This is a genomic window from Amycolatopsis sp. N2S4-7, from assembly GCF_058119595.1.
Genome location: NZ_CP172299.1, coordinates 1,075,020 through 1,187,393, shown reverse-complemented (window position 1 = coordinate 1,187,393; position 112,374 = coordinate 1,075,020). Strand labels below are relative to the sequence as shown.

The 112,374-nt window shown below is 72.3% G+C and carries 104 protein-coding genes and 2 pseudogenes (2 of these 106 running past the window's edge); 62 read left to right on the top strand and 44 right to left on the bottom strand.

Going from position 1 to position 112,374, the window contains the following annotated elements:
- From dop to prcA, 4 genes are all read left to right on the top strand, one after another.
- On the top strand, positions 1–1,502 hold the 3' portion of the coding sequence (dop, locus tag ACH54P_RS05475) for a depupylase/deamidase Dop (RefSeq protein ID WP_489911223.1). Its footprint begins 1 nt before the window's first position; 1,502 of the gene's 1,503 nt are visible here — the last part of the coding sequence; its start codon straddles the left edge of the window (only 2 of its three bases are visible, at positions 1–2); the stop codon is at positions 1,500–1,502.
- A gap of 86 nt (positions 1,503–1,588) precedes the next feature.
- Positions 1,589–1,783, top strand: a complete 195-nt coding sequence (locus ACH54P_RS05470) for a ubiquitin-like protein Pup (protein WP_013226725.1) — start codon at positions 1,589–1,591, stop codon at positions 1,781–1,783.
- Positions 1,784–1,928: 145 nt separating this feature from the next.
- Positions 1,929–2,783, top strand: coding sequence for a proteasome subunit beta (gene prcB, locus ACH54P_RS05465; RefSeq protein WP_489911222.1), 855 nt, complete (start codon positions 1,929–1,931; stop codon positions 2,781–2,783).
- Between the two features lie 51 nt (positions 2,784–2,834).
- Positions 2,835–3,641, top strand: a complete 807-nt coding sequence (prcA, locus tag ACH54P_RS05460; RefSeq protein ID WP_489911221.1) for a proteasome subunit alpha — start codon at positions 2,835–2,837, stop codon at positions 3,639–3,641.
- A gap of 67 nt (positions 3,642–3,708) precedes the next feature.
- Here the strand turns inward: prcA and ACH54P_RS05455 are convergent, their stop codons facing one another.
- Both ACH54P_RS05455 and ACH54P_RS05450 read right to left on the bottom strand, forming a co-directional pair.
- The gene (locus ACH54P_RS05455) at positions 3,709–4,902 is read right to left on the bottom strand and encodes an alpha/beta hydrolase (protein ID WP_489911220.1); all 1,194 of its coding nucleotides are present in this window, start codon (positions 4,900–4,902) and stop codon (positions 3,709–3,711) included.
- 96 nt (positions 4,903–4,998) lie between these two features.
- Positions 4,999–6,423, bottom strand: a complete 1,425-nt coding sequence (locus tag ACH54P_RS05450; protein ID WP_489917127.1) for a bifunctional phosphatase PAP2/diacylglycerol kinase family protein — start codon at positions 6,421–6,423, stop codon at positions 4,999–5,001.
- 199 nt (positions 6,424–6,622) lie between these two features.
- Between ACH54P_RS05450 and pafA the strand changes: the two genes are divergently transcribed.
- A complete protein-coding gene (gene pafA / locus ACH54P_RS05445) occupies positions 6,623–7,981 on the top strand; it encodes a Pup--protein ligase (RefSeq protein ID WP_020638257.1) in 1,359 nt (452 codons plus the stop codon).
- 108 nt (positions 7,982–8,089) lie between these two features.
- Positions 8,090–9,112, top strand: coding sequence for a WD40/YVTN/BNR-like repeat-containing protein (locus tag ACH54P_RS05440; protein WP_489917125.1), 1,023 nt, complete (start codon positions 8,090–8,092; stop codon positions 9,110–9,112).
- Here the strand turns inward: ACH54P_RS05440 and ACH54P_RS05435 are convergent.
- Positions 9,109–9,807 (bottom strand): SDR family oxidoreductase, encoded by a 699-nt coding sequence (locus ACH54P_RS05435; protein WP_489911219.1) that lies wholly within the window; start codon positions 9,805–9,807, stop codon positions 9,109–9,111. The genes ACH54P_RS05440 and ACH54P_RS05435 overlap by 4 nt on opposite strands.
- Before the next feature lie 21 nt (positions 9,808–9,828).
- A complete protein-coding gene (locus ACH54P_RS05430; protein ID WP_489911218.1) occupies positions 9,829–10,746 on the bottom strand; it encodes an NADP-dependent oxidoreductase in 918 nt (305 codons plus the stop codon).
- A gap of 107 nt (positions 10,747–10,853) precedes the next feature.
- On the opposite strand from ACH54P_RS05430, the gene ACH54P_RS05425 reads away from it, so the two are divergent.
- The 7 genes from ACH54P_RS05425 to ACH54P_RS05395 all read left to right on the top strand — a co-directional run bounded on the left by ACH54P_RS05425 (position 10,854) and on the right by ACH54P_RS05395 (position 15,768).
- Complete coding sequence (locus ACH54P_RS05425) at positions 10,854–11,285, top strand: winged helix-turn-helix transcriptional regulator (RefSeq protein ID WP_489911217.1); 432 nt, start codon at positions 10,854–10,856, stop codon at positions 11,283–11,285.
- A gap of 10 nt (positions 11,286–11,295) precedes the next feature.
- On the top strand, positions 11,296–12,279 hold the full coding sequence (locus ACH54P_RS05420) for a helix-turn-helix transcriptional regulator (RefSeq protein WP_489911216.1): 984 nt from the start codon (positions 11,296–11,298) through the stop codon (positions 12,277–12,279).
- Positions 12,276–13,256, top strand: coding sequence for a helix-turn-helix transcriptional regulator (locus tag ACH54P_RS05415; protein WP_489911215.1), 981 nt, complete (start codon positions 12,276–12,278; stop codon positions 13,254–13,256). The genes ACH54P_RS05420 and ACH54P_RS05415 overlap by 4 nt, the downstream gene beginning before the upstream one ends.
- A gap of 10 nt (positions 13,257–13,266) precedes the next feature.
- Entirely contained in the window at positions 13,267–13,479 is a 213-nt protein-coding gene (locus ACH54P_RS05410) for a bacteriophage holin (protein WP_489911214.1), read from the top strand.
- Between the two features lie 31 nt (positions 13,480–13,510).
- Positions 13,511–13,828 carry a Sec-independent protein translocase subunit TatA gene (tatA, locus tag ACH54P_RS05405; protein ID WP_489911213.1) on the top strand — a complete coding sequence of 106 codons (318 nt, stop codon included), beginning with the start codon at positions 13,511–13,513 and terminating at the stop codon, positions 13,826–13,828.
- Positions 13,829–13,915: 87 nt separating this feature from the next.
- Positions 13,916–14,887 carry a twin-arginine translocase subunit TatC gene (tatC, locus tag ACH54P_RS05400; RefSeq protein WP_489911212.1) on the top strand — a complete coding sequence of 324 codons (972 nt, stop codon included), beginning with the start codon at positions 13,916–13,918 and terminating at the stop codon, positions 14,885–14,887.
- Entirely contained in the window at positions 14,887–15,768 is an 882-nt protein-coding gene (locus ACH54P_RS05395) for a diacylglycerol/lipid kinase family protein (protein WP_489911211.1), read from the top strand. Before tatC ends, ACH54P_RS05395 begins: the two co-directional genes overlap by 1 nt.
- Here the strand turns inward: ACH54P_RS05395 and ACH54P_RS05390 are convergent.
- A complete protein-coding gene (locus ACH54P_RS05390; RefSeq protein ID WP_489911210.1) occupies positions 15,765–16,346 on the bottom strand; it encodes a hypothetical protein in 582 nt (193 codons plus the stop codon). The genes ACH54P_RS05395 and ACH54P_RS05390 overlap by 4 nt on opposite strands.
- A 166-nt stretch (positions 16,347–16,512) precedes the next feature.
- Here ACH54P_RS05390 and ACH54P_RS05385 point away from each other — a divergent pair, with 166 nt between their 5' ends.
- The 4 genes from ACH54P_RS05385 to ACH54P_RS05370 all read left to right on the top strand — a co-directional run bounded on the left by ACH54P_RS05385 (position 16,513) and on the right by ACH54P_RS05370 (position 22,792).
- Complete coding sequence (locus ACH54P_RS05385; protein ID WP_489911209.1) at positions 16,513–19,323, top strand: DEAD/DEAH box helicase; 2,811 nt, start codon at positions 16,513–16,515, stop codon at positions 19,321–19,323.
- A gap of 159 nt (positions 19,324–19,482) precedes the next feature.
- A complete protein-coding gene (locus ACH54P_RS05380) occupies positions 19,483–20,250 on the top strand; it encodes a DUF4333 domain-containing protein (RefSeq protein ID WP_489911208.1) in 768 nt (255 codons plus the stop codon).
- Between the two features lie 70 nt (positions 20,251–20,320).
- The gene (locus ACH54P_RS05375; RefSeq protein WP_489911207.1) at positions 20,321–21,523 is read left to right on the top strand and encodes a GNAT family N-acetyltransferase; all 1,203 of its coding nucleotides are present in this window, start codon (positions 20,321–20,323) and stop codon (positions 21,521–21,523) included.
- A gap of 51 nt (positions 21,524–21,574) precedes the next feature.
- Positions 21,575–22,792 (top strand): GNAT family N-acetyltransferase, encoded by a 1,218-nt coding sequence (locus tag ACH54P_RS05370; protein ID WP_489911206.1) that lies wholly within the window; start codon positions 21,575–21,577, stop codon positions 22,790–22,792.
- Here ACH54P_RS05370 and ACH54P_RS05365 read toward each other — a convergent pair.
- Positions 22,789–23,733, bottom strand: coding sequence for a 5'-3' exonuclease (locus ACH54P_RS05365; protein ID WP_489911205.1), 945 nt, complete (start codon positions 23,731–23,733; stop codon positions 22,789–22,791). The genes ACH54P_RS05370 and ACH54P_RS05365 overlap by 4 nt on opposite strands.
- Before the next feature lie 151 nt (positions 23,734–23,884).
- Here ACH54P_RS05365 and ACH54P_RS05360 point away from each other — a divergent pair, with 151 nt between their 5' ends.
- From ACH54P_RS05360 to ACH54P_RS05345, 4 genes are read left to right on the top strand one after another with little or no spacing between them, the layout of a single operon-like run.
- Positions 23,885–25,027 carry a M24 family metallopeptidase gene (locus ACH54P_RS05360; RefSeq protein WP_489911204.1) on the top strand — a complete coding sequence of 381 codons (1,143 nt, stop codon included), beginning with the start codon at positions 23,885–23,887 and terminating at the stop codon, positions 25,025–25,027.
- Positions 25,024–25,479 carry an Lrp/AsnC family transcriptional regulator gene (locus ACH54P_RS05355; RefSeq protein WP_043786019.1) on the top strand — a complete coding sequence of 152 codons (456 nt, stop codon included), beginning with the start codon at positions 25,024–25,026 and terminating at the stop codon, positions 25,477–25,479. The genes ACH54P_RS05360 and ACH54P_RS05355 overlap by 4 nt, the downstream gene beginning before the upstream one ends.
- Before the next feature lie 46 nt (positions 25,480–25,525).
- Positions 25,526–25,750: a hypothetical protein gene (locus tag ACH54P_RS05350; RefSeq protein ID WP_489911203.1), complete on the top strand. Its 225-nt coding sequence runs from the start codon at positions 25,526–25,528 to the stop codon at positions 25,748–25,750.
- Entirely contained in the window at positions 25,737–26,036 is a 300-nt protein-coding gene (locus ACH54P_RS05345) for a hypothetical protein (protein WP_489911202.1), read from the top strand. Before ACH54P_RS05350 ends, ACH54P_RS05345 begins: the two co-directional genes overlap by 14 nt.
- A gap of 234 nt (positions 26,037–26,270) precedes the next feature.
- Here ACH54P_RS05345 and ACH54P_RS05340 read toward each other — a convergent pair whose 3' ends face one another.
- Positions 26,271–27,350, bottom strand: a complete 1,080-nt coding sequence (locus ACH54P_RS05340) for a GDSL-type esterase/lipase family protein (RefSeq protein ID WP_489911201.1) — start codon at positions 27,348–27,350, stop codon at positions 26,271–26,273.
- A gap of 58 nt (positions 27,351–27,408) precedes the next feature.
- Positions 27,409–28,311: a LysR family transcriptional regulator gene (locus tag ACH54P_RS05335; RefSeq protein ID WP_489911200.1), complete on the bottom strand. Its 903-nt coding sequence runs from the start codon at positions 28,309–28,311 to the stop codon at positions 27,409–27,411.
- Positions 28,312–28,407: 96 nt separating this feature from the next.
- On the opposite strand from ACH54P_RS05335, the gene ACH54P_RS05330 reads away from it, so the two are divergent.
- Entirely contained in the window at positions 28,408–29,247 is an 840-nt protein-coding gene (locus ACH54P_RS05330) for an oxidoreductase (RefSeq protein WP_489911199.1), read from the top strand.
- On the opposite strand, the gene ACH54P_RS05325 is transcribed toward ACH54P_RS05330, so the two are convergent.
- From ACH54P_RS05325 to ACH54P_RS05310, 4 genes are all read right to left on the bottom strand, one after another.
- The gene (locus tag ACH54P_RS05325) at positions 29,244–29,597 is read right to left on the bottom strand and encodes a VOC family protein (protein WP_489911198.1); all 354 of its coding nucleotides are present in this window, start codon (positions 29,595–29,597) and stop codon (positions 29,244–29,246) included. The two genes, ACH54P_RS05330 and ACH54P_RS05325, sit on opposite strands and share 4 nt — an antisense overlap.
- Positions 29,598–29,866: 269 nt before the next feature.
- Positions 29,867–30,535 (bottom strand): ABC transporter ATP-binding protein, encoded by a 669-nt coding sequence (locus ACH54P_RS05320; RefSeq protein ID WP_489911197.1) that lies wholly within the window; start codon positions 30,533–30,535, stop codon positions 29,867–29,869.
- Positions 30,532–31,224 (bottom strand): ABC transporter ATP-binding protein, encoded by a 693-nt coding sequence (locus ACH54P_RS05315; RefSeq protein ID WP_489911196.1) that lies wholly within the window; start codon positions 31,222–31,224, stop codon positions 30,532–30,534. Before ACH54P_RS05315 ends, ACH54P_RS05320 begins: the two co-directional genes overlap by 4 nt.
- Positions 31,217–33,799 (bottom strand): ABC transporter permease family protein, encoded by a 2,583-nt coding sequence (locus tag ACH54P_RS05310; protein ID WP_489911195.1) that lies wholly within the window; start codon positions 33,797–33,799, stop codon positions 31,217–31,219. The genes ACH54P_RS05315 and ACH54P_RS05310 overlap by 8 nt, the downstream gene beginning before the upstream one ends.
- A gap of 287 nt (positions 33,800–34,086) precedes the next feature.
- On the opposite strand from ACH54P_RS05310, the gene ACH54P_RS05305 reads away from it, so the two are divergent.
- Together ACH54P_RS05305 and ACH54P_RS05300 are read left to right on the top strand one after the other, a co-directional pair.
- The gene (locus ACH54P_RS05305) at positions 34,087–35,802 is read left to right on the top strand and encodes a glycosyl hydrolase family 18 protein (RefSeq protein ID WP_489911194.1); all 1,716 of its coding nucleotides are present in this window, start codon (positions 34,087–34,089) and stop codon (positions 35,800–35,802) included.
- 102 nt (positions 35,803–35,904) lie between these two features.
- Positions 35,905–36,438, top strand: coding sequence for a carboxymuconolactone decarboxylase family protein (locus ACH54P_RS05300; RefSeq protein WP_489911193.1), 534 nt, complete (start codon positions 35,905–35,907; stop codon positions 36,436–36,438).
- Here the strand turns inward: ACH54P_RS05300 and ACH54P_RS05295 are convergent, their stop codons facing one another.
- The 5 genes from ACH54P_RS05295 to ACH54P_RS05275 form a co-directional block, all read right to left on the bottom strand.
- Positions 36,439–37,401: a quinone oxidoreductase family protein gene (locus tag ACH54P_RS05295; protein ID WP_489911192.1), complete on the bottom strand. Its 963-nt coding sequence runs from the start codon at positions 37,399–37,401 to the stop codon at positions 36,439–36,441.
- Between the two features lie 6 nt (positions 37,402–37,407).
- On the bottom strand, positions 37,408–38,268 hold the full coding sequence (locus tag ACH54P_RS05290) for a dioxygenase family protein (protein ID WP_489911191.1): 861 nt from the start codon (positions 38,266–38,268) through the stop codon (positions 37,408–37,410).
- An 11-nt stretch (positions 38,269–38,279) separates the two neighbouring features.
- Positions 38,280–39,071, bottom strand: coding sequence for a citryl-CoA lyase (locus ACH54P_RS05285; RefSeq protein ID WP_489911190.1), 792 nt, complete (start codon positions 39,069–39,071; stop codon positions 38,280–38,282).
- A complete protein-coding gene (locus tag ACH54P_RS05280) occupies positions 39,064–40,221 on the bottom strand; it encodes a CaiB/BaiF CoA transferase family protein (RefSeq protein WP_489911189.1) in 1,158 nt (385 codons plus the stop codon). Before ACH54P_RS05280 ends, ACH54P_RS05285 begins: the two co-directional genes overlap by 8 nt.
- Positions 40,222–40,294: 73 nt before the next feature.
- Entirely contained in the window at positions 40,295–41,104 is an 810-nt protein-coding gene (locus ACH54P_RS05275; protein WP_489911188.1) for an IclR family transcriptional regulator domain-containing protein, read from the bottom strand.
- A gap of 133 nt (positions 41,105–41,237) precedes the next feature.
- On the opposite strand from ACH54P_RS05275, the gene ACH54P_RS05270 reads away from it, so the two are divergent.
- Both ACH54P_RS05270 and ACH54P_RS05265 read left to right on the top strand, forming a co-directional pair.
- Complete coding sequence (locus ACH54P_RS05270; RefSeq protein WP_489911187.1) at positions 41,238–42,653, top strand: amidohydrolase family protein; 1,416 nt, start codon at positions 41,238–41,240, stop codon at positions 42,651–42,653.
- A 13-nt stretch (positions 42,654–42,666) separates the two neighbouring features.
- A complete protein-coding gene (locus ACH54P_RS05265; RefSeq protein ID WP_489911186.1) occupies positions 42,667–43,170 on the top strand; it encodes a hypothetical protein in 504 nt (167 codons plus the stop codon).
- Between the two features lie 38 nt (positions 43,171–43,208).
- Here ACH54P_RS05265 and ACH54P_RS05260 read toward each other — a convergent pair whose 3' ends face one another.
- Positions 43,209–44,009 carry a hypothetical protein gene (locus tag ACH54P_RS05260; protein ID WP_489911185.1) on the bottom strand — a complete coding sequence of 267 codons (801 nt, stop codon included), beginning with the start codon at positions 44,007–44,009 and terminating at the stop codon, positions 43,209–43,211.
- Between the two features lie 385 nt (positions 44,010–44,394).
- Here ACH54P_RS05260 and ACH54P_RS05255 point away from each other — a divergent pair, with 385 nt between their 5' ends.
- Positions 44,395–45,003, top strand: coding sequence for an NAD(P)-dependent oxidoreductase (locus ACH54P_RS05255; protein ID WP_489911184.1), 609 nt, complete (start codon positions 44,395–44,397; stop codon positions 45,001–45,003).
- Between the two features lie 63 nt (positions 45,004–45,066).
- Here the strand turns inward: ACH54P_RS05255 and ACH54P_RS05250 are convergent, their stop codons facing one another.
- Complete coding sequence (locus ACH54P_RS05250; protein WP_489911183.1) at positions 45,067–45,966, bottom strand: LysR family transcriptional regulator; 900 nt, start codon at positions 45,964–45,966, stop codon at positions 45,067–45,069.
- A 54-nt stretch (positions 45,967–46,020) separates the two neighbouring features.
- Here ACH54P_RS05250 and ACH54P_RS05245 point away from each other — a divergent pair, with 54 nt between their 5' ends.
- A complete protein-coding gene (locus ACH54P_RS05245; RefSeq protein ID WP_489911182.1) occupies positions 46,021–46,800 on the top strand; it encodes an inositol monophosphatase family protein in 780 nt (259 codons plus the stop codon).
- A 144-nt stretch (positions 46,801–46,944) separates the two neighbouring features.
- Here the strand turns inward: ACH54P_RS05245 and ACH54P_RS05240 are convergent, their stop codons facing one another.
- Together ACH54P_RS05240 and ACH54P_RS05235 are read right to left on the bottom strand one after the other, a co-directional pair.
- Positions 46,945–47,628, bottom strand: coding sequence for a TetR/AcrR family transcriptional regulator C-terminal domain-containing protein (locus ACH54P_RS05240; protein ID WP_489911181.1), 684 nt, complete (start codon positions 47,626–47,628; stop codon positions 46,945–46,947).
- Positions 47,625–48,935 carry a cytochrome P450 gene (locus tag ACH54P_RS05235; RefSeq protein WP_489917123.1) on the bottom strand — a complete coding sequence of 437 codons (1,311 nt, stop codon included), beginning with the start codon at positions 48,933–48,935 and terminating at the stop codon, positions 47,625–47,627. Before ACH54P_RS05235 ends, ACH54P_RS05240 begins: the two co-directional genes overlap by 4 nt.
- A 98-nt stretch (positions 48,936–49,033) precedes the next feature.
- Between ACH54P_RS05235 and ACH54P_RS05230 the strand changes: the two genes are divergently transcribed.
- Entirely contained in the window at positions 49,034–49,597 is a 564-nt protein-coding gene (locus ACH54P_RS05230; protein ID WP_489911180.1) for an ester cyclase, read from the top strand.
- Positions 49,598–49,649: 52 nt separating this feature from the next.
- Here ACH54P_RS05230 and ACH54P_RS05225 read toward each other — a convergent pair whose 3' ends face one another.
- Entirely contained in the window at positions 49,650–50,669 is a 1,020-nt protein-coding gene (locus ACH54P_RS05225) for a hypothetical protein (RefSeq protein ID WP_489911179.1), read from the bottom strand.
- 154 nt (positions 50,670–50,823) lie between these two features.
- Here ACH54P_RS05225 and ACH54P_RS05220 point away from each other — a divergent pair, with 154 nt between their 5' ends.
- The 4 genes from ACH54P_RS05220 (at position 50,824) to ACH54P_RS05205 (ending at position 54,775) form a co-directional block, all read left to right on the top strand.
- Complete coding sequence (locus ACH54P_RS05220; protein WP_489911178.1) at positions 50,824–51,171, top strand: hypothetical protein; 348 nt, start codon at positions 50,824–50,826, stop codon at positions 51,169–51,171.
- Between the two features lie 115 nt (positions 51,172–51,286).
- Positions 51,287–51,946, top strand: a complete 660-nt coding sequence (locus ACH54P_RS05215; RefSeq protein WP_489911177.1) for a Pvc16 family protein — start codon at positions 51,287–51,289, stop codon at positions 51,944–51,946.
- A complete protein-coding gene (locus tag ACH54P_RS05210) occupies positions 51,943–53,928 on the top strand; it encodes an ATP-binding protein (RefSeq protein WP_489911176.1) in 1,986 nt (661 codons plus the stop codon). Before ACH54P_RS05215 ends, ACH54P_RS05210 begins: the two co-directional genes overlap by 4 nt.
- A gap of 103 nt (positions 53,929–54,031) precedes the next feature.
- Positions 54,032–54,775 (top strand): eCIS core domain-containing protein, encoded by a 744-nt coding sequence (locus ACH54P_RS05205; RefSeq protein ID WP_489911175.1) that lies wholly within the window; start codon positions 54,032–54,034, stop codon positions 54,773–54,775.
- 70 nt (positions 54,776–54,845) lie between these two features.
- Here the strand turns inward: ACH54P_RS05205 and ACH54P_RS05200 are convergent, their stop codons facing one another.
- The gene (locus ACH54P_RS05200) at positions 54,846–58,283 is read right to left on the bottom strand and encodes a phage tail protein (RefSeq protein ID WP_489911174.1); all 3,438 of its coding nucleotides are present in this window, start codon (positions 58,281–58,283) and stop codon (positions 54,846–54,848) included.
- A gap of 190 nt (positions 58,284–58,473) precedes the next feature.
- Here ACH54P_RS05200 and ACH54P_RS05195 point away from each other — a divergent pair, with 190 nt between their 5' ends.
- The 15 genes from ACH54P_RS05195 (at position 58,474) to ACH54P_RS05125 (ending at position 76,417) form a co-directional block, all read left to right on the top strand.
- Positions 58,474–60,018 (top strand): phage tail sheath family protein, encoded by a 1,545-nt coding sequence (locus tag ACH54P_RS05195; protein WP_489911173.1) that lies wholly within the window; start codon positions 58,474–58,476, stop codon positions 60,016–60,018.
- A 15-nt stretch (positions 60,019–60,033) separates the two neighbouring features.
- Positions 60,034–60,477, top strand: coding sequence for a phage tail protein (locus ACH54P_RS05190; RefSeq protein ID WP_489911172.1), 444 nt, complete (start codon positions 60,034–60,036; stop codon positions 60,475–60,477).
- Between the two features lie 4 nt (positions 60,478–60,481).
- Positions 60,482–60,922 (top strand): hypothetical protein, encoded by a 441-nt coding sequence (locus ACH54P_RS05185; RefSeq protein WP_489911171.1) that lies wholly within the window; start codon positions 60,482–60,484, stop codon positions 60,920–60,922.
- Complete coding sequence (locus ACH54P_RS05180; protein WP_003098516.1) at positions 60,919–61,077, top strand: DUF6760 family protein; 159 nt, start codon at positions 60,919–60,921, stop codon at positions 61,075–61,077. Before ACH54P_RS05185 ends, ACH54P_RS05180 begins: the two co-directional genes overlap by 4 nt.
- A gap of 7 nt (positions 61,078–61,084) precedes the next feature.
- Positions 61,085–63,613, top strand: a complete 2,529-nt coding sequence (locus ACH54P_RS05175; RefSeq protein WP_489911170.1) for a hypothetical protein — start codon at positions 61,085–61,087, stop codon at positions 63,611–63,613.
- An 11-nt stretch (positions 63,614–63,624) separates the two neighbouring features.
- Positions 63,625–64,071, top strand: coding sequence for a phage tail protein (locus ACH54P_RS05170; RefSeq protein ID WP_489911169.1), 447 nt, complete (start codon positions 63,625–63,627; stop codon positions 64,069–64,071).
- A gap of 2 nt (positions 64,072–64,073) precedes the next feature.
- Positions 64,074–64,838 carry a CIS tube protein gene (locus ACH54P_RS05165; protein ID WP_489911168.1) on the top strand — a complete coding sequence of 255 codons (765 nt, stop codon included), beginning with the start codon at positions 64,074–64,076 and terminating at the stop codon, positions 64,836–64,838.
- Positions 64,831–66,651 (top strand): VgrG-related protein, encoded by a 1,821-nt coding sequence (locus tag ACH54P_RS05160; protein ID WP_489911167.1) that lies wholly within the window; start codon positions 64,831–64,833, stop codon positions 66,649–66,651. Before ACH54P_RS05165 ends, ACH54P_RS05160 begins: the two co-directional genes overlap by 8 nt.
- 13 nt (positions 66,652–66,664) lie before the next feature.
- Positions 66,665–66,946: a PAAR domain-containing protein gene (locus tag ACH54P_RS05155; RefSeq protein ID WP_489911166.1), complete on the top strand. Its 282-nt coding sequence runs from the start codon at positions 66,665–66,667 to the stop codon at positions 66,944–66,946.
- Between the two features lies 1 nt (position 66,947).
- Positions 66,948–67,358: a GPW/gp25 family protein gene (locus ACH54P_RS05150; RefSeq protein ID WP_489911165.1), complete on the top strand. Its 411-nt coding sequence runs from the start codon at positions 66,948–66,950 to the stop codon at positions 67,356–67,358.
- The gene (locus ACH54P_RS05145) at positions 67,358–69,319 is read left to right on the top strand and encodes a putative baseplate assembly protein (protein WP_489911164.1); all 1,962 of its coding nucleotides are present in this window, start codon (positions 67,358–67,360) and stop codon (positions 69,317–69,319) included. The genes ACH54P_RS05150 and ACH54P_RS05145 overlap by 1 nt, the downstream gene beginning before the upstream one ends.
- Positions 69,316–69,855 carry a phage tail protein gene (locus ACH54P_RS05140; protein WP_489911163.1) on the top strand — a complete coding sequence of 180 codons (540 nt, stop codon included), beginning with the start codon at positions 69,316–69,318 and terminating at the stop codon, positions 69,853–69,855. The genes ACH54P_RS05145 and ACH54P_RS05140 overlap by 4 nt, the downstream gene beginning before the upstream one ends.
- A gap of 3 nt (positions 69,856–69,858) precedes the next feature.
- Positions 69,859–70,839: a zinc ribbon domain-containing protein gene (locus ACH54P_RS05135; protein ID WP_489911162.1), complete on the top strand. Its 981-nt coding sequence runs from the start codon at positions 69,859–69,861 to the stop codon at positions 70,837–70,839.
- A 27-nt stretch (positions 70,840–70,866) separates the two neighbouring features.
- The gene (locus ACH54P_RS05130) at positions 70,867–74,922 is read left to right on the top strand and encodes a VWA domain-containing protein (protein WP_489911161.1); all 4,056 of its coding nucleotides are present in this window, start codon (positions 70,867–70,869) and stop codon (positions 74,920–74,922) included.
- Between the two features lie 175 nt (positions 74,923–75,097).
- On the top strand, positions 75,098–76,417 hold the full coding sequence (locus ACH54P_RS05125) for a COG1470 family protein (RefSeq protein ID WP_489911160.1): 1,320 nt from the start codon (positions 75,098–75,100) through the stop codon (positions 76,415–76,417).
- A gap of 6 nt (positions 76,418–76,423) precedes the next feature.
- Here the strand turns inward: ACH54P_RS05125 and ACH54P_RS05120 are convergent, their stop codons facing one another.
- The 4 genes from ACH54P_RS05120 to ACH54P_RS05105 all read right to left on the bottom strand — a co-directional run bounded on the left by ACH54P_RS05120 (position 76,424) and on the right by ACH54P_RS05105 (position 80,258).
- Positions 76,424–77,050, bottom strand: a complete 627-nt coding sequence (locus tag ACH54P_RS05120) for a response regulator transcription factor (RefSeq protein ID WP_489911159.1) — start codon at positions 77,048–77,050, stop codon at positions 76,424–76,426.
- A 104-nt stretch (positions 77,051–77,154) separates the two neighbouring features.
- Positions 77,155–77,805 carry a response regulator gene (locus tag ACH54P_RS05115; protein ID WP_489911158.1) on the bottom strand — a complete coding sequence of 217 codons (651 nt, stop codon included), beginning with the start codon at positions 77,803–77,805 and terminating at the stop codon, positions 77,155–77,157.
- 5 nt (positions 77,806–77,810) lie between these two features.
- On the bottom strand, positions 77,811–78,488 hold the full coding sequence (locus ACH54P_RS05110; protein WP_489911157.1) for a sensor histidine kinase: 678 nt from the start codon (positions 78,486–78,488) through the stop codon (positions 77,811–77,813).
- Positions 78,489–78,929: 441 nt separating this feature from the next.
- Complete coding sequence (locus ACH54P_RS05105; protein WP_489917121.1) at positions 78,930–80,258, bottom strand: glycoside hydrolase family 6 protein; 1,329 nt, start codon at positions 80,256–80,258, stop codon at positions 78,930–78,932.
- Positions 80,259–80,525: 267 nt separating this feature from the next.
- Between ACH54P_RS05105 and ACH54P_RS05100 the strand changes: the two genes are divergently transcribed.
- Positions 80,526–81,761 carry a GDSL-type esterase/lipase family protein gene (locus tag ACH54P_RS05100; RefSeq protein WP_489911156.1) on the top strand — a complete coding sequence of 412 codons (1,236 nt, stop codon included), beginning with the start codon at positions 80,526–80,528 and terminating at the stop codon, positions 81,759–81,761.
- A gap of 104 nt (positions 81,762–81,865) precedes the next feature.
- Entirely contained in the window at positions 81,866–85,876 is a 4,011-nt protein-coding gene (locus ACH54P_RS05095) for a phage tail protein (protein WP_489911155.1), read from the top strand.
- Positions 85,877–85,975: 99 nt separating this feature from the next.
- Here ACH54P_RS05095 and ACH54P_RS05090 read toward each other — a convergent pair whose 3' ends face one another.
- A complete protein-coding gene (locus tag ACH54P_RS05090) occupies positions 85,976–87,364 on the bottom strand; it encodes a KamA family radical SAM protein (RefSeq protein WP_489911154.1) in 1,389 nt (462 codons plus the stop codon).
- Between the two features lie 131 nt (positions 87,365–87,495).
- On the opposite strand from ACH54P_RS05090, the pseudogene ACH54P_RS05085 reads away from it, so the two are divergent.
- From ACH54P_RS05085 to ACH54P_RS05075, 3 genes and pseudogenes are all read left to right on the top strand, one after another.
- Positions 87,496–89,090, top strand: a pseudogene (locus ACH54P_RS05085) (amidohydrolase).
- 10 nt (positions 89,091–89,100) lie between these two features.
- Positions 89,101–90,714, top strand: a complete 1,614-nt coding sequence (gene lnt / locus ACH54P_RS05080) for an apolipoprotein N-acyltransferase (protein ID WP_489911153.1) — start codon at positions 89,101–89,103, stop codon at positions 90,712–90,714.
- A 26-nt stretch (positions 90,715–90,740) separates the two neighbouring features.
- Positions 90,741–91,508 (top strand): polyprenol monophosphomannose synthase, encoded by a 768-nt coding sequence (locus tag ACH54P_RS05075; RefSeq protein WP_489911152.1) that lies wholly within the window; start codon positions 90,741–90,743, stop codon positions 91,506–91,508.
- Here ACH54P_RS05075 and ACH54P_RS05070 read toward each other — a convergent pair.
- The gene (locus tag ACH54P_RS05070) at positions 91,495–92,247 is read right to left on the bottom strand and encodes a class I SAM-dependent methyltransferase (RefSeq protein ID WP_489911151.1); all 753 of its coding nucleotides are present in this window, start codon (positions 92,245–92,247) and stop codon (positions 91,495–91,497) included. The genes ACH54P_RS05075 and ACH54P_RS05070 overlap by 14 nt on opposite strands.
- A gap of 26 nt (positions 92,248–92,273) precedes the next feature.
- Here ACH54P_RS05070 and ACH54P_RS05065 point away from each other — a divergent pair, with 26 nt between their 5' ends.
- Entirely contained in the window at positions 92,274–93,083 is an 810-nt protein-coding gene (locus tag ACH54P_RS05065; RefSeq protein ID WP_489911150.1) for a PIG-L deacetylase family protein, read from the top strand.
- Here ACH54P_RS05065 and ACH54P_RS05060 read toward each other — a convergent pair.
- Complete coding sequence (locus ACH54P_RS05060; RefSeq protein WP_489911149.1) at positions 93,010–93,765, bottom strand: DeoR/GlpR family DNA-binding transcription regulator; 756 nt, start codon at positions 93,763–93,765, stop codon at positions 93,010–93,012. The genes ACH54P_RS05065 and ACH54P_RS05060 overlap by 74 nt on opposite strands.
- A 48-nt stretch (positions 93,766–93,813) precedes the next feature.
- Between ACH54P_RS05060 and ACH54P_RS05055 the strand changes: the two genes are divergently transcribed.
- Positions 93,814–94,437 carry an NUDIX domain-containing protein gene (locus ACH54P_RS05055; protein WP_489911148.1) on the top strand — a complete coding sequence of 208 codons (624 nt, stop codon included), beginning with the start codon at positions 93,814–93,816 and terminating at the stop codon, positions 94,435–94,437.
- A gap of 90 nt (positions 94,438–94,527) precedes the next feature.
- On the opposite strand, the gene ACH54P_RS05050 is transcribed toward ACH54P_RS05055, so the two are convergent.
- The 3 genes from ACH54P_RS05050 to ACH54P_RS05040 form a co-directional block, all read right to left on the bottom strand.
- Entirely contained in the window at positions 94,528–94,875 is a 348-nt protein-coding gene (locus tag ACH54P_RS05050; protein WP_003081521.1) for an RNA polymerase-binding protein RbpA, read from the bottom strand.
- A 227-nt stretch (positions 94,876–95,102) separates the two neighbouring features.
- Positions 95,103–95,867, bottom strand: coding sequence for a thymidine kinase (locus tag ACH54P_RS05045; RefSeq protein ID WP_489911147.1), 765 nt, complete (start codon positions 95,865–95,867; stop codon positions 95,103–95,105).
- 21 nt (positions 95,868–95,888) lie between these two features.
- Positions 95,889–97,289 (bottom strand): MFS transporter, encoded by a 1,401-nt coding sequence (locus tag ACH54P_RS05040; protein ID WP_489911146.1) that lies wholly within the window; start codon positions 97,287–97,289, stop codon positions 95,889–95,891.
- A gap of 244 nt (positions 97,290–97,533) precedes the next feature.
- Between ACH54P_RS05040 and ACH54P_RS05035 the strand changes: the two genes are divergently transcribed.
- Positions 97,534–98,199, top strand: a complete 666-nt coding sequence (locus ACH54P_RS05035) for a transglycosylase family protein (protein ID WP_489911145.1) — start codon at positions 97,534–97,536, stop codon at positions 98,197–98,199.
- A gap of 1 nt (position 98,200) precedes the next feature.
- Here ACH54P_RS05035 and ACH54P_RS05030 read toward each other — a convergent pair.
- Positions 98,201–98,991 (bottom strand): annotated as a pseudogene (locus ACH54P_RS05030) (glycerophosphodiester phosphodiesterase family protein).
- A gap of 66 nt (positions 98,992–99,057) precedes the next feature.
- Here ACH54P_RS05030 and ACH54P_RS05025 point away from each other — a divergent pair.
- Complete coding sequence (locus ACH54P_RS05025; protein WP_372665115.1) at positions 99,058–99,429, top strand: hypothetical protein; 372 nt, start codon at positions 99,058–99,060, stop codon at positions 99,427–99,429.
- Between the two features lie 176 nt (positions 99,430–99,605).
- Here ACH54P_RS05025 and ACH54P_RS05020 read toward each other — a convergent pair whose 3' ends face one another.
- The 5 genes from ACH54P_RS05020 to ACH54P_RS05000 all read right to left on the bottom strand — a co-directional run bounded on the left by ACH54P_RS05020 (position 99,606) and on the right by ACH54P_RS05000 (position 102,891).
- Positions 99,606–100,586: a tyrosine-type recombinase/integrase gene (locus ACH54P_RS05020; RefSeq protein ID WP_489911144.1), complete on the bottom strand. Its 981-nt coding sequence runs from the start codon at positions 100,584–100,586 to the stop codon at positions 99,606–99,608.
- A 503-nt stretch (positions 100,587–101,089) separates the two neighbouring features.
- Positions 101,090–101,566, bottom strand: coding sequence for an SRPBCC family protein (locus ACH54P_RS05015; protein ID WP_489911143.1), 477 nt, complete (start codon positions 101,564–101,566; stop codon positions 101,090–101,092).
- 2 nt (positions 101,567–101,568) lie between these two features.
- Positions 101,569–101,901 (bottom strand): ArsR/SmtB family transcription factor, encoded by a 333-nt coding sequence (locus ACH54P_RS05010; RefSeq protein WP_489911142.1) that lies wholly within the window; start codon positions 101,899–101,901, stop codon positions 101,569–101,571.
- Positions 101,898–102,344 (bottom strand): SRPBCC domain-containing protein, encoded by a 447-nt coding sequence (locus tag ACH54P_RS05005; protein WP_489911141.1) that lies wholly within the window; start codon positions 102,342–102,344, stop codon positions 101,898–101,900. Before ACH54P_RS05005 ends, ACH54P_RS05010 begins: the two co-directional genes overlap by 4 nt.
- A 31-nt stretch (positions 102,345–102,375) precedes the next feature.
- Positions 102,376–102,891, bottom strand: coding sequence for a GNAT family N-acetyltransferase (locus tag ACH54P_RS05000; protein ID WP_489911140.1), 516 nt, complete (start codon positions 102,889–102,891; stop codon positions 102,376–102,378).
- 42 nt (positions 102,892–102,933) lie between these two features.
- Between ACH54P_RS05000 and ACH54P_RS04995 the strand changes: the two genes are divergently transcribed.
- Positions 102,934–103,497 (top strand): helix-turn-helix domain-containing protein, encoded by a 564-nt coding sequence (locus tag ACH54P_RS04995; RefSeq protein ID WP_489911139.1) that lies wholly within the window; start codon positions 102,934–102,936, stop codon positions 103,495–103,497.
- Positions 103,498–103,762: 265 nt separating this feature from the next.
- Here the strand turns inward: ACH54P_RS04995 and ACH54P_RS04990 are convergent, their stop codons facing one another.
- Positions 103,763–104,377 carry a TetR/AcrR family transcriptional regulator gene (locus ACH54P_RS04990; protein WP_489911138.1) on the bottom strand — a complete coding sequence of 205 codons (615 nt, stop codon included), beginning with the start codon at positions 104,375–104,377 and terminating at the stop codon, positions 103,763–103,765.
- A 22-nt stretch (positions 104,378–104,399) separates the two neighbouring features.
- Here ACH54P_RS04990 and ACH54P_RS04985 point away from each other — a divergent pair, with 22 nt between their 5' ends.
- The 3 genes from ACH54P_RS04985 to ACH54P_RS04975 are packed head-to-tail and all read left to right on the top strand — an operon-like array spanning position 104,400 to position 107,100.
- Positions 104,400–104,855, top strand: coding sequence for an SRPBCC family protein (locus ACH54P_RS04985; protein ID WP_489911137.1), 456 nt, complete (start codon positions 104,400–104,402; stop codon positions 104,853–104,855).
- A gap of 33 nt (positions 104,856–104,888) precedes the next feature.
- Complete coding sequence (locus ACH54P_RS04980) at positions 104,889–105,494, top strand: TetR/AcrR family transcriptional regulator (RefSeq protein ID WP_489911136.1); 606 nt, start codon at positions 104,889–104,891, stop codon at positions 105,492–105,494.
- Positions 105,478–107,100, top strand: coding sequence for an acyl-CoA dehydrogenase family protein (locus tag ACH54P_RS04975; protein ID WP_489911135.1), 1,623 nt, complete (start codon positions 105,478–105,480; stop codon positions 107,098–107,100). Before ACH54P_RS04980 ends, ACH54P_RS04975 begins: the two co-directional genes overlap by 17 nt.
- On the opposite strand, the gene ACH54P_RS04970 is transcribed toward ACH54P_RS04975, so the two are convergent.
- The gene (locus ACH54P_RS04970) at positions 107,101–107,634 is read right to left on the bottom strand and encodes a TetR/AcrR family transcriptional regulator (protein ID WP_489911134.1); all 534 of its coding nucleotides are present in this window, start codon (positions 107,632–107,634) and stop codon (positions 107,101–107,103) included.
- A gap of 77 nt (positions 107,635–107,711) precedes the next feature.
- Here ACH54P_RS04970 and ACH54P_RS04965 point away from each other — a divergent pair, with 77 nt between their 5' ends.
- Entirely contained in the window at positions 107,712–108,923 is a 1,212-nt protein-coding gene (locus ACH54P_RS04965; RefSeq protein ID WP_489911133.1) for an FAD-dependent monooxygenase, read from the top strand.
- Here the strand turns inward: ACH54P_RS04965 and ACH54P_RS04960 are convergent.
- From ACH54P_RS04960 to ACH54P_RS04950, 3 genes are all read right to left on the bottom strand, one after another.
- Complete coding sequence (locus ACH54P_RS04960; protein WP_489911132.1) at positions 108,920–109,489, bottom strand: DinB family protein; 570 nt, start codon at positions 109,487–109,489, stop codon at positions 108,920–108,922. The two genes, ACH54P_RS04965 and ACH54P_RS04960, sit on opposite strands and share 4 nt — an antisense overlap.
- Positions 109,490–109,643: 154 nt before the next feature.
- Positions 109,644–110,753 (bottom strand): SWIM zinc finger family protein, encoded by a 1,110-nt coding sequence (locus ACH54P_RS04955; protein ID WP_489911131.1) that lies wholly within the window; start codon positions 110,751–110,753, stop codon positions 109,644–109,646.
- Positions 110,750–112,374 carry the 3' portion of a DEAD/DEAH box helicase gene (locus ACH54P_RS04950; RefSeq protein WP_489917119.1) on the bottom strand. It continues 862 nt past the right edge of the window, so 1,625 of the gene's 2,487 nt are visible here — the last part of the coding sequence; its start codon lies off the right edge, out of view; it ends in the stop codon at positions 110,750–110,752. Before ACH54P_RS04950 ends, ACH54P_RS04955 begins: the two co-directional genes overlap by 4 nt.

Sequence of the window (112,374 nt, the reverse complement as noted above, 5' to 3'; positions counted from 1 at the left end):
TGCGGCGGATCATGGGAACCGAAGTCGAGTACGGCATCTCCGTGCCGGGCGACGCGACGGCGAACCCGGTACTCACCTCCACCCAGGTCGTGCTCGCCTACGCGGCGGCGGCCGACATCCCGCGCGCCCGGCGGGCGCGGTGGGACTACGAGGTGGAGTCACCGCTGCGGGACGCGCGCGGCTTCGACCTGACCGGGCCCGGCGGGCCGGGGCACGACCCGGACGTCGAGGACCTGGGGGCGGCGAACGTCATCCTGACCAACGGGGCGCGGCTGTACGTCGACCACGCGCACCCGGAGTACTCGGCGCCCGAGGTGACGAACGCGCGGGACGCGGTCATCTGGGACAAGGCGGGCGAGCGGGTGATGGAGGAAGCGGCGATGAAGGCCGCTTCCGTGCCCGGCCAGCCGCAGCTGCAGCTGTACAAGAACAACGTCGACGGCAAGGGCGCGAGCTACGGCACGCACGAGAACTACCTGATGGCGCGCTCGACGCCGTTCACGGCGGTGATCGCGGGGCTGACGCCGTTCTTCGTGTCGCGCCAGGTCGTGACCGGCTCGGGCCGGGTCGGGATCGGGCAGCAGAGCGAGGAGGCCGGGTTCCAGCTCTCCCAGCGTGCGGACTACATCGAGGTCGAGGTCGGCCTGGAGACGACGCTGAAGCGCGGGATCATCAACACCCGCGACGAGCCGCACGCGGACGCCGACAAGTACCGCCGGCTGCACGTCATCATCGGTGACGCGAACATGTCGGAGTACTCGACGTACCTGAAGGTCGGGACGACGGCGCTGGTGCTGGACCTGATCGAGTCCGGGATCCGGTTCGACGACCTGAAGCTCGACGAGCCGGTCAAGGCGGTGCACCAGATCAGCCACGACCCGACGCTGAAGGCGAAGGTCGCGCTGGCGAACGGGCGCAAGTACACGGGGCTGGACCTGCAGTTCGCCTACCACGAGATCGCCTCCCAGAACCTGGAGCGCACGGGCGCGGACCAGGCGTCGAAGGAGGTCCTGCGGGTCTGGGGCGAGGTCCTGGACGCGCTGGCGCGGGACCCGCAGGAGTGCGCGGACCGGCTGGACTGGCCGGCGAAGCTGCGGCTGCTGGAGGGCTACCGGCAGCGGGACAACCTGGCCTGGGGCGCACCGCGGCTGCGCCTGGTGGACCTGCAGTACTCGGACGTCCGGCTGGCGAAGGGCCTGTACAACCGGCTGGTGACGCGCGGGTCGATGAAGCGGCTGGTCTCGGAGGAAGAGGTGCTGGCCGCGGTGACGACGCCGCCGTCGGACACGCGGGCCTACTTCCGGGGCCGGGCGCTGGAGAAGTACGCGACGTCGATCGCGGCGGCTTCGTGGGATTCGGTCATCTTCGACGTGGGCAAGGAGTCGTTGGTGCGGATCCCCACGCTGGAGCCGCTGCGGGGGACGAAGGCGCACGTCGGCAAGTTGCTGGACAACGCGGCGACGGCGGAGGAGCTGGTGGAGGCGCTCACCGGTTCGGACTAGGCGGTACGCACCACCGATCGCGGCGTTACCCCGAATGTCGGGGCCGCTGGGTAGGCTAGGAAACATCAGCCACACCGGGAGGCGAGATGGCCCAGGAAAAGATCGAGAAGCACGGCGGTGGTGACTCCGACGAGGAGTTCGACGACACCGGCGCGGCGGGTCAGGAGCGGCGCGAGAAGCTCGGCGAGGACGTCGACACGATCCTCGACGAGATCGACGACGTGCTCGAAGAGAACGCCGAGGACTTCGTCCGGGCCTACGTGCAGAAGGGCGGCGAATAGCCGCTCGGGGCACTGCGCCCCTTGCCGACCGTTCAGCCGGCGGCCGGGGTTCCGCGTGGTGGTGGTCGCGTCCGCGTGCGGGCGCCGGTCACCGGGCGCGGGCTTCGGTCGTCCTGGCCCGCACAGATGGGATTTTTGAGCACGTATGGACAACACCAGGGGCATCTCGGGTCCCGCGCTGCCCGCCGCGTACTTCTCGTCGGCGACGTCGTCGTTTTCGGACTTCCTGCGGGTACAGGCGCCGGAGCTGCTTCCGGAGCGGCGGGTCGCCGGCGGCGTGGCCGAGCTGGGGATCCCGCACGGGACGACGATCGTCGCCTGCACGTTCGCCGGCGGGGTGCTGATCGCGGGTGACCGGCGGGCGACGTCGGGGAACTTGATCGCGAGCCGGGACATCGAGAAGGTGCACGTCACCGACGAGTACTCGGCCGTCGGCATCGCGGGCACGGCGGGGCTGGCCGTGGAGATGGTGCGGCTGTACGCGGTCGAGCTGGCGCACTACGAGAAGATCGAGGGCGTTTCGCTGTCGCTGGACGGCAAGACGAACAAGCTGGCCGGGATGGTCAAGGCGAACCTCGAGATGGCGATGGCCGGGCTGGCGGCGATCCCGTTGTTCGTGGGGTACGACCTGGAGGCCGAGGACGCCAAGCACGCGGGCCGGATCGTCTCGTACGACGCCGCGGGCGGGCGGTACGAGGAGAACGGCGGCTACGCGGGGATCGGTTCGGGTTCGCTGTTCGCGAAATCCGCGCTGAAGAAGCTGCACGACCCGGACGCCGACGTCGAGGGCGCGGTGCGCGTCGCGGTGGAGGCGCTGTACGACGCGGCGGACGACGACACCGCGTCGGGCGGGCCGGACCTGGTGCGGCGGATCTTCCCGAGCGTCGTGACGATCACCGCCGAGCAGGGCGCCGTGCAGCTGTCCGAGGCCGAGACCGCCGCGGTGGCGGAGGCCGTCGTGGCGGGGCGGATCGAGCGCCAGCAGCGCCGGCTTTCCTGACCGGGACCGACCAGTGAACGTTGGAACACCGAAAGACCTGGAGCGCACACCGTGACGATGCCGTTGTATGCCTCTCCCGAGCAGCTGATGCGGGAGCGTTCCGAGCTGGCGCGCAAGGGCATCGCGCGCGGCCGGAGCGTGGTGGTGCTGAAGTACGCGGGCGGCGTGCTGTTCGTGGCGGAGAACCCGTCGGCGACGTTGCACAAGGTTTCCGAGATCTACGACCGGATCGGCTTCGCCGCGGTCGGGCGCTACAGCGAGTTCGAGAACCTGCGGGTGGCGGGCATCCGGCACGCGGACCTGAAGGGCTACCAGTACGACCGGCGTGATGTGAGCGCGCGGGCGCTGGCGAACGCATACGCGGCGACGCTGGGCAGCATCTTCACCGAGCAGCTGAAGCCGTTCGAGGTCGAGGTCTGCGTGGCGGAGGTCGGTGCGAGCGCGGCGGAGGACCAGCTGTACCGGCTGACCTACGACGGGTCGATCTTCGACGAGCCGCAGTACATCGTGATGGGCGGTCAGAACGAGAAGATCGCGGCGAAGCTGAAGGAGACGTTCGAGGACGGCCTGGACCTGCAGGCGGCGCTGGGCGTGGCGGTGGCCGCGTTGCGCACGCCGACCCAGCCGGCCCCGACGACGACGTCTTCGTCGGGTGCGTCCTCGTCGTCTGCGTCGTCGGCGAACGCCGCGGCGAACGGCAACGGCGACGCCGACCCGATCAAGCTGGAGGTGGCGGTCCTGGACCGCGACCGCCCCCGCCGCGCCTTCCGCCGGCTCACGGGCACGGTCCTGGACGCCCTGCTGCCGGTGCCGGACCCCAAGGGCGAGGAGCCCGAGAAGAAGCCGGAAGGCGAGTGAGTTCCTGAAACGGGACGGGGGCGTGGCCGGGTGGCCGCGCCCCCGTTTTCGTTCTTGGCCGGCCGGTTCAGGACACCGCGGGTGACGCCCGGAAGTTCTGGTCCGCGAACGCCAGCAGGTACGGCAGCGTCGCCCGGGCCGTGTGCCACGTGTGGTTGAAGCCGCGCTCCGCGTGGACGACCGCCTCCTGGCCGCGGGCTCGCAGCGCGTCGGCGATCCGGTGGGCCGTCGTCACGTCCGTGGGGGCCCCGGTGCCGACGGCGAGCATCACCGAGATCGGGGCCGGGAACGGCATCGTGGGCAGGTAGCGGCGCGGGGTGTTGGCGGCGATGGCGGCCTGGTTGCCGTTGAGGACGCCGACCGAGTCGTTGAGGTCGTCGTACGGCAGGGCGATCACCAGCGTCGCGAACTCGTCGACGTGGTGCAGCCCGATGTTGAGGGCGCCGAAGCCGCCGCCGGACATGCCGCCCAGGGCCCGGTGGCCGCGGTCGGCGAAGGTGCGGTAGCGGTGGTCGATCGCCGGGACCACCGTGCGGGCGAGGTAGGTCTCCAGCTGGGGCCCGCCGGGGACGTCGAGGCACTCCCAGTCCGTGCTCGGGTTTCCGGCCGTCAGGTCGACGCTGACCACGATCATCGGCGCGATCACGTGGGCCTGCTGCAGCGCCAGGAGCGTGCCGGGGGCGTCGCCGGAGGTGAGCCAGTCGCGGGGGCCGCCGAACGGGTAGCCGTGGATCAGGTAGACGACCGGGTAGCGGCGGGCCGGGTCGGTGTCGTACCCGGGCGGGAGGATGACGTAGTTGCTGCCGGACGGGACGCCGTGCGCGGGGTCGGGCAGGTTCACGACGTCGACCCGCTGGCCGGCGGACGCGGCGACCGCGCCGGGGTGCTGCGGGGCGGACGCAGGGGCTTCCTTGCCGTCGTCGAGCAGCCGGCCGGCGAGGTTGACGACGCCGGGGCCGCGCTGGAGGAGGCGGGCGAGGTTGTCGGAGGTGCGCACGTACCCGACGTAGCTGTTCAGGGCCGTGACCGCCGCGAGCAGCAGGAGGACGCCGAAGGCGGTGGATCCCCAGCGCCGGACCCGGCGCCGGTGCGCCAACGCGATCACGACGGCGAGCACCGCGACGGCGGCCGAGGCCAGGGCGAGCCAGATGAGCGGCGACTCGAGCGGGCCGAGGTCACGCGCGCGGGCGGTGATGTCGCCCGGCAGCTCCGGGTCGGTGGCGGCCCGGTGCGCGACGCTCGCCCAGCCGTGCCCGTCCATCGAAGTCCCCCCTGGCCGCGGGCAGGACTGCCCGCATCTCCCTCGCGAAGCTAGCCAGGGGTGGCTGTGGGTTCGTTGAGAAAAGGTAAAGCGTAGTTAAAGGCGGTAGATGGTGAGGGCGCTGGGGCGGGACCGGAAGCGGAACCGGTTGCCGAGCGGGCCGACCTCGCCGTCGGTGGCGACGCGGCGGTTGCCGTCGAGCAGCTCGACGTCCAGCTCGGGCAGGTCGAGCTCCTGGTAGACGTGGCTGGCGGCCAGGCTGCGGGTGATCATCGCCAGCAGGAACCGGGCACGCGAGTAGGGCAGGTCGGCCCGCAGGTAGCGGATGTCGAGCAGGCCCGTGTCGAGCGCGGGCCGCCGGCTGGGCGCGAAGCCCTTCGGCGCGTACGTGCCGTTGCCGACGAACAGCAGCCAGACCTGGGTGGTCTTGCCGTTGAGCCGGACGGTCAGCGGCTTGGCGTGCCGCAGCGTCCTGGCCAGCGCGATCGCCGCCGACGGCCACTTGGGGTGCCGCTGCTGGAGCTTCTCGCGCAGCCGGACCATCTCCGGGTAGCCGCCGAGGCTGGCGGTGTTGACGAACCAGCGGTGGGCCGCGCCGCCGGCGCCCTCGATCTCGACCTCGCCCAGGTCGACGCCGACGGCGTTGCCGACCTCGGTCGCCGCGTCGGCGTCGGGCATCGAGCTGACGCCGATGTCGCGGGCGAAGTGGTTGAGCGTGCCCGCCGGGATCAGCGCCAGCGGCAGGTCGCGTTCGGCGGCGACCGACGCGACCGCGGCGACGGTCCCGTCCCCGCCGGCGACGCCGAGCGCGCGGATCGTGCCGCGGGCGTCGATCTCGGCTTCGAGCTGGGCGCGCAGGTCCTGCTGGGGGTCCGGGTAGAGCAGCGTGGCCTTGGGCCAGGCGAACCGGACGTCCTCGGTCGGGTCCTGGGTCGCGACCCCGGAGCTGGGGTTGACCACGGCGAGCATGTCCTCGCCGTCGACCATCTCGGGTGCCTGCGCGTCGTGGGCCGTGCGGCCCGGGACGTCGTCGTGCAGCGGCCACCAGTGCCGCGTGGCCAGGCCGACGCCGACGCCGATGCCCAGGCCGACGCCCACGTCGGAGGGCCAGTGGACGCCCGTGTGGACGCGGGAGTACGCGACCGCGAGGGCCACCGGAACCACGGCGAACCCGGCGCGCGGCGACTCCATCACCACGGCCGTCGCGAAGGCCGCCGCGGAGGCCGAGTGGCCGGAGGGGAACGACGACGACGTCGGGCGTTTCCGCAGGCGGCGGTGCATCGGCACCTCCTCCTCGGCCGGTCGGCGGCGGGGGAACAGGGGCTTGCCGATCAGGTTCGCCACGGCGCTGGCCCCGGCGATCGCGACCACCCCGCGCAGCGCGCCCCGGCGGGTCGCGCCCTTGCGGGTCGCCAGCACTGCCGCGACGCCCCACCACAGGCGGGACTTGTTCGCCGATCTGGACAGCGCCATCAGCGCGTCGTCGGCTCTGGTGGCCGGGAGGGCGGCGCTGCGCCGCATCAGGGCGCGGTCGGTGCGCCCGACCCGCCGGAAGGCCTGGATCAGCTGGTGTGTCAAGGAGTCGCCTTCCCCAAGTCGTCAAGAGCAGTGCTCCAATCGTGCCTGAATCGGGGAGATTTCACCGTCTGTGGCCTACTGGGGGCGTGTCGACGCCCGAACGGCGCACCGTCGAAGGGGGTGCAGCGCCTACTCTGGTGGAATGCAGCGGCGGATCTTTGGCATCGAGACCGAGTTCGGGGTCACGTGCACCTTCCACGGACAGCGCAGGCTCTCGCCCGACGAGGTGGCGCGCTACCTCTTCCGGCGGGTCGTGTCCTGGGGACGCTCATCGAACGTCTTCCTGTCGAACGGCTCCCGGCTCTACCTGGACGTCGGCTCGCACCCCGAGTACGCGACGGCCGAGTGCGACGACCTGGTCCAGCTCGTCACGCACGACAAGGCCGGTGAGCGGATCCTCGAGGACCTGCTGGTCGACGCCGAACGACGGCTCGCCGACGAGGGCATCGGCGGCGACATCTTCCTCTTCAAGAACAACACCGACTCGGCGGGCAACTCGTACGGCTGTCACGAGAACTACCTGGTGACCCGCGCGGGTGAGTTCTCCCGGATCGCGGACGTGCTCCTGCCGTTCCTGGTCACCCGCCAGCTCATCTGCGGCGCCGGCAAGGTGCTCCAGACCCCGCGCGGCGCGGTCTACTGCCTCTCCCAGCGTGCGGAGCACATCTGGGAGGGCGTCTCGAGCGCGACCACCCGGTCGCGGCCGATCATCAACACCCGCGACGAGCCGCACGCCGACGCCGAGCGCTACCGGCGGCTGCACGTCATCGTGGGCGACTCGAACATGGCCGAGCCGACGACCATGCTCAAGGTCGGCTCGGCGAACCTGGTGCTCGAGATGATCGAGGCCGGCGTCCAGTTCCGCGACTTCACCCTCGACAACCCCATCCGGGCGATCCGCGAGATCAGCCACGACCTCACCGGCCGCCGCCAGGTCCGGCTGGCCGGCGGGCGCGAGGCGTCCGCGCTCGACATCCAGCGCGAGTACCACGCCCGCGCGGTGCAGCACCTCAAGGACAACGGCTCGACCGCGGCGAACGAGCGCGTCGTCGAGCTGTGGGGCCGGGCCCTGGAAGCGGTCGAGCAGCAGGACTTCGGCAAGATCGACACCGAGATCGACTGGGCGATCAAGCACCGGCTGGTCGAGCGCTACCGGCACAAGCACGACCTGGACCTGTCCAGCCCGCGGATCGCGCAGCTCGACCTCGCCTACCACGACATCCGCCGGGGCCGGGGCATCTTCGACCTGCTCCAGCGCAAGGGCCTGGTCCGCCGGGTCACCGACGACGGCGAGATCGAGGCGGCCAAGGACACCCCGCCCCAGACCACGCGCGCGAAGCTGCGCGGCGACTTCATCGCCGCGGCCCAGGCCGCCGGGCGCGACTTCACGGTCGACTGGGTGCACCTGAAGCTGAACGACCAGGCCCAGCGCACGGTCCTGTGCAAGGACCCGTTCCGCTCGGTCGACGAGCGGGTCGAACGCCTGATCAGCTCGCTCTGACGGAAGCCCGGGAAGGCCACCTCGCGGAGATCGAGGTGGCCTTCCCGGCGTTCGTGCCGCCCGACGAAAGTCGGGTCGGGGGTGCGGCAGGATCGGCGCATGCGTGTCGTGCGTGTGGTCGCCCTCGTGCTCGCCCTGCTCGCCGCCGTCGCCGCACCGGCGTCGGCGGGGGAGCACCCGCCGAAGTGGGAGCCGACGCCCACCGGCGTCACCGCCCAGTTCCGCGGCCTGTCCGCCGTCAGCGCCCGCGTGGCGTGGGTCAGTGGCACCCAGGGGACCGTCCTGCGCACCACCGACGGCGGGGCGACCTGGAAGTCCGTCGGGCCCCCCGGGACCGAGGCGCTCCAGTTCCGCGACATCGAGGCCTTCGACGCCGACCACGCCGTGGTCCTGTCGATCGGCCCCGGCACCGACTCCCGGGTCTACCGGACCGACGACGGCGGCACGCACTGGCGCCAGACCTTCCAGAACACCGACGCGGCCGCGTTCTACGACTGCCTCGCCTTCTTCGACCCGTGGCGCGGGCTCGCCATGAGCGACCCGGTCGACGGCCGGTTCCGCGTGCAGGCCACCTTCGACGGCGGCCGCAGCTGGCGGCCGGTCCCCGGCAGCGGCTTCCCGCCCGCGCTGCCCGGCGAGGCCGGGTTCGCGGCCAGCGGGCAGTGCATCACCACGGCCGGGCCCTTCGACGCCTGGCTCGCGACCGGCGGCGGCGCCACCGCCCGCGTCCTGCACTCCGGTGACGGCGGCCGCCACTGGACCGCGTCCGGCACGCCGCTGCCGAGCAGCCAGTCCGCCGGCGTGTTCGCCGTCGCCTTCCGCACCCCGGGCCAGGGCGTCGCGATCGGCGGCGACTTCGCGGACCCGGCCGCGCCCGGCCCGGCCGTCGCCCTGACCCGGGACCGCGGCCGCACCTGGACCACCCCGGGGCAGTACCCCGCCGGGTACCGCTCCGGGCTGGCCTGGCGCGGCGGCACCGTCCTCGCCGTCGGCCCGGGCGGCAGCGACTACAGCCCGGACGGCGGGCGGCACTGGACGCCGTTCGACACCGGCAGCTTCGACACCGTGGACTGCGCCGGGGCGAGCTGCTGGGCGAGCGGCGCGCAGGGCCGGGTCGCCCGGCTTCGCTAGAGGACCTGGCCGGTCGGGCGGACCATGATTTCGTTGACGTCCACCGACGGCGGCTGCTGCAGGGCGTAGAGCACGGCGCGGGCGATGTCGTCCGCCTCGAGCTTCGGCTTCTTGCGCTGGTCGTCGTTGAGGATTTCGGTGTCGGTGATGCCCGGGTTGATCAGCGTGACGCGCACCCCGGTGCCGACCGCCTCCTCGCGGATGGCGCCGGCCATCCCGGTCACGGCCCACTTCGTCACCGAGTACAGGCTCGCGTTGCGGATGTAGCGGCCGGCGACCGACCCGGTGATCAGCAGGTGCCCCGTCGACTCCTTCAGGGCGGGCAGGGCCGCGCGGGCGGTGTACGCGGCGCCGAGCACGTTGGTGCGGACCATCTCCTCCCACTGCCGCGGGTCGGGGTCGCCGGTGCCGAAGAACGACGTCCCGATGCCGATCCCGGCGTTGGCGAAGGCCGCGTCGAGCCGGCCGAACCGGTCCACGGTCTCGGCGACGGCGGCCGAGATGCTCGGCCAGTCGCCGACGTCGGCGCCGAGCGCCAGCGCCCGGTCTGCGCCGAGCTCGGCCGCGAGGGAGGTGACGGACTCGGCCTTGCGCGCCACGAGGGCGACCCTGAACCCGGAGGCGGCGGCCAGCCGCGCGGTCGCGGCGCCGAGCCCGCGCGAGGCACCGGTGATGAGAAGAACGCGATCATCCATGCCGTCCAGGCTAGGGACGATTCACGGCGTCAGCACGATCCGGCCGCGCAGCCCGCCCGCGGCCAGCCGTTCGTGGGCGGCCGCCGCGTCCGCCAGCGGCCGGACCTCGGCGACCCGCAGCGGCAGCACACCCGCTTCCGCGAGTCTCGCCAGCTCGGCCAGCCGTTCCCCGTCGGCGCGGATCCAGACGCTGCGCACGCGCACCCCGCGCAGCGGGATCGGGGCGGCGCCCGCGGCGAAGGCGACGAACTCGCCGCCGCCGCGGACCGCGTCGAGCGCGTCCAGCCCGAGGAGAGCGGTGTCGAGGGCGGCGTCCACCCCGCCCGGCACCAGCGTGCGCACCCGGTCGCCCAGCGACGGCCCGCGCGGCACGAACCCGTCCGCGCCGAACCCCCGGACCTGCGCTTCGTCGGCCTCGCCGGCGACGGCGACCACGTGCAGGCCCCGGGCGTGCGCCAGCGCGACGGCGTACGCGCCGACCGCGCCCGCCGCACCGGTCACCAGGACGGTTCCGGTGGTCTCGACCAGGTCCAGCGCCTGGGCGGCGGTCAGCGCGTTGAGCGGCAGGGTCGCGGCTTCGGCGGGGGAGACGCCGCCGGGTGCGGGTGCCACGGCGGCGGCGTCCAGCACGATCTGCTCGGCGTAAGCACCCAGGGGCGTGGCGATCCGGTCGCGCAGTCCGACGACGGCGTCGCCCACCTCGAACCCGGAACCCGCCTCGACCACTCCGGCGACGTCCCAGCCGAGGCCGAGCACCTCCCTCGGCGGGATGATCCCGGCCGAGGTGAGGAGCCCGGCGCGGGTCGCGAGGTCGACCGGGTTGACCGCGGCCGCCGCCACCCGGATCCGCACCTGGCCGGGACCGGGCTCCGGTACCGGCACCTCCACGGCTTCGAGGACCTCCGGACCGCCGAACCGGCGGACCACCATCGCACGCATCTTCGTCTCCTTCGCGGGTCGGACCTTCCCCGCGAACATATGGGGAGCTACTCTCCATCGGGAAGTACGCACCCGCAGGTGCCCACCGCACGAGGAGGTACGTCCCGGTGCCCACGCGCACGGCGGAACAACGGCGGCAGCTCGAACGAGCCGCCTACGACGCCTACCTCGCGGCCTGTCCCACCCGGAAGCTCCTCGACGAGATCGCCGGCAAGTGGGTCAGCCTGATCCTGGTGGCGCTCGGTGACGGCCCGCAGCGCTACAGCGACCTTTCGCGACGCATCGCCGGCGTGAGCCAGAAGATGCTCACCCAGACCCTGCGGGTCCTCGAGCGCGACGGGCTGGTGCGCCGCGAAGTGACCCCGTCGGTGCCCGTCCGCGTCGACTATTCCCTTACGCCGCTTGGGGAAAGCCTCCGCGCGCTGATGACCGCCGTGAAGGACTGGGCGGAGACCAACTTCGACGCCGTCGACGCCGCCCGGGCCGATTACGACGCGCGCACCCCGGACCTCACGATCGGGCCGGGCGGCGCGGGCTAGGCTCTACCGGGTGTCCACCGCACGCGCCGAACGGCTGGTCAATCTGGTGCTGGCCCTCCTGTCCACCCGGCAGTACCTCACTGCCGAGCGGATTCGCGGCATCGTGCCCGGATACGGCGACGCGGCCAGCGACGAGGCCTACTTCCGGATGTTCGAACGGGACAAGACCGAGCTGCGCGAGCTCGGCATTCCCCTGGAGACCGGCCGCAACTCCGCCTTCGACGCCATCGAGGGCTACCGCATCGCCCGCCGCGACTACGAACTCGGCGAGATCGACCTCGCCCCCGACGAAGCCGCCGCCGTCGCGCTCGCGTCCCGCCTGTGGGACTCGCCGGAACTGACCGGGCAGGCGCAGGGCGCGCTCGTGAAGCTGCGCGCCGCCGGCCTGGAGGTCGACAACCAGGCCCCGACGGTCGTCGAGCCGCGCGTGCGCGCCGAACCGGCGTTCGGGCCGCTGCTCGCGGCGGTCCAGAACGGCCAGGCCGTGCGCTTCGAGTACCGGCGCAGCGGTTCGCCCGAGCGGATCATGCGGACCCTCGAACCCTGGGGCGTGGTCTCGTGGCGGGCCCGCTGGTACGTCGTCGGGCACGACCGCGACCGCGGCGCCACCCGCTGCTTCCGCCTGTCCCGCGTCACCGGCCAGGTCCGCCCGGCCGGCAAGCCCGGCGAGGTCAAGCGCCCCGAGGGCGTCAACCTGCTCAAGCTGGTGTCGGTGACCGGCGAGCCCGAACCGGCCCCGGTGACCGCGGCGCGGCTGTGGGTCGCCGACGGCCGCGCCGCGGGCGTCCGCCGCCGCGGCACCGTGGTCGGCCGCTACGCCCTCGACGGCGAAGAAGGCGACCTCGTCGAGATCGGGCTGTACTTCCCGGAGTCGGCGGCCGACTGGATCGCCGCGCAGGGCCCCGACGTCGTCGTGCTGGAACCCGATGTGCTGGCGAAGACCGTCCAGGACCGGCTGGAAGCCGTCGTGGCGCGGCAGGGGAGCGTGCGGTGAGCGGGTCCACCGACCGGATGTCCAGGCTGCTGGCGCTCGTGCCCTACCTCCTGGCGCGCCCGGGCATCCGCGTCGACGAGGCGGCGCAGGACTTCGACGTCACGCCGAAGCAGCTGCGCAAGGACCTCGAGCTGCTGTGGATGTGCGGGCTGCCCGGCTACGGGCCCGGCGACCTGATCGACCTGTCCTTCGAGGGCGACACGATCGTCGTCACCCACGACGCCGGGATGAACCGCCCGCTGCGGCTCACCGGCGGCGAGGCGACCGCGCTGCTGGTGGCGCTGCGGGCGCTGGCCGAGACCCCGGGCGTGGTCGACGGCGACGCCGTCCGGCGCTCCATCGCCAAGATCGAGGCCGCCGCCGGGCAGGCCCAGCCCGCCGGGGTCGTCGTCGGCGGCGGCGTGCGCGAGGGCAAGAAGACCGCCCGGACCCGCGAGGAGGTCGCCCGGGCGCTGCAGGACGGGCGGGCGCTGCGGATCCGCTACTACACCGCGTCCAAGGACCAGATCACCGAGCGCACGGTCGACCCGATGCGGCTGCTGATCGTCCAGGCCGTCGGCTACCTGGAGGCCTGGTGCCGCCGCGCCGAGGGGGTCCGGCTGTTCCGGCTCGACCGGATCGACGAGCTGACGGTGCTCGACGAGCCCTCGCGGCCGCCCGCGCACGCCCACCCGACCGACATTTCCGACGGCGTCTTCCGCGAGCGTCCCGATCAGCGAGAGGCCGTCCTGGTCCTCGACCCGGACGCACGCTGGGTAGCCGAGTACTACCCGTGCGAGGAGCTCGACGAGCTCGACGGCGGCCGGCTGCGGATCCGGATGCGCTACGCCGACCAGTCCTGGATGGTGCGCCTGGTGCTGGGTCTGGGCGGGGAAGCGCTGGTGGAGAGCCCGGCCGACCTCGCGTCGGACGTCGGTCGCCGCGCCGCCGACGCGGTGGCCCGAGCCCGTCACCTTCCGTCAACCTGCGACCACTAGGGTGATCGACGTGCCGTACCTGCCCACCGTCGTGCTCGCCGCGATCGGCCTGCTGCTGCTCCTGGTCCTGCTGGTGCGGACCGTCAAGGTCTTGCGTGCTTTCAAGCGGACCGCAAGCATGGTGGCTACGAACACCCAGGACCGGGCCGGGCTCATCCGGGCCCGGTCGGCAGCGTTGCGCGTCGCGTTCGCGCAGCGCCGCCGGAATCCGGAAAACCAGTAACATCCCTACCAGACGCAGATAGGAGGCCATCTTGTTCGCCAACGGATTGCAAGGATGGCATTTGATCATCTTGGTGCTGCTCGTCGTGCTGCTGTTCGGGGCCAAGCGGCTTCCCGATGCGGCGCGGTCGATCGGCAAGTCCATGAAGATCTTCAAGGCCGAGACCAAGGACCTCGCGGGCGACAAGACCGCCTCGCACGAGGACGCCGAGCCCGTCGAGACGAAGCAGATCCCGGCCACGCCCGCCCCGGCCGTCGCGACCGACCAGCAGGTCGCCGACCTCCAGCGGCAGCTCGACGAGCTGAAGAAGCAGCAGGCCGCCGACCAGCCGCAGAAGAACGCCAGCTGAGCGGTCAGGCCACACCCGGTCCCCGGTCCACGGAGCGCGCCTGAAGTCGGCGCGCTCCGGTGGACTCCGACGAGAACGGAACATCCCGTGGCGGAACCCGCCTCCGGAAACGGCACCAGCCGCCGGTCGAAGCGGCGCAAGCGCAGCCGCCGGACCAACCCCGACGGCACGATGACGCTCATCGAGCACATCTACGAGTTCCGCCGCCGGCTCGGCTTCGCGCTGCTCGCCGTCGTCGTCGGCGGCATCCTCGGCTTCTTCTGGTTCAGCACCAAGGTGGGTCCGATCCCGTCGCTCGGCGAGATCGTCAAGGACCCGTACTGCGCCATCCCGCCGGACCGGCGGCTCAACGGCTACCAGGGCTGCCAGCTGCTGCAGACCGTGCCGTTCGAAGCGTTCATGATCCAGCTGAAGGTCGGCCTCGCCGCCGGCGCCGTGCTGTTCTCGCCCGCGTGGCTCTACCAGGTCTGGGCGTTCATCGCCCCCGGCCTGTACTCGAAGGAGCGCAAGTACGCGCTGACCTTCGTCGGGTTCGCGTCGGTGCTGTTCGCCGCCGGCGCGGTCCTCGCCTACCTGCTGTTCCCGCACGCCCTGCAGCTGCTCATGGGCTTCGGGCAGGAAGAGTTCATCACCGCGCTCACCGCGGACAAGTACATCTCCTTCATGCTGTCGCTGCTGATCATCTTCGGGATCAGCTTCGAGCTCCCGCTGCTGGTGGTGATGCTCAACCGCGTCGGCGTGGTCAAGTACGCGCAGCTCAAGAAGTGGCGCCGCGGCATCGTGTTCGCGCTGTTCGTCTTCGCCGCCTTCGTCACCCCGGGCTCGGACCCGTTCTCGATGCTCGGCCTGGCCGGCGCGCTCACCGTGCTGTTCGAGCTGTCCATCCAGATCGCCCGCGTGCACGACCGCAAGAAGGACCGCGAACGCTCCGACGAGGGCTGGGACCAGCTCGCCGACGACGAAGCCGCCCCGTTCGAATACACGCCCAGCAAGATCGACGACGAGCCGTCCGCCCCGACCGCGTCCGGTGGCCGGTCGAGCACCGACGACGTCACGTAGTGGGGATCCACGCCGCGCTCGCCGTGCACCCGGCGTCGGGGCACGGCGCCGCCGCCCGGATCGCCGACACCGTCGCCGAGCGGCTGCGCACCGCCGTCGACCGGCTCGACGTCCTGGTCGCCAACTCCGTCGAGGAATCCCGCGCCCTGATGCGGACGTCCCACGACGCGGGCCTCGACGTCCTCGTCGTGCTCGGCGGCGACGGCGCCGCCCACCAGGGCGTGCAGTTCTGCGCCAACCACGACGTGGCGCTCGGCCTCGTCCCGGCGGGCACCGGCAACGACTTCGCCCGCGCCCTTGGCGTCCCCGGCGAGCCCCTCCCGGCGGTGGACGCCCTGGTGGCGGCCCTCCGGTCGGGCGCGCGGCGCCGGATCGACCTCGGCCGCGTCGGCGACACCTGGTTCGCGACGGTCCTCTGCGCGGGCTTCGACGCCGCCGTCAACGAACGCGCCAACCGGATGCGCTGGCCGTCCGGGCCCCGCCGCTACGACGTCGCGATCCTCGCCGAGCTGGCCGCCTTCCGGTCCCGCCCGGTCGTCGTCGACACCGGCACCGAACGCCTCGAGCTCGACGCCACCCTGGTCGCGATCGGCAACACCCGCTTCTACGGCGGCGGCGTCCCGATCTGCCCCACGGCCGACCCCGAAGACGGCGTCTTCGACGTGACGGTCATCGGCCACGCCACCCGCCGCGGCCTGGTCCGCATGCTCCCCGGCCTGCGCACCGGCAAGCACCTCACCCACCCGGCCGTCCGCACCCTGCGCGCCCGCGAAGTGCGGCTGGAGGGCAACACCTGGCCGGCGTACGCCGACGGCGAGCCACAGGGAACGGTGCCGGTGGCGGTCAGCTGCGTCCCCGGCGCGCTGACGGTGCTGGCCTAACGGTCGTACCCACCGGCCCGCGCCACGAGCTGCCGGAAGTGCGCCGGAGTCAGCAGCCGATCGGACCGCGCGTCCGCGAAGTAGACGCCGCCGCAACGGTGGCAGAACCAGCCCTGCTCCCACAGCTGCTGCGCGGCCGGCACCCCGCGCCGCTGCCTGCGGTGCGCCCGCAGCCGCCGGACGTACAGCCAGGCCAGCACCCCGGTGGCGACGTACACGCAGAACGCGGGCAACGAGAGCACCGCGAACCCCACCACCCGCGACGCCGCCCCACCCGGCGGCGGATCGTCCGCCGCCGAGAACGGCAACGCCACGAAACAACTCCCGACCAGCGCCAGCACGATCACCGCGGCCACCAGGCCGCCGTTGCGGCGCGGGGGAGGGAAGGGGTCCAGCGACCGGGCCACCGCCGACACCGAAACCCCGCTGACCTGGCTGCGCGTGGACAGCACCCCGTCCCCGGCCGGCACCGCCACCGTCGGCCCCTGACCGCGGAAGAACGAGTGCCCGCCGTGGTACACCGCGGGCACGTGCTGCACCTGGTCCAGCAGTCCGCAGCTCGGACACGGTTCGGTCATGCCCCTCCGACGCCCCCGCGCCACCGCCGGTTCCCGGTGTATAACGACCTATACGGCCGCCGTCGACGGTGATCATCGCGTCGCGATGCGTACCCGAAAAGAAGCGAAGACGCCGCGACGGTCACGCGGCGTGCGGACTGCCGGGGGGATGTGGAACCCTGACGAGGTGGCCAGTAGCCCTTCTCCCTCCCCGGCCGAGGCCTATGCGGCCTCCTCGCGTCGAGGGAAGTACCCCCAGCTGACCCGCTTCGCCGCGGAGGCGTCCTTCGAGTTCGACGACTTCCAGATCCGCGGATGCGAGGCCCTCGAGGGCGGCCACGGCGTGCTCGTCTGCGCTCCCACCGGGGCGGGCAAGACCGTCGTCGGCGAGTTCGCCGTGCACCTGGCCCTGGCCGAGGGCCGCAAGTGCTTCTACACGACGCCGATCAAGGCGCTGTCGAACCAGAAGTACGGCGACCTCGTGGCCCGGTACGGGCCGGACGCCGTCGGCCTGCTCACCGGCGACACCTCGATCAACGGCAACGCCCAGGTGGTCGTCATGACCACCGAGGTCCTGCGCAACATGCTCTACTCCGGGTCCTCCACCGTCGACAACCTGGGTTACGTGGTCATGGACGAGGTCCACTACCTCGCCGACCGGTTCCGCGGCGCGGTCTGGGAAGAGGTGATCCTGCACCTGCCCGAGCACGTCCGCGTGGTCGGGCTGTCGGCCACCGTCAGCAACGCCGAGGAGTTCGGCGAGTGGCTGGTCGAGGTCCGCGGGGACACCACCGTCGTCGTCGACGAGCACCGGCCGGTGCCCCTGTGGCAGCACATGCTCGTCGGCAACCGGCTGCTGGACCTGTTCGCCGGGGAGGAGGTCCACACCCCCGGGGCCGAGCTGCGGATCAACCCGACCCTGCTGCGCCGCACCGAGGAGATCGGCCGCCAGTACGCCCCGGCGGGGCTGCGCGGCCCGCGTGGCCGCCGTGGCGCGCCGCCGCGGATGCCGCGGTTCCGGCCGCCGTCCCGGGTCGACGTCGTCGAACAGCTGGACCGGGCCGGGCTGCTGCCGGCGATCGTGTTCATCTTCTCCCGCGCCGGCTGTGACGCCGCCGTCGGTCAGTGCGTGCGGTCCGGGCTGCGGCTGAACGGGCCCGGCGAGGTCGAGGAGATCCGCCGGATCATCGAGGAGCACACCGCCGACCTGCCCGAGGGCGACCTCGGCGTGCTGGGTTACTGGGAGTGGCGGGAGGCGCTCGAACGCGGCATCGCCGGACACCACGCCGGCCTGCTGCCGGCGTTCAAGGAGACCGTCGAGGAACTGTTCGTCCGCGGGCTGGTGAAGGTCGTGTTCGCCACCGAGACGCTCGCGCTCGGCATCAACATGCCCGCCCGCACCGTCGTCCTCGAACGGCTGGTCAAGTACAACGGCGAGGCGCACGTCGACCTGACGCCGGGGGAGTACACGCAGCTCACCGGCCGGGCGGGGCGGCGCGGCATCGACGTCGAGGGCCACGCCGTCGTCGCGTGGCAGCCGGGGGTCGACCCGAAGCAGGTCGCCGGGCTGGCCTCGACGCGGACCTACCCGCTGCGGTCGTCGTTCCGGCCCGGCTACAACATGGCCGTGAACCTGGTCGCCCAGGTCGGTGCGGCGGAGGCCCGTGAGCTGCTGGAGCAGTCGTTCGCGCAGTTCCAGGCCGACCGGTCGGTGGTCGGCACGGCCCGCCGGATCGAGCGCAACAAGGAAGCCCTCAAGGGCTACGCGGCCGCGGTGACCGGCGACTTCGACGAGATGCTCGAGTACGTGGAGCTGCGCGCGAAGATCTCGACGCGGGAGAAGGCGCTTTCCCGGCAGAACACCGCCGTGCGCCGGGCCGGTACCGCCGAGTCGCTGGAGAAGCTGCGCAAGGGTGACGTCATCGCGGTGCCCGCGGGCCGCCGCGCCGGGCTCGCGGTGGTCGTCGACCCGGGCCTCGACCCGATCCGCGAGCCGCGTCCGGTCGTGGTGACCGAGGACCGCTGGTCCGGGCCGCTGTCGGTGGCCGACTTCCCCGCGCCGGTCGAGGCGCTGGGCCGGATCAAGCTGCCCAAGCACATCGAGCTGCGCTCGCCCAAGACCCGCCGGGACATCGCGTCGAGCCTGCGCAGCGCCGGGATTTCCTTGCCCGGCAGGCAGAAGCAGCGCTCCGGGGCGAACGAGGACGGTGAGCTGGCGGCGCTGCGGCGGGCCCTGCGCGCCCACCCGTGCCACGGGCTGGCCGAGCGCGAGGCGAACCTGCGGTGGGTCGAGCGGTACCAGCGGCTCGACGCGGAAACCCAGCAGCTGGAACGGAAGGTGGCCGCGACCACGCACTCGCTGGCGCGCGCGTTCGACCGGATCCTGGCGCTGCTCGGCGAACGCGGGTACCTGGCCGTGGAGCGAAGCCGGGACACCGGTGGACCGGGCCCGGAGACGGCGGGGGACGGCGAAGACCGCGTCACCGAGCACGGCCGGCGCCTGACCCGGCTCTACAGCGAGTCCGACCTGCTGGCCGCCGAGTGCATCCGGCACGGCGTGTGGCGCAAGCTCGGCCCGCCCGAACTCGCCGCCGTCGTCTCGACGCTGGTGTTCGAGGCGCGCCGCGACACCGCCGGCGAGCCGCGGCTGCCCGGCGGTGCGGTACCGGAGGCGTGGCAGGAGACCGCGCGGCTGTGGGTGGAGCTCACCGAGGACGAGCGGCGCCACCGCCTCGACCGCACCCGCGAGCCGGACGCCGGGTTCGCCTGGCCGATCTACCGCTGGGCCCGGGGTGAGTCGCTGGAGAAGGTGCTCACGGCGGCCGAGGCCAACGGCCAGGAGCTGTCGGCGGGTGACTTCGTGCGCTGGTCGCGTCAGGTGATCGACCTGCTCGACCAGATCCGGGACGTGCTCGGCAAGAGCGACCCGGTCGGCGCGGCGGCCGCGGCGGCGGTCAAGGCGCTGCGCCGCGGTGTCGTGGCCGCGGGTGCGGCGTGAACTCCGTGTTAGGCCTGCTCCAGACGGCGCAGGCGGTGAGCGTGGACACGTGTGCTCGGCTCCGACCTGTGGTTGGATCGCCCACGACACCGTGCGTACGCGGCTTGGCGACGGTTTCGGGGTGGACAGCGACATGATCGAAGCAGGCGGAGGCAGACGATGAGCACGCCGTATGGCGGCAACGACCCACAGCAGCCCCAGTACGGGCAGCAGCCGGGCGGCGCGTACCCACCGAGCGGGCCGCAGGAACAGCCCCAGTGGGGCCAGCAGCAGCCGCCTTCCCACGACCCGAACCAGCAACAGCCGTGGGGTCAGCCGCAGCAGCCCCAGCAACCGCAGCAGTGGGGGCAGCAGCCCGGCGGGTACACCCCGCCGCAGCAGCCGCAGTGGGGCCAGCAGCCCCCGCCCTACGGCCAGCAGCCGGGCGGCGGGTACCCGCAGAGCGGGCCGCAGGCGCAGCCGCAGTACGGGCAGCAGCAGCCGGGCGGGGCCTACCCCCAGAGCGGTCCCCAGGCGCAGCCCCAGTACGGCCAGCAGCAGCCGGGGCAGTACGAATACGGCCAGCAGTTCCCCGGTGGCGCCCCCGAGGGCGAGAAGCCGGAGAAGTCCAAGAAGGGCCTGCTGATCGGCATCATCGCGCTGGTCGTGGTGGTGGCCGTCGTCGGCATTCTCGGTTTCGTCGCGCCCGGTTTCTTCAAGACGCAGGTCTTCAACAACACGCAGATGCAGACCGACGTGCAGAAGCTGCTCACCGACACCTACAAGATCGAGGGCGTGACCGGGGTCACCTGCCCGGCCGAGCAGAAGGTCGAGGACGGCGCGAAGTTCGAGTGCACCGCGACCATCGCGGGCAAGCCGCAGCAGGTCCAGATCACGGTGAAGGGCGACGGCGGCAACTACGAGGTTTCCCCGCCCGCCTCCAAGTAGCAGTGACCGAGGTCCGGTCGCCGGTGAATTCCGGTGGCCGGACCTCGCCGTCTCCGGAGATGATCCGGGGATGAGCGACTTCGAGATCCGGACGCTGGGCACCGACGAGCACCGCGCCGCGAGCGACCTGTTCCGCGACAGCGTGCACTTCCCGCGGGCCGACGACACCGAATGGGAACGCTCGGCCCGGTCGTACCAGCCCGGCGGCACGATCGGCGCGTTCGATCCGGAGCTCATCGGCACCGCGCGGGCCTTCGACGCCGAGCTGACCGTCCCCGGCGGGGCCCGGCTGCCGATGGCCGGCGTCACGTCGGTCGGGGTCCGCGCCGACCGCACCCGCCGCGGTGTCATGAGCGCGTTGATGGTCGCGCAGCTGGAGGACTTCGCCGAGCGGGGCGTGGTGTTCGCGAACCTGCTCGCCTCCGAAGCCCCGATCTACGGCCGGTTCGGCTACGGCCTGGCGACGCGGTACCGCACCTACAGCGTCGACCGGCACCGCGCGCGGCTGCGGCCGGACGTCCCCGCGGGCGGCGAACTCGAGCTGCTGGACCTGGACCGGGCTTTCGAGGTCTGTCCGGCCGTCTACGAGCGGCTCGGGCACCGGCCGGGGATGATGACCCGCCCCGAGGTGCTGTGGCGGCTCTACGAGAACCAGGCCCGCCGGCACGCGCAGCCGATGAAGGCCGTCGTGCACCACGGCCCCGACGGCCCGGACGGGTTCGCCACCTACGTCGTCGACGGCCTGCAGGCGCACCCGTGGACGAAGAGCCTGGAAGTGGCGGACCTGTTCGCCGGCACGCCGTCGGCGTTCGCCGAGCTGTGGCGGTTCCTGCTGGGCGTCGACCTGGTCGACCGGATCGTCGCCGAGGCCCGCCCGCTCGACGAGCCGATCGAGCTGCTGCTGGCCGACCACCGCCGCGGCTCCGTCGACCGGATCGGCGACGAGCACTGGATCCGGCTCGTCGACGTCCCGAAGGCGCTGGCCGCCCGCGCGTACGGGCACGCCGCTCCGGTCGTCCTGGACGTCACCGACCCGCTGCTGCCCGGCAACAGCGGCGCGTACCGGATCACCCCGGACGGCGCCGAGCGCACCGGCGAACCCGCCGGGCTCCGCCTCGACGTCACCACCCTCGCGATGCTCTACCTGGGCACCTGGCGGCCCTCGGCGCTGGCCGGGGCGGGCCGGATCGAGGTGCGCGATCCCGCGGCGCCCGAGGCCGCCGACCTGCTCTTCGGCACCCGCGTGGCGTCCTGGAGCGGAACGCACTTCTGACCCCGCGAAAACCGCGTGCCGTGCCGGGCGACGGGCGGCAAGATCGGCGGGATGACCGCTTTCGACGTCCGCCCCGTCACCGAGGCCGAGCGCCGCCCCACGTTCGACCTGCTGGGCCGGGCGCTGCACAGCAACCGCGTCAGCGACGAAACATGGGCCCGGATGGGGGACTCCTGGCCCGCGGCGCACAAGTTCGGCGCGTTCGACGGCGAGGCCCCGATCGGGATCGCCAGCTCCTTCGACACCGAGATCGCGGTGCCGGGCGGGCGGATCCTGCCGGTCGCGGCCGTCGACGGCGTCGGTGTCCGCGCGGACCGCACGCGGCGCGGGGTGCTCAGCGCGCTGATGGCGGCGCAGCTGGCGGACTTCGCCGCGCGCGGGCTGCCGATCGCCGTCCTGCACGCCAGCGAACCCACCATCTACGGCCGGTTCGGCTACGGCTCGGCCGCGCTCGGCAAGACGGTGTCGGTCACCCGCCCGGCCGCCCGGCTCCACGAGCGCGTCCCGGCCGGCGGCGACGTCCGGATGCTCACCCCCGAGGAGGCGGTGAAGGAGATTCCCGGTCTGTACCGGCGGATCGGGCTGCACCGGCCCGGGATGATCGCCCGGCCGGGCCTCTGGTGGCCGATCACGCACGACCGGCAGGTGGGCCCGGACGGCAGCCACGTCGTCGCCGTCCACAGTGGACCCGGCGGCGACGACGGCTTCGTCGTGTACGACACGGTCAGCCGCGGCTCCCTGGAGTCACCGGACGAAGGCGCGGTGCTGAAGGTGCGCGACCTGCACGCCGCCGATCCGGTGGCGCGGGCGGCGCTGTGGCGGTTCCTGCTGTCGGTCGACCTCGTCTCCGCCGTGCACGCCCGCCACCGCCCGGTCGACGAGCCGCTCGCCCCGATGCTGACCGACCACCGGCACGCCCGCACGCTCGAGGTCGAGGACGACCTGTGGCTGCGTCCGGTCGACGTCGCCGCCGCGCTCGCCGCCCGCACGTACCGCGCGGCCGACCCGGTGGTCCTCGCCGTGACCGACCGGAGGCTGCCGGCCAACACGGGGCACTACGAGGTCGGCCCGGACGGCGCCCACCGCACGGACGCCGCGGCGGACCTCGCCCTGGACGTCGACACCCTCGGCATGCTGTACCTGGGGGAGTGGAGCGCGGCGGCCCTGGCCCACACCGGCCGGATCGAGGTCCATGACCCGGCCGCGGCGGCGCGGGCCGACGAGCTGTTCACCACGGTCGCCGCTCCGTGGTGCGGCACGCTGTTCTAGGCGCCGGGCAGGGCCTTGAGGAGGCGCTCGACCGAGTTGCCCAGGTTCCACCGCTCGGCCAGCTCCTGCACCCGCTCCGGGTCGGCCGGGGCCGCGGGCACCGTGTCGGGACGGGCCTGCTCCACCGGCGCGTCCACCGCGACGCGGACCACCGTCGGCGCCACCGCGAGGTAGTCGGCCGCCTCGGCCAGGCGCAGGCGGGTCTTCAGCGGGACGCGGGAGTCGCCGGCCGAGGCCGCCGCCACCAGTTCCTCGAGGGAGCCGAACTGGGTGATCAGCTTCGCCGCCGTCTTCTCGCCGATCCCGGCGACGCCCGGCAGGCCGTCCGACGGGTCGCCGCGCATCATCGACATGTCCGCGTACGCCGGGCCGGCCGTGTCGCGGGGGAGGCCGTAGCGGTCGGCGATCTCGGCCGGGCCGAGGACCTCGGCCTTCGCCCAGCCCTTGCCGACGTAGATCACCGACGTGGGGGTCGGCTCGGTGCGCACCAGCTGGAACAGGTCCCGGTCACCGGTGATCACCTCGACCGGGTTGGTCTTCTCGCGGGTCGCCAGCGCGCCGATGACGTCGTCGGCCTCGTAGCCGGCCGCCTCCGCCGTGGCGAACCCGAACGCCTCGAGCAGGTCGAGGATGATCGGCACCTGCGGGGTGAGCGTGTCGGGCACTTCTTCGACGTCCGGGCCGCTGCCGGTCTCCTCGGCCACCCGGTGCGCCTTGTAGCTGGGCAGCAGGTCGGTGCGGAACTTCGGCCGCCAGTCCGCGTCGAGGCAGCACACCAGCCGGTCCGGGCGCCGGTCGGTGAGGATCCGCGCGATCGTGTCGGCGAACCCGCGCACGGCGTTGACCTGGGTCCCGTCGGCGGCGCGCATCGAGTCGGGCAGGGCGAAGAACGCACGGAAGTACAGGCTCGCGGAATCGAGCAAGGCAAGGGGTCCGGTCACCCGGACAGCCTGCCACGCCCGGGCCCCGGAGAGGGGCATGCCACGCGTCCGCCGCACGGAACGAGAGCACCGTGGGAGTTGCGGCCGCCGCCCGGCATGTCGCGGGCCCGGGCGAGTGGATCACCCGGCCCGCCCGGCTAGGCTCGGCCCCATGTCGCGCCGTTCCCTCCACACGCCCGCGCCCGCTGCCGCCGACCTGCGCGCCCGGCTGGACCGCGCCCGCGCTGCCGCGGCCGCCGCGAGCACCGACGCCCTGCTGATCGCGCCCGGCTCCGATCTGCGTTACCTGCTCGGCCAGGCCGGCGGTTCGTTCGAGCGGCTCACCACCCTCGTCGTCCCGGCCGACGGCACCCCCGCGCTGGTCGTGCCGAAGCTGGAGGCGCCCGGCTACGCCGACGTCCCCACCGACGAACTCGGCGTCGAGCTGCTCACCTGGGTCGACGGCGACGACCCGTACAAGCTCGTCGCGGGCCGGCTCGGCAAGCCCGGCCGCGTCGCGGTCAGCGACTTCACCCCGGCCCTGCACGTGCTGGCCCTGCGGGCGGCGCTCGGCGAGGCCGAACAGACCCTGGCCGGCCCGGTGGTCCGCGAGCTGCGGATGCGCAAGGACGGAGCCGAGATCGTGTCGCTGCGCGAGGCCGGCGCGGCGATCGACCGGGTGCACGCCCGCGTCCACGAATGGCTGCGGCCCGGCCGCACCGAGGCCGAGGTCGGCGCCGACATCGCCGCGGCCATCGTCGAGGAGGGCCACGTCCGGGCCGACTTCGTGATCGTCGGCTCCGGCCCGAACGGCGCCAGCCCGCACCACGACGTCTCCGACCGCGTCATCGAAAAGGGTGACGTCGTGGTCGTCGACATCGGCGGTCCGCTGCCCGCCGGCTACAACTCCGACTCCACCCGCACCTACGCGGTCGGCGAGCCGCGCGACGCCGACGTCGCCGAGACCTACGCGGTGCTCCAGCGCGCCCAGGCCGCCGCGGTCGCGGCCGTGGGCCCCGGCGCCACCGCCGAGCAGATCGACGCCGCCGCGCGCGACGTCATCACCGAGGCCGGGTTCGGTGAGTACTTCATCCACCGCACCGGCCACGGCATCGGCCTGGACGTGCACGAGGAGCCGTACATCATCGCGGGCAACGCGCTGCCGCTGGAGCCGGGCATGGCCTTCAGCGTCGAGCCGGGCATCTACCTGCCGGGCCGGTGGGGCGCCCGCATCGAGGACATCGTGATCGTCCGCGAAGACGGTGTCGAGTCGGTCAACAACCAGCCGCACGACCTCGTCGTGCTGGACGCATGACGACCGGCGGCCTGGAGCCCCTGGACCAGTCGATCGTCCAGGAGCTCGCGGCCGACGGGCGCCGCAGCTTCACCGACCTCGCCGAGCGCGTCGGGCTGTCGGTCTCGGCGGTGCACCAGCGGGTGCGCCGCCTCGAGCAGCGCGGGGTCATCCTCGGCTACACCGCGCGGCTCGACGGCGAGCAGATCGGGCTCCCGCTCACGGCCCTGATCTCGCTGACGCCCAACGACCCCGCGGCGCCGGACGACTACCCGCAGCGGATCCAGCACATCAAGGAGATCGAGTCGTGCTACTCGGTCGCCGGCGACGAGTCCTACATCCTGCTGGTGCGCGTCCAGTCGCCGCTGGCGCTGGAGGACCTGCTGCGCCGGATCCGGGAGGCGGCGAAGGTGTCGACCCGGACGACGGTGGTGCTCTCTACGCCGTTCGAGGGACGTTCGCCGACGTTCTGACCCCGGCGGCCCGCCCGGCGACCGGGGCACTGGTACGGTAAAAGGTATGGCAACACGTAAGGTGACTCTTTCGCTGGACAGTGGCGCCCTGGAATTCGCCGAACGCGCCGCGAAAGCACACGGGATCTCGGTCTCGTCCTGGCTGTCGAAGGCAGCCCGGCGCGAGGCGGTTCGCACGGGCTACACCCCGCAGAAGCCGGAACCGGCCACCGCGGAATCGGACGAGGCCGAGCGCACCGCGGCGGAGAAGGATCTGCGTGCGCAGGGGTGAAGTCTGGACGTACCACCCCCCGACCGATCCGGCCCGGCAGCGCACGGTCGTGCTGCTGTCCTCGGACGGGGTGAACGAGTCCGAGCGGCCCTGGCTGCTCGGCACCGAACTGCTCGAGCGCGACCCGCAGGACATCCTCGGCGTCGCGATCGACGCCCGCTACTGGGTGTCGACGCTCAACCTGACCCGCCTCTACCGGCCCTGGTTCGACGAACGCATCGCCGAGATCGACCAGGACGTCCAGGAGCGCATCGACATCGCCCTGCGCGCCGCCCTCGACCTCTGACGCCGTCCCGGTGGGGCAGGGGAGGGGCCTAGAGGGTTCGTAGCGCCTTCAGCGCGACAGCGGACCCTTTCCGCTTCCCAAGAGGCGACGACAGCCTGAGATCACCGACGATCCCCCAGCGATCTCAATGTGTATAACGGCCTATACGTTCGGCCAGGTTTCAAAAAACCATCGGCTTTCTACGGGCCCGTCCTGTCACTCCAAAGACCGCAAAAGACGCGGGAGACCCACAGGTCAGCGGGCCACGACCTCCGGGGCCGCGTGCAGTTTCCCGTCCGCGCCCGCGAGGCAGGACGCGTTGCCTTCCCGGCCCGCGATGAACTCGGTGAGGCAGTTCGCGATCGCGGCGTGCCCGGCGGCGTTGGGGTGGAAGGACTCCTGGAGTGCGTGACCGGCGCGTTCGGTTTGGCCGAGGTCGGCCAGCTGCAGCGTGAGCCGGGTGAACCACTCCGTCGCGGGGTTGGCGCCGCCGCTGCACGCTTCGTGCTTCACGCCCGCCTTGGCCAGGTCGAGGAACCGGGCGCCGGTCTGCTGTGCGGCGGCCTTCAGGCCGGACGACAGGACGCCGATGCCGGTCTGGGCGATCCAGCGCAGGTCTTCGACGCGGAACGGGCAGCCGTTGAGGCTGCGCAGGTCCTCGGGGACGTCCGGGCCGATCGGGGCGGCGTAGGACTGCAGGATCAGCTGGTAGTCGGCGGGGACGTAACCGGCTTGGGCCAGGACTTTCTTCACGTCGGAGACGGCGGCGGCGACCTTCGGCACCATGGCGTCCACTTTGGACTGCCAGCTCTGCTTGAGCGCGGTGCTGCACGGCGGGCCGCCGGCGTTGAACCAGGCTTTGAAGCAGTCGTTGACCTGGTTGGAGAACTTGGGTTCGTCGTTGGCGCCGACGGCGATCACGACGGCGGCGACCCGGTGGTCCTTGACCAGGGCGGCGAGCTGCTGGGCCTGGGAGGCTTCCGTCCACTGCTTGACGTCGCCGAGGGCGACCTGTTCGGCGGGGGCGCCGGAGCAGCCGAGGTTGACGTGGGCGGTGACGCCGGGGATCGAGATCTTCTCGACGAAGGCGTTGGGGGAGCGGTGGCACCAGTTGCCGCCTTGGCCGTTGGTGGCGGCGGTGTACTGTCCGGCGCCCTCGCCGGAGACGGTGCTGTCGCCCATCGCGACGACGGTGAGCGGGCCGGTGCCGGGTGGGCCTTGGCGGGGTTGGGGCCGGCCGGGTTGGCTTTCGGAGCCGAAGAAGACGAAGAAGCCGGCCAGCAGGGCCACGCAGGCGAGGACCAAGGCCCCCCAGTACCACCGAAGACGTCGCATCGCCGTCGATTCTACGGACGGGTGGTCGGGCACCGTGCGTGACCGGTCGGCTGGGGAGTCAGCCCGCTTGGGTGAGGTCGGTGGTCGCGGCGAGGTCGGCGGCGACGGCCGCGATCACGGGCCGGGTGGGGTTGTCGTTGGTGGGGTGCCAGACGAGTTCGGTGCGGGCGAGGTCGCCTTCGAGGGGGACGAACGCGACGCCGGTGCGGCGGAGGCTGTGGGAGGAGCGGGTCAGCCGGGTCACGCCGACGCCGGCGGCGACGAGGCCCAGGAGTCCTTGGACGGTGGCGGCTCGCTGCACCACGTGCGGGGTGAAGCCGGCGGCGGCGAAGTCGTCGTCGTAGCTGCGGTGCCAGGGTTCCCAGCTGCTGCGCGGGGTGAGCACCCAGGGTTCGCCGGCGAGATCCGCCAGGGTGAGCGAGGTGCGGGCGGCCAGGGGGTGGTCGGCCGGGAGGACGGCGCAGACCTCTTCGGTCAGCAGCGTCCGCGATGCGAGGCCGGGGACCAGCGGGGGCCGGGTGAAGGCGAGGTCGAACCGGTCTTCGCGCAGGCCGTCGACGAGTTCGGCGATCGACGCTTCGGCCGTCGTCACGGTGAGGCCGGGGAACCGTTCGCGGACCGCGCGGACCACGGGTGGCAGCAGGTAGTTCGCTGTCGTGGTGAGGAACGCGAGGCGCGCGCGGCCGATTTCGCCGCGCACGGCGCGGCCGAGGGTGGTGACGGCTTCGTCGGCGCGGGCGAGCACCGCGCGGGCTTCCGGGAGGAACAGTTCTCCGACGGCGGTGAGGCGGGCGCCGCGGGCGTCGCGGTCGAACAGGCGCGCGCCGAGGCCGCGTTCGAGTGCGGTGATCTGCTGGGACAGGGATTGCTGGGCGATGTGGAGGCCTGCGGCGGCGCGGGTGAGGCTGGTTTCGTCGGCGACGGCGACGAAGTAGCGGAGCTGCCGCAACTCGGGGGTCACAGGCTCTGACTGTAGCTCCGGCAGGACATCGGTGTTGGCGGCGCGGTGGTGATCGTCCCCAGGATGGGGGAGGAAACCACTGGGAGGAAAGCGAAGATGACGAACACGGACGGCCGCGTGTGGCTGATCACCGGCTGCTCGGCGGGGTTCGGCCGGGAGATCGCGCTGGCCGCGTTGGCCGCGGGTGACCGGGTGGTGGCGACCGCGCGGCGGCCGGAGACGCTGGCGGAGCTGCTGGAGCGGGGCGGGGGCCGGGTCCGGACGGCGGCGCTGGACGTGACCGACGCGGGGCAGGTCGATGCGGCGGTGAAGACGGCGCTCGAGGCGTTCGGCCGGATCGACGTCGTGGTCAACAACGCGGGCAACGGTTCGGTCGGCGCGGTGGAGGAGCTGACCATGGCGGAGTTGCGCGCGCTGATGGAGGTGATGTTCTTCGGTGCGGTCGCGGTGACGAAGGCGGTGCTGCCGCACTTGCGGGTGCAGGGGAGCGGCACGGTGGTGCAGATCAGTTCGATGGGCGGGCAGGTGTCGATGCCGGGGTTCGGTGCGTACTGCGCGGCGAAGTACGCGTTGGAGGGGTTGTCGGAGGCGTTGGCGGCGGAGGTCGCGCCGTTCGGGGTGCGGGTGCTGATCGTCGAGCCGGGGGCGTTCCGCACGGAGTTCGGTGGTGGCCGGATGCACCGCTCGCGGACGATCGACGCCTATGCCGTGTCGACGTCGGGTACGCGTGAGGCGGTGGAGAACATGGACGGCACGCAGCCCGGTGATCCGGCCAAGGCGGCGGCGGCGATCGTGCGGGCGGTGGGGAGCGACGACGCTCCGCTGCACCTCGCGCTGGGCGCGGACGCGGTGGAGGCGATCCGGGCCCAGCACGAGTCCCTGGCCGCCGAGCTGGCCGCTTGGGAGGAGGTCAGCCGTTCGACGGCGCTGGATTAGGCCTGGGGGTCCTGGAGCAGGCCGAGGATGTTGCCGTCCGCGTCGGTGAAGGTCGCGACGAGGCGGCCGTTGCCGACGTCCTTCGGCTGGTCCTTGACGGTCGCGCCGGCGGCGGTGACTTCGGCGAGTTTCGCCTCGATGTCGGTGACGTGCCAGTAGGTCACGGGGCCGGTCATGCCCTGCTGGGCGCCGTTGGGCACGAGGCCGATGTGCTGGCCTTCGACGTCGTAGCCGACGTAGTAGGGCGCGTCGGCCTGCGGGGCGGTGCCGAGCAGGGCCGTGTAGACGGCTTTGGCGGCGGCCAGGTCGGTGACGGGGTGCAGGACGGTCTTGATCCCCTGGGTGCTCATCGTCGGTGCTCCTGAAAGTCGTGGGTGCGGTACGGCGATGACGCTATTCGCGGCCTGGTGACCTGTGCTTCTCGATTCCTGACCGGTTAGGTGCGGTTGCCTTCCCGTGGCGGCCGAGGGCTTCGATGTCGCGTGCGCATCCCTGTTTTCCGGGCACCGCGGCATGCTGTGCCCGGAAAACCGGAGACGATCCAGTCGAGGTCGCCGACGGCGTCGTCTTTGACGATCACCGGTCGAGGATCTTGTCCCAACCGCTTCCAGGCCGCGCCCTAGTCGAGCAGGGCGGTGAGGATGCCGTCGAGGAGGCGGACGCGGCGGTCGGCGATGCGGTGGACCTCGTCGTCGTGGGTGGCGACGATCACCGCGGCGCCTTCTTCGGCGCAGCGGCGCAGGAGGCCCAGGACGCGGGGCGTGCTGCCCGCGTCGAGGTGGGCGGTGGGTTCGTCGGTGAGCAGGACGCGGGGCCGGCCGGCGACGGCGCGGGCGAGGGCGACCCGCTGTTGCTGCCCGAAGGAGACTTCGAGGGGGTAGCGGTCGCCGAGGTCGCCGATGCCGAGTTCGTCGAGCAGTTCGGTGACGCGGGCGTGGATCGCGGCGGGTGCGGGGCGGGGGACGTCCGAGCGCAGCCGCAGGGGGAGGGCGACGTTCTCGGCGATGGTGAGCTCGTTGGCCAGTCCGAGGGCTTGGGGCAGGACGGCGCAGGTGTGCCACGAGGGGGCGCCGCTGATCGGGACGCCGTCGAGGAGCACGCTGCCGGAGTCGGGGGAGTCGAACCCGCACAGGAGGGCGAGCAGGGCGCTTTTGCCGGAGCCGGAGCGGCCGGAGACGGTGACGAGTTCGCCGGCGCCGACGCGCAGTTCGAGGCCGCGCAGGACTTCGATGTCGCCGCTGGGGTGGGCGAAGCTGCGGCGCAGGCCGACGGCTTCCACGAGGGTCATGGCAGCGGTTCCCGTTCTTCGATGCCGTGGAGGGCGCCCTTGTGCAGCCGGGCGACGCGGGCGCCGAGGTCGATGAGGCGTTCGTCGTGGGAGGCGACCAGCACGGCGAAGTCCTGGTCGACGAGGTAGCGCAGGGTGTCGAGCACGAGGTCGGCGGAGGCTTCGTCGAGCTGGGAGGTGGGTTCGTCGGCGAGGATGACGGTCGAGCGGGCGGCGAGCACGCAGCCGAAGGCCAGGCGTTGCTGCTGTCCGCCCGAGAGGGCGGAGATCTTCCAGCCGCCGGTGCCGTGGAGGCCGAGCTGGCCGAGGATGTCTTCGGGGTTGCAGTCGGTTCCGGCGGCTTCGGCGGCGGCGCGGAGGTTTTCGGCGACGGTGAGGTAGCCGAGCAGGTTGTCGGACGGGTTCTGGAAGACGAGGCCGAGGTGGTGGCGGCGCAGGGCGCGGCGTTCGCGGTGCTTGAGCTTGCGGACGTCGGCGCCCTGGAAGGTGAGGGTGCCGCGCGCGGGTGGTTCGAACAGGCCGAGGACGCGCAGGAGGGTGGATTTCCCGGAGCCGGACGGTCCGGCGAACACGGTCATGCCGCGGGCGGGGACGTCGATGCTGACGTCGTCGACGCCGGTGACGACGCCGGCGGGTGTCTGGTAGTCGACGCCGATGCCGCGGAGGGAGAAGATCGGTTTGTCAGGCACGGATCAGCTCCGCGGTCCGGGCGGTGCGCACGGAGCGCACCGCGATCCAGCCGGCCAGGCCCACCACGAGCACGCCGATGGCCAGCACGGTCAGCACGAAGGGCAGGGGGTCGGGTAGTTCGGAGCGTGGGGCGAGGAACGTCGCCGGGTCGAAGCGGGGCACGGACAGGCCGGCCACGGAGATCCCGCAGGCCACGCCGACGACGATCGCCAGGCCGCTGAGCGCGCCGAGTTCCATCAGGTGGCTGGCCAGCAGGGTTCGTGGCCGCATGCCCATCCGGAGCACGAGGGCGCCGGCGAGGGCGTTCTGCCGTCGCCGGACTTCGACCGCGACGAGCAGGGTGAGGATGGCGACGATGCCGAGTACGGCGCCGAGGAGGGCGACGAACGAGAACGTCCACGACACGACGAAGAACGGGAGGCCGTCGAGCGCGGTTTCGCGGCTGACCCGGTTGGGGATGAACACGCCGGCGGCGCGCAGTGCGGTGGTCGCGTCGGCCATCGGGGCCGTCGTCAGGACGCTCCACTTGGGGACGCTGTCGAGCTGGGCGTGGCTGAGGACGGTGCGGGAGACGACGTAGCCGGGGGAGGTGCCGATCATCGGGAACACCGGCAGGTCGCCGGCGACGACGGCGTGGGGTAGTCCGTCGGGGAGTTCTTCGGTCTGTTTGGCGGTGTGCCCGACGCGGATCACCGGGGTGCCGCGGGGGTCGGGCTGGGAGATCTTCCGCAGCAGGTTGTCGAGGTCGCCGGTCGGGATGCGGTCGACGGCGGCGCCGGCGGTGAAGGTGGCGGGGTCGACCACGAGGACGACGCTGCCGGTGCCGGTCAGCTCTCCGACGACGGTGCTGGTGCCGGCCAGGGAGGCGGGCATCGCGACCTGGCCCATGCCGATCGGGCTGTCGGTGTCGAGGCGGGCGTTGCTGCCGACGAAGATCGCCGACTTCGTTTCGAGCGCCTCTTCCTGGCCGCGGGCGATGCCGATGCCGGTGGCGAGGGTGCCGATCGCGAGGGTGCCGATGACGAGCACGCCGGTGACCGGGGCGCGGGCGCCGGCGAGCCGCCGGATCGCCAGCTGCAGTGCCGGGCGCGACCAGAACCGGGCCCGGTGCGATGCGTGGAGGGCGAGCCACGCCAGCCGCGCGGTGAGCAGGCCGACGGTGAGGATGACGAACACGGGGTAGGTGAGGGCGAGGGGGTCGACCTGCGGTAATGGATTTCCGAGCCGGGACTCCGTGCCGTAGCGGGCCAGGCGGGTCCAGCCGAGCCAGGCCATGCCCGCGGTCGCCAGCTCCCAGGGGAAGTAGGCCAGCAGGCGGGCGCGGTTGCCCTTGCGGCGGATCCGGCCGAGTTCGAACTCGCGGTGGGCGCGGACGGCGACGACGAGGGCCAGCAGGGTCAGGGACACCCCGAGGGTGCCCGCCGCGACGGTGGCGGCGCGCAGTTCGGCGGCCGGGTCGGGGGTGCCGGGTGGGCCGTAGACGCCGAGCAGCACCCGGGCGGCGGCCGCGCCGGCGGCGCCGCCGAGCAGGATCGGCAGGCCGAGTTCGGCGACGGCGAGCCCGCCGAGGGCGCCGGGGCCGCTGCCGCGGGCGGAGAGCAGCCGCAGCTGCGCGTGCCGCCGCTGGTACCACTGCAGGGCGACGGTGCCGAGGCCGGCGCAGCCGACGAGGACGCTGATCAGCGCGAGCGGCAGGATGGAGATGAACACGTTGTCCTGGGCCTGGCGGGCGATCTGCACCGAGCGCTGGAACGTCGGGACGTCGGCGGCGACCAGGGAGCCGAGGCCCTGGGCGGTCAGGTCGGCGCGGACGTCGGCGACGAGGTCGCGGGAGCGCTGCAGCAGGTCTTCCGCCGCGCTCAGGGTGGTCGGTGCCGGCTCGTAGAACGAGACGTGGAAGTACTGCATCGTCGGCAGGCCGAGCGCCTTGATGGTGTCGTCGAAGGTCTTGCGGTCGGTGGCGAAGACGATGGAGTCGATCGGGTCGTCGACGAGCCGGTCGACCACGGCCCCGGACTGCTGGGAGCACCACCACCGCGGCGGCGGGTCGAGCAGGTCGCGGTAGATGCCGGTGACCGGCGGCAGCGCGACACCCTGGATGCTCGGCTTCGCCCCGACGCCGATGTGCTCGGCGTCGGCCACGACGTTGCCCAGCCACAGTCCCGGCGCGCGCGTGCCCTGCTGCAGCGTCAGGTTGTCGAGGCCGGCTTGGTCGCGGTAGCCGAGGCGGATCTTGTAGTGCGGGTCGCCGTTGAACTGGGTGCCGATGAGCACGTTCGTGAACTGGCCGACGACGGGCGCGCCGAACCCGTGGGCGGCGGCGTGCCGCTGGATCGCGCCGGTCACGGCGGGGATGTCTTTCACGGGCATGTTGCCCTTGCCGAACATCGGGCCGTAGCTGTCGGGGCAGGTGATCCCCGTCTGGTAGGTCACGGCCGCGCCGCCGGCGGCGGAGGCCTGCAGGACGGCGGCCGTGCCGAGGAAGCAGGCCAGCAACGAGGTCACGGCCGCGACGATCAGGGTCAGCGGGCTGGAGAGGGCGGCCTTCGGGGCCGCTCGCCACGGCTTGGTCACTCTGCGTTGTCCAATCTTCCCCCGCATCACCCGCATGGACGCGCACGCTACCGTCAGACCCCAGGAGTTGGAACGTTTTTGTTCCGATCGTTGCTCACCGCGCGTGGTCGCTCCCCGCGAACGTAGCACGAGCAACGCCTACCGCCGTCCGGCCGGTTTAGTGGTCTAGACCTTGACGCCCGGATTGGTCTGATCCAATGCTGAAAGCGTTCTCGCCGCGCACCGCCGCGGCACGGTTCCCCGCCGGCACTGGAGCGCAGATGCGTCGACGCAGACCTTTCGCCCGAATGTCCGTTTTCCTGGCCCTGACCGCGGTCTCGGCCGGTTCGCTGGTCGCCGCGGCCGGCACTGCCCAGGCCGCCACGCCGCTGCCCCCGCACGTCTTCGCCCCCTACTTCGAAGCCTGGACCGGCGAGAGCCCGGCCGCGCTGGCGCAGCAGTCGGGCGCCAAGCACCTGACGATGGCCTTCGTCCAGGCCGCCACCAAGGGCTCCTGCACCGTGTACTGGAACGGCGACACCGGGATGCCGATCTCGAACGCCACCTTCGGCGCCGACATCGCCACCATCCGCTCCCGCGGCGGGGACGTCATCCCGTCCTTCGGCGGCTACACCGCCGACAACACCGGCACCGAAATCGCCGACAGCTGCACCAGCGTGGACTCCATCGCCGCCGCCTACGAGTCGGTGATCACCACCTACGACGTCCCCCGCCTCGACATGGACATCGAGGACAACTCGCTCACCAACTCCGCCGGGATCGACCGCCGCAACAAGGCCATCAAGAAGGTCCAGGACTGGGCCGCCGCCTCCGGGCGCCCGCTGCAGATCTCCTACACCCTGCCCACGACCACCCGCGGCCTCGCCGACAGCGGCCTGAACGTGCTGCGCAACGCCGTCTCCAACGGCGCCCGCGTCGACGTCGTCAACCTCATGACCTTCGACTACTACGACAACGCCGCCCACCAGATGGCCACCGACACCCAGACCGCCGCCACCGGTCTGGTCTCCCAGCTCGGCGCCCTCTACCCGGGCAAGACCCAGGCACAGCTGTGGGCCATGGTCGGGGTCACCGAGATGATCGGCGTCGACGACTTCGGCCCGGCCGAGACCTTCACGACCGCCGACGCCGCCACCGTCTACAACTGGGCCGTCTCGAAGGGCATCAACGAAATCTCGTTCTGGGCCCTGCAACGCGACAACGGTGGCTGCCCCGGCGGCGCCGCCGCGGACAACTGCTCCGGCATCGCCCAGGACACGTGGTTCTTCAGCCACGCCTTCGAGCCCTTCACCGGCGGCACCTCCGTACCCGGCAACGACTTCTCCCTCGCCGCGAACCCGGCCTCGGCCGCGGTCGACCCGGGCGGCTCGGCCACCGCGACCATCGGCACCGCCGTGACGTCCGGCTCCGCGCAGCAGGTGACGTTGTCGGTCACCGGCGCACCCGCCGGCGTCACCGCGTCCGTCAGCCCCGGCTCGGTGACCGCCGGCGGCAGCGCGACACTCTCGGTCGCCACCACGACCGCGGCCGTCCCCGGCGTCTACCCGCTGACCGTCACCGGCACCGCGACGGCCGCGAGCCACAGCGCCACCTTCACCCTCACCGTCAAGGGCACCCCGCCCGCGGGTGGCGTCGTCAACGGCGGCTTCGAGTCCGGCGCGCTGAGCCCGTGGAGCGCCGCGGGTGACGCGATCGTGGCCACCCCGGCCCATTCCGGGACCCACGCGCTGCAGGTGGTGCCCACCGCCTCGGCCACCGGGGAAGCCGCCCAGAACGTCACGCTCGCGCCGAACCACGCCTACACCCTCAAGGCGTGGGTGCAGGGCAGCTACGCCTACGTCGGCGTCCGGGGCGGGGCGAGCGCGAGCACCTGGACCTCCAGCAGCGGCTGGACCCAGCTGTCGGTGCCGTTCACGACCGGGGCGTCCGGCGCGGTGACGGTGTACGTCCACGGCTGGTACGGCCAAAGTGCCGTCTACGCCGACGACTTCAGCGTCGGCTGAGGCTTTCGGCGGCGGCCCGGTTGGGCAAGACGGAGGTAGGCCGGGCCGCCGCGGGCCGAAAGACTGCACGGGACGATCTTCCGCCCCCGCGAGGAGGAACCGATGCCGCACATCCCGCTCGACCCGCAGCTGCCGGGGATCCGGTCGCTGATGGCCTTCCGGCCGGAGACCGCGGTCCCGCTCAACGCACTGGCGCAGACCCTCCTGCGCGGGCCCAGCACCCTCACCGTCGGCGAGCGCGAGCTGATCGCGGCGGTCGTGTCGAACGGCAACGAATGCCGCTTCTGCACCGGCAGCCACGCCGCCGCGGCCGCCGAGACCATCGAGGGCGGCCGGGCCGTCGTCGACGCGGCGTGCGCCGGGATCGACGACGCGCCGGTGTCGGAGAAGCTCAAGGCCCTGCTGCGGATCGCGCTGGCGGTCCGCGAAACCGGCCGCGCGGTCACCGACGAGCTCGTGGCGGCGGCCCGCGCGGAAGGGGCGACCGACGTCGAACTGCACGACACCGTGCTGATCGCGGCGGCGTTCTGCATGTACAACCGCTACGTCGACGGCCTGGCCACCGTCGCCCCGGAGGACCCGGCGGCCTACGAGCAGATGGGGAAGGTCCTGGCCGCCGAGGGCTACGGCCGCTGATCAGGGCACGAGCACGATCCGGCCCGGCCGCGTCCAGGCCGCACCCGCGTCGGGCAGGGGCACGCGCTCGAAGTCGACGGTGAGCGCGCCGGCCACCGCGTGCCCCACCACCGTCAGGAGCGCTTCGCGCCGCCGGACGGCGTCGAGTTCGTTGTTCGTGTACCCGAGGATGTGCAGCGACCGGCTGCGCAGGACGGCCGAGGGGACCGGGCACTCGTCGCCGCCCGCGCTGCCGAGGTTGACCAGCCGGCCGCCCGGGCGCAGGGTGCGCAGCGCCGCGGCGGCCGGGATCCCCCACACGGGGTCGATGACGAGGTCCACCGGCCGGCCCGCGGCCTCGCCGAGCCGCGAAGCCAGCCGCTCGACGTCGTCGCCTTCTTCGAGCCGCACGACGCTGTCCGCGCCGAGCCGCCGTGCCCGCTCCAGTGCGGCCGCCGACCGCGCGCACGCGACGACGTGCCCGGCCCCGGCCACGCGCGCCAGCTGCACCGCCGACTGGCCGACCACCCCGCCGGCGCCGAGCACCAGCACGGTCTCACCCGGCGCGAGCCCGCCCTTCGCGGTCAGGCACATCCACGCCGCGACCGCCGACAGCCCGAGCGCGGCGACGAGCGCGTGGTCGGCGCCGGGCGGCAGGACGACCAGGTCGGTGGCCGCGACCACGGCGTGCTCGGCCATGCTGCCGTCGCCGTCGCGCATGCCCGCGGCCGTGGCGAACCAGACCGGCGTCCCCGCCGGGTGCGACGGCGACGGGCGGGTCAGGACGCCGACACCCTGCACCCCGGGCACGTACGGCGTCGACGGAACGCCGAAGTAGGACGTCCCGGACGCGCAGAGCAGGTCGAGCGGGGTGATCGGCGCCGCCGTGACCCGCACCGCGACCTCGCCCGGACCGGGCTCGGGTTCAGGCCGGCCGGCCACCACCGGGGGCTGCCCGGCGACCCGGATCTCCGCCGCGCGCACCGCGGGTCACACGGGCTGGAGGACGAAGTCGTACCGGGCCTCGAGCCACGGCTCGGCCGACTCGCCGCCGTCCGGCGTCGGCCCGGGCTCGCGGGGCTCGAAGGCGACGACCAGTTCCTGCTTGGTGCCGAACACGACGTCGCTGTCCAGGTACTGCGCGCCCTCCTGGAACAGGTGCGTGATCAGCGGCTCGTAGCCGGCGGCGTTGATCAGGAAGTGCACGTGGGCGGGGCGGAAGTGGCTGATGTCGGTCGCGCCGACGAGCTCGCCGACCGGACCGTCCATCGGGATCGAATACCCCTTGGGTGCGATGGTGCGCAGGCAGTACGACCCGTCCGCGCGGGTGGTGTACTTCGCGCGCAGCCGCGCCTCGTCGATGCCCGGGATCTGCGACTCGTACGCGCCTTCCTCGTCGGCCTGCCAGACGTCGAGGATCGCGCCGCCGACTCCGGCGCCGTCGAGGCCGCGGACCGAGCCGGTGATGTAGAGCGGTGTGCCGGGCAGCCCGTCGGACATGTCGCCGCCGAAGTCCTGCTCGGGCGAGCCCTCGATGTGGAACGGGCCGAGCACCGTGGCGGGGGTGGCCTTCGCGTCGAAGGCGTGGTTCATCTGGACCACGAGCATGCTCAGGCCGAGCACGTCGGAGGCCAGGATGAACTCTTCGCGCTTTTCGTCGCTGATCCGGCCGGTCTCGGTGAGCCACCGCATCGCGGCCATCCACTCGGTCTCGCTCAGCCGCACTTCGCGGGCGAAGGCGTGCAGGTGGCGCACGAGGGCGGTCATGAGCTCCGCGGTCCGCGGGTCGTGGGCGCTCGCCCAGCGCTGCGCGGCGAGCTCGGTGATGTTGTCCTCGGTGACGAGCTGCATCGGCGTTCCTCTCAGGCTTCCGGGTCCGGGGCGACCGACCGGTTGTTCAGGTCGACCGACAGGAAGATGTCGTTCGCGACGGGGTGGCGCAGCTCCTCGGCGAGCTGGCCGATCAGCCCGGCGGTCCGGGCCAGCAGCGCGAACCCGCGCAGCAGTTCCAGGGGCAGCCCGAGGTCGGCGAGCGCGGCGCCGCAGACGCCCGCGCCGTTGAGCGGCAGCGTCTTCCCCAGCACCCGCGGGTGCACCCGGCCGATCGCGGCGAACAGCTCCAGGTGCGGGCCGCGCAGCCCCTCTTCGGCGGCGATCGCGAACAGCCGCGGGGTGCGCGGGTCGCCGTCCTTGTGCACGTGGTGCCCGAGCCCGGGGACGAACTTCCTCTCCGCGCGACGGGCCTGGACCGTCTTCAGCGCGAGCGCGTCCCAGCCTTCCTCGTCCACCGGCAGCTCGGCCTCGGCGAGCACGGCGTGCAGGAACCGGCCGCAGTCTTCGGTGACGCCGAGGAACCGCGACCCGCCGCCCAGCAGCCCGGCGGCGAGCGCGCCCTGGATCGAGTCGGGCGCGGACAGGTAGGTCAGCCGGGTGACGATCGCGGTCGGGGTGAACCCGTGGTCGGCCAGCGCGGCCAGCACCGCCTCGAACACCCGGGTTTCGCCCGGGCTCGGCCGGCGCTGCGTGGCCAGCCAGAACGCCAGCGCGCCGAACCCGACCGTGCCCATCACGTCCTCGGCGAGGTCGTGGCCGAGCAGCGTGATCTTGTCCTTTGTGGACGCGCCGAGCGCGGTTTCGTACACGGGCTCAGGCATGTCCGTCCTCCGTCAGCCACGCGCGCAGCTCGCTGCCGTGTTCGTCGAGTTCGGGCGGCGGGAGCCGGTAGGCGGCCGGGGTCGCGGAGAACCGGATGGGGTGGCGGGTGGTGGGGACGGCGCGTTCGCCGTGGCCGACCTCGACGATCGGGTCGAGCCCGAACCGTTCGGCCATCGCGAAGCCGCCGTCGATGGTGTTGATCGGCCCGCACGGCACGCCGACCTTCGTCAGGGCGTCGAACCAGTCCACCGCGCCGCGTTTCGCGAGCCGCTCCACCAGCAGCGGCCGCAGTTCCTCCCGGTTCTCCGTGCGGTCGGCGTTGCGGGCGAACCGCGGGTCGTCCGGCACGTCCGGCAGGTCGAGGACCTCGCACAACCGCCGGAACTGCCCGTCGTTGGCCGCGGCGACGATCAGGTCGTGGTCGGCGGTCGGCAGCGGCTCGTACGGGAAGACACTCGGGTGGGCGTTGCCCATCCGGTACGGCACGACGCCACCGGCGGCGTAGGCCGAACTGTGGTTGACCAGTCCGGTCAGCGCCGAGGACAGCAGGTTCACCTCGACGTGCTGGCCTTCGCCCGTCGCGTCCCGGTGGCGCAGCGCGGCGAGGATGCCGATGACGGCGTGGTTGCCCGCCATCACGTCGAACACCGAGATCCCGGCCCGGTACGGCGGGCCGTCCGGGTCACCGGTCAGGCTCATCAGCCCCGAGATCGCCTGCACCATCAGGTCGTAGCCGGGCACGTGCGCGCCCTCGCCGGAACCGAAACCGCTGATGGAGGCGTAGACGGCGCCGGGGTTCGCCGTCTTGACGCTGGCGTAGTCCAGGCCGTACTTGGCCAGGCCGCCGGGCTTGAAGTTCTCGATCACCACGTCCGCGCGGGCGGCCAGCTCGCGCGCGACCACGGCGTCGGCCTCGTCGCGCAGGTCGAGGGCGATGGACCGCTTCCCGCGGTTGACGCCGAGGTAGTACGTGGAGACGTCCCCCCGCACCGGCGGCATCCACGTGCGGGTCTCGTCGCCCTGCGGGCCCTCGACCTTGACGACGTCGGCGCCCAGGTCGGCGAGCAGCATCGTGGCGTACGGGCCGGCGAGCACCCGGGAGAAGTCCGCGACCAGCAGCCCGGACAGCGGGCCGGCGGGTGAGTTCACGCAATTCCTCGCCTTCTGTCCGTCAGGCGGACGAGTGTCCGCTCGGCCAGTCTGCGTCAGCGCTGCCCCCCGGTCAAGACACGGCGGGGACGGTGACGTGCGGGACGTCGTCCAGCCGGGCGAAGTCGGCGCTGATGTCGCCGGCGGTCTGCAGCAGCAGCGGCAGGTGGTGGTCCAGGAGCCGCTCGACCGACGTCTCCGCCGCGTGGCAGTTGACGTTGACGCCCGCGATCACCCGGCCCGAGCCGTCGCGCAGCGGGGCGGCCACCGACCGGATCCCCAGCGCCAGCTGCTCGTCGGTGAGCGCCCAGCCCCGCGCCCGGACCTCCCGCAGCTCGGCGTCGCGCTCGGCCCGTCCGGGCTGCCACCGCGCGACCAGTCCCGAGCGCGTCGGCTGGGCCAGCACCGCCTCCAGCTCGTCCGGGGGCAGGGCCGCGAGCTGCACCTTGCCCAGCGACGTCGGCAGGGCCGGGAACCGCGTGCCGATCTGCACGGTCAGCCCGACGATCTTCGGCACCGCCACCCGGGCGACGTAGACGATGTCGGAGCCGTCGAGCTGGGCGATCGAGCACGACTCGTTCGTGCGCGCGACCAGCCGTTCCAGGTGCGGCCGGGCGATGTCCCACAGGCCCATCGAATGCACGTACGCGACGCCGAGGTCGAGCACCCGCGGGGTCAGCGAGTAGTCACGCCCGTCGGAGCGGACGTAGCCGAGCTCCTCCAGGGTGAGCAGGATCCGCCGGGCGGTCGGCCGGGCCAGCCCGGCGGCGGTGGCCACCTCGGCGAGCGTCATCGCCTGCCGGCCGGGCCGGAACACCGTGATCACCTCGAGGCCGCGCGCCAGCGCCTCGATGAAGTCGGGACCGGTTCCCTCGCGTGGCATGCGCGACCTCCTCCTGCAGTGGTCCTCACGGCAGCGTAGTGGCGGGAGTTGACACCGGCGCGGCACTGGACGAAAGTGACGGCACCCACCTGATGTCCGCCTGGCGGACGAGTGTACGCAAACGGAGGCCTGCATGTCCGGATCGATCGTCTTGCGGGGTGGCACGGTACTGACCATCGACGACGCCGGCCGGGTCCTGCCCGGCACGGACGTCCTGGTCACCGACGACCGGATCGCCGCCATCGGAACCGCCCTGGACGTCCCCGCGGGCACGGTGGAGATCGACGCGACCGGCGGGATCGTCATGCCGGGGATGATCGACACCCACCGCCACCTGTGGCAGACCGCCATGCGCGGGTACGGCGCCGACTGGACGCTCACCCAGTACTTCGTCTGGTACTACCTCGAGTGGGGCAAGGTGTTCCGGCCCGAGGACATCCACGCGGGCAACCTGCTCGGCGCGCTGGAGGCCCTCGAAGCCGGCGTCACGACCACAGTGGACTGGTCGCACGGCCTGCAGACGACTCAGCACGCCGACGCGGCGGCCGACGCGCTCGAATCCGTGCCCGGCCGGTTCGTCCTGGCCTACGGCAACATCCAGGACTCCCCGGCGACCTGGACCGGCACGCCCGCGTTCCGCGACTTCGTCTCCCGGCGCGCGGGCGGTGAGCTCGGCTTCCAGCTCGCCTTCGACGTCACCGGCGACCCGGCCTTCCCGGAGAAACCGGCGTTCGAGGTGGCCCGCGAGCTCGGCCTGCCGGTGACCACGCACGCCGGCGTGTGGGGCGCCACCGGCGACGACAGCATCCGGCTGATGCACGACCACGGGTTCATGACGCCGGAGACGATCTACGTGCACGGCGCGTCCCTGTCGGCGGACTCCTACCACCGGATCGCCGCCACCGGCGGTTCCGTGTCCGTGTCGACCGAGAGCGAGCAGAGCGCCGGCCAGGGCTACCCGCCCACCTGGGCGCTGCGCAAGTACGGCATCCCGGTGTCGCTGTCGATGGACACGTCGGTCTGGTGGAGCGGCGACCTGTTCTCGGCGATGCGCGCGACGCTGGGCGCGGACCGGTCCCGCGAGCACCTGGAGGCGCACGCCAAGGGCGAGACGGTGACGCACGCGGCGCTGCGGGCGGAGCAGGTGGTGGAGTGGGCCACCCGCGGCGGCGCCCACGCGCTCGGCCGCGCCGACCTGGGCAGCCTCGAGGTCGGCAAGAAGGCGGACGTGGTGCTGCTGAAGAACGACGACTCGCCCGTGTCGTTCCCGCTGCTGAACCCGTACGGCCACGTGGCGTTCCAGGCCCAGCGCGGCGACGTCCACACGGTGCTCGTCAACGGCCGGATCGTGAAGCGCGACGGCCGGCTGGTGGGCGTCGACCTGCCCGCGGTCCGGCGGCGGATCGAAGAGACCGTGGAATACCTGCGCTCGCAGCTGGGCGAGGAGGCGTGGCGGCAGGGGATGAACCCGGACGTCCCGGAGACGAAGATCCTGGACAACCCGTACACGTACACCGACTACCAGAGCGACGCCACCCACGGCGGCTGATACTTTCCGGGGCGTGAGCCAGGTCTTCGTCCAGCCGTCCTACGGCACTACCGAGGCTCGCCGGTACGGCACCGGCACGCTGGACAGGACCGTCCCGTTCCGGGAGGCCGGGTACGCCGATCTGCTGGCTCCCGAGGACCTGGCCCGGCTCGACGCCCTGCACCCGGGCGGCCGGGCGCGGTTCTGGGGAGCCACCGAGAAGCACGACAAGCGGATGGCGACCGTCACGACCGGCGACGTCGTGCTGCTCACCGGCCGGAAACACGTCCGGGCCACCGCGGAGGTGGGGCACAGCTTCCGCAACCCCGCGTTCGCGCGGCGCCTCTGGAACCCCGGCCCGGGCAAGTGCGTGTGGAGCAACGTCTACAGCCTGCGGCGCTACCGGCCCGTCGAGGTGCCGTACGAGGCGATCTGGGCGTTGCCCGGCTTCACGGTGGGGGACAATTTCATGGGGCTGCGGTTCCTGGACGAGGCCAAGTCCGCCGCGGTGCTGGACCTGCTGCGGGCGAACCGCTGAACGGGCCGGGTCCGCTTGCGCGGACCCGGCCCGTGGGTTCAGCTGTGGTCGTACTCGTGAACGTAGCCGTAGTCGTCGTCGTTGTCGTAGTAGTCGGAATCGCTGTCGTAGTCCACGTCGTGGTCGACGTAGTGGTGGCCGTCGGTGGAGTCGGCCACCGCGGACACCGAGTGCGTGGACGCGCCGTCTTCACCCGCGGCGGTGTACCAGGAGTGGTAGGCGGCGTGGTCCGGGACGGCGGCCGAGTGGACGCCGTCGGAGGACGCACCGTACGGACCGGCCGTCAGGTGCTCGGCCTCGTAGGTGGCGTAGTGCTCACCGGCGTGGCTGGCGATGTGCGACGAGGTGGCACCGTCGATGTCGGCCGTGACCGACTCGTTCACGTAGGCGGCGTCGTGGTCGGCGGGGTCCTCGGGCGCGGGGTCGGGGTGGTGCGCGACCGGGTGCGACTCGTGGACCACCACCGGCACGTCGGCGTCGTCGTGACCGACCCAGCCGTGGTCACCGTCGTGGTCCCAGTGGTCCGCGTCGTCGTCCCAGTCGTCGTCCCAGTCGTTCCAGTCGTCGTCGACGCCCGACTCGGCGTGGTGGGTCACGGCGGCCCCGCCGATCCCGGCCACGGCGGTGTCCGTCGACGACCAGTGGTGACCCCAGTAGGTGCCACCTTCGTCGGTGTCGGTCGTGCCCGCGCCACCGATGCCGGCCCAGCTCGCGGAGCTTTCGGCACTCCACGAGTCGTGCGGCCAGTCGAGCGGGTGGGCGTTCGCGGGCACGGTGACGGCGAGGGAAAGCGGCAGCGCGAATGCGCCGGCGACAGCCAGTCGTCGCAATGTGGACATGATTTCTCGGGGTTCCTTTCTGAGCTGCGACCTCCGGCGAATTCGGGGAACCGGACGTCGGGGCAGAACATCTGTCCGGATAGGACGTTACCGTGATCATGATCGCGTTGACCTGGGCTGATACCCGATCGGTGCGTGTTACCCGCCGAGCGGAGGACAACTGCCGGGCGCGGTCGAACAAGTCTAGGGCGCCCGCCGGAACGCCCCGGGAATGAGCGCGGCTAAATCACTCGCTCAGGTAGTTCCCCGTTTATCCCCGCATTCCCGGTTTTGGCGAGAGACCTGAACGCGGTTCGGAATGGCTCCTGCGGATTGCGTCTGGGTAACGTGCTGCTTGACGAACTTGCACTTGATGTTAAGTGAGGCCGTCCCTAGCGTGGTCGGCATGAACCTCACCGTCCTCGCGGCGTCCGGCCGGACCGGGCTCGCGCTCACCGGGCAGGCGCTCCGCCGCGGTCACACCGTCACCGCGATCGCCCGCGACCCCGGGCGCATCACCCTGCCCGACGCGCCCGGCCTGCTCAAGGTGGCGGCCGACGTGGACGACCCGGCGAGCGTCGCCGCGGCCGTCGACGCCGATTCCGTCGTCCTGTCCGGCCTCGGCACGGACCGGGCCGGGGTCCTGCTCGCCGGCGCCAAGGCCCTGGTCGCGGCCGCCCCGCGGCGGATCATCTGGCTCGGCGCGTACGGGACGGGGGAGTCCGCCGAGGCGGCGGGCGAAGCGGCCGACGTGCTGGTGAAGCTGCTGGGCGACCGGCTGGGCGACAAGGTCTCGGCCGACAACACGATCCTCGCGGCCGGCGGCACGGTCTTCCACGCCGGGCTGCTCACGGACGGACCGGAGAGTCCCGATCGGCGCACGGTCGGACTGGAGGAGGCGCCGCCGTTCGACCTCGGCGCGAAGGTCAGCCGGGAGACCGTCGCCGCCGCGATGCTCGATGAGGCCGAGGCGCCGAGGTTTCCCGGCGCGGTGGCCTTGCCGCTGACCGGTTAGCTGCCGGTCGCCTTGCTGGGGGAGGCGCCCGGCTTCCCCAGCGGTCCCCCCCACGCTTACCGGCTAGCCGCCGGTCACCTCGCCGAAGGAAGCCCGCACCTGCTCCCGGAGCCAGGCGTGAGCCGGGTCAGTGTCGTAGCGCTGGTGCCACGTGCAGCAGACCTCCGCCGGCGGGGACGGTGCCGGCAGCGGCCGGGTGATCAACCCGAACGCCTCGATCAGCGGGCGGCCGAGGATCTCCGTGCAGGTCACCAGCGCGTCGCCGCGGGCGGCGGTCTGCAGGGCCGTCGAGAGGGTCGCCACCGACGCGACCACCCGGCGGTGCAGCCCCTCGGCGGCCAGCACTTCGTCGATCGGTGCGGTGAGCCTGCCGCGCCGGGACACCAGCACGTGCGGCTGCGCCGCGTACGCGCGCAGGTCGAGGTGACCGGCGCACGGGTGACCGGGACGCATCGCCACGACGAGCCGGTCGTGCCCGAGTGACTCGGACCGGAACTCCGGCAAGTTCGCCCGGCCACCACCGAGCTCCAGGTCGACGCGGCCGTGCCGCAGGTCGTCCGTGTCGGCCGAGTGCTCGGCCAGCACCCGCACCTGCACCCCGGGAGCCTGCTCCCGGAGTCGTCCGATCAGCACGGGGACGACGGACGCGGCGAGCGCGTCGTGGCACTGGATCGTGAACGTGCGGTCCAGCTCGGCCAGGTCCAGCTGCCGGGCCGGGGTGAGCACCTCGCGAGCCTGCCGGACCAGCCGGTGCACCTCCTCCCGGACCGCCAGCGCATACGGCGTCGGCACCATCGAGTGGCCCGTGCGCACCAGGATGTCGTCGCCGGTCACGGCGCGGAGCCGGCCGAGCGTGCGGCTGACCGCGGGCGACGACAGGTGCAGCCGTTCCGCCGCACCCATCACGCTGCCCTCCTCGAGCAGGGCGTCGAGGACCGTGAGCAGATTCAGATCCACTTGCATGCCGGTAAACCCTACCCCAAAACGAATGCACCGAAGTCAACTCAGGAGAACTCGATGACGCCGGACCTGCTCGCCGCCACGACCACCGCCGTCCGCCTCGCCGGCGCCCGGCTGCTGCGGCGCTACTCGACCGAAGCCCGCCAGCCCGGGCTCGCCGAGCTCCTCACCGCCCTCCACGACAACGACGCCACCGTCGTCGACACGCTGCGGCCCGCCCTGACCGAGCTCCGGCCGGACGCGAACTGGCTCAACGACGAACACGGCTCGGGCCCGCTGGCCGCGGGCGAGTGGTGGCTCATCGATCCGGTCGGCGGCAACGTCAACGCCGTGCACGGCATGACCGACTGGAACATCGGCGTGAGCCTCGTCCGCGACGGCCGCCCGGTGCTGGCGGTGCTCTACTTCCCGCTGTTCGACGAGATGTTCACCGCCACCGAGGGCGGTGGGGCGTTCCTCAACGGCATACGGCTTCGCGTCTCCGGCAAGACGTCCCTGGACGGCGCATTGGCCGGCACCGGCCAGGCCCAGCCCGGCCGCGACGCCGACCTCTTCGAGCGGATGGGCGCCACCTTCGCCGCGATGTCGAAGGAAGCCCTCTACGTGCGGATCTCCGTGCCGGTGACCCACCAGCTCGCCCAGGTCGCGGCGGGCCGCATGGACCTGCACTGGCAGCTCGACAACGTCCGCGCGCACGCGGCAGGCGTCCTGCTGGTCCAGGAAGCCGGCGGCGTCGTCACCGACCTCGACGGCAACCCGTGGACCCCGGCCGCCAAGAGCTACCTCGCCGCCGCACCGGGTGTGCACGCCGCGGCGCTGCAGATCCTGGCTTCCTGAGGGGGAGTCGTCCACGTCACCGGCGGAGGCTGTCCGAAATCCGGCGCCCGCCCGGCCATGGTCGCCACCGCGGGCCGCCTCACTGAGCGGTGGCGGCCCGCGGCACGAGCGCGACGTCCCGCTGATCGAATCGTGGTAGTGCGGCTAGTGCGCCTGCGGGGCCATCGCCCCCAAGGCGTCGAGCAGGATACGCAGCCCGAATTCGAACTCCGCTTCGTGGTCGCACACCGCGAGGTGCGGGGCGGCCGCCGCGACGGCCGGCAGCTCCGGCGCCTCGAGGACCGCGAGCCGGCGGCGGACACCGTCCGGGTCGGCGCCGCTGAACGTGGGTGCCGCGGCGACTTCGCGCATCAACGTGCCGATCAGGAACGCCAGCACCGCCCGCAGCCCGTGGACCGCGCGGTCGGGCGGGTAGCCCGCCGCGAGCAGCGGGCCGAGCACGGCTTCGACCGGCGCGAGCGCGGTCAGCGACGCGAGCTGGCGGGTGAGCACGAGCGGGGCCGCGCGGGGGTGTTCCAGCATCGCGGCCCGGAAACCGTGCGCCAGCGCGGACATCGTCTCCCGCAGGTCCCGTCCCGGCGCGGCGGCCGGGATCGTGGCGAGCAGGACTTCGGCGATCCCGTCCAGCACCGCGTCCTTGCCGTCGACGTGGTTGTACAGGCTCATCGGGTCGACGCCGAGCCGGCGCGCGAGCTTGCGCATGGTGACCGCGTCCAGGCCCTCTTCGTCGACCAGGGCCAGCGCCTCCCGCAGGATCCGCTCCCGCGACAGGGAGCCGCCCGACTCCTTGGGCGGACGGCCCCGCCGCCGCGGCACCGGACCGGTCACCGGGCGCCGTCGAGCACGGCGGGCAGGTACTCGTACCCGCGCAGGATCCGCGTCCGGCGGCGCCGGCCCCCGGGAAGCACGCGCAGGCCGGGGAACCGGTCGAAGATCGTGCGCAACCCGATCTCGCCCTCCATGCGGGCCAGGGACGCGCCGAGGCAGTGGTGGCGCCCGGCGCCGAAGGAGACGTGGTCGCGGGCGCCGTCCCGGGTGACGTCGAAGGCGGCGGGCTCGGGGAAGACGGCGGGATCGCGGTTCGCGCCGGCCAGCACCGTCGTCACCAGCGCCCCGCGGCGCACGGGGACACCCGCCACCTCGGTGTCGCGGGTCGCCATGCGGCCGGTCAGCAGCACCGGCGGGTCGTGGCGAAGGACCTCCTCGACGGCGTTGCCCCACAGTTCCGGCCGCTCGCGCAGCACGGCGAGCTGCCCGGGGTGCGCGGTCAGCAGCGCGATCCCGCTGCCGAGCAGGTTGACGGTCGTTTCGAAGCCGGCCGCCAGCACCAGCCCCGCGGTGGCCTTCAGCTCGGTCTCGGTGAGCCCGACGCCGTCGTCCCTGGCCGCCACGAGCCGGCTGAACAGGTCGTCGCCGGGGTGGCGGCGCAGGTGGTCGAGGTGTTCGCCGAGCCACGCGTCGAACTCGGCCAGCGCGGTCTCGACGTCGCGGAACGTCCGCCACCCGAGGCCGAGGTCGAGGCTGGGCGCGGCGGCCGCGCCGAGGGAAAGCACCCTGCCGAGGTCCCGCGGCGGGACGCCGAGGATCTCGCTGATGACGGTGACCGGCAGCAGCCCGCAGTAGGACTCGACCAGGTCGACCGGGTCGCCGGTGCCGATGCGGTCGAGCAGGCCGTCCGCGATCTCCTGGACCCGGCCGCGCAGCTGCTCGACGGCGCGCACGGTGAACACGCCGGTGACCAGCTTGCGGTACCTCGTGTGCTCGGGCGGGTTGACCGCCAGCAGCGAAGGGGGCCGCACCGGGTGCAGGTGCTCGCCGGCCGACCACTCCACCAGCCGGCCGAGCGCCGAGCCGTCGGTCCCGACCACGCCGGTGCGGAAGGCGTCGCTGGAGAGCACTTCCCGCACCGCGGCGTGCGTCGTGGTCATCCAGCCGAAGCGGGTGCGGGCGAGCGGGCCCGCGGCGCGGATCTCCTCGAACAGGGGCGTCAGGTCGCGGCCGTCGGCGGCGGCGACCACCATCCGGCCCTGGAGGTCTCCGCGCCGGGCTTCGCGCCGCAGCACGGTCCGGGGCAACGCGTGGCCGAGGCTCCACCGGACGACCGGTTTCGCCCGCGCCAGGGCTCCGTCGAGCACCGTCCGGACCACAGGCGTCCCCTTTCCGTCGGCGGGCAGACGTTGCCTACAGTGTAGGTTATCGACTGATACCTACACCGTAGATGCCAAGGAGCGCGATGAGCGAGTTCGACATCCCCGGCCCGGAAGTCCTCGCGGCGCGCCAGAAACTGGTGCTCGACCACTTCCGCGACGAGGTCGCCCAGGACTGGGACGCCACCCTCTCGACGTTCCCGCACCCGCACTACGAGGTGGTCGCGACCATGACGGTCCACGACGGCGACGGCGCCGTCCGCGGCTACTACCACGACACCCGCACCGCGTTCCCCGACCAGCGGCACGAGCTGATCGCGCTGCGGCACAGCGCCGACGCCGTCGTCGTCGAGTTCTGGTTGCTGGGCACCCACCTCGGCCCCCTCGGCGGGATCCCGGCGACCGGATCCCGCTTCCGGGTGCGCATGACGGCCTACTTCGTCTTCGACGCCGACGAGAAGCTCGTGTGCGAGCGCATCTACTTCGACACGCTCTCGCTGCTCAAGCAGCTCGTCGGCGGGGTGGACAAGAAGAACCCGAAGAACTGGCCGCTGCTGCTCCGGGTCGCCCGCGGTTTCCTCGCCATGTCCGGCGGGCGGCCCGACCCGCGGCTGCTCGACACGACCGAGCCGGACCTCCGCCCGGTGTGACGGTCAGCCGCACCAGCCCAGCCATGGGCACGGTGCTCCTGCTCGTCAGTCGTCAGCCACAGGTCCAGCGCAGCGGGCCGTACGCGCTGCCGGTGTTGCCGAAGACCACGTCGTCGTCGCCGACGACGAACACGTCCGCGTCGACGCCGTCGGGCACCGGGAGCCGCCCCAGCAGCTCCGTGTCCCGCCAGACCGCGGGAGGTCCGGTCAGGTCGGTCAGGCTGCCCGCGATCAGGCCGTGCGCGTTCAGCGCTTCCGCGGTGCCGCCCTGCTCGAGCGGCCGCGGGTCGGCCGGGCCGTGCCAGGCGAGGGCCCGTGACCGCGGCCACGGCGTGTCGATCGCCGTGCCGGCCACGACGCCGCCGCGGATCTGGCGGAGCAGCACCGGGCGGTCTTCACCGGTCAGCGGCGTCACCTGCCCGTGGCGCCAGAGCGCGCCGGGCTTGTTGTCCGGCGCGCCGAGCAGCACGGTCCCGTCGTCGTCGAGGTCGAGCGCGAACCCGGCCGGGGTGTCGATGACGAGCGGTCCCGCGGCGAGGGTCGACCACAGGACGGCGACCCGGTGGCCGTCGCCGACGGCATTGGCGGACGCGAGAACGTCACCCCGCTCGTTGAGCGCGACGGCCGAGCCGATCAGGTAGCCGGACGGCGCGGGCAGGCGGGTCAGCGCCCCCGCACCGCGATGACCGCCGTCGAACAGGTAGACACCCACTTCGGCGGACGGGGGCAGGGTGCCCGACAGGAGCACGGTCCCGGCGGAGTTCTCGTCGGCCACCTGCGGGTAGACGAACGGGGCCAGAACGTCGGGGATCCGGGGCCGCCCGTCCGTCCACAGCACGACCCGGCCCATGTCCGTGCCGTGGCCGAGGACCCAACCGGAGTAGTTGCCGTGGCTGTCGGTCCCCGTCACGTGCGTGAAGGTGGGGTCGTAGCCGTCGGGCGGCACGACCTTCTGCACCGTCCAGGTGCACGGCTCGGCCGCGGCCGCTTCCGCCGCGGCCGGAATGGCGGCGGGAATGGCGGCGCCGAGCGTCAGCGCCACGAACGTGAGCACGGCAGTGCGTCGGAACATGCGATCTCCCCCTCGAAATCGGTCTACGCCCCCGCCCACGCCCGGCTGCGCCCACCGGTTGAGCCGGGTTACCCGTTCGGCCCAGTCGCCGCGGTGGCCGGCTCCCGCCATTGGCGGGATCCGATCACGGCGTGGCCTGGCTACCCTGTCCCGAATGGGAAAACTGCGAAGAATCGCGTCGATTTTGCCGCTGCTCACCCTCGCCGGCCTTGCCGTTCCCGCCGCGCCCGCCCAGGCGGCCGCCCCCGAAATGGTCTGCAGCAGCATGATCTTCAACGGCTGTTTCTGGCCCCAAGCGGGTTTCGGCGGCCCCGAATACCGGACGACGATCTATTTCAGCGGCTGCTGGAAGATCCCGGCTTCGCGGTCCTACGGCATTTCCGCGCCCCGCCCGGTGACGTTGTACGCGGGCACCGACTGCACCGGCCAAAGCCACGCCATGAGCGGCTGGGGTTTCAACCCGGACATCGGGTTCAGCGCCCAGAGCTACTTCTACGAGTGAGCCGGCCTGCCCTTACGGGCAGCCGGGCGTACCCGAAGGTTTGCCGCTGCGCGGCTGGCCGCCCGGCGGTTTCGCGATCACCGTGGGGGGACCACCGCTGCGAGGAGGTCCGCCGGTGATCCACGAGGTCGACGAGGCGCTGCGGCGGCTGGTGAAGGACGAGGCGCTGCGCGGGAGCGAGGTCGACGTCGCCTTCGACGCGCCCACGAAGGACTGGGCGGCCCGGCGCAACGCCCCGACCGTCAACATCTACCTCTACGACGTCCGCGAGGACATGCGACGCCGTTCGCGCGGGCTGCTCAACGAGTACGACCAGCGCGGCGAGCTCGCGGCGCGGCACCTGCCGCCCAAGCACGTCAAGCTGTCCTACCTGGTCACCGCGTGGACCCAGCGACCCGAGGACGAGCACCGCGTGCTGTCGGACCTGCTGCTCGGCCTGCTGCGCCACGAGGCCGTGCCGGCCTCGGTGCTCACCGGGTCGCTGGCCGAGATGGGGCTGCCGGTGCCGATGACCGTCGCGCTGCCGCCCCCGGAGGACCGCGCGTTCGCCGACGTGTGGACCGCGCTCGGCGGCGAGCTCAAGCCGTCGCTGGACGTCGTCGTCTCCGCCCCGATCCACAGCGGGCGCGTGTACCCGGCCGGGCCGCCGGCGAAGGAAGGCCTCAAGCTCGACACCGGCGGCGGCGAGCTCATCGGGCACCACGTGTCCGAGGACGGCGCGGTCGACGGGCAGCGCCGGGTCGCCATGGCGCGGACCCACCGGAAACCCCGGTGAGCCTGGGCTCCCTGTTCGAGCGGCTGGCCCGCCTCGAACAACGCATCCGCGACGCGGTCGACAGCCGCCGCGCGGCCGACCCGAACCCCGACGACCCGTTCCGCGGCCTGTACCTGTCGAACGAGGCGATCGACGCGCTGCTGGAAAGCCACCGCGAACCGTTCACCCCGTTCACCGACTCCGTCCCCGACGGCAGGCTGCGCCCGCTCGCCGACCGCGCGGGCCTCACCGGCGTCGACGTCGAACTGCTCCTGGTCGCGCTCGCCCCCGATCTGGACAGCCGGTTCGAGCAGTTCTACGGCTACCTCAACGACGACGTGACCCGCCGCCGCGCGACCGCCGGGCTGGCCCTGCGCCTGTGCGGGCTCCCCGAGGCGTCGGCCGCCGGCCGCGCCCGGCTCGACGCCGGCTCCCCGCTGCTCACCTGCGGCCTGCTCAGCGTGGGGGAGGAGGAACGGCCGTTCCTCTCCCGCCCGCTGCGCGTCCCCGACCGGGTGGTGAACCACCTGCTCGGCGACGACCGGCTCGCGCCCGAGCTGGCCGGCTGCGCCCACCTGGGCACCGAGCTCGTCGAAGTCCCCGGCCGCGAGCGGCTCGCCCGCGCGATCCGCGGCCAGGTCGGGCTGGTCTACCTCAGGGAACACCCCGGTGGCGGCGCCGAAGAGCTCGGCGTCGGCGCGCTCGCCGCGGCCGGGTTCCCGGCGCTGGTGGTGGACGCGGCGCGCTGGCAGGCCGAACCCGGCCACGCCGAGCTGACCGCGTCGCTGCGGCGGGAGGCGTTGCTGCGCGGCGCCGGGATCGTGCTGGGCCCGGTGGACGACCCGCGGCTGGAGGAGCTGGCGCACCCGGCGATCCCGCTGGTGGTCCACGGCACGGGCACCTGGGACCCGCGGTGGAGCGCGACCCCGCCGTTGCAGCTCGACGCGGCACCCCTGCCCGCCGCGAGCCGTGCGGCCCTCTGGCGCAGCCGCCTCGAGGGCCGGCTCGCCCCGGACCTCGACCCGGGGGAGGCGACCGCGCACTTCGTGCTGGGGCCCGGTCAGATCGCCCGCGCGGCGAAAGCCGCGTCGGTGACCGCCCTGGCCGATGACGGTCTCGTCCGCACGGCCCACCTGCGCGCGGGCGCGCGGAGCCAGAACGCCGCCGGCCTGCAACGGCTCGCGCGACGGATCGAACCGGCCGTCGGCTGGCCCGACCTCGTGCTGCCGGCCGGTGTCCTGTCCCTGTTGGACGAACTGGCCGCGCGGGCGCGCTACCGCGACCAGGTGCTCGACGAGTGGCGGATGCGCCCGGGCGGCGGCCGCGGGCGCGGCGTGACCGGGCTCTTCGCGGGGGATTCCGGGACCGGCAAGACGATGTCCGCGGAGGTCGTCGCCGCGTCGCTCGGGCTGGACCTCTACACGGTGAACCTGGCGACCGTGGTCGACAAGTACGTCGGCGAGACGGAGAAGAACCTGGAACGGATCTTCACCGAGGCGTCCGGGGTCAACGGCGTCCTGCTGTTCGACGAGGCGGACGCGATCTTCGGCAAGCGGTCGGAGGTCCGCGACGCGCACGACCGGTACGCCAACATCGAAAGCGCGTACCTGCTGCAGCGCATGGAGACGTTCGACGGCATCGCGGTGCTGGCGACCAACCTGCGCGCGAACCTCGACGAGGCCTTCACGCGGCGGCTCGACGTCATCGTGGACTTCCCGCTGCCGGACGTCGAACTCCGGCACCGGCTGTGGGACCGCTGCCTCGGCGCCCGGCTGCCGCGCGGGGCGGACCTGGACCTCGGGTTCCTCGCCCAGGCCTTCGAGCTGGCGGGCGGGCACATCCGCTCGGCCGCGGTCACCGGCGCGTACCTGGCCGCCGAGGCGGGCCGGCCGGTGGCGATGAGCGACCTGGTCGGCGCGGTCGCCCGGGAGTACCGCAAGCTCGGCCGGCTCTGCCTCGACCGGGAGTTCGGGCCCTACCTGGCGATGGTGACCGACGGCTGAGCTGCCCGTTCGGGCAGTTTTCGCTGCCCGTCCGGCGGCGCACCGCAGTCTGGTGCGCGGCGCGGCGCCGGGGCAAGCTGGACGGGCGTCGGAGGGAGCGACCATGCGCGGGCACAGTCACGAAAACGACCTCGAACCGGGCCTGCGGCCACGCGGCGACCGGATCGAGCGGGACGACGGCGACCTGATGGGCCGCGCGGCCGCGGCCGGCCGCACCGACGTCCTGGGCCCGGCGGGGATGCTGGGGCTGCAGCGCGCGGTGGGCAACGCAGGCACTGCGTCGCTGGTCGAGGAGGAGCGTTCCCCGGTCCACGACGTCGTCGGCTCGGGTGGCGGCGCGCCGCTGGACACCGAGACGCGCGCGGACATGGAGTCCCGCTTCGGCCACGACTTCGGCGACGTCCGGGTCCACACCGACGGGGCCGCGCACGAGTCGGCGAAGTCGGTGAACGCGCAGGCCTACACGGTGGGGTCGAACATCGTCTTCCAGCGCGACAAGTACGACCCGGGCTCCGAAGGCGGGAAGCACATGCTGGCGCACGAGCTGACGCACGTGGTCCAGCAGCGCAGCGGGCCGGTCGAGGGGACCGACACCGGTGGCGGGGTCAAGGTGTCGGATCCGTCCGACCGGTTCGAGCGCGAAGCCGTCGCCAACGCGGACCGGCTGATGTCGTCGCCTCCCGCCGCGGCTGCTGCGGTGGCCGGTCCGGGGGCCGCGGTGCAGCGGTGCGAGGACGACGCGGCGCACGTCCAGCGCGAGGAAGCTCCCGAGGCCGAAGAAGGCGAAGAGGAGAAGATGGCGCAGACCTACGTGCAGCGTGAGGAAGAGACCGAAGAAGAGGCGTGATCGCGGGTACCTATGACGATGGCGGCGATCCCCCGGCCGTCCGTCGTGCAGTCCGGTGAAGCCGGCCGGCTCACGGGTTCCCGTCGGGGCCGGTGAAGCCCGGGATCTCCACGTCCTTGCGGTACCGCTCGGCCGCACCGGTGTCGGCGTCCTTCGAGCCCTTCTTGCTGTTGCACGACGCGCACAGGACCTCGAGATTGCCCGGATCCGCGTAGAACGCCGTCCGGTCGGCCTGCCCCCTCGCCCGGCCTTGGGCGTTCCAGTGCCCGGCCACGGACTTCCGGTGGTCCAGCGCGTAGTTGTCGGCGTTGTTCGGTTTGGTCCGCGCCGTGACGTGCGGAGCGATGCCGAGGAAGGGGACACCCGGGCACGTGAAGGTCAGCCCGTCGGGTCTCATCACCGCGGCGATCTTCGCCGCGTCGTGGCCGCTGTACTTGTGGGAACCGCCGTAGAAGACCGCGCGGACGTCGTGGTACTCGGGCCGCAGCGTCTTTCCGTCGATCGTGTACTGCGTCTGGTCCGCGCCGCCTTCGGCCGGGGCGAGTTCGGGGCCGCCGTTGGGGGTGTTGGCCAGGAACTTGAGCACCGGGAACGCCGGCCGCCCCTCGGAGCTCTTGCTGCGGCCGCCGGCGTTGCGTTCCAGCTCGTACTTGAGCGTCACCCAGCCGTCGGGGCGGACGTCGGTGACCTTGGCGACCCGGTTGGTCGCCTTCACGACGAACCGCTTGCCGAGGTAGACCTTCGCTTCGTCCACGGGAGCCATCAGCCCCAGGGGGAGTTCGTTCGTGTCGTCGGTCGGGTTGATTTCGAGGTGGGTCCTGAACTTGCCGGTGCTCGCCGGGACCAAGGCGATCGTCTTCAGCTGGAAGGTGTCCTTGATCTTCGGCAAGGCCGCCTCGACGGACTGCCGTGTCGCGTCCGGCTTCCGCATCTCGGTGTCCGCGGCCTGTTTCGCCTGCCGCAACGCCTGCTGCTTCTGGTCGGCCGTCCGGGAATCCGGAGCGCCGTCCCTCTTCTTGCCGCCCTTGAGCTTCGACCAGACCTTCTTGCCGGCCTTCACGATCGTCCCCACCACGGAGTCGATCACCTTGCCCACCGGGGCCTGGACCTTCTCCAGGATCGCCTTGATCTTCTCCGAGACCCCGCCCAGCCCGAGCAGGCTCGCCAGGAACCCCAGCACCATCGGCAGCGCCTTCGCCAGCGTCCGCTCGATCAGCCCCGCCACCGCGCCCGCGCCGCCGCGGGCGATGGACTCCACCGAATCCAGGACCGAGTCGACGAACTCCTTGATCTGCGCCGCCTTGTCCACGAAGAACATCACGATGTCGTAGATCGCCTTGCAGGCCTTGATGAACGCCGCCGCCGGGTTCAGCAGCGAGATGATCCACGTGATGCCCGCCTTGACGATCTTCTCGATCACGAACTCCTTGAGCTGCCCGAGCACCATCTCCTTGAGGTCGCCCAGCTTCTCGACCACCCAGCGCCACAGCCCCGGCACGCCCTCGGTGATCAGGATCTTCACGACCTCGAACGTCTGCTCCAGCTTGGCGAGCACCGGCTCCGGGATGAACCGGAGGATCCGCGCGCGGACGCTCGCCCAGGTCAGGCCCAGCAGCGACAGGACCATCTTCAGGATGCCCTTCGCGTCCAGCGCCTCCGGGATCTCGACGCCCGCACTGGCCAGGTTGCCCAGCAGCCACCCCTTCAGGCCGTTCTTGAGGTGCTCGACGATGTTGGCGCCGAAGTTCAGCACACCCGTCTTCACGGCGTTGACCAGGTTGCCGAGGAACTCGATCGGCTTCGCGATGATCAGCCCGACCGCGCCCGCCGCCCGCGCGAGCACGCCGAGCAGCATGTCCTTCAGCTTCGTGATCGTCTCGATCGCGCCGCCGACGGCTTCCTTCGCCTTGTCCCACAAGCCCTTGTTCTCCGCCTGCAGCGTCTTGATCTCCTCGTCGACGGCGGTGCGGGCCTCGCTGTACTTCTGGGCCAGGTCCTCGACCAGCGACTCCTGCTTCTCGTCGACGGACTTCTCGAGGTCGTCGAACTGGCCGCCGAACTCCTTCGCCGCCTCGCCCGCGATCTTGCGCAGCGCCGGCGACTGGGACGCGACCTTCTGCTGCACCCGCGAGCGGCCTTCGGCGATCAGCTGCTTCGCCTCGCCCAGCTTCTGGCCGACGAAGTCGGCGATGTCGCCGATGACGCCCTGCATCTTGACCTCGTAGACCTTCTTCGCCTCGAGGAACAGGTTGTTCGCTTCGGCGGGCAGGCTCGCGAACAGGTCGTAGGCCCAGCGGGCCGCGCCGGTGATCCCGTCGTAGCGCTCGTCCTTGTACTTCTTCATCCGGGCCTGGTGATCGGCGGTGAACGCGGCTTTCGCCGCCGCCTCGCCCGTCTCGAACTTCTTCGCCACCTGGTCGTCGAGCGCCCCGAGCACGCCCTCGACCTTCGTCTTCGTTTCGTCGAAGATCGCCTTGATCTCGCCGGTGATCCTGGCCCGGTCCTGCTCGTCCTTGGTCTTCGTGGCCGCCTTCGCCGCCTGGCCCTTCTGCCCGGACGCCGAACGCGCCCCCGTCATGCCCGCCATCGCAGCCTGCCCGGACGCCTGGGCCGCGCCGGTGACGGCGGCGAGCTGCCCGGCTTCGGACTCGCGGACCGCGGCCGGCGCCGAAGCCGTGTGCTGCTCGCCCTCCCGCTTCGCGGCCAGCGCGCCGGTGAACTCCGGCTCGTTCGACTGCGCCAGCTGCTCGTCGGTGACGCCGGCCTCGGCCATCCGGCCCTGGGTTTCGCACTGGTCGGCGCGCAGATCGGTCTGCTCGGGCGGCGCCTTGTCCGGCGTGGCCTTGCGCGGGTCCGGCGGGGCGAGCGCGGGCGGCGCCGGGGCTTCCGGCAGCGGGGTGACCGGCTTCTCCACGGCCCGGCTGGGGTCCGGCGGCTCCTTCGTCCGGTCGGTGACGTCCTTGGCCGAGGCGTCCTTGCCGCCGGTGACCTTGCCCAGCACCTCGGCCTTGACCTGGTCGGCCTTGCCGGAGCCGGCGAACTTGTCGGCCTCGTCGAGGTTCTTCGGCGCCTGTTTGGCGATGGCGGCGTTCACCGCGGCGGTGAAGGCCGCCTTGTCGAAGCCGGCCGGTTTCGCCGCCGCCATCTTTTCCGCCTGGGCGGCCTTGGCCTGCGCGTCCTTGTCGTCGGCGGGGGCGACCGCGGCGTCCTGCGCCTTCTTGACCTCCGCGCCGGCGGGTGGGTGCGCCTTCGCCGACCTGGCCGTGGCGCCGACGTCCTTCGTCAGCGACCGGAACTTCGGGTCGGCCGCGGGGGTCACGCCGGCTGGCGCGACCGGCGGCGCGGGACAGCTCTGCCGTTGCAGCGCGACCAGCTTCGACACCGCCGCGTTGCCCGCCGAGGACTGCAGGCGCAGCAGCGCGGGCGGGGTCGCCCGGCGCGCGGGCCCCGCCGCACGTGCCGGCTGCGCGGACGGTTCCCGTGGTGGCTTGTCCCGCCCGATCGGCATGGGTTCACTGTCGGCCGTGCCGGGCCGGTTGCCAACGGCCGGACGGGCGGGCACGGGTGCCCGAACGGGCAGTTGCCTTTAAGGGCAGAGATCGGTTCCCGCGGGCCTAGCCGCACGGTCGTTCCGCGCCGGACGCGCGGGCAGCAGCATCGCCGATGACAAGACTTGTGCGTCGACAAGGGAGGCACGCATGCCCACCTATCTCACGCCGGGGGTGTACGTCGAGGAGATCGAGGCGGGCGCACGGCCGATCGAGGGCGTGGGCACCGCGGTCGCCGCCTTCGTCGGCTTCGCGGCGGACGGTCCCTTCAACACCCCGACGCTCGTGTCCAACTGGGGTCAGTTCACGCAGACCTTCGGCGACTTCGTCGAGGGCTGCTACCTGGCCCAGTCGGTCTACGGCTACTTCCTCAACGGGGGCAGCAACTGCTACATCGTCCGCGTCGGCGGGTCGCGCGCCCACGAAAACGGCTCCGCGCCGCGGCAGATCGCCGCCCGCCAGGCCGTGCTCGGCGGCTACCGCTTCGTCGCGAAGGAGCTGCCGGAGGGCAAGCAGCCCGGGGAGATCACCGTCGAGGTGGCCGACCCGACCGGGGATAACCCGGCCGACAACCGGTTCACCGTGCTCGTCAAGCAGGACGGCAAGGTCGTCGAGACGCACAACGTGACGACCAAGCGCACCAAGGAGAACGTCGTCACGGCGGTGCGGGAGAAGTCCAGCTTCATCACCATCGAGGAGATCGCCACCGGGGGCGCGGTCACCAAGCCCGACAAGGGTGCCGCGGTGCTCACCGAGCCGCCGCAGGCGCCGCCGGTCCCGCGCCGGGTCGCGGCCGACGACTACGTCGGCGACGTCGCCGACCGCACCGGTTTCGGTGGCCTGGAAGCGATCGACGAGATCACCATGGTCGCCGCGCCGGACCTGATGGCCGCCTACCAGCGCGACCTGGTCGACCTGGACACGGTCAAGGCCGTGCAGCTCGCCATGATCGCCCACTGCGAGCTGATGGGCGACCGGATGGCGATCATCGACCCGCCGCCGTCGCTCAACCCGCAGGAGATCCGCAGCTGGCGGATGGACGCGGCCGGCTACGACTCGAAGTACGCGGCGCTCTACTACCCCTGGGTCCAGGTGCTCGACCCTGCCACCGGAACCAATACGTACATCCCGCCGAGCGGCCACATGGCCGGCGTGTGGGCCCGCACCGACGCCACCCGCGGTGTCCACAAGGCCCCCGCCAACGAGGTCGTCCGCGGCGCGCTCGCCCTCGAGACGCACCTGACCAAGGCGGAGCAGGAACTGCTCAACCCGATCGGCGTCAACTGCGTGCGGTCGTTCTCGGGCAAGGGCATCCGGGTCTGGGGCGCGCGGACGCTCTCGAGCGACCCGGCGTGGCGCTACCTGAACGTCCGGCGGCTGTTCAACTACCTCGAGGAGTCGATCCTCGGCGGCACGCAGTGGGTCGTGTTCGAGCCGAACGACGACGCGCTGTGGGCGCGGATCCGGCGCACGATCAGCGCGTTCCTGGTGATGGAGTGGCGCAAGGGCGCGTTGTTCGGGCTCACCCCGGACGAGGCCTTCTTCGTCAAGTGCGACCGGGAGACCAACCCGGCCGAGGGCATCGACCTCGGCCAGGTCATCTGCGAAGTCGGCATCGCCCCGGTGAAACCGGCGGAGTTCGTCATCTTCCGGCTGGCCCAGATGTCCGGCGGCACCAGCCTCGTCAACGAGTGATGAAAGGACTCCGACATGGCACTTCCCGATCTTGACAAGGCGGTAGGCCACTCCTTCGGGCTCGAGATCGACGGCGTCCAGATCAAGCAGATCTCCGAGGTCTCCGGCCTCAAGATGGAGCAGGACGTCATCGAGCTCAAGCAGAACACCGTGGACGGCAAGTACGTCATCAAGAAGCTGCCCGGCCGGCCCAAGGCCGGCGAGGTGACGCTGACCCGCGGCCTGACCGACGACAACAGCTTCGAGAAGTGGGTCAAGGACGCGCACTTCGGCAAGATGGCCTCCGCGCGCAAGGGCGGCGCCATCATCGTCTACGACTACGAGGGCACCGCGCTCAAGCGCTACAAGCTCACCAACGCCTGGCCGAAGAGCCTGGAAATCGGCTCGCTGAAGGCCGGCGACACCAGCGTCCTCACCGAGAAGCTCGTGGTCACCTACGAGCAGATGGAAGTCGAGTGAGCCGATGCGCAGGGTGATGGCGTCGGCGCCGGTCGAGGAAACCCCCGTGGAGGAGCCTCGGACCGAACGGCCGAAGCTGCGGACGGAGTTCGCGTTCGAGCTCCCGCGCGGCTACGTCGACGACGAGGGCAAGGTGCACCACTCCGGGGTGATGCGGCTGGCCACCGCGCGGGACGAGCTGATCCCGCTGCGGGACGACCGGGTCCGCGAGAACTCGGCATTCCTCACGGTGGTGCTGCTGGCCCGGGTGGTCACCCGCATCGGCGACGTCACCGACGTGCACGCCGGGGTCATCGAGAACCTGTTCGCCTCGGACCTGGCGTTCCTGCAGGACATGTACCGCCGGATCAACAGCGAGGGACACACCAGGGCGGGCGTCGCCTGCCCCGAGTGCGGCCACAGCTTCGTCGTCGACGTCGCCGGTGGCCGCCTGGGGGAATCGTGACGTACGCGGCCGACCGGCTGCACGAGGAAGTCGCGTACGTCGCCTACCACCTGCACTGGTCCCTCGACGACATCCTCGACCTCGAACACCCCGACCGGTTGACCTACGTCGCCGAGATCGCCCGGATCAACACCCGGATGAGCCAAGGACGGTGACGCAGGAATGTGGTTTCGCCGAAAGGACGCGGCCCCGCCCCCGGAACCCGCGCCGGCCGCCCTGCCGGTGACCCGCGCGGAGTGGCGGGGCGTGCCGCCGATCCAGCGCGTCGTCGCCGAGCACCCGCTGGTCAACCCGGTCCAGCGGTTCAGCTCCTCGCTGACGTCCTGGCGCAGCCCGGGCTACCTGGAGCCGCTCGGCCACCGGGTCGGTCCGGAGGAACCCGCCGGGATCATCGCCGACCTGGCGCGGCCCCGGACCCTCGAGACGCCCGCGCCCGCCATGCCGGTGGTGCAGCGGGCGACCCGCAAGAGAGCCGGGCTGTCCCGGCTGTGGGGAGTTTCGGTGCAGCGCGACGCCTCGCCGGAGGCAGCTGTTCCCGCGCCTGAGGAGTCGGGCTCCGTCGCGGAAGCCGTCCTCTCGCGGTCCGAGGAGCCGTTTGCCGCCTCGTCCGCCGTTCCGTCGCGGTCCGAGGCACCGGTTCTCGCGTCGTCTGCCGTCGCGTCACGGTCCGAGGAGTCGGGTCTCGCCTCGGAGGCCGTCTCGTCGCGGCCCGACGACCTGGTTCTCGCGTCGTCGGCCGTCCCGTCGAGGCCTGAGGAGCCGGGTCCCGCCTCGGAAGCGGTCCCCTCGAGGCCTGAGGAGCCGGTGGCCGCCTCGAGAGCCGTCTCGTCGCGGTCCGAGGAGTCGGGTCTCGTCGGGGAAGCCATCTCGTCGCGGTCCGAGGAGTCGGGTCTCGTCGGGGAAGCCATCTCGTCGCGGTCCGAGGAGTCGGGTCTCGTCGGGGGAGCGATCCCGTCGCGGCCTGGCGACCTGCTTCCGGTCGCGGATGCCGTCCCGTCGCGGCCCGGGGAACCGGCGGCCCCGCCGATGCCCGCGTTGGTGCTGCCGACCGTCGCGGCGCCCGAGGCCGGGCGGTCGCTGACGTCCGCCGCGGCCACCGTTGTCCCGGCCGCGCCGGTGCGGACGGTCCAGGCGATCGCGGAACCGTCCCCTGTGGACGCTCCGGCCGCCGAGGTCACCACACCCGATCCCGTCGTGCCGGTGCCGGTCCCTGAACCGGCGGCCGCCGAACGACCCCCGGCCGAGCCGGCGCGGCCCGTGCTGCCGGTCGTCCAGCGGACCGAGCAGTCGGCACCCCGGCGGCTGGGGCTCGGCGCCCCGATCCTGCCGGAGCCCGGGCCTGCGTCCCGGCCGGTCGCGGAGGTGGACGCACCACTCGCCGGTGCCGTCGAGACCACGGTGCTCCCACCTGAGGACGCGCCGCTCGCTCCGGACTCGAAGCACCCGCCCGGGGAGGTGACGGTCTCGCGGACGGCCGGAACGCTGCCGGAGATCCCGTCATCGCGGTCGTCGCCGGTCAACACCTTCCGCCCGCTCGACACCCCGGAGATCCACGCCGGGACCACGGAGCCGCCCGGGACACCGGGCGGCTCGACGGCTCCCGCGCCGCCCCTGCCGGTGGCGCGAGCCGTCGAGACACCGCAGCTTCCAGCGGCCGCAGTGGCCTCGCCACCCGTGCCGACGCGGGCCATCGAAAGCTCTCCGCTTCCGGGAACGCGGACCCTCGACTCACCGGCCCCGGCGGTGCGAACGGCCGAAGGTCCGCCGCTTCCGGTGGCGCGTGCCATCGAGAACTCACCAACGCCGGCGGTGCAGACTTCCCCGAGGCCGCCGCTTCCCGTGGCGCGAGCCATCGAGGCAGGCTCGGCGGTACAGGCTGCCCCGGGTTCGCCGCGAGCCAGCGACTCGCCGACCTCAACGGTGCGGACCGTCCCAAGTCCGCTGCTCCCCGTCGCGCGAGCCACCGAGCCTTCACCAACTTCAGCAGTACCGGCGGCACCAACCTCGCCGCTTCCCGTCGCGCGAGCGATCGAGGACTCACCGGCCCCGGCGCAGCGAGCCGGGACTCCCGCGCTCCCGCTGACCCGGGCGATCGAGACCCCGCCTCTCCCGGTGGCACGAACCCTCGAGGCCCCGGCGATGCAGCACCCCGAAGGCGCACCACTGCCGGTGTCCCGGGCGATCGAGACCCCGGAGCTCATCCTCGACACACGGTCGCCGGTGATCCAGCGCACGCCGGTCCTGTCCGAGACGTCGCCGCCCGTCGCCCCACGGGCAGAAGCGCCGCTCCCCCTCTCGCGCAGCGTCGACGGCGTCGGCAACCCCCCACGGCCGGTCACCGAACCACTGCCTGTCGCGAGAACCGCCGACCCCGGCCGGCCATCGGCCGGGGGAACGGCCCACGGATCGGTACCCCCGACCGAGGCCCTCACGCTGAACACCCCGCCGGTCGTCGTGTCGCGGCAGGCGGAGGCCCCGGTCGTCCAGCGCGAGCCGGAACCGGCTCCGCCACCGGCCCCCGCACCGGCCACGGAAGCGCCGGAAGCCCCGGCCGCGCAACCGGCAGCCGCCCCGGCGCCGGAAACCGAAGAGCTCGTCAAGAAGCTGTTCGACCCGCTGCTGCGGCGGCTGAAGACCGAACTCCGCCTCGACCGTGAGCGCCGGGGCGCGCTCACCGACCGCCCGCACTGAAGGAGAAGCCGATGCCGGACCCCGAAGAGGCCGTCGCCGTGTGCTATGTCGTCAAGCTGGACGACAAGAACCTCGGCAACCTCGGCGTGTTCTCCAGCTGCGACGGGCTGGGCTGCGAGTTCGTGATGGAACAGCGGGAAGAGGGCGGCAACAACGGCATGGTCTGGCAGCTGCCGACCCGGATCAAGTACTCGAACATCAAGCTCTCCCGCCCGGTCACCGCGGCCAGCTCGCAGATCACCAAGTGGTTCGCCAGCCTGGCGAGCGGGATCGAGCGCAAGACCGCCACGATCGAGGCCCGCACCCTCGAAGGCACCGTGATCGCCAGCTGGGCCCTGGAAGGCGTCGTCCCGGTGCGCTGGAGCGGGCCGCAGCTCTCGCCCGACTCGCCCAAGGTCGCCACCGAGACCCTCGAACTGGCGCACCACGGCTTCCTCAGCCCGGCCAAGAAGGGCTAGCCATGTCCTCACCCGTCACGTTCACCTCGGCCGGGTCGCAGCCCCCGGCCGCCTACGGCTCCGGCGAGCCGGCGCCGAACAACCTGCAGCGCGCGCTGCTGGACGTCCGCAAGCCGCCGCAGTCCGGCGGCACCGGGCAGCCCGGTGCCCAGCTGTTCGAGATCAAGTTCCAGTTCAACCCCAAGGAGCTCTCGCTCAGCAAGAACGCCAAGTGGGCGCGCGACCCCCAGCGCAACGCGAAGAAGAGCGGGCCGCCGGAGTTCAAGGGCTCCGACCCGGCGAAGCTGACGCTGGAGATGTTCCTCGACGCCACCGACAAGATGGACGACGCCGTCGTCAAGAAGGTCGAGCAGCTGTTCAGCTGCTGCGTCGCCACCGAGGACAGCCGCCAGCACGGCAAGGGCTCGCCGCCCTGGGTGATCTTCAAGTGGGGCGGCATGACCGGCTTCCACTCCTACGTCGCGAGCGTCACCGCGAAGTACACGCTCTTCACGCCCTCGGGCACGCCGGTGCGCGCGGTCTGCACGGTGAACCTGGAGGAGATCGCGGGCGAGCTGGGCGGCCAGAACCCGACGTCGGGCGCGCTCGCGGCGCGGGACACGCACGTGCTCGTCGCGGGGGATTCGCTGCCGTCGGTGGCGTTCCGGGCCTACGGCGACGCCGGGAAGTGGCGTGAGATCGCCGACGCCAACGACATCGACGACCCGATGCGGCTGCGGCCCGGCACCCGGCTCCTGGTGCCCGCCCTGGAGGAGCTCGATGGCTAACGAGAGCTTCGCGAACAACCTGCTCGTCGAGGTCGAGGGCAACCAGCTCCCCGACGACGTCAAGACGCTGCTCAGCTACGCCTACGTCGACGACAGCCGGAACCTGCCGGACGTGTTCGTCCTGCGCTTCCGCGACTCCGGGCACGTGGTGCTGGACAAGGGCAAGTTCAAGATCGGGGCGAAGGTCAAGCTGAAGGTCCAGACGTCCGACCCCGAAGCGCCGCAGGACCTGCTGTCGGGCGAGGTGACGGCAGTCGCGATCGACCTCGACCGGATCGGCACCTTCACCGAGGTCCGCGGGTACGACCACGCGCACCGGCTGTTCCGCGGCCGCCGCGTCGCGGCCTACCCGAACATGACGATCGCCGACGTCGTGCGCAAGGTGGCCCAGCGCGCGCAGATCCCGGCCGGGAAGATCGACGACGTCAAGGGCTTCGGCGGCGGCCCGAACACCCAGCTCAGCCAGGACAACGTCAGTGACTGGGAATTCCTGTCGCGGCTGGCCGGCGCGGTGGGCGCGCAGATCGCCGTGCGGGACGGGAAGCTGAACTTCGAACTCCCCGAGAAGCCCTCCGGCGCCCCCGCGACGACGGCCAAGGCGACGGCCGACCCGCTCGTCCTCGAGGCCCACCGGACGCTGGTCAGCCTGCGCGCCAGCGTCACCGCGGCCGAGCAGGTGCCCGAGGTGCAGGTCCGCGGCTGGGACTTCGAGCAGAAGAAGGAGATCAGCGCCACCGCGGCGCCGAAGAACGCGGGCACGGAGGTGCCGGGCGTGGACCCGGTGCAGCTGGCGGGCAAGTTCGGCAGCCCGCCGTTCCTCGACGCTGCCTCGCCCCGGCGCACGCAGGGCGAGGCGGACGCGACCGCGCGGGCCCTGGCCGACCGGTTCGGCGGCGCCTGCACCGAACTCGACGGGGTCGCGAAGGGCAACCCGAAGCTGCGCGCGGGCACTCCCGTCACGCTCACCGGCGTCGGCGCGCCCTTCTCGGGCAAGTACACGCTCACCAGCACCCGGCACCTCTTCAACGCCGAAGTCGGCTACACGACGGAGTTCACGGTGTCCGGGCGCCAGGAACGCTCGTTCTACGGCCTGGTGGCGGGCGGGGCGAAGGGCTCGTCGTGGCCGGGGGTCGTGCCGGCGGTGGTGACCGACCTGCGTGACCCGCTGCACCTCGGCCGGGTCAAGCTGAAGTTCCCGTGGCTGTCGGCCGACTTCACCAGCACGTGGGCGCGCACGGTCCAGGCCGGCGCGGGCAAGGACCGCGGTTGGCTCGTGCTGCCCGAGGTGGGCGACGAAGTCCTGGCCGGCTTCGAACACGGCGACTTCGAGGCGCCCTACGTGCTCGGCGGGCTGCACAACGGCAAGGACACCCCGCCGAAGTTCACCAAGCCCGTCGTCGACGGCACCAGCGGGGAGGCCACCCTCCGCGGGTTCGTCTCGCGGAAGGGCCACAAGCTGGAGTTCGCCGAGGACGACGGCATCATCCTGTCCTCCGGGGACGCGAAGTTCGTGGTCAAGATCGACCAGAAGAACCAGGTCATCGAGGTGACCAGCGGCAAGAGCGTCACGGTCAAGGCCCGCAACGGCGTGAGCATCGACGCCGGGACCGGGCCGCTGGAGCTCAAGGGCCAGAAGGTGTCCGTGAAGTCCCAGACCGACGCCAGCGTCGAGGCGGGGACGCAGCTGAAGCTGAACGGCACGGCCGGCGTGAAGGTCGAAGGCGCCGTCGTTTCGGTCGCGGGCCAGGGCCAGGCGGAGCTGACCGCGAGCGGTGTCGTCACCGTGCGCGGCAGCGTGGTCAAGATCAACTGACGGGGGAGTGCGCATGCCACCAGCCGCGAGGGTCGGCGACCCGACCGGGCACCCGGGCGTCATCGCCGGGCCCGGCGTGCCGACCGTGCTCATCGGCGGGCTGCCCGCCGCCACCGTCGGGACGCTGCACACCTGCTCGTTCCCGCCGCCGGCGGTGCACCCGCCGACGCCGATCGCGCCGCCGGGCTGCCCGACGGTGCTGATCGGCGGCATGCCGGCGGCCCGGATGGGCGACCTGGCCGCCTGCGGCGCGCCGATCATCCTGGGCTGCCCGACCGTCATGATCGGAGGCTGACGTGGACTTCCTCGGCCGGGGACTGGCGTTCCCGCTGCACACCGACGCGACCGGCTCGGTCGCGCTGGTCGGCGGCGAGCGCGAGGTCGTCGAGAGCATCCGGCTGATCCTGGCGACCGCGCCCGGCGAACGTCCGATGCGCCCCGAGTTCGGCTGCGCGGTGCACGACCTCGTGTTCGCTCCCGCCGACGCGGCGACCGCCGGGCAGATCGCCTACGAGGTGCGGACTTCGCTGGAGCGCTGGGAACCGCGGATCACCCTCGACGACGTCGTCGTCAGCTTCGCCGAGGCCGACCGGGGCACCCTGCTGATCGACATCCGGTACACCCTGCGCGGCACGAACGACCCGCGCAACCTCGTCTTCCCCTTCTACGTCATCCCGCCGCACGAGTCCACCGAGGACGGTGCGTGATGTCCCTGCCCCTGCCCAACCTCGACGACCGCCGGTTCCAGGACCTGGTCGACGAAGCCAAGTACCTGGTCCAGCGCAACTGCCCGGAGTGGACGGACCACAACGTCTCCGACCCCGGCGTCACGCTGATCGAGACGTTCGCGCAGATGGTCGACCAGCTGCTCTACCGGCTCAACCGGGTGCCCGACCTGCACTACCTGCGCTTCCTCGACCTGATCGGGGTCCGCCTGTTCCCGCCCGCCGCCGCGCGCGCCGACGTGACGTTCTGGCTCTCGGCCGCCCGGGACGTCCCGGTGGTCGTCGCGAGCGGCAAGCAGGTCGCGAGCGTGCGCAACGAGGTCGAGGACCCCGTGGTGTTCACCGTGGAGCGCACGCTGACCATCGTGCCGTGCTCGCTCGCGCACCTGGCGACCAGCACGTCCGACACGGGCCTGCCGCCGGTCGACCGCACCGACGAACTGCTCGTCGGCGGTGGTCCCGCGGCCTTCGCCGAGACCCCGGCGCCCGGCGACGCGGTCCTGTTCGGACTGTCGGACGCCGTGCCCGGCTGTGCGGTGCTGCTGCGGATGAACTGCGAGGTCGAGGGCCAGGGCGTCGACCCGCACGACCCGCCGTGGCTGTGGGAGGCCTGGGACGGCACCGGCTGGGCGGCGTGCGAGGTCGACCGGGACAGCACCGGCGCGTTCAACCGGGCCGGCGACATCGTCGTGCACGTCCCGCCCGAGCACACGATGTCGGTGCTCGCGCGGCGGCGCGCGGGCTGGGTGCGCTGCCGCCTGCTCGAGCCCCAGCCGAACCAGCCGTTCTTCCAGCGCTCGCCGCGCCTGCACGCGGTCGAGGCCTCGACCATCGGCGGCACGGTCGGCGCGGTGCACGCCGAGGTCATCCGCAACGAGATCGTCGGGACGTCGGAGGGCACGCCCGGCCAGCGGTTCCCGCTCGGGCGCGGCCCGGTCGTCGCGGGCGACGGCGAACTGGTCGTGGAGGTCTCCGGCCCCGACGGCTGGCAGCAGTGGACCGAGGTGCGGTCGTTCGCCGACTCCCGGCCGGACGACCGGCACGTCATGCTCGACCGCGTCGCCGGCGAGGTCGCGTTCGGCCCCGCGGTGCGCCAGCCCGAGGGCGGGGTCCGGTACTACGGCGCCGTGCCGGCCAAGGCCGCCGCGATCCGCGTGCCCGAATACCGCTCCGGGGGCGGGCGGCGCGGCAACGTCGCCCGCGAGGTCCTCGAGGTGCAGCGGGATCCGATCCCGTTCGTGAGCAGCGTGGTGAACCGGCGGCCCGCGATCGGCGGGGTGGACGGCGAGTCGGTGCGGGACGCGGCGGTGCGGGGCCCGCTGGTGCTGCGCACCCGCGACCGCGCGGTCACCGCCGAGGACTACGAACAGCTCGCCCGCGAAGCGGCACCCGAAGCGGCTCGCGTGCGCTGCATCCCGGCGCACGGCGAGGACGGCCGCGAGACCGGTGCGATCCGGGTCCTGGTCGTGCCCGCGGTCTCCGACACCGGCGAGCTCGCGTTCGCGACCCTGTCGCTCGATCCGGCCATGAAGGGCCGGATCGAGCGGTACCTCGAGGAGCGACGCTGCGTGGGCGCGCTCGTCTCCGTGGAACCGCCGTTCTACCAGGGCGTCACGGTGGTCGCGCGGCTGCGGGCCCGGCGCCGGACGACGGCGGGCGCCCTCGGCGCGCGGGCGATCCAGGCCCTGTACGACTACTTCAACCCGCTCAGCGGCGGCCCGGACGGCGACGGCTGGCCGTTCGGGCGGCCGGTCCAGTCGGGCGAGGTCTTCGCGGTGCTGCAACGGCTTCCCGGCGTCGAGCTGGTGGAGGACGTGCGCCTGTTCGCCGCGAACCCGATCACGCGCGAACGCGGCGAGCAGGTCGACCGGCTCGACCTGCCGCCCCACGCGCTCGCGTTCTCGTTCGGGCACCAGGTCCGGGTCCGGGAGGCCGGCGCATGAGGGCGGGGATCGCCGGGCTGGCGAGCCCGCACCCGATCGGCGAGCAGCTGCCCGCGGTTTACGCCGAGGACCGGTTCGTGCAGGGCTTCACCGGCGCGCTCGACGAGGTCCTCGCGCCGGTGCTGTCCACCTTGGACAACTTCTCGGGCTACCTCGACCCGGGGCTGGCGCCGGAGGACTTCGTCGGCTGGCTGGCGCACTGGGTCGCGCTGCGCGTCGACGAGGGCTGGAGCCCGGCCCAGCTGCGGCAGCTGGTGACGCGGTCGGTCGAGCTGCACCGGTGGCGCGGCACCCGGCGCGGCCTCGCCGAACACGTGGGGCTGCTGACCGGTGGCGCGGTCGAGGTGACCGACAGCGGCGGGGTCGTGGCGTCGCCGGAGCCCGGTGCGCCGCTGCCGGACCCGGGACCGCCCTGGGTGCGGGTGCTCGTCCGGGTCCCCGACCCGGCCCGGATCGACGTGCGGCGGCTGACCGCGACGGTCGTGGACGCGGTGCCCGCCCACGTGCGGGTCTCGGTGGAAGTGGTGGAGGGGTAGCGGATGGTCATCTACGCGGAGTGCGGGCACCAGGGTCCCGCCGAGGTCGAGTTCTGCGGCGAATGCGGCCAGTACCTGAAGTGGGACGACGACAAGGCGGTCGCCGTGCGGCAGCAGCCGGTCGCCGTGCAGCAGCAGGTCGTGCAGCCCGCCGAGCCGACCACCCCGATCCGGGCGCCGCGGAACCAGGTTGTCGAAGAGGAGGTCCTCACCCCCGGCGACCTGATCTGCGGCCAGTGCGGCAAGGGCAACGCACCGACCCGGAACTTCTGCAGCCGGTGCGGCGCGTCGCTGGCCGAGTCGCAGGTCGTGAAGACGTCGTGGTGGCGCCGGCTGTTCGGCCGCAACCCGAAGCAGCACAAGGCGGGCGAGCGGCCGGGCAAGGACGGCGTGCGCCGCCGGACCGGGCGGGCCGGGGCCGCGCGCCGGACCGTGGGCAAGGTGATCCGCCGGGCGGTCGCGGTCGCGCTGCTGCTCTCGGCGCTCGTGTACGCGCTGTACCAGCCGTTCCGCGGCGCGATCAACACCGCCGCGACCGGGCTGTGGAGCCAGGTGACCGGGATCTTCGAGGCCAAGCTGAACCCGGTGCACCCGATCAAGGTGACCGCGACCGCGGAGTCCGGCGGGCACCCGGCGCCGCTGGTCGCCGACAACGCCAAGAACACCTTCTGGGCGGCCCCGGTCGACCGGGAACCCGCGCTGGTGTTCACCTTCGACCACCCGGCGGACCTGCGGAAGGCGATCGTCTATTCCGGCAACGCCGCGGACCTCCAGTCGACGCACCGGCCGCAGAAGCTGCACCTGGTGTTCTCCACCGGCAAGACCTTCGACGTGGTGCTGGCGGACACGCCGGACATCCAGGAAGTCCCGATCGAGAACAGCGAGGGCGCGACGAGCGTCGAGCTGCACGTGGTCGGGCTGCATCGCTCGCTCAACGGCACGGACGTCGCGATCTCCGAGATCGAACTGTTCGAGGCCGGCTGAGCCACCGGAGTTTGGGGAGGACTGACCATGCGCGCGAACCGAGCGGTGGCGGGTGTCGCGGTCGTCGCGCTGCTCGGCGGCTGGGCGATCAGCGGGGCGCTGTCGCCGACCGCGGCGCAGGGGCCCGCCCCGGTGGCGGCGCCCTACCGCGTCGGGTACGTCAGCGAGGCCACCACGGGCCTGTTCCAGGCGACCGGGGAAGGCGCGGCGGCGGCCCTGCCGCCGGGAGCCGGGGGCGTCGACTCCGACGCGTCCGCGGGCACCGGCGGCGTGGTGTGGGTGAGCCACCGGGCCGCGACGCCCGGTGGCGCCGAACGTGACGGCGAGATCTTCTACCTCGCCGACGATTCGCGGACCCCGGTGCGGCTGACCGGCGACGAGACCGCCGACACCCGTCCGGCGCTGTCCCCGGACGGCCGCTCGGTCGCGTTCGCCTCCGACCGCGCCGGCAGCCGGGACCTCTTCGTGATCGGCGTGAACGGCCGCGGCCTGCGCCAGGTGACGTCCGGGCCCGCCACCGACGACTCGCCGAGCTGGTCGCCCGACGGCACCCGGCTCGCGTTCAGCAGCGACCGCGACGACCCGGCCGGCGACATCTACACCGTCCCGCTCGACGGCGGGACCCCGGCGCGCCTGACCGCCGACCCGGCCGCGGACACCCAGCCCGCGTGGGGGCCGGCGCGGATCGCGTTCACCACCACGCGCTTCCACCCGGCCGGCGACGTGGTGCTGGTGCCCGAAACCGGTGGCACGGTGACGCGCGCGATCCCCGATCCCGGCGACTCCTCCGAACCCGCGTGGTCGGCGGACGGCGCGCGGCTGGCGTTCACGACGCACGCGCCGGACCCGCTCGGCGACGTCAAGCAGCTCACCGCCGGGACGGTCTCGGTCATCTCCGCGCTCTCCGGCGTCGGCGAGACCGAGCCGACCTTCCGCGCGAACGGGCAGCCGGTGTTCACCGAACTGCGGTCGGGCACCACCACCGACATCTGGAGCGCCGACGCCACCGGCGGCGACCGCCGGGACGTCACCCACCGCCCGAACGCCTCCGAGCGCGACCCCGCGTTCTCCGCCGACGGCACGCAGCTGGCCTACACCGAGCAGGCCGCCGGCGAGTCCGCGGCCTCCCGGATCGTCGTCGCGAACGCCGACGGCGGCGCGCCGCGGCGGTTGACGGTGGGGTTGGACGTGTTCAAGCGCGAGCGGCACCCGGCGTGGTCCCCGGACGCCACGATGATCGCGTTCACCGACACCACGGTGGGCAACGACGTCCCCGAGGACGACTTCGTCCGGATCGCGCGGGTCGCGGACGGCCGGATCCTCGGCGACATCCCGGTCCCGGCGTACCTGCGCGGCCAGGACTCGCAGCCGGTGTGGTCCGCGGACGGCAGGAAGGTCACCCTGACGCGGGCGGCCACGCGGGTCGCGCCGCCGGGACCGTCCAGAGTGGACCCGGCGGTGGTCGACATCCCGGTGGGCCAGGGCACCTCGGCGTCGATCGCCAAGACCGTGCAGACCGATCGGATCCCCCCGCGGCCGGACATCGTGCTGCTGATGGACCAGACGGCCTCGATGGGCAAGATCCTCGACGAGATGAAGGGCAAGCTGAACACCGTCATCGACACCGTCCGGGACAAGGAACCGGACGCGCAGTTCGCGGTGGCCGCCTTCGGCGACCGGCGCGACCCCATCGCGCCGCCGGACAACCCCGGGCCGCTCGGCCGGCTCTTCCAGGTCCAGCAGGACCTGATCACACCGGACGACGCGGGCAAGATCGAGCTGGGCAAGGCCTTCGGCCGGATCAAGCAGGCCTACGGCGACGACACCCCGGAGGACTGGATCTACGCGCTGCACAAGATCGCGACCGGCGCCGTCCACTTCCGCGAGAACAGCAGCCGGATCGTCGTGCTGGTGGGCGACGCCACCAGCCACGACCCCAGCGGCAATCCGGATCGCGACGCCACCGCGACCCGCCTGTCGGCGAGCGCCGAACTGCTGGGCGCGAAGATCAAGCTGGTCGCGGTGCCCGTCGAGACCACCGGCAGCGACACCGATCCGGACCGCGGGCTGGACCGCAGGCTCCAGGCGAGCGACACGGTCCGGGAGGTCGGCGGCGTCGTCACCCGGACCAGCGATGAGCAACAGGTCGCGGACGCCATCATCGCGGGCATCGGGGACATCCCGGTCTCCGTGCAGCCGGTGCCGTTCTGCGGCCCCGGTCTCACGCTCACCTTCAGCCCCGAAGGACAGCGCGTGCCGGGTGGCACGGACGCGAAGTTCGTCGAGACCGCCACGGTCTCCCCGGCCGCGCCGCTCGGAGCTTTCCTGCACTGCCAGGTCGAGTTCCGGCTGAACGGCGAGCCCGGCGTGCGGCCGGGCTACACCGAAGACGTCACCGTACGGGTGCGGGATCCGCGGCTGCCCCTGATCACCGTGCACGACAAGACGGTGACCGGGACCGCGCCGACGGTGATCGAGTACTCCGCGACCGCGATCGATGCCGACCGGGAAACCGCGATCACGCCGTTCTGCACGCCGTCGTCGGGCAGCCTGTTCCCGGTCGGCGCCACCACCGTCACCTGCACCGCGACCGGAACCAACGGCACCGCCACCGAGACCGCGGTGATGGCGGTCGACCCGGGCGGGGAGTCCCGGCGGGAACTCTGGCAGGTCTCGCTCACCCTCGGACCGGACAGCGTCGTCGCCGGGACCCAGCGCGATCTGACCCCGTCGTTCGGCACCCCCTGCGGGACCGGCGGCAACGACTCCGCCGACGTCTCACCCGACGGCGTCACCCTGGCGTTCCAGAGCGGCGGCAGGCTGGTCTGCGTGGCGCCCGCCGACGGCGGGCCGGGCCGGGTCCTGGTGCAGAACGCCGGGTCCGTCGACCACCCGGCCTGGTCACCGGACGGCGCGCTCGTCGCCTTCGACAGCGCACCCGGGGAATCCCGGCCCAGCATCCAGGTCGTGCCCGCGGCCGGTGGCGCGCCCGCGCTCCTGATCGCCGGCCCCGGCGGAGCGTCGCAGCCGGCGTTCCAGCGGATCGCGGACGTCGCGGTGACCGCCACCGCCGTCCCGGCCGAGATCCCCTTCGGCGGGCTCACGACGTTCGAGTTCGTGGTCAGCAACCACGGTGTCGCCGCCTCGCCCGGGGTCGGGCTGTTCGTCCGGCTGACCGCCGGGCTGCGGCCGCAGGCGCCCCTCACCACCGCGGGCACGTGCACGCCGGAGCTGGTCTGCGCGTTCGGCACGCTCGCCCCGGGTGGCCAGGCGCGGGTGCGGTTCAGCGCCACCGGCGAAGTGGCCGGGCCGCAGGCCGCGACCGGCACGGTCACCACGGCGGGGCAGGACGCCGACGCGCGCGACAACTCCGCCACCGCGGTCGTCACCGTCGCCGAGAAGCCGGCGCCGCCGGTCACGCCGGGGTCGTTGTCGGCGGGGATGTCGGTGTCGGCGGTCCCGCTGTTCGTCGGCGGGGACGACGTCGTGCTGACCTTCCTGGTGCACAACGGTTCCGGGGCGCCGATGCCGGACGTCCGCCTGGTCACCCAGCTGCCGTCGCCGCTGCCGGCGACGTCGGTGACGCCGGGGTGCGCGCCGGGCGGCGGGAGCTGTGCGCTCGGGACGCTCGCGCCCGGGCAGACCGTCGAGGCCCGGATTTCGCTGGCGGCCAGGGCCGCGGTGGACGCGCCGGTGTCCGCCACGGTCGGCACGACCGGACCGGACACCACGGCCGGGGACAACACGGCGAGTGCGCGGGTGGTGATCCGGCAGCCGGTGGTGAAGGTCGACCCGGACATCGGCCCGCTGGGCTTCGTGCCGCGCGTGACGGGCACCGGCTTCCCGCCGGGCGCGACGGTCCGGCTGGCGTGGTCGGCGGGCATCTCCGCGACGCCGGGTCTGGTCACCGTGGGCGCGGACGGGACGTTCCAGACGCAGTTCCTGATCTTCCACCACGACCTGATCGGGCCGCGCACGCTGTCGGTGACGTCGGTGAGCGGGCCGAAGTTCGGCACGGCCCGGTCGAACCCGATCCTGGTCGTCCTGCGCACGGAACAACCCCCGTTCATCAGCCGCGGCTGACCTCGCGGCCGTTTGCGGCGCCACCACCCGTCCGGGCTCCGGCGGGTGGTGGCGTCCGCGCGGGTCGGCCGGTGCCGCGTTGAGCACCGGCTGCCCGTAGGGGCAACCACGGGCGCACGGCCGCACACCCGTCCGCTGGTGCCGGAGCGGGGGCTGGGCGCGCAGACTTCCGGGCATGGGAGCAACGGCGACGCTGTCCGAGGCCGGCCTGGTCGCGGAACCCGGCCAGGAGACGAGCTGCTCGGTGACCATCCGGAACGCCGGACAGGTCGTCGACCAGTTCGCGATCGACGTGGTGGGCGACGCCAGTGGCTGGGCCACCGCGGAACCCGCGACGGTCAACCTGATGCCGGGGGAGACGGGGACGGTCACCGTGCGGTTCGCGCCGCCGCGGTCCTCCGACGTCCCCGCCGGGACGATCCCGTTCGGGGTCCGGGTGTTCTCGAGCGAGGACCCCGGCGGCTCGGTTGTCGAGGAGGGCACCGTCCAGCTCGGCGCCTTCACCGAGGTGACCGCCGAGCTCGTCCCGGCCAAGGTGGAGGCCAGCTCCAAGGCCGACTACGAAGTCGCCGTCGACAACCGGGGCAACCGGCCGGTGGCGGTGGAGCTGAGCGCGCTCGACCCGGAGGACGAGCTGGACTTCCAGCTCGACCGCGACCGGGTCGACCTGGCGCCGGGCACGGCCGCGTTCGTCCGGATGCGCGCCCGGCCGCGGAAGCGGTTCCTGCGCGGGCAACCCGTCCGGCACCGCTTCCAGGTGTTCGTCACCGCCGAGGGCGCCGAGCCGCTCAAGACCGATGGCACCATGGTGCAGCGGCAGCGGCTCCCGAAGTGGCTGCTGCCCGCGCTCGCCGCGCTGCTGGTCCTCCTGCTCGCCCTCGTGACGCTGTGGTTCACCGTGCTGCGGCCCGCGGTGAAGTCGGCCGCCCGGGAGGCCGCCCAGGAGCAGAACCAGGAGATCGTGAAGGCCGCGCAGGACGCCGGCGCCGGGGCCGATCAGGCGAAGAAGAACGCCGACCAGGCCAAGCAGAACTCCGAGCAGGCGATGAAGGCCGTCGGCCTGACCCCGCCGAGCGAAGGCTCCGCAGGCGGTACGGTGGCCGACCCGGCCGCCCCGAGCCGCGCGAACGCGGCCGGCGGGACCCCGACGGACTTCCGGGTCGCCGCGGACGCGAACATCGACTCGAACGTCAACCGGTTCGCCGAGTTCCCGTACACCATGCCGGACCCGAACAAGACGCTGGTGGTCACCGACCTGATCCTGCAGAACCCGCGCGGTGACACCGGAACCCTGCGCCTGCTGCGGGATTCCGGCGGCACCAAGACCGTGCTGCTGGAGGTCGGGCTGTCGAACTTCCGCGACCTCGACCACCACTGGCTGCAGGCCTGGCGGTTCCAGCCGGGGGACAAGATCGTGCTCGCGGTCAGCTGCCAGAACCCGGGGGACCGTGGCCACTGCACCCCGTCGGTCTCCTTCTCCGGCCGGGTCGAGTAGACCTTGCTAGATCAGCCCTTCGCGCATGGCGAACGCCACCGCGTGGGCGCGGTTGCGGAGCTGGAAGCGGTTGGTGATGTCGTGCAGGATCGACTTCACCGTCCGCTCGGAGTAGCTGAGCTGGTCGGCGATCTCCTTGGTCTCGAACCCGTCGGCGACCAGCCGCAGCACCCGGGTCTCCCGCTGGGACATCCCGGCGAGGTCCCAGCCGTTCGGCTGGAGCACGTCCCGTTGCAACCGGGACACCCGGGACAGCAGGCGGCCGAGCAGGTCCGGCGGCAGCGCGCCTTCGCCGGCGGACGCGGCCTTGACGAGCCGGACCAGGGTGTCGGCGGTGGCGTCGGCTCGGCGGATGATCGCCGAGACGCCGTTGCCCACGACGTCGAGCAGCTCCGAGTCGTCCACTTCCCCGGCGACCAGGACGATGCCCGCGTGGTTGGCGCACTGGAGACTGCGCAGCAGCTGCTTGGCCTCGTCGTTGAGGCGCTCCACGATGACCAGCACCACGGCCGGCTCACCGGAGTTCCCGTCGGCGAAGCGGACTTCGGGGCGTGACCGCAGGGCGGCGGTGACGCCCGCGTGGGTGATGATGTCGGTGGCGTGCAACAGCACCGGAACCTGGTCGGTGAGCATCGGTGGAGTCCTCCCTCGAACGGTGTCGCTTCGCTCCACCCCAAGGATCGGGGTGCGGACGCTCCCCGAACAGGGATACGGAGTCCCGATATGTCCCGCTTTCACTACTCCGATCGGGCAATGCCGGCCTCTTTGGCCTTGGCGATGGCCTGGGCGCGGTCGGTGACCCGGAGTTTGCGGAAGATGTGGGACACGTGGTTGCGCACGGTCTTCTGGCTCAGCACCAGCTGGTCGGCGATCGACGCGTTGCCCATGCCCTGCGCGATGAGCTGCATGATCTCCTTCTCGCGCAGGGTCAGCTGCGGGAACGACTCGTCGCGCGGGGTGGCCGTGCCCAGCAGGGACAGCACCCGCGTGGCGATCGCCGGGCTGAAGATGGCTTCGCCGTCGCCGATCACCCGGACCGCGCGGATGATCTGCTCGTTGCGCGCCCCCTTGAGCAGGTAGCCGCGGGCGCCCGCGCGCATGGCGGCGAACACCGCGGCCTCGTTCTCGAACATGGTCAGCATGAGCACGCCGATGTGCGGGCCGGCGCCCACGATCCGCCGCGTCGCCTCGACGCCGTCGAGGTCGGGGAGGTTGAGGTCCATCAGGACGACGTCGGGTTCCAGCCGGCCCGCGTCGGCGACCGCGGTCAGGCCGTCGGCCGCCTCACCGGCGACCTCGAGGCCTTCGGTGCTGTCGAGCAGCGCGCAGAGCGCCGCCCGGAAGACGGGGTGGTCGTCCACCACGAGGACGCGCAGGGCGCCGAACACCTGCCTCACCTCCCGGCGGCGAGCGGGAGCCAGGCGGCGATCCGCGTGCCACCCGAGGAAACCGGCTCGATCCGGCAGCCGCCGCCGAGGTCGCCCGCGCGTTCCCGCATCGAGCGCAGCCCGGTCCCGCCGATCGTGGGCAGGGCCTCGCCGTCCGTGCCCACGCCGTCGTCGACGATCTCGACGTGCAGGTCGCCGTCCCGCGGCCAGAGGTGGACGAGGCACTGCCGGGCCCCGGAGTGGCGGGCGACGTTCACCAGTGCCTCCCGGATGATCCGGTACGCGGTGACCTCGACCTCCGCCGGCAGCGGCGGCAGCTCGCCGCGGACCTCGACCTCGACCCGCAGCGGGCCGTGTTCGGCGGGCACCCGGTCGGTGAGCGTCTCGGCGTACCGGCGCACGGCCAGGACGAGCCCGGCGTCGTCGAGCGCCGGCGGGCGCGCGTCGGCCACGATGCGGCGCAGATCGGTGATCGCGCCGTAGAGCTCGTCCTCGAGCCGGGACAGGAGGTGCTCGGCGCCGGCCCGGTCACGGGTGATCAGCTCGCGCGCCGCGCGCACCCCGAGCACGGCGACCGCGAGCGTCGGCCCGACTCCGTCGTGCAGGTCGTTGAGCACCCGTCTGAGCCGGTCTTCGTACCCGGAAGGACGCACGACGTCGGCGACGACGAATGTCCGGCGCATTTTCTCCCCGTCCGCCAGAAATGGTCTGGACCCCCATCGCAATTCGGGGAACCAGCTCTCGTGCGGGTAGTCCAACCGGCTGCTCCGTTTCCCGTAGCGGGATGGTCACCCGCTGTACTAGTCGTCGTACCAGGCCCCGGCGTTTCACCCCGAACGCCCGGTAGAGGTCACGGAATGGTCCCGATGCGAAAACGGAGGTAACGCCGGGGGTTCCCCCGGCGTTCCGGCGCGACCCGGCGGCCCGGGCTGTCGAAAACGATTGGTGAAATGGGCCGCGAATTGGTCGAAGTTCGACAACGCCCCGGTCCTGCGCATTCGGGAAGTGGCACGGCGGACGGACCAGACCGCTCTGCGGCGGGTGGCGCAACGGGGCACCCCCCGCGCGCCGAAGGCCTCCCCGGAAGGAATCCTTCCGAAGAGGCCTTCGAGGCGGACGGTGGGTCAGGAGCAGGAGACGCCGTTGAGCGCCGGTGACTGGAAGGGCGGCGTGCCACCGGTGTAGCTCGCGTTGTAGCCGATCGTGGCGGTCGCTCCCGTGGCGAGGGTGCCGTTCCACGAGGCGTTGTCGACCTTGACGACGTCGCCGGTGTCGGTCCAGGTGCCGTTCCAGCCCTGGCTGACGGTCACGCCGGGGGCGGAGAAGGTGAGCGTCCAGTGGTCGGTGGGCGCTCCGCGGTTCTCGACGACGATCTCGCCGGTGTAGCCGGTCGACCAGGTGCTGACCACGCGGTGGGTGACCTTGCAGGTGCCGGACGGCTGCGGGGTCGTGGTGGTCGGGGTCGTACTGGTGGTCGGGGTCGTCGGCGTGGTGGGGGTCGTGGTCGTGACCGGGCCGGCGGCGACGGCGAGGTCGTAGGCCCGCTGGGGCACGAACTGGCCGGCCGTGGCGATGCAGCCGTCGGCCTCACCCGGCGGCTTGATCCAGAGGAAGGCGTCGATCTGGCTGTCGCCGGTCTGGTTGGTGCTCGGCGTGCCGATCGCGCGCCCGGCCGGGTCGCACCACTCGCTGCCCAGCGGCCCGTTGCCGTTGCGGCTGGTGTCGATCACGCCCTTCAGCCGCGAGTTGCCGAGCTGGCCGAGGATCGCCTTGTCGTAGGCGACTTCGTCGGCGGTCGCGCGGTAGTTGGACACGTTGGTGGAGATACCGTCGGCGCTGTTCGAGACGTCGGCGGCGCGCAGCCGGTTCGCGGCTTCGCCGGGGGAGAGCCAGGCGGAGTGCCCGATGTCGAAGTACACCTTCGCCTGGGACGAGCCGGCCTTGAGCCGCTTGCCCGCGTAGGCGATCGAGGCGGTGGTCTGGCTCTGCTGGTCGGCGCTCTGGCAGTTCGTCATGAGCGCGAGCACGTCGGGTTCGAGCACGATGGCCGCGGGCCGTCCCGCCAGACCGGCCGCCACCTGGTCGATCCAGGCCCGGTACGCGTCGTGGGACGGCGCACCGCCGCCGCTCGCCCCGCCGCAGTCGCGGTTGGGGATGTCGTAGACCACCATGATCGGGATCTGCCCCGCGGCGGCCGCCGCCCCGGTGTAGGCGTCGACCTCCCCGCGCACCGTGGAGGTGTTCGTGGTGGTGAACCACCGCGCCTGCGGCACGGCGGCGATGCGGTCGCGGATCACCGCGGTGCGCGAGTCACCGGGGTTCGCCGCGACCCACTTGGCCGCGTTGGTGCCGGGGTCGACGTAGTACGCCGACGCCGCCGCCTGCGCGCCGGCCCACGTGGTCATCGCGACGACGCCGATCGCGGCCAGCGCGGCGATCGCGCCGGCGGTCACTGTCCTGCTTCGCATGCAGCTTCTCCTTCGAACGTCCCGGGTGGCGCTTCTGTTCGCCGATCTCCTGGGAGCGCTCCCAGCGATCCGGGACTGTAGTCGCGGACGCGGGATCGGGAAAGGGGCCGCACCGGTATTCCGCGGTCGTCCGGCTTTCGACACTTTCGCCCGGGGATTCGATTGTTTCGGCGGACTTCGCCGGTTGCGGCGGCCGTCCGGCGTCTGTTCTCATGATCCCGACACCGGCGTCGAAGCCCGAGGAGCGCGCTCATGAGAATGAGTCGAACGGCGGTTGTGCTCGCTTTTTCCGCGATGCTTTCCCTGCCGGTCACGGCGCAGGCCGCGACTCCGGACCTGTCGTGGCCGCGGACGGTGACGCTGACCGAATCGGCGTTGGAAGGGGTGCACGGCACGGCGCCCGACGCCACGGTCCGCAACGTCCTCACCGTCACCGCGAGCGGCACGGCCCTGCGCGTGCGGCTGGGCAATCCGTTCGGCGGCAGCCCGCTGGTCGTGCGGTCGGTGTGGGCCGGGGTGCAAGCGGCGCCGGGTTCGGCCGGGCTGGTGCCCGGTACGAACCGGTGGGCCACGTTCGGGTTCAAGCGGACGGTGACCGTGCCGCCGGGCGGCACCGCGTGGAGCGACCCGATCCCGCTGACCGTCCGGCGGGGCGACCACGTCGCGGTGAGCGTGTACGCGCCGGGGGCGCCGGTCAACGACCACACGTTCCCGCCGCCGGAGACCGACACGCCGGGCTCGTTCGCCTCCGGCCCCGGCGACGCCGGCGCGGATTCGTCAGGCAGCGCCTACGGTGCCTTCGCGCCGGGCGTGTTGTGGTGGGTGGACGCGGTGAGCGCCGTCTCGTCGGCGCGCGGCACGATCGTGGCGCTCGGCGACTCGATCACCGACGGCTACAACGCGTTCGGTGGTGGCCGGCGCTGGACCGACGTGCTCGCCGGCCGCCTCGCGAAGCTGCCGCCCGGGCGGCAGCTGTCCGTGGCCAACGCCGGCATCAGCGGCAACACGGTCAGCGTCCAGCCGAATCCCTACGACCCGACGAACCAGTGCTGCGGCGCGCCCGCCCCGCAACGCCTCCAGCGGGACGTGCTGGCACTGCCCGGAGTCCGTTACGTGCTCCTGCTGGAGGGCACCAACGACCTCGGCGGCGGCACGTACGCCCCGCCCGCGCCCGCGTCCCAGGTCATCGACGCGATGCGCGGCATCGTGGCGCGGGTGCACGCCGCCGGGCACCGGATCGTCGGCGCGACCCTGCTGCCGATGTGCAACGCCGCGGGCAGCCCGAAGGAACAGGCGAGGCTCGCCGTCAACGAGTGGATCCGGTCGTCCGGAACGTTCGACGCGGTCCTGGACTTCGAGGCGGTCCTCCGCGACCCGGCCGACCCGACGGTGATCGCGGCGGCCTGGCGCACCGACTGCTACCACCCGAACGCCGAGGGGGACCGCTTGCTGGGCGAATCGATCGACCTTTCGGTCTTCGGCCGGTAACGGCCTGGCCGGCGTCACCCCTGCCCGTTCGGGCAGCCGATGGTGCCCGTTGAGGTGCCCGGTGTCCGGCGGTGGTCCGCGGCCGGGTCGGTCACGCTGGGAGGATGGCCGCGGCACGTCGGACGGCCGATTCGGCGAAGGCGGAGGTCGGTGACGCCCTCGTCGACGGCAGGCGGAAGGCCGGCGGCGGGCACGCGCGCGCCGCCGTGGGGCCGTTCGCGCTCATGGCGTTGCAGCGCAGCGCGGGCAACGCCGCGGTCAGCGCGCTCATGGCCGCGAAGGCGAAGTCGCCGGGCGGCCAGGCCGTCGGGGAGATCGACGCGGCGCTGCGGGAGATCAAGCGGGACGAACCCGAGATCGACACCGTCGAGAAGGGCTTGAAGCAGGCCAAGGCGGCCGGGGTCCCGGTGGAACTCGAGGGTCCGAAGCCGCCCGCGTCCGCACTGGCGGTGACCACGACCGGGTTCGGGCCGGCGTCGGTTCCGGCGAAGAAGCCGGTGCCGCCCGCCAAGCCGGTGCCCGCGGTACACCCGCTGGGCAAAGCCGGGGCCGCGACCGCCAAGGGGGGCGGCCACGCCCCGCCCGCGGCGCCGATCAGTGTCCCCGCCCCGTCTCCGGTGGCGGCGCCCGCCCCGCTGACGGGCGACCAGCTCCTCCGGCCGCCGGTGGCGCCGGTGGCGGTGCGGCCCGAGGAGGATCCGGCGTTCACGCAGGTCACCGGGCAGGTCAAGGCGTTCGCCGGGGCGAAGAAAGCCCATCCGCCGGCGGCCTCGAAGGCCAAGGAAGCCCAGGACGCGGCTCTCGCGCCGTCCGACGACGTCGCCGGGCAGGCCAAGGCCGCGAAGGTCGACACGATGGACGCCCAGCCGCCGGGGACGTTCGACAAGAAGGCGTTCATCGCGGCGGTGAAGACCGCCATCGAGGCGAAGGCGCCGAAGACGTTGGTGGAGGCCACGGATCCGGGCAAGACCGGCGAAGTCAAGGGCGAGGTCAAGGGCCTGGTCACACAGGGCAAGGAAGGTCAGGCCAAGGACATCGAGACGGCGACGGACGCGCCGCCGGACCAGTCCAAGGCCGTCCCGAAGCCGGTCACCCCGATGGCGGAGGAGCAGCCCGGCCCGACGACGCAGATCCCGGCCGCGGGCGCGGTGCCGAAACCGGCGCCGCCCGAGCAGGTCAACCTCGAAGCGGGCAAGCAGCAGGCCGACCAGGAGCTGGCCGCCGCCGAGGTCAGTGAGCAGCAGCTCGCCCGGTCCAACGAGCCCGGGTTCCAGCAGGCACTCACCGACAAGCGGGCCGCGGCGGCGCACGCGGACACCGCGCCCGGGCAGTTCCGCGCGCAGGAGCAGCAGGTTCTCCAGCAGGGCAAGGCCGAAGCCGCGACGGAGACGAAGGCCGGCGTCGAGGGGATGCAGGGCGCCAAGGGTGCGGCGCTCGCGAAACTGGTCGCCGACAAGGGCCAGGCGAAGTCCAAGGACGAGGCGAAACGCGCCGAAGTCACGACGAACATCCAGGGCATCTTCGCGGCCACCGAAGCCGAGGTGAAGAAGATCCTCGAGGGCATCGACCCGAAGGTCGAAGCCGCGTTCGAACAGGGTGAGGCGGCCGCGAAGGCGGCCTTCGAGTCGTTCGTGTCGGCGAAAATGGCGGCGTACAAGGAAGATCGTTACAGCGGCTGGCTGGGCGGGCTGCGCTGGGCGAAGGACAAGCTGCTCGGGATGCCCGCGAAGGTCAACGAATTCCACGAGGCCGGCCGGGAGCTGTACCTCAAGCAGATGGACGGCGTGATCTCGCGGGTCGCGGACATCGTCGGCACCGACCTGACCGCGGCTAAGCAGCGCATCGCGAAGGGCAAAGCCGACATCGCGGCCTACGTCAAGACGTTGTCCCCCGACCTGCGGAAGATCGGCGCCGAAGCGTCGAAGGAGATCGGCGACAAGTTCTCGCAGCTCGAAAGCGACGTCAACGACAAGCAGGGAGCGGTCGTCGACACCCTCGCCACGAAGTACGTCGAAGCGCGCAAGGGCCTCGACGAACGGATCGAGGCGCTGCAGGCGGAGAACAAGGGCCTGGTCGACGCGGCGATCGGCGCGATCAAGGGCGTCATCACCACGATCCGCGAACTCGCGGCGATGCTCACCGGCGTGCTCGCCCGGGCGGGGAACGTGGTCGGCGACATCATCAAGAACCCGGTTTCGTTCCTGGGCAACCTGATCGCCGGGGTGAAGGGCGGCATCCTCAAGTTCAAGGACAACATCCTCGACCACCTGCGCAAGGGCCTGATGGGCTGGCTGTTCGGCGCGCTGGCCGAGGGCGGCGTCGAGCTGCCCGACAAGTTCGACGCGCGCGGCATCATCAAGCTGCTGGCCTCGATCTTCGGCCTGACCTGGGCCAACATCCGCAACCGCCTGGTCAGGCAGATCGGCGAGAGGGCGATGGCCGCCGCGGAGAAGGGCGTGGAGATCTTCCAGGTCATGCTCACCCAGGGCGTCGCCGGCCTGTGGCAGATGCTGATCGAGAAGCTGGGCGACATCAAGGAGATGATCCTCGACCAGGTGAAGGACTTCGTCATCACGAAGATCATCACCGCGGGCATCACCTGGCTGATCGGCCTGCTCAACCCGGCCGCGGCGTTCATCAAGGCCTGCAAGCTGATCTACGACGTGATCATGTTCTTCGTCACCAACGGCAGCCGCATCCTCAAGTTCGTCAACACCGTGATCGACTCGGTGGCCGACATCGTCCGCGGCAACGTCAGCGGCGTGGTCGACAAGATCAACGACGTGCTCGGCCAGATGCTCCCGATCATCATCGGCTTCCTGGCGAGCGCCATCGGCCTCGGCGGCATCGGCGCCAAGATCCGTTCGATCATCGAGACCCTGCAGAAGCCGGTGAACAAGGCCCTGGACTTCGTGATCAAGACGGGCCTGAAGCTGGCAGGCCCGATCATCCGCGGCATCAAGGGCATCAGCGGCAAGGTGAAAGCAAAAGTGGCGGCCGGGAAAGCCTGGGTCAAGGGCAAGGTCGAAGCAGGAAGGGCCGCGGTCGGCAGGTTGTTCAAGCAGGACCTCTCGATGAAGGGCGCCGGACACACGCTGACCGTGAAACCAGGTCCACCTCGGGTGCTCGAAATGGCGTCCGCGTCTCCCGGGCCCCTGTCCGCGAAAGTCGCCCGGGTACTGAGTGACGTCGAAAAGCGCAAGGCCGCCGTCATCACCGGCCGCCAGAAGGCGGACGAAATCGTCACCAAGGGCAAGAAGGCCGGTAAACGCGAACGTGCCCTGCTCGACGAGTTGAACCGCTACCTCAAGGACTCCGACGAACTGGTCGGCGACGTCCGCCAAATCGACTCTCTGCGCGCGCAGGTCGAAGCGCTCGGGCCGGACGCGCCGGAGGCGGAGGTCACCAGACTCGTCACCCGGCTCGGGAAACGCCTCGAGATCTTCGGCATGCGGTACAACCTGACAGATCTCGGGCCGCTGACCCCGCCGGTCGACAAGACCCTGGGAGATGCGGGCAGTTACAAGGAATTCTCGTGGGGACGCAAGAAGGACTTCGGCACGCTGGAGGCGGAGCACATCACTCCCGGCTCGATCCTCCAGCTCCTCGTCGGGGGCTGGGATCCGAGCACGCCCGTCTACACCCGGTCGGGATCGGGATCGACCTACGAGCAGGACACGACGCTGCTGGTGACCAAACGCATCGCCGACATCAAGACCGATATCGGATCTCTGCGGTCCCCGTCGGACCAGACCGAGATCAGAGCCGTCAAAGCCACCCTCGAACTCGCTGCGAAGATCTGGCAGAAAGTCGACGCCAAGCAGCCACTCACCAAGCACGAACGGGAAACTCTTGAGGGTCTCGGTCAGCTGTTCAACCGGGTGCTGGCACGCCGGATCGACGTCACCATCGCGGCTCGCGACCAGTACATCCAGGAACTCCGCCAAGGCAAGCGCGGCGGAATGCCCAACAGCCAGTCACTTGCCGCCGTGATCAAGGAAATCCAGACGCGGCTCTCGGACGGCCGGATCCATCAGGCGGCCCTCGATCAGGTCGGTCGAGCCTGGCCTCTCGGCCGGAACATCCTGGTGCAGGTACCCGACGGCTCGGATTGATCCGCCGCGACCAGCCCGAACGACCGGGATGGTCGCGGGGGCGTCCGCGACGCGAACCACGCGCCTGGCGCCCCCGCGCACCGCTCTGCCGGAAGCTCCTCAGCTGGACCGGCTGGCCCACCACTGCCGGCCGGCTTCGGGCAGCGTCGAGATCGGGTCGTAGTACGGGTAGCGCCGCTGCAAGGCCTCCGGGTCGGAGTGCTCGATGCCCGTCCGGTAGTTCTTCGTCCAGTACGAAATCCCCAGCTCCCGGTCGTACTCCGCCAGCTGGTGCACCCACCGCTTCCCGACATACGGCACGTCGCACACGATCCGCGGCGTCGCATACCCCGGCAGGTACCCCATGATCGCGTGCTGCAGCTCCTGGGCCTCCCACACCGAAACCCGCCAGTGCTCGGCGTTCGGGATCATGTCGCACATGTAGAAGTAGTACGGGAGGATGTTCGCCTCGCCCTGGAGGGCGAAGCACAGGTCCAGCAGCTGCGCCGGCGTCGCGTTGACCCCGCGCATCAGGACCCCCTGGTTGCGGACGTCGCGGACCCCCACGTTCAGTGCCGTCTGGGCCGCCTCCGCCACCAGGGGTGTCACCGACTGGGCGTGGTTCACGTGCGTGTGGATCGCCAGGTTGACGCCGCGGCGCTGGGCGGTCACGGCGACGCGCTCGAGGCCTTCGACAACCTTCGGCTGGAGCCAGTGCTGCGGCAGCGCCGCCAGTGCCTTCGTCGCCAGCCGGATGTCGCGGACCGTGTCGATGTCCATCAGGCGCATCAGGAACGACTCCAGCTGCGGCCACGGCACGTTGGCCACGTCGCCGCCCGACACGACCACGTCGCGCACGCCCGGGGTCTTCTTCAGGTACGCGATCATCGCGTCCTGGCGGTCGACCGGCTTGAGCGTCAGCTTGTGCTTCTCGACCGTCTCCGTCGAATTGCCGACGAGGTCCATGCGGGTGCAGTGGCCGCAGTACTGGGGGCAGGTCGAGATCATCTCGGCCAGCACCTTCGTCGGGTAGCGGTGGGTCAGGCCCTCCACCACCCACATCTCGGCCTCGTGCAGGGAGTCGCGCTCGGAGTGCGGGTGGCTCGGCCACGTGGCGTCGCGATCACTGCGGACCGGGAGCATGTAGCGGCGGATCGGGTCGGCGTAGAAGGCCTCGGTCACCTTGGCCGGGTCGGTGCCCGCCGTCGGCGCCATCGTGTTGAGCATCTGCGGCGGCAGCAGCATCGACATCGTCGCGAGCTCGCGCTGGTCGGCCAGCAGGTCGTCGTAGAAGCGCTCCTCGAGGAGGTCGCCCATCAGGGCGCGCAGCTGCTTGACGTTGCGGACGCAGTGCACCCGCTGCCACTGCGCGTCACGCCACTCGGCCTCGGTCACGTCGTGCCAGCCCGGGAAGCGGCGCCAGTCGGGTTCGACCAGCTCGGCGCGCGCGTACTCGTAGGGCTGGTCGAAGGCGGCGGCAGGCGTCACAGGTTCCTGGGTCGCAGTCACTTGTACTCCTAGTCGTCGGGATCGCGTTAAAATATCCTGTCATAACGTTCTCACGGAGTAAATCTTCCTGCCTGCTGGCCTGCCTTCCCCCAGGTGGAGGAAGCCCGGAGACGCGGGGCAAACTCAAGGGTGTGACGGACGAACACACGACGCTCCTGCTCGGCGGGCGCGTCTACACCCCCGCCGGCCCGGACGCCACGGCGATGGCGGTCACCGGCGGCACCGTGGTCTGGGTCGGCCAGGACGCCCCGGCCCGCGCCCTGCACCCCGGCGCCGAAGTGGTCGACCTCGACGGCGCGTTCGTGGCGCCCGCGTTCGTCGACGCGCACGTCCACGCCACCGCCACCGGCCTGCACCTGACCGGCCTCGACCTCACCGGTGTCCGCGACCGCGCCGGGCTCCTCGCCCGCGTGCGCGACGCCGTCGTCCCCGGCCAGGCCCTGCTCGCCCACGGCTGGGACGAGAGCACCTGGACCGACCCGCGCCTGCCCAGCCGCACCGAGCTCGACGACGCCGCCGGCGGCGCCCCCGTCTACCTCAGCCGCGTCGACGTCCACTCCGCGCTGGTCTCCACCGCCCTGGTCGAGCTGGCCCCGGCCGCCCGCGACGCCGACGGCTGGTCGCCCGACGGCCCGCTGACCCGCGCCGCGCACCACGCCGTCCGCGCCGCCGTGCGCGCGGCGATCACCCCGGACCAGCGCGACCGCGCCCAGCGCGCGTTCCTTGCCGAGGCCGCCCGCCAGGGGATCGTGAGCGTGCACGAATGCGCCGGGCCCGACATCTCCGGCCGCGACGACCTCGCCGCCCTGCTCGCCCTCGCCGGCGCGGACACCCCCGAGGTCGTCGGCTACTGGGGGAACTCGGCGCGGTCGGCACCGCCCGCGCACTCGGTGCCCGCGGCCTCGCCGGCGACCTGTTCGTCGACGGCGCCCTCGGCTCCCACACCGCGGCGCTGAGCGACGCCTATGCCGACCACCCCGGTTCCGGCACGCTCTACCTCGACGCCCACCGCATCGGCGACCACCTGGCCGCCTGCACCGAAGCCGGGCTGCAAGCCGGCTTCCACGTCATCGGCGACGCCGCGGTCGCGGAGGTTGTCGAGGGGTTCCGCCTGGCCGAGAAGGAGGTCGGGCCGCGCGCGCTGGCCGCCCGCCACCACCGCCTGGAGCACGTGGAGATGGTCACCGCCGAGCAGGCGAAGCTCCTGGCGGGCTGGGGTGCCGTCGCTTCGGTGCAGCCGGTGTTCGACGCGCTCTGGGGCGGCCCGGAAGGCATGTACACCGACCGGCTCGGCGCGGACCGCGCGGCCGGGCTGAACCCGTTCTCGGCGCTGGCCGCCGAAGGCGTCCTGCTCGCCTTCGGTTCCGACGCGCCGGTGACCCCGCTCGACCCGTGGGCGAGCGTCCGCGCCGCCGCCTACCACCGCACGCCGGGCGCGGGCCTGTCCCCGCGGGCGGCGTTCACCGCCCACACCCGGGCCGGGCACCGCGCCGCGGGCGTCAACGACGGCGTCACCGGCAGCCTGGTCCCGGGGGCACCGGCGCACTACGCGATCTGGGACGCCACCGACCTCGTCGTGGCGACCCCGGACAGCCGCGTGCAGCGCTGGTCCACCGACCCGCGCGCCGGCGTGCCGCCCCTGCCGCGGCTCGAACCGGACGCCGCCCTGCCCCGGTGCCTGCGGACGGTCCGCGCGGGCGAAGTCCTCCACGACACCATCACCTAGAGTCGGCACCGTGGCAGTCACCGTGGCGGACCCCGAACCGGGCGCCCCGCAGCACCCCGCCCGCACGCGGCGGTTCCCCCGCGCCTGGCTGCTGCGGGTGGCCGCGGCGCTGGCGTCCGGCTTCGCCTACTACCTGAGCTTCGCGCCCCGCCCGCTGTGGTGGCTGGCGCCGCTGGCGTTCGCCGGGTTCGCCCTCGTGCTGCGCGGACGCCGCTTCCGGGGCGGGTTCGGGTACGGCTTCGCGTTCGGGTTCGTGTTCTTCCTGCCGCTGCTGACGTGGCTGCTGGACTTCCTGGGCCCCGACTTCGGCCCGTGGCCGTGGCTCGGCCTGTCGTTCGCGCTGGCGCTCTACCACGGCCTGGCGGGCGGTTTCATCACGCTGGTGTCCAGGCTGCCCGGCGGGCCGCTGTGGGCCGCGCTGGTGTTCATCGGGCTGGAGACGCCGCGCGCGTGGTTCCCGTTCGGCGGCTTCCCCTGGGGCCGGGTCGCCTTCAGCCAGCCCGAAGGCGCGTTCCTGCCGCTCGCCTCGATCGGCGGCGCGCCGCTGGTCGGCCTCGCCGTCGTCCTCACCGGCTTCTGCCTGGCCGCGCTCGCCGGACGGCTCTGGGACACCCGCAAGCTCACCCGGCCGGCCGGCGTCGCCGCCGTGGCCACGGTGCTGCCGGTCGTCGCCGGGCTGGCGCTGTGGCCGGCGATCGGCACGGGCGCGCAGGACGGCGAGCTCACCGTCGCGACCGTGCAGGGCAACGCCCCGGACATCGGGCTCGCCCTGCAGGGGGAGCGTGACCTGCTGCGCCGCAACACCATCGCCGAGAGCCAACGGCTGCTGGCCGCCGTCCAGGCCGGGAAGGTGCCGAAGCCGGACCTGGTGCTGTGGCCGGAGAGCGCCACCACCCTCGACGGCCCCGACCCCCAGGTCGACCAGCTCGTCGCGAACTTCGGCGTGCCCGCGCTGATCGGGGCGCTCTACGTGCTGCCCGACGGGCACATCCAGAACTCCGTCGTCGCCTGGGACCCGCACACCGGGCCCGGCGAGCGCTACGCGAAGCAGCAGCTGGTGCCGTTCGGCGAGTACGTGCCGGCCCGCAAGGTCGCCGAGCTCGTCACGCCGTTCCTCGACCAGGAGACCGTCGACATGCTCCCCGGCGACGGCACGAACCAGGTGCTGGCCGTCGCGGGCACCAAGGTCGGCGTGTCCGTCTGCTACGAGGCGGCGTTCGACTACCCGGCCCGCGACGCCGTCCGGCAGGGCGCCGAGGTGCTCGTGGTGCCGACCAACAACGCCTGGTACGGCCGCAGCGAAATGAGCGTCCAGCAGCTGGCGATGTCGCGGCTGCGGGCGGTCGAGCACGGCCGCGCCGTCGTGGTGTCCGCCGTCTCGGGAGTGAGCGCGGTCGTCGCCCCCGACGGGACGGTTACCAGCTCAACGGGTCTTTTCACCGCGGATTCCCTGGTCGGGCGCGTCCCGTTGCGGACGCAGACTACGCTGTCGGATCGACTCGGTGCGTGGACGGAGTACGGGCTGCTGGCACTGGCGATCGCCGGGGTGGCCGGCGGGCTCGTACTCCGTTTTCGCACCCGGCGCGCGAGCGCCGGCACAGCAGCAGGGGAAGCGGCGGACTGACCGCCGCGGATATCGGAGGAAGACGGATGTCGCAGGCGCCGCGGGGGGCCCGGGAAATCGAGCCGGTGCTGGTGGTGATCCCGACCTACAACGAGCGGGAGAACCTCGGCCCGATCCTGGATCGCCTGCACAAGGCACTTCCGGACGTGCACGTGCTGGTGGTGGACGACGGCAGCCCGGACGGCACCGGTGAGCTCGCCGACGAGCGCGCCGCCGCGAACGACCACGTCCACGTGCTGCACCGCACGGAGAAGGCCGGGCTGGGCGCCGCCTACATCGCCGGGTTCCGCTGGGGCCTGGCCCGCGAGTACAACACGATCGTCGAGATGGACGCCGACGGCTCGCACGCGCCCGAGGACCTGCCCCGGCTGCTGGACGCGGTCGGCGACGCCGACCTGTCGATCGGCTCGCGGTACGTCCCGGGCGGCAGCGTGGTGAACTGGCCGCTCAACCGCCAGGTCCTCTCGCGGGGGGCGAACCTCTACTCGCAGGTCGCGCTGGGCATGCGCGTGCGCGACATCACCGCCGGGTTCCGCGCCTACCGGCGCCCGGTGCTGGAGAAGCTGGCCCTGGACGAGGTCAACTCGCACGGCTACTGCTTCCAGATCGACCTGACGCTGCGCACCGCGGACGCGGGCTTCGAGATCGTCGAGGTGCCGATCACCTTCACCGAGCGCGAGATCGGCGAGTCCAAGATGAGCGGCTCGATCATCCGTGAGGCGTTCCTGCGGGTGGCCAAGTGGGGCGTCGAGCGGCGCTGGCAGCAGCTGCGCCGGCTGGTCAAGCGCGGCTGACCCGCGCGGTCACGATCCACGTCCGGGCCCCGAGGAGCACCCCTTCGGGGGTCTCGTGCGCGGCGAAGGCCTCCCGCAGGCGGGCCACCGATCCCTCGTCGCCGTGGGCGAGCAGCTCCTTGACGTCCAGCAGGCCCAGGGCGAACTCGCACGCCGTCGCGGCGTCCGGGCCGTAGCAGACGGGCTCGCGCAGCTCGGTGAACCCGACGCCGGTGAAGCCGGCGTCTTCGAGCAGCGTGCGCGTGCGGGCGGGGTCGCCGAGGGAGAAGTGCGGCCCGGGCGGCGGTGGTGGCGTACCCGGCGCCACGGCGTCGTGCAGCAGCGAGTACCACTCGTTGCGGTCGCGCTCCTGCCACACGAGCAGCACCATCCGGCCCCCGGAACGCAGCGCGCGGGCGAGGTTGGCGAACGCCGCGGGCGGGTCGGCGAAGAACATCGTCCCGAACCGGCTGAGCACGACGTCGAACGCGGCCGCGGGGAACGGGTGCGTCTGCGCGTCGGCGACCTCGAACGCCGCCCCGCCCAGCTCGCGGGCCTTGGCGATCGCCTGGTCCGAGACGTCGACGCCGAGGGCGGTCCCGCCCGCCCGCGCGGCTTCCCGCGTCGACTCGCCGGTGCCGCAGCCGACGTCGAGGACGTCTTCGCCGGGCCGCACGGCGGCGACGTCGCGGAACCGCTCGTGGTGCCTGCGCACCTCCTCGTCGAAGACGGCGGCGAAGCGGACGCGGTGCTCGCTCATGCGGTTTTCTCCCGTTCTCGGCCATCATGGGGCCGGTGACGACCATCGTGGCCTTCCACGCCCACGCCGACGACCCCGTTCTGCTCAGCGGCGGCACCCTCGCCCGCGCCGCGGCCGACGGCCACCGGGTGGTGGTCGTCGTCGCCACCGACGGCATGGAGGCGGACTGCCCGACGCCGCGGTGGGCCGAGCTGCGCGCGAGCGCGGCCATCCTCGGCGTGCACCGCGTCGTGCACCTGGGTTACGCCGAGAGCGGGCACGGGCCCATCCTCTACCCCGATCCGCCGGGGCGGCAGCGGTTCGTCCGCGCGGACACCGAGGAGGCCGCCCACCGGCTCGCCGCGATCCTGGGGGAGGAGCGGGCCGATCTGCTGCTCGGCTACGACCCCAACGGCGGCTACGGCCACCCCGACCACGTCAAGGTCCACGAGGTCGGCCGCCGGGCGGCTCGGCTGACCGGGACGCGGCTGCTGGAGGCCACGATGCCGCGGGACGTCGTCGTGCGGCTGGTCCGGCTGGTGCGCGCGCTGCGGATCCCGTTCCGGTACGACACCGGCGCCCTCGGCCGCGCCTACAGCCCTGCCTCGGCCATCACCCACCGGTTCGACGTGCGGCGCTTCGCCGCGCGGAAGCAGGCGGCGCTGGCCGCGCACGTGTCCGACGTGCGGGGCAGCGGGCGGCTCTCGGCGGTGCTGCGGGTGCTCGTGTGGCTGCCGGTGCCGGTGTTCGCGCTGGTGGCGGGGCGCGAGTGGTACGTCGAAGTCACCCGCGCAGGATCTCCACGCCGAGATTGGCAAGTTTCTGCACGTTCTGGTCGGTCTCGTCGGCGTCGGTGATGATGCCGGCGACGGCGGCGAAGGGCAGCACGGTGAACCGTGAGGCCGCACCGAGCTTCTCCGCACTGGCCAGCACGTAGGTGTCGGCCGCGCGCCGGGCCAGCGTGCGCTTCATCGCGGCTTCGTCGGCGTCGCCGGTGGTGAGCCCGGCTTCGGGGTGGACGCCGGTGACGCCGAGGAGGAAGACGTCGGCGCTGATGCCCTGGGCGGCTTCGGCGGCGGCCGCGCCGCAGGTGACGGCGGAGTGCCGGAAGAGCCGTCCGCCCAGCAGGTACACCTCGACGGCGGGGTGGTCGAGCAGGGCGACGGCCACGGTCGGGCTGTGGGTCACCACGGTCGCTTCGAGGTCGCCGGGCAGGGTCTTGGCGACGGCCAGCGTGGTGGTCCCGCCGTCGAGGATGACGGTCGAACCCGGCCGGACCAGTCCGGCGGCGATCGCGGCGACGCGGTCCTTCCCGTCCACGGCGATCGCCGTCCGGCTCGCGTAGTCGGCGACGGCGGGGGAGACGGGCAGCGCTCCGCCGTAGACGCGCTGGCAGAGCCCGGCCGCGGCCAGGTCCCGCAGGTCACGGCGGATGCTGTCTTCCGAGACGCCCAGCTCGGCCGCGACGTCCTTCGCCAGCACCTTGCCGTCGGCCCCCAGCCGGGCGAGCAGCAGTTCACGGCGTTCGCCGACCAGCATGCACGATCCTCCTTGTTTCTTCCGACTCGTGCACATTATGGTCGCGGCATGACCTCTTCGACAAGCGTCCCCGGCCTGGACCGCAACCCGCGGGTCCGCGTCACCCGGGTCGAACTGCTGGCTTCGGCCTGGCACGTCCTGCGCCGCACGACGTTCGACTACCAGCACGGCGACGGCCGCTGGACGACCGAACAGCGCGAGACCTACGACCGCGGCAACGGCGCCACCGTGCTGCTCTACAACGTCGAAGACGCCTCGGTGCTGCTCACCCGCCAGTTCCGCTACCCGGTCTACGTCAACGACCACCCGGACGGCATGTTCCTGGAGACCGCGGCCGGCCTGCTCGACGAGGACGACGCGGAGACCGCCATCCGCCGCGAAGCCGAAGAGGAGACCGGCGTCCGCATCGGCGAGCTGCAGCACGTGTTCGACGTGTACACGAGCCCGGGCTCGGTGACCGAACGCCTGCACTGCTACGCGGCGCCCTACAACCCGGCAGAGCGCGGCGAAGGCGGCGGGCTCGCGGAGGAGGGCGAAGACATCGAGGTGGTCGAGCTGCCGTTCAGTGACGCCCTGAAGATGATCGACACGGGCGAGATCGCCGACGCCAAGACGATCATGCTCCTGCAGTGGGCGGCGCTGAACGGCCCGTTCTGCGCCACGGCGAGGTAGGCCCGGGCACGCGAAAGGCCCCCGCGGGGGAGGTCGCGGGGGCCTTTCGGTTGTGGTGGGAGCTTGGCTACAAGGCCGAGGTCCGGAGGGTCACGCGGACCGGGAGGTCCGGCGGCCCTTCAGCTCGGCGAGACGTTCGTTCAGCAGGTCCTCGAGCTCGGGGATCGTGCGCCGTTCGAGGAGCATGTCCCAGTGCGTGCGCGGCGGCTTGACCTTCTTCTGCTCGGGCTGCCCGCCATCGACGATCTCCGATTCGCTGCCGTGCAGGCGGCATTCCCAGACCGTGGGGATCTCGGCGTCGTCGGAGAACGGCACCTCGAACTCGTGGTTCTTCGGGCAGGCGTAGCGCACGGTGCGGCGTGGGGCGAGGTCGTGGTTGCGGTCGGTCTCGTAGCTGACCGCTCCCAGCCGGCTTCCACGAAGAACACGGTCGGCCATGATGGGGGTCCTTTCAGTCAGCTCCGGGGTGGAGCCAGGGTGTTGCTCACCCTATGCAACGACTCGAGGGTCCCGGGGATTCCCGGGACGCCATGTCGTTGCTCACGATGAGCTGCGTCACCCGCCGGCATCAGCTTCTCCTAGTAGGAGGCGTTTCGCGCTCCGGCGTGACGTCAATACGGCCTTCTTAGTGCTGATATCCCCCAGATGGGCTACTGGCGGTCTGCTCAGGTCAACCGTAACTGACCGTGATGAGCGGTAACCGGTCCCAGGTCACCCGCCCGAAAGTGGCGGCGACACAATACCTGATAACGCACAGTAGCGGATTCGGCCTCAAAACGTGCTGAAGCTGAAGTTTCAACTACGGATTGTTCGGTATCTGCGACGACGACAGTATCGCCCTCACGGACAACCTCGCCGTCGAGCACCCGCGCGTTGAAGCGCCCGGGCAGCCCGCACCAGCACAACACCTCGACCTGGACCGGCTGGAGCTCGTCCGCCAGTTCGAACAGACGAGCGGCCCCCGGGAACAACCGGCTCCGGAAGTCCGTCGCGATGCCGAAGCAGTACACGTCGATCTCGACCTCGTCGGCCAGCTCCGCCAGCTGGTCGACCTGCCCGGGGGAGAGGAACTGCGCCTCGTCCACCACCACGTAGTCCACGTGCTGCCCGCGCGCCCACTCCTGCCGCACCAGGTCCCGCACGTCGGTGTCCTCGCCGACCTCCACCGCCTGCCGGCTCAGCCCGATCCGGCTGGAGATCTGCGGCGCGCCCGACCGGTCGTGGCGCACCAGCACCAGACCCCGCCGGCCCTGCCGCGCGTGGTTGTGGTCGATCTGCAGCGCCAAGGTCGACTTCCCGCAGTCCATCGGCCCGTAACAGAACTTCAGCCTGCCCACCGGCGGCGTCCCGCGGCGCGAACCGGCCGCGGGAACCGACGACAGGGCATCGGTGGGATCGGAGCCGGCGGCGCGGTCGTTCAACAAGGTCACGACGCCCGACCCTATCGGTGACTACAGGACCTCCGGCGGACGGTTGCCCGCCGCCTCGATCGCGCGCCGCACCGGCACCAGCCACACCAGCACCAGCCCCGCCGCGAAGAAGACCACCAGCGCGATGATGGCCAGCCGGAACGACCCCGTCGCCTGCCCGACCCCGGCGAACACCAGCGGCCCCAGCCACGACGTCCCGCGCTCACCCACGACGTAGAGCGAGTAGTACTGCGCGTCCTTGCCCGCCGGGATCATCTGGCTGAACAGCGACCGCGACAGCGCGTTCGTCCCACCCAGCACCAGCCCGATCCCCACCGCCACCGCCAGGAACTGCCCCAGCTGCTTCGGCTGCACGAAGTACGCCCCGGCCAGCACCACGACCCACAGCACCAGGCTGCCCAGGATCGTCCGCTTCGCCCCGACCCGCCGCGCCACCAGCCCGTGCAACGTCCCGCCCAGGTAGGCGACGAACTGGATCACCAGGATCGTCACGATCAGGACCTCGTTGCCGAACCCCAGCTCGTCCTTGCCGTACTGGGCCGACACCGTCACCACCGTGTTGATCCCGTCGGTGAAGACCAGGTAGCTGCCCAGGAACGCCAGCGTCAACGGGTACGCCTTCGCCGCCACGATCGTCTGCCGCAGCTCCGCGAAGCCCGCGCGCACCACCGACGTCCCCCGCGCCACGTCCACCGGCGTGTGACGGCGGGGGAGCGCCCGCACCGCCGGGAAGGTGAACAGCGCCCACCACAGCCCCGAGGTCAGGAAACAGATCTGCACCGCCATGCCCTGGCTCACCCCGAAGGCGTCGTGCCCGAGGTAGAACCCCAGCTGCAACGCCAGCGCGAGCCCGCCACCCAGGTACCCGAACGCCCAGCCCTTCGCCGAGATGTCGTCCCGCTCGTCCGGCCCGCCGATGTCGACCAGGAACGAGTAGTAGACGACCAGCGAACCGCCGTAGCCGATGTTGGCCACGACGAACAGCACCACCCCCAGCTGCCAGTCCGAACCGGCCAGGAAGAACATCGCCGCCGCGGCCGCCGCACCCAGGAACGCGAACCCGCCCAGGATCCGCCGCTTGTTGTGGCTCCGGTCGGCCACCGCACCGGCGATCGGCAGCACCAGCACCTGCACCACCGTCGCCACCGACAGCAGGTAGCCCCACACCGACCCCGCCGGGAAGTGCAGCCCGAACAACGTCACGTCGCAGTGGTGCAGGGTGTCCGCCTTGCCGGCCGCGTCGAGGCAGGCGCGGTCCCCGTTAAGGGTGATGTTCGTCTTCGCGTCCTCGGCCGCGATCGAGCTCATGGAAAGCGCGCCGAACACCGTCGTCGTGGACGAATAGAACGGCGAATTCGCCCAGTCGTAGAAATACCAGCCCCAGCGCTCGCGCTTGGTCGAGCGCGTCCCGGCCAGCGTCATCCACGGCTCCTTCGCCTCAAGAACTTCCAGGTCAGCGCGGAGACTACTGGGAGGTAGCGGAACGGGCCGCGGGGCCGCCGAAACCGTGTCCGGTTTGTCGCTTCGTGATCATCCGCCACTTCCGTGGCAATCCCGGTCCGCCCTTCACGGCGTGTCGCTGACCTCTGTGAACAGTGGTTCATGTGAGACTGGAGCGCGCAGTGCGTCTCTTGTGGCCATTGGGGCACCCACTTACTGTGCTCGCATGATCCAGAACCGTCGACGCACCGTGACGAGAGCCCTGCTCCTCGCCTTCGCCGCCATGGGTCTGCAGCTCACCGCCCCCGCCGTCGCCACCGCGGACCCCGCGCCGACAGCCTGGGCCAAGCTCCGCATGTGCGAATCGAGCGGCCGCTACGCCACCAACACCGGCAACGGCTACTACGGCGCCTACCAGTTCGACCTGCCCACCTGGCGCAGCGTCGGCGGCCAGGGCCGCCCCGACCAGGCCACCCCCGGCGAACAGGACTACCGCGCCCTCTACCTCTACCGCATGCGCGGCTGGCAACCCTGGCAGTGCGCCGGCATGCTCAAACTCACCGCCGACGCCGACGCCCGCAGCAAACGCGTCCCCACCTACGCCGAAGCCGCCTACATGGGCGGGGGAGGCCAGCCCACCCCGACGCCGGACCCCGGCGGCAAACCCCCCTGGCCCGGCGTCGTCTACTCCTACGGCGACTGCGCCACCCCGCTCAAGGCGTTCCAGCTCCGCATGAACGCCTTCGGCTACGGCTTCAGCGGCACCGGCTGCTACTACGAGAAAACCCGCACCGCCGTCCTCGACCTCCAACGCGCCAACGGCATCAAGGACAGCGGCCTCCTCGGCCCCAAGACCTGGGACGCCGCCTGGAACGGCAAAGCACCCCGCTGACTCACGGCTCCTGCGACCGCTGCCAGACCCCCCGCTCGATCAGCACTTCACGCAGCAGGTCCGGCCGGTCCGTCACGATCCCGTGCACCCCCAGGTCCAGCAGCATCCGCATCTCCGCCGGATCGTCGATCGTCCACGTGTGCACCTCGATCCCGGACCGCCCCGCGATCGACACGAACGCCTTGTCCACCACCCGCAACGCCCCCTGCCGCACCGGCACCTGCGCCATCGCACCCAGCACCAGCCGCCCCAGCGGCAGCAACGGCAGCTTCCCCCGCGCCCACAACGCGAACGCCGACCGCGGCCCCATCGCCGTCACCAGCTTCGGCCCCGCCAGCTTCCGCAACCGCACCAGCCGCGCGTCCGAAAACGCCGCCGCCGCAACCCGGTCGTGCGCCCCCGTCCGCTCCAGCACCCGCACGAACGGCTCCACCGCCCGATCGGCCTTCACATCGACGTTGAACCGCGCACCCGGCAGCTCCTCCAGCACGTCCTCCAGCCGCGACAGTGGAGCCCGCCCCCGACCTTGACGTCCTTCAACTGCGCCCACGTCTGCGCGGCGATCGGCCCCGACCCGTCCGTCGTCCGGTCCAGGTTCGGGTCGTGGTGCACCACCACCACGCCGTCCGCCGTCGCGTGCACGTCCGTCTCGAGGTACCGGTACCCCTCCGCGCACGCCCGCTTGAACGCCGGCAGCGAATTCTCGAGACCGTCCAGCTCACCGAGGTGCCACCCGCGGTGGGCGAAGGCACGGGGGAGCGGATCGGCCAGATACGGAAACGACACCTGCATCCCCCAAGTGTGCCCTTCCGCCATGACCCCGGCATGAGCGGACGATGGCCAGCTAGGGTCTCCCGGGTGAGGGAAGCCGCCGAACTGACCCAGCTCGAACCCGCCCCCGCCCGCCGCGGCGCCCCGAAGCACTGCGGCTGGTGCGGCCGCCGCCTGCCCGAAGCCGGCAACGTCGGCCGACGCCGGCGGTACTGCGGCCAGTCCTGCCGCCAGCGCGCCTACGAACGCCGCACGGCGTTGCAGCGAAGCGGCTTGCCCGAGGACGCCGTGGTGCTCTCCGACACGGAGATCGCCGCCCTCCAGGACCGCCTGTTCCAGCTCAGGTGCGCGGCCGAAGACATCGTCACCGCGGCCGACGACGGCGCCGACCCCCGCGAACTCCGCGGCCTCGCCGAAGAAATCGCCCGCGCGGCCAAGGACCTCGAACAGCTCCGCTGACCACCCGCCCTACCCAGCCGGACGACACACGCACCCCACCGGACGACACACGCACCCCACCGGACGACACGCGTACCCCGCCGGACGACACGACCGCGCCCGCCCTCGATGCCGTGTCGTCCATCCAGGTACGCGTGTCGTCCGTGCAAGTACGCGTGTCGTCCGGTGGGGTTACCTCAGCCCAGGGTGTCCAACGCCCGGTACGTCCGGTTGCTCGCCGCTGCCGCGCGCTGCTCGCGACCCGTGGCCTCGATGTAGTTCTGGCTCGTCGCCAGGCTCGCGTGCCCCAGCAACGCCATGATCTCCGACGCCGTCGCCCCGTCCTCCGCCAGCCGCGTCGCGAACGTGTGCCGCAACGCGTGCAGGTTCGCCCCCGCCGGCACCCGGTCGTGCAACCCCGCACCCCGGTAACACGACTTCACCAGGTACTCCAGCGCACCCCGCCCGATCGGCTCACCCGCCCGATCCAGCAGCAACGGCGAACCAGGGGAGAAGCGCGCGTTCGGGAACCGCACCCGGCACGACTCGCGGTACCGCTCGATCAGCTCCGCCAGCACCGGCTGCACCGGGATCGACCGGTCCCGGCTGCCCTTCCCCTTGACGTGCAACCGCAGCTCCCCGGCGCGCCCCACCAGCGACCGCGACGTCAACGCCCGCATCTCCGCCGCCCGCAGACCAGCCACCAGCCCCAGCGCGATCACCAGCACGTCCCGCTCCGGCCACGGGTCCCGCGCCCGCCGCGAACCCGCGGCCGCCGCCGACAGCAGCTGCTCCGGGGTTTCCTCACCCCGCAACGGTTTCGGCGTCAACGCCGGCGTCCGCGGCCGCGCCACGGCACCCATCGGGTTGCCCGCCAGCAGCCCGTCCGCCACGCAGAACGTCAGGAACTGGTTCCACGTCGACCAGGCGCGCAGCACCGAGCTCTTCGCGTGCCCGTCCGCGAACGCGCCGAACGCCGACCGCAACGCCGGCCCGGTGAGATCGGCGACCTCCAGCTCCTCGGCCGGGCGGCCGAGCTCCGAAACCAGGAGAGTGGTGATCCCGGCGAGGTCCCGGCGGTAGGCGTCGGTGGTGTGCGGAGAGTCCTTGCGGGGCCGCCGGGCGGCGAAGAAGGCTTGCTGGGCCTCGGAAACCTTCATGTGGATCTTGTACCGCACGGCACCGACAATTCCGGTGGCCGGGTCCGGAACCGACGTTTCATGCATAATTGCCATTATGCATGAAACGTCGGTTCAGCCCGGACTCCGCTCCCGGGGGATGCCGACTCTCGCCGGGGCTCGTCCGAGCCCTCTGGAGACGTAATCGCGCGTCTTGCGGGGAATCGTTCATATGTTCGACGGCGTCAGCGAGGCTCTCGTAACGAGACCGGGCGAGCAAGTCCGCCGGATCAGTGCGGCAAACCGGCCCATTGACCGTCGAACGCTCCGACAGTTTCGTCACCGTGACGTTTTAAGGTCGGGTGGCAGGGCATCGGATTCACGACTCCAGGGGACGCTGTCCGGGTCCTCGTAGCCGTTTCTTGGCGAGACTCAAGGAGATCCAGCCGTCCCGCACTCGGCGAGACGGGCCACAGTCTCCTCAGGAGCCGTTCTGGCGAAGCAACCCTCCCGGGCGAACACCCGGTTCTTCCGCCCCTCTCGGCCCTCGGCGCAGCGTGCCATCAAGTGCCGATAATGTACATTATGTCAAGTAACGTCAGTGCCAGTCGCTGATCATCACGTCCCCGCGGGCTCGGGGCGCCTTCCCCGGTCTCGACGAGCTGCTTGAGGCTCATCAGGTAGGTCGCCCACTTGGTGCTGCAGTGGTGCATGAACTCGCCGGCCTCGTGCCAGCCTTCGTGCTTGAACAGGACGATCGTGTAGTCGCCGCGCTGTTCGAGGTCCCAGCGGATCGTCGAGCCGATCCACTCCGGCGGTCCGTCGACGACCTCCCAGCGGATGAGCTTGCCCGGGTCCAGTTCGGTGACCTTCATGTCGAACCCGCCCGGGATGAAGCGGAACGCGATCACGCCGCCGAGTTCGGTGTCCCCCACGGTTTTCTCGGTCCACCAGCCGGACAGGCCGTCGAGGGTGGTGAGGGCGTCGTAGACCTTCTCCGGTGTGGCCTTTTCGATGCCGATGCGGTGCAGGATGTCCATGGCTACTTGGTCCTTTCGATGGTTTCGGCGATGTGCTTGATGCGGCGGAGCCGGGCGTCCCAGGCGTTGCCGACGTCGGTGAGCTGGGCGACGGCGCGGGCGAGCTGGGCTTCGTCGACGTGGAAGTGCTTTTCGCGGCCGGCCGCGGTGCCGTGGACGAGGCCGACGCGGTCGAGGACGGCGAGGTGCTTGGCCACGGCTTGGCGGGTGACCGGGAGGTGGTCGCTGAGGCTGGTGGCGGTTGCGCTGCCCTGGGCGAGCAGGAGGTCGAGCATCCGGCGGCGGGTGGGGTCGCCGATGGCCGACCAGAGGTCGTCGTCGACGGCGGTGCTCACGTGGCGGCTCCGACCTTGGCGGCGTAGGTGCGGAGCCGGGGCAGGAACTGGTCCCAGCCGGTCTCGTGGTCGGTGTACTCGGCGGCGGTCTTGGCTTCGTCCCAGCCGCGCTCGCGGAAGCCGGTTTCGGTCATCCGCAGGCGGGTTCCGGTGGCGGCGGGTTCGAGTTCGAAGACGACGAGGTAGGAGTTGCCGCGTGCGGCGGTCTCCCCTTCGGCGTGGGTCCAGCGGAAGGAGAAGAGTTTCGGGGGGATCGCGTCGACGACGGTGAACTGGACCCAGTCGCCGCCGAAGGCGATGCGGCCCGCTCCCCCGGGTTCGACGGGGTACTCCGCCTCGTCGGGCCACCATTCGCGGAGGTGTTCGGGGCTGCTCACGACGTCGAAGACGACGTCGGGGGTGGCGTCGATGTGGATTTCCCGTTCGAGTGTGCCGAATTCCATGGTCTCACCTTCTGCAACGTTTGGTTGCGTGTCACGTTAGCGGTCCAGGTGGAGATGTGCAACCGTTAGTTGCATGAAGGTCCTTCTGGAACCACGCGACGTCGTGCCACTCGCCGTGTTTCCAGCCGACGCGGCGGTAGACGCCCGCGGGTTCGAAGCCCAGGGCGCGGTGGAGTCCGGCGCTCGCGTCGTTCGGCAGGGTCATCCCGGCGAAGGCGCGGCAGTAGCCGCGTTGGCGGAGCCGTTCGAACAAGGTCTCGTAGAGTGCGCGGCCGGCGCCGGTGCGGCGGCGGCCTGGTTCGAGGTAGATGCTCGTTTCGCACGACCATTGGTAGGCGGCGCGGGCAGCGAAGGGGCGGGCGTAGGCGAATCCGGCGACCTTGCCGTCGTCTTCGAGGACGTACCAGGCGTGGGCGCCGGTGATGCGGCGGGCCATTTCGGCGGGGTCGGGTGGTTCGGTTTCGAAGGAGATGGCGGTGTCGGTGACGTAGGGCGCGTAGAGGGCGGCGCAGGCTGCGGCGTCGTCGGGGGTGGCTGCTCGGATCATGGCTCATATGATAGCCAACTTGAGTCGTATAGTATCCAGTTCATGACCGATCCCCTGACTGCCCGCCTGGCCGCCACGGTGCACGCGGCCCGGACGTCCCGCGGTCTTTCGGCGGCGGTGCTCGCCGAGCGATCGGGGGTCTCGCGCGCGATGATCGGCAAGATCGAACGGGGTGACGTGCAGCCGACGGCGGCGTTGCTGGCGAGGCTGTCGGCCGCGCTGGGCATGACGTTGTCGGAGCTGATCGCGCGGGCCGAAGGTGACGAGCGGCGGCTGGCGCGCGCGGCCGAGCAGCCGGTGTGGGTGGATCCGGACACCGGGTACCGGCGCCGGGCGGTCTCCCCCGCCGGCGGCCGTCCGCTGGAGCTGGTGGAGGTCGAGTTGCCGCCGGGGGCGGAGGTGGCGCTGGCGGCGGGGACGTACGCGTTCCTGCACCAGCAGATCTGGGTGCTGGACGGGCACCTGCGGTTCCGCGAGGGCGCTCAGGTGCACGAGCTGGACGCCGGGGACTGCCTGCAGCTGGGTGCACCGGCGGACTGCGTGTTCGCGAACCCGGGGCGGCTCCCCTGCCGGTACCTGGTGGCGCTGGTGAAGCGGGGTACCTGACCAGGTGATCCGGGGTGCCGTCGCGGTGGGCCGGCAGTCTGACGTGGGACGTGCTGGCGTGGCGGCGATCGTGACGCGGTGGCCGCGGATCCGGCGGTACCGGCTCGTGGCGGACGAGGCCGAGCCGGCGTGGCTGGGCAGCTTGCTGGGGCGGCGGTCGGACTTCGCCGCGACGCGGGTCGTGAGTGTGGTGGGGATGAGCGCGGGTGGGTCGATCCTGGTGGCGGACGCAACACCGCGATCCCGGGGATCGCGGTCGGGGTGATCACGGGGAATTGAGCTGCAGGGCGGCGACGGAGGAGTCGAGCCAGGCGGCGAGGAAGCGGTCCGGGGCGAGGTCGCCGGGGGTGTGTCCGATGAGGACGTCGAGGATCGGGTAGTAGGTCAGGGACGCGACGAGCACGGCGGCGGTGGCTTCGGGGTCGGTCACCTGGGCTCTCCCCTGGTCCCGCAGCGTGGTGATCCACTCGGTGCCGCGGCGGTAGACGGTGGCGACGACGCCCTGCCACATCCGCTCGAACAGTGCGGGGAAGCCGGTGAATTCGCGGATCATCAGGCGGATGAGGTCGCGGTCGGCGGCCATGAACGCCCAGACGACGTCGGCGAGCACCTGCAGGGCTTCGCGGGGGTCGGCCGGGAGTGCGGTGTCTTCGGTTTCGGCGGTCCGGGCGGCGAGGCGTTCGAGGTTGTCGTGGACCGCCGCTTCGAGGAGGGCGGCTTTGGACGGGAAGTGCTTGTAGAGCGCGCCGCTGCCGGGGTTGAGGCCGCAGGCGGTCTGGATGTCGGCGACGGAGGTGGCGTCGTAGCCGCGGGTGGCGAAGAGGCGGACGGCCTCGTCGAGGATGCGGCGGCGGGTGACGCCGGGGGTTGTTCGAGCCATAGTGAGAAACTACTCTCTTTCTATGGTGGAAGTGACCGTGGAAGAGACCGTTTCGTGCACGCCGGACGCCTTTCTCGCGCTGGTCATGGATCCGCGGCGGTACGCGGAGGTCGATCGCAAGCTGGGGCCGATCGACTGGGTGCGCCGGGAGGGGGACGTCACGGAGTTCCGGTTCCGGTCGGCGCTGCCCGGGCTGGGGCCGGGGCCGAAGATCGTGTCGCGGATGACGTTGACGCCGGGCCGGCGGGTCGACGTGCGGCTGCCCGAACGGCCGGAGAACCGCCTGGCGCGCCGGGTTTCGACGTTCGAGGCGCACTTCGAGTGCGTGCCGGTGGTCGGCGGGATCCGGGTGACGCGGCGGATCGCGGTCGGGTTCCCCGCTCCCCTGCGCTGGCTGGTGGAGCCGATCCTGCGACGGAAGCTGCCGGCCGACGTCGAGGCTGAGGTGCGGGGCGCGAAGCGGCTGCTGGAGCGTTGACTGAAGTAATGAATCAGTGCTTCACTTCTTGACGTGCCCTACCGCCGCACCCCGAAGGTGCAGGAACGCCTGGACGCCCAGCGCGAGACGATCGTCGCCGCGGCGACGCGTCAGCTGGCCGAACACGGCTACAGCGGCTGCTCGGTCGCCGCGGTCGCCGAGCGCGCCGGCGTGGCCGTGGGCAGCGTCTACCGGCACTTCCCCACCAAGGCCGACCTGGTCGTGCACGTCTTCCGGCAGGTCGTGACCCGGGAGGTCGACGCGGTCCGGGCGGCGTCGGCGGAGCCGGGTGAGCCCGCCGAGCGGGTGCTGGCCGTGTTCGAGACGTTCGCCCAGCGCGCGCTGAAAGCGCCGCGGCAGGCGTACGCATTGCTCGCCGAGCCGGTCGACGCCCGGATCGACGCCGAACGGCTGGAGTTCCGGCGGGCGTTCACCGAGGTGGTCGCCGAGCACGTCGCGGCCGGGGTCCGGGACGGCTCGCTCCCGCCGCAGGACGGCCGGCTGACCGCCGCCGCGCTGGTGGGCGCCGCCGCCGAGGTCTTGATCGGCCCGTTGACCAGCGGAAACGCCGGTGACGTCGCCGAGCTTCGCACGTTCGTCGTCCGCGCTCTAGGAGGTTCCGATGCCCGCCACGCATGAGGTCACCAACCAGGTCCCGCCGCTGGCGGGCCACGACGTCGCGGACGACCCGGCGCTGCTGGCCGGGCTGGAGCGGGCGGGCGCGGGCTGGGTGTCCGACGAGCTGCACGAGCTGGGCCGGCTGGCCGGGAGCGAGCAGGCGCAGGAGTGGGGCCGGCTGGTCAACGAGAACGAGCCGGTGCTGCGCACGCACGACCGGTACGGCCACCGGATCGATGAGGTGGAGTTCCACCCGCACTGGCACGACCTGATGACCGTCGCGGTGTCGCACGGGCTGCACGGGACGCCGTGGCAGGACCCGCGCGAGGGCGTGCACGCGGCCCGTGCCGCGAAGTTCTACGTGTGGGGCCAGGTCGAGGCGGGGCACAGCTGCCCGATTTCGATGACGTACGCGGCGATCCCGGCGCTGCGGGCGAACCCGGAGCTGGCGGCGCGGTACGAGCCGCTGCTGGCGGCGACCGAGTACGACTTCGGGCTGCGGGAGCCGAGCACCAAGCGCGGCCTCATCGCGGGCATGTCGATGACCGAGAAGCAGGGCGGCTCCGACGTCCGGGCGAACACCACGACGGCCACCCCGAGCGCCGACGGCAGCTACACCCTCGTCGGGCACAAGTGGTTCACCTCGGCGCCGATGTCGGACATGTTCCTGACGCTGGCGCAGGCGCCCGGCGGGTTGTCGTGCTTCCTGCTCCCCCGCGTGCTGCCGGACGGCTCGCGCAACCCGATCCGGCTGCAGCGGCTGAAGGACAAGCTGGGCAACCGGTCGAACGCGTCGTCGGAGATCGAGTACGACCACGCGGTCGGCTGGCTGGTCGGCGAGGAGGGCCGCGGGGTCCGCACGATCATCGAGATGGTCAACAACACGCGTCTCGACTGCACGCTGGGCAGCGCGTCCGGGATGCGGCTCGGTGCCGTGCGGGCGATCCACCACGCGACCCACCGGCACGCGTTCGGCAAGGCGCTGGTCGACCAGCCGCTGATGGCCAACGTCCTGGCCGACCTGGTGATCGAGTCCGAAGCGGCGACGACCGTGGCGATGCGGCTGGCCGCGGCGGGCGACCGGCGTGACGACGCGCGGGAGCAGGCGTTCCGGCGGCTGGGCCTGGCGGTGTCGAAGTACTGGGTGTGCAAGCGCGCACCGATGCACGCGGCCGAGGCCCTGGAGTGCTTCGGCGGCAACGGCTACGTCGAGGAATCGGGCATGCCGCGGCTCTACCGCGAGGCGCCCCTGTCGTCGATCTGGGAAGGCTCGGGCAACGTCGCCGCGCTGGACGCGTTGCGGGCCATGGGCAAGCAGCCGGAGTCGGTCGCGGCGTTCTTCGCCGAGGTCGAGCAGGCCGCCGGCGGCGACGCGCGGCTGGACGACGCCGTCGACCGCGTCCGCAAGGAGCTGACCGACCTCGACGGCATCGAGTACCGGGCGCGGCGGCTGGTCGAGGCGATGGCGCTGGTGCTGCAGGGGTCCCTGCTGGTGCGCCACGGCCACCCGGCGGTCGCGGATGTGTTCTGCGCATCCCGCTTCGGCGGCGACTGGGGCATCGCGTTCGGCACCCTGCCGTCCGGAGTGGACACGGGGGCGATCATCGAGCGCGCCGCGGTGCGCTAGCTACCGGCCGAGGGCGTCGAGGGCTCCGGCGACCGCCGCGGCCCTGAGCTCCTCGACCGGGGCGTCGGGGAACTGCATGCAGACGTCCTGCAGGCCGCCCAGGGCGAGCACCGCTCGGGCGGCCTGCTCGAGCGTCGGCTCGGGGCCGCAGATCAGCTCCGTGAGACGCCGGCGCCAGCCCAGGACCTTGTCGATGAGGCCGAGGTCGGCCAGGGTCGGCATCTCGGCCAGCAGCATGATCACCGGGGCGCGGTGCCGGTAGTTGAAGTCGAAGAACCCCTCGATCAGCTCCCGCACCGGGGCGTCGCCGCGCGCCTCCTGCTCGAGGAGGAACTGCTCGCCGTCGTCGAGGAGGGGTTCGACGATGCTGCGCACCAGGTCCTCCCGGGACGGGAAGTGGTAGTAGAGCGCGGGCTTGGTGATGCCCAGCCGGTCGGCGATGTCCTGGAGGCTGGTGCGCTGCACCCCCTGCGTCGTGAACAGGTCGCGGGCGACGTCGAGGATGCGCTGCTTGGTGTCGGAGGGTTTCGGCACGGACCCAGCATAACTGACTTAACGATAGGTAAGGATCTGTGGTACAACTTACCTACCGTTAAGTCAGGGAGGTTCACATGCGGGTTCTCGTCTCCGGCGCCAGCATCGCGGGTCCGGTGCTGGCGTATTGGCTGGCCCAGCACGGCTTCGACGTCACCGTCGTCGAGCGCGCCCCGGCGCTGCGCAAGACCGGCGGCCACGCCGTCGACCTGTTCCGGCCGGCCATGGACATCACCGAAAAGATGGGCGTGCTGCCCCGCGTCGAGGCGCTGGCCACCGGCACGACCCGGCTGACGCTGCACCGGGAGGGCGCCCGGCGGCCCGTGCGGATCGACCTGGGGAAGATCTTCCACGCCACGTCCGACCGGCACGTCGAGGTCATGCGCGACAACCTCAGCGAGATCTACTACGACGCCGGCCGCGACGACGTCGAGTACCTGTTCGGCGATTCGATCACCGCCATCTCCCCCGACGGGGACGTCACCTTCGAGCACGCCGCGCCGCGCCGGTTCGACGTCGTCGTCGGGGCCGACGGGCTGCACTCGAACGTGCGGCGCCTGGTGTTCGGGGAGGAGGCCGGGCTGACGAAGTTCATCGGGGCGTACCTGGCCGTGCTGTCCCTGCCGGACACCCTCGGCCTCGACGGCGAGACCGTCATGCACCTCGGCGCCGGCCGCACCACCGGGATCTACAGCGCCCGGCACCTGGACGAGGCCCGCGCGGTGTTCCTGTTCCGCCGCGACGCCGAGCTCGACTACCACCACCGGGACGTCCCGCGGCAGAAGGAACTGCTGCGCGAGGCGTTCGCCGGGATGCACCCGCAGGTCGACGGCTGGCTGGCCGAGCTGGACGGCCCGGGCCCGTTCTACTTCGACTCCATCACCCAGCTCCAGCTCGACACCTGGTCACGCGGGCGTGTCACCCTCGTCGGCGACGCCGGTTACTGCCCCGGCCCGGCCGTCGGCGGCAGCACCAGCCTCGCCGTGCTCGGCGCCTACGTCCTGGCCGGCGAGCTGGCCGCGGCGGGCGGTGACCACGAACGCGCGTTCGCCGCCTACGAACGGGAAATGGCCGGCCTCGTCCGGCAGAGCCGGGCCTTCGCGGTCGGTGCCGCCCGGAGCCTGATCCCCGCCTCCCGCACCGGGGTGTGGGCTTTGGCCCGCGGCGGCCAGCTGGTCTCCGCCCTGCCGGCCCGGCTGACCACGGCGATCGCGAAACTGAACACCGGAGGCGTGCGGATGCACGACTCGATGCGGGTCAAGGACTACGCCCTCACACCGGTCGCCTAGCGGTGCTGGTCGGCCGCCTCCTGGACCCGGGCGACGTAGCGGGTCCACCAGGCGGCGTCGCCGATGTCGTCGTGGTCGGCGCCGGCCCGGCCGTCGATCAGCTCGCGGACGACGTCGGCGTGGCCCGCGTGGTGCGCGGTCTCGGCGACGACGCGCACCAGCAGCGAACCGAAGGTGGTCTGCCGGCGCTCCTGCGGCCACCAGGCGACCGACGCGGGCGCGTCGAGCGGCAGCAGCTCGATCGACTCGTCCGTGTGCCGCCACGCGGTCCGGTACAGCTCGACCAGCTCCTCGCGGGTCTGCTCGGCGGTGGCCCACATGTCCGCGCTGTCCCAGATCGATCCGTCCGCGACCCACGGCAGCGTGACCGGCGCCGGGCGGCCCACGCTGTCGCCGAGGTAGCCGAACTCGCCGCCGGTCACGTGCTTGACCAGACCGAGCAGGTTGGTCGCCGACGGCGTCATCGGACGGCGGATGTCGTACTCGCTCAGCCCGGACAGCGACGCGAGCAGGCTTTCCCGCTCTTCCTGGAGGTAGCGCCGCAAGTCGGCGGCGAGGGTGTCCATGGGCGCACGCTAGCGCCGGGCACCGACAGAAACCGGGCGGGCGCGCGGGAGGGCACGCCCGCGCGCCCGCACCCCCAGTGGGCCCGGCGGAACCCCGCCGTTGCCCACAGGAGGCAACGAGTCCCGCGCTGGATACCGCGGACCGCCACGGATTTCAGCCCACCAGCAGTCCCGGGTCGGTCTCCGGCGGACCGGCCGGCCACCACGCGTCGCCCTCGAGCCGGTAGGGGTGCCACCGGCCCTGGTGGTCGAGCCGCACCTGCACCCCGCCGACCGTGCCGTGGTTGCGGTCGAACACCGGTTCCTCGTCGGTGACGTCGGCGAGCGCGGCCCGCGCGGCCGCCAGCGCCGCCTTCGGCGGGGTCCACGACGACTCGAGCACCTCCAGGCCCGCCGGTCCGCCGTGGGTCCAGGCCGCGACCGCCCGCGCGAAGCCCGGCCCGTCGCCGAGCCGCCCGGCCACCGCCGGGAACGCCGCGGCCAGCCGGACCGCGTCGTCCCGCCGTCCCGGCCACGGCTCCCCGGCCAGCACCGCCTTCGCCTGCGCCGACGCGTTCGCCGTCAGCAGCGCGAAGGCCTCGGCGGGCACCCCGGGCGCGGCCGGGATCGACGGCGACCCCGACGGCGCGAACCCGGCCAGGTCCGGCAGCTCCCCCGGGACCCGGTCCACGGCCACCGCGTCGTCGGCGCGGGGCGCGGTGCGGCTCTCCAGCTCCTCCCGGATCTCACGCTCACCCTTGCCCCGCATCAGCAGCAGCACGAACGGGTCCGCGTCCAGCAGCCACGACGCCTGGAACGACAACGCCGCCGCGTGCTGGCACGGCAGCTCCCAGCCCGGGCAGTCGCACTCCGGATCGAGGTCGCCGATCCCGGGCAGCAGGTGGACGCCGGCGTCGTCGGCCGCCTCCACCAGGTCGTGCGGCATGTCCCGGTCCAGCAGCGCCGCCAGGTGCCCCGCCCGCGACGCCACCCGGTCCAGGAACCGCGTCCAGTCCGGTTCGGACAACTCCGCCAGCCGCAGCTCGGTCCGGTACGGGCCGCCGTCGACGTCGTCGACCGCCGCCGCGATCCGGCCCGGGCTCACCGTGATCGGCCCGACCAGCCCGGCCGCGGCGTACCGGCGGCCCTGTTTGAGCTGCCGGAGGTCCAGCGCGGTGTCCTCCATCGCGCTCAGCCACGCCCGGCCCCACCACGACGTCGCGAAGCGCCCGCGAGCCCCGGTGGCCCCGAACGCGGGGAACCCGCGCACCCGGTCGTCACTCATCCGCGGCTCCTCAGCTCGACGAGCTCCGCGAGCTCGGTGTCCGACAGTCCCGTCAGCGCCGCCTCGCCGCCGGCCAGCACCGCGTCGGCCAGCGCCCGCTTTTCCCGCAGCATCGCCGCGATCCGGTCCTCGACCGTGCCTTCGGTGACCAGCCGGTGCACCTGCACCGGGCGGGTCTGCCCGATCCGGTACGCCCGGTCGGTCGCCTGGTCCTCCACCGCCGGGTTCCACCAGCGGTCGAAGTGCACGACGTGGTCGGCGCGCGTGAGGTTCAGCCCGGTGCCGGCCGCCTTCAGCGACAGCAGGAACACCGGCACGGCGCCGTCCTGGAACCGCTTGACGAGCTCCTCGCGGCGGGCGACCGGCGTGCCGCCGTGCAGCAGCAGGGTGCCGATCCCGCGGGCGGCCAGGTGTTTCTCCAGCAGCCGGGCCATGGCGACGTACTGGGTGAACACCAGCACCGCGCCGCCTTCGGCGAGGATCGTGTCCAGCAGTTCGTCGAGCAGCTCGAGCTTGCCCGAGCGGCCACCGGGCTGGTTGAGGTACTGCGCGGGGTGGTTGCAGATCTGCTTCAACGCGGTCAGCAGCTTCACGATCCGGCCGCGCCGCGCGATCCCGTCGCTGGCCGCGATACCGGCCATCATCTCCCGCACCACCGCCTCGTACAGGGCCGCCTGTTCCGCGCTGAGCGACACCGGCCGGTCGGTCTCGGTCTTCGCCGGCAGCTCCGGCGCGATCCCGGGGTCGGACTTGCGGCGCCGCAGCAGGAACGGCCGCAGCAGCCGGCTCAGCCGCTCGGCCGCGCCCGCGTCCCCGGCCTCGATCGGCTTCGCCCACCGCACCCGGAACTCCGGCAACGACCCCAGCAGCCCCGGCGCCGTCCAGTCGAGGATCGCCCACAGCTCCGAAAGCGAGTTCTCCACCGGCGTGCCGGTCAGCGCCACCCGCGCGGACGCGGGCACCAGCCGCAACGCCTTCGCCGTGCCCGAGCGGTGGTTCTTCACGTGCTGGGCCTCGTCGGCGACCAGCAGCCCCCACCGCACCCCGGCCAGCGGTGCCGGATCGGTGCGCAGCGTGCCGTAGGTGGTGAGGACGAACCCGTCGACGTCGTCGAGCGACCGCGCGCTGCCGTGGAAGCGGCGCACCGGCACCCCGGGGGCGAAGCGGTGGATCTCGCGTTCCCAGTTGCCCAGCAGCGACGCCGGGCACACCACCAAGGTCGGCCCCGAGGCCCGGTGCAGGTGCAACCCGATCAGCGTGACCGTCTTGCCCAGGCCCATGTCGTCGGCGAGGCAGCCGCCGAGCCCGAGCCCGGTGACCGTCGCCAGCCACTGCAGCCCGCGCAGCTGGTAGTCCCGCAGTGTCGCGGCCAGCCCGGCCGGCGGCGCCTGGGGTTCCGGTGGCTCCGACAGCCGTTCCCGCAGCTGCGCCAGCCAGCCGTCGGTGACGACCTCGACGGGCTCGCCCTCGACCTCGGTCGTGCCGGACAGCACCGCGCCGAGCGCGTCGACCGGGGTGAGCGGCTTCAGCGTCCGCTCGCGCGCCTTCGCCGCCAGCGCCGGGTCGACCAGCACCCAGCGGTCCCGCAGCCGCACCACCGGACGGCGTGCCTCGGCGAGCG

Bases quoted from the DNA above. Each gene is read 5' to 3' on its own strand.
- ACH54P_RS05255 (WP_489911184.1), top strand. From the start codon at position 44,395: ATGAACCTCACCGTCCTCGCGGCGTCCGGCCGGACCGGGCTCGCGCTC.
- ACH54P_RS05065 (WP_489911150.1), top strand. From the start codon at position 92,274: ATGGGGCCGGTGACGACCATCGTGGCCTTCCACGCCCACGCCGACGAC.
- prcB (WP_489911222.1), top strand. From the start codon at position 1,929: ATGGACAACACCAGGGGCATCTCGGGTCCCGCGCTGCCCGCCGCGTAC.
- ACH54P_RS05140 (WP_489911163.1), top strand. From the start codon at position 69,316: ATGAGGGCGGGGATCGCCGGGCTGGCGAGCCCGCACCCGATCGGCGAG.
- ACH54P_RS05360 (WP_489911204.1), top strand. From the start codon at position 23,885: ATGTCGCGCCGTTCCCTCCACACGCCCGCGCCCGCTGCCGCCGACCTG.
- ACH54P_RS04995 (WP_489911139.1), top strand. From the start codon at position 102,934: ATGACCGATCCCCTGACTGCCCGCCTGGCCGCCACGGTGCACGCGGCC.
- ACH54P_RS05250 (WP_489911183.1), bottom strand. From the start codon at position 45,966: ATGCAAGTGGATCTGAATCTGCTCACGGTCCTCGACGCCCTGCTCGAG.
- ACH54P_RS04985 (WP_489911137.1), top strand. From the start codon at position 104,400: ATGGTGGAAGTGACCGTGGAAGAGACCGTTTCGTGCACGCCGGACGCC.
- ACH54P_RS05225 (WP_489911179.1), bottom strand. From the start codon at position 50,669: ATGTTCCGACGCACTGCCGTGCTCACGTTCGTGGCGCTGACGCTCGGC.
- ACH54P_RS05340 (WP_489911201.1), bottom strand. From the start codon at position 27,350: ATGCGACGTCTTCGGTGGTACTGGGGGGCCTTGGTCCTCGCCTGCGTG.
- ACH54P_RS04990 (WP_489911138.1), bottom strand. From the start codon at position 104,377: ATGGCTCGAACAACCCCCGGCGTCACCCGCCGCCGCATCCTCGACGAG.
- ACH54P_RS05035 (WP_489911145.1), top strand. From the start codon at position 97,534: ATGATCCAGAACCGTCGACGCACCGTGACGAGAGCCCTGCTCCTCGCC.
- ACH54P_RS05270 (WP_489911187.1), top strand. From the start codon at position 41,238: ATGTCCGGATCGATCGTCTTGCGGGGTGGCACGGTACTGACCATCGAC.
- ACH54P_RS05230 (WP_489911180.1), top strand. From the start codon at position 49,034: ATGAGCGAGTTCGACATCCCCGGCCCGGAAGTCCTCGCGGCGCGCCAG.
- ACH54P_RS04955 (WP_489911131.1), bottom strand. From the start codon at position 110,753: ATGAGTGACGACCGGGTGCGCGGGTTCCCCGCGTTCGGGGCCACCGGG.
- ACH54P_RS05380 (WP_489911208.1), top strand. From the start codon at position 19,483: ATGAGCACGCCGTATGGCGGCAACGACCCACAGCAGCCCCAGTACGGG.
- ACH54P_RS05160 (WP_489911167.1), top strand. From the start codon at position 64,831: ATGGCTAACGAGAGCTTCGCGAACAACCTGCTCGTCGAGGTCGAGGGC.
- ACH54P_RS05300 (WP_489911193.1), top strand. From the start codon at position 35,905: ATGCCGCACATCCCGCTCGACCCGCAGCTGCCGGGGATCCGGTCGCTG.
- pafA (WP_020638257.1), top strand. From the start codon at position 6,623: ATGCAGCGGCGGATCTTTGGCATCGAGACCGAGTTCGGGGTCACGTGC.
- ACH54P_RS05055 (WP_489911148.1), top strand. From the start codon at position 93,814: ATGACCTCTTCGACAAGCGTCCCCGGCCTGGACCGCAACCCGCGGGTC.
- ACH54P_RS05275 (WP_489911188.1), bottom strand. From the start codon at position 41,104: ATGCCACGCGAGGGAACCGGTCCCGACTTCATCGAGGCGCTGGCGCGC.
- ACH54P_RS05285 (WP_489911190.1), bottom strand. From the start codon at position 39,071: ATGCCTGAGCCCGTGTACGAAACCGCGCTCGGCGCGTCCACAAAGGAC.
- ACH54P_RS05130 (WP_489911161.1), top strand. From the start codon at position 70,867: ATGCGCGCGAACCGAGCGGTGGCGGGTGTCGCGGTCGTCGCGCTGCTC.
- ACH54P_RS05070 (WP_489911151.1), bottom strand. From the start codon at position 92,247: ATGAGCGAGCACCGCGTCCGCTTCGCCGCCGTCTTCGACGAGGAGGTG.
- ACH54P_RS05245 (WP_489911182.1), top strand. From the start codon at position 46,021: ATGACGCCGGACCTGCTCGCCGCCACGACCACCGCCGTCCGCCTCGCC.
- ACH54P_RS04960 (WP_489911132.1), bottom strand. From the start codon at position 109,489: ATGGACACCCTCGCCGCCGACTTGCGGCGCTACCTCCAGGAAGAGCGG.
- ACH54P_RS05040 (WP_489911146.1), bottom strand. From the start codon at position 97,289: ATGACGCTGGCCGGGACGCGCTCGACCAAGCGCGAGCGCTGGGGCTGG.
- ACH54P_RS05430 (WP_489911218.1), bottom strand. From the start codon at position 10,746: ATGCGTGCGATGGTGGTCCGCCGGTTCGGCGGTCCGGAGGTCCTCGAA.
- ACH54P_RS05330 (WP_489911199.1), top strand. From the start codon at position 28,408: ATGACGAACACGGACGGCCGCGTGTGGCTGATCACCGGCTGCTCGGCG.
- ACH54P_RS05370 (WP_489911206.1), top strand. From the start codon at position 21,575: ATGACCGCTTTCGACGTCCGCCCCGTCACCGAGGCCGAGCGCCGCCCC.
- ACH54P_RS05190 (WP_489911172.1), top strand. From the start codon at position 60,034: ATGGCACTTCCCGATCTTGACAAGGCGGTAGGCCACTCCTTCGGGCTC.
- ACH54P_RS05175 (WP_489911170.1), top strand. From the start codon at position 61,085: ATGTGGTTTCGCCGAAAGGACGCGGCCCCGCCCCCGGAACCCGCGCCG.
- ACH54P_RS05125 (WP_489911160.1), top strand. From the start codon at position 75,098: ATGGGAGCAACGGCGACGCTGTCCGAGGCCGGCCTGGTCGCGGAACCC.
- ACH54P_RS05165 (WP_489911168.1), top strand. From the start codon at position 64,074: ATGTCCTCACCCGTCACGTTCACCTCGGCCGGGTCGCAGCCCCCGGCC.
- ACH54P_RS05095 (WP_489911155.1), top strand. From the start codon at position 81,866: ATGGCCGCGGCACGTCGGACGGCCGATTCGGCGAAGGCGGAGGTCGGT.
- ACH54P_RS05000 (WP_489911140.1), bottom strand. From the start codon at position 102,891: ATGATCCGAGCAGCCACCCCCGACGACGCCGCAGCCTGCGCCGCCCTC.
- ACH54P_RS05260 (WP_489911185.1), bottom strand. From the start codon at position 44,009: ATGTCCACATTGCGACGACTGGCTGTCGCCGGCGCATTCGCGCTGCCG.
- ACH54P_RS05355 (WP_043786019.1), top strand. From the start codon at position 25,024: ATGACGACCGGCGGCCTGGAGCCCCTGGACCAGTCGATCGTCCAGGAG.
- ACH54P_RS05305 (WP_489911194.1), top strand. From the start codon at position 34,087: ATGTCCGTTTTCCTGGCCCTGACCGCGGTCTCGGCCGGTTCGCTGGTC.
- ACH54P_RS05120 (WP_489911159.1), bottom strand. From the start codon at position 77,050: ATGCTCACCGACCAGGTTCCGGTGCTGTTGCACGCCACCGACATCATC.
- ACH54P_RS05455 (WP_489911220.1), bottom strand. From the start codon at position 4,902: ATGGACGGGCACGGCTGGGCGAGCGTCGCGCACCGGGCCGCCACCGAC.
- ACH54P_RS05135 (WP_489911162.1), top strand. From the start codon at position 69,859: ATGGTCATCTACGCGGAGTGCGGGCACCAGGGTCCCGCCGAGGTCGAG.
- ACH54P_RS05375 (WP_489911207.1), top strand. From the start codon at position 20,321: ATGAGCGACTTCGAGATCCGGACGCTGGGCACCGACGAGCACCGCGCC.
- ACH54P_RS05435 (WP_489911219.1), bottom strand. From the start codon at position 9,807: ATGGATGATCGCGTTCTTCTCATCACCGGTGCCTCGCGCGGGCTCGGC.
- ACH54P_RS05155 (WP_489911166.1), top strand. From the start codon at position 66,665: ATGCCACCAGCCGCGAGGGTCGGCGACCCGACCGGGCACCCGGGCGTC.
- ACH54P_RS05145 (WP_489911164.1), top strand. From the start codon at position 67,358: ATGTCCCTGCCCCTGCCCAACCTCGACGACCGCCGGTTCCAGGACCTG.
- ACH54P_RS05350 (WP_489911203.1), top strand. From the start codon at position 25,526: ATGGCAACACGTAAGGTGACTCTTTCGCTGGACAGTGGCGCCCTGGAA.
- ACH54P_RS05220 (WP_489911178.1), top strand. From the start codon at position 50,824: ATGGGAAAACTGCGAAGAATCGCGTCGATTTTGCCGCTGCTCACCCTC.
- ACH54P_RS05200 (WP_489911174.1), bottom strand. From the start codon at position 58,283: ATGCCGATCGGGCGGGACAAGCCACCACGGGAACCGTCCGCGCAGCCG.
- ACH54P_RS05470 (WP_013226725.1), top strand. From the start codon at position 1,589: ATGGCCCAGGAAAAGATCGAGAAGCACGGCGGTGGTGACTCCGACGAG.
- ACH54P_RS05205 (WP_489911175.1), top strand. From the start codon at position 54,032: ATGCGCGGGCACAGTCACGAAAACGACCTCGAACCGGGCCTGCGGCCA.
- ACH54P_RS05390 (WP_489911210.1), bottom strand. From the start codon at position 16,346: ATGACCGAACCGTGTCCGAGCTGCGGACTGCTGGACCAGGTGCAGCAC.
- ACH54P_RS05290 (WP_489911191.1), bottom strand. From the start codon at position 38,268: ATGCAGCTCGTCACCGAGGACAACATCACCGAGCTCGCCGCGCAGCGC.
- ACH54P_RS05185 (WP_489911171.1), top strand. From the start codon at position 60,482: ATGCGCAGGGTGATGGCGTCGGCGCCGGTCGAGGAAACCCCCGTGGAG.
- ACH54P_RS05050 (WP_003081521.1), bottom strand. From the start codon at position 94,875: ATGGCCGACCGTGTTCTTCGTGGAAGCCGGCTGGGAGCGGTCAGCTAC.
- ACH54P_RS05060 (WP_489911149.1), bottom strand. From the start codon at position 93,765: ATGCTGGTCGGCGAACGCCGTGAACTGCTGCTCGCCCGGCTGGGGGCC.
- ACH54P_RS05450 (WP_489917127.1), bottom strand. From the start codon at position 6,423: ATGCGGCGCAGCGCCGCCCTCCCGGCCACCAGAGCCGACGACGCGCTG.
- ACH54P_RS05015 (WP_489911143.1), bottom strand. From the start codon at position 101,566: ATGGACATCCTGCACCGCATCGGCATCGAAAAGGCCACACCGGAGAAG.
- ACH54P_RS05170 (WP_489911169.1), top strand. From the start codon at position 63,625: ATGCCGGACCCCGAAGAGGCCGTCGCCGTGTGCTATGTCGTCAAGCTG.
- ACH54P_RS05195 (WP_489911173.1), top strand. From the start codon at position 58,474: ATGCCCACCTATCTCACGCCGGGGGTGTACGTCGAGGAGATCGAGGCG.
- ACH54P_RS05320 (WP_489911197.1), bottom strand. From the start codon at position 30,535: ATGACCCTCGTGGAAGCCGTCGGCCTGCGCCGCAGCTTCGCCCACCCC.
- ACH54P_RS04975 (WP_489911135.1), top strand. From the start codon at position 105,478: ATGCCCGCCACGCATGAGGTCACCAACCAGGTCCCGCCGCTGGCGGGC.
- ACH54P_RS05005 (WP_489911141.1), bottom strand. From the start codon at position 102,344: ATGGAATTCGGCACACTCGAACGGGAAATCCACATCGACGCCACCCCC.
- ACH54P_RS05110 (WP_489911157.1), bottom strand. From the start codon at position 78,488: ATGCGCCGGACATTCGTCGTCGCCGACGTCGTGCGTCCTTCCGGGTAC.
- ACH54P_RS05100 (WP_489911156.1), top strand. From the start codon at position 80,526: ATGAGAATGAGTCGAACGGCGGTTGTGCTCGCTTTTTCCGCGATGCTT.
- ACH54P_RS04965 (WP_489911133.1), top strand. From the start codon at position 107,712: ATGCGGGTTCTCGTCTCCGGCGCCAGCATCGCGGGTCCGGTGCTGGCG.
- ACH54P_RS05325 (WP_489911198.1), bottom strand. From the start codon at position 29,597: ATGAGCACCCAGGGGATCAAGACCGTCCTGCACCCCGTCACCGACCTG.
- ACH54P_RS05075 (WP_489911152.1), top strand. From the start codon at position 90,741: ATGTCGCAGGCGCCGCGGGGGGCCCGGGAAATCGAGCCGGTGCTGGTG.